The sequence below is a fragment of the Streptomyces sp. NPDC020489 genome (assembly GCF_044386545.1).
Taxonomy (GTDB): Bacteria; Actinomycetota; Actinomycetes; order Streptomycetales; family Streptomycetaceae; genus Streptomyces.
In genome coordinates this window covers 218,912-334,254 of record NZ_JBIRUZ010000003.1, presented here as the reverse complement: position 1 = coordinate 334,254, position 115,343 = coordinate 218,912, and the positions used below count along the sequence as shown (strand labels likewise).

At 72.3% G+C, this 115,343-nt stretch carries 93 protein-coding genes and 1 pseudogene (2 of these 94 running past the window's edge); 51 read left to right on the top strand and 43 right to left on the bottom strand.

What is annotated here, in order from left to right; translation table 11 throughout:
- Both ACH41F_RS08560 and ACH41F_RS08555 read right to left on the bottom strand, forming a co-directional pair.
- On the bottom strand, positions 1-512 hold the 5' portion of the coding sequence (locus tag ACH41F_RS08560) for a ScbR family autoregulator-binding transcription factor (RefSeq protein WP_391233880.1). Its footprint begins 136 nt before the window's first position; only the first 512 of its 648 coding nucleotides appear in the window; its start codon is at positions 510-512; the stop codon falls past the left edge of the window.
- 343 nt (positions 513-855) lie between these two features.
- Positions 856-2,661, bottom strand: coding sequence for a S8 family serine peptidase (locus tag ACH41F_RS08555; protein WP_391233879.1), 1,806 nt, complete (start codon positions 2,659-2,661; stop codon positions 856-858).
- Positions 2,662-3,014: 353 nt separating this feature from the next.
- Here ACH41F_RS08555 and ACH41F_RS08550 point away from each other — a divergent pair, with 353 nt between their 5' ends.
- Positions 3,015-3,941, top strand: coding sequence for a lytic polysaccharide monooxygenase (locus ACH41F_RS08550; protein ID WP_398833919.1), 927 nt, complete (start codon positions 3,015-3,017; stop codon positions 3,939-3,941).
- 18 nt (positions 3,942-3,959) lie between these two features.
- On the opposite strand, the gene ACH41F_RS08545 is transcribed toward ACH41F_RS08550, so the two are convergent.
- Positions 3,960-4,613: a Tat pathway signal sequence domain protein gene (locus ACH41F_RS08545; protein WP_391233877.1), complete on the bottom strand. Its 654-nt coding sequence runs from the start codon at positions 4,611-4,613 to the stop codon at positions 3,960-3,962.
- Positions 4,614-5,248: 635 nt separating this feature from the next.
- On the opposite strand from ACH41F_RS08545, the gene ACH41F_RS08540 reads away from it, so the two are divergent.
- The 7 genes from ACH41F_RS08540 to ACH41F_RS08510 all read left to right on the top strand — a co-directional run bounded on the left by ACH41F_RS08540 (position 5,249) and on the right by ACH41F_RS08510 (position 11,974).
- Positions 5,249-5,920: a DUF6230 family protein gene (locus ACH41F_RS08540; protein ID WP_391233876.1), complete on the top strand. Its 672-nt coding sequence runs from the start codon at positions 5,249-5,251 to the stop codon at positions 5,918-5,920.
- Positions 5,920-6,375, top strand: a complete 456-nt coding sequence (locus ACH41F_RS08535; RefSeq protein WP_391233875.1) for a DUF6114 domain-containing protein — start codon at positions 5,920-5,922, stop codon at positions 6,373-6,375. Before ACH41F_RS08540 ends, ACH41F_RS08535 begins: the two co-directional genes overlap by 1 nt.
- Positions 6,376-6,895: 520 nt before the next feature.
- Positions 6,896-7,906, top strand: coding sequence for a substrate-binding domain-containing protein (locus ACH41F_RS08530; RefSeq protein ID WP_398833916.1), 1,011 nt, complete (start codon positions 6,896-6,898; stop codon positions 7,904-7,906).
- A gap of 67 nt (positions 7,907-7,973) precedes the next feature.
- Complete coding sequence (locus ACH41F_RS08525; RefSeq protein ID WP_391233873.1) at positions 7,974-10,526, top strand: nitrate- and nitrite sensing domain-containing protein; 2,553 nt, start codon at positions 7,974-7,976, stop codon at positions 10,524-10,526.
- Positions 10,527-10,622: 96 nt separating this feature from the next.
- Complete coding sequence (locus ACH41F_RS08520) at positions 10,623-11,054, top strand: roadblock/LC7 domain-containing protein (RefSeq protein WP_391233872.1); 432 nt, start codon at positions 10,623-10,625, stop codon at positions 11,052-11,054.
- 1 nt (position 11,055) lies between these two features.
- Complete coding sequence (locus ACH41F_RS08515; RefSeq protein ID WP_391233871.1) at positions 11,056-11,412, top strand: DUF742 domain-containing protein; 357 nt, start codon at positions 11,056-11,058, stop codon at positions 11,410-11,412.
- Positions 11,399-11,974, top strand: coding sequence for an ATP/GTP-binding protein (locus tag ACH41F_RS08510; RefSeq protein WP_391233870.1), 576 nt, complete (start codon positions 11,399-11,401; stop codon positions 11,972-11,974). The genes ACH41F_RS08515 and ACH41F_RS08510 overlap by 14 nt, the downstream gene beginning before the upstream one ends.
- Before the next feature lie 103 nt (positions 11,975-12,077).
- Here ACH41F_RS08510 and ACH41F_RS08505 read toward each other — a convergent pair whose 3' ends face one another.
- On the bottom strand, positions 12,078-13,037 hold the full coding sequence (locus ACH41F_RS08505) for a glycine betaine ABC transporter substrate-binding protein (protein WP_391233869.1): 960 nt from the start codon (positions 13,035-13,037) through the stop codon (positions 12,078-12,080).
- Positions 13,038-13,421: 384 nt separating this feature from the next.
- Between ACH41F_RS08505 and ACH41F_RS08500 the strand changes: the two genes are divergently transcribed.
- From ACH41F_RS08500 to ACH41F_RS08485, 4 genes are read left to right on the top strand one after another with little or no spacing between them, the layout of a single operon-like run.
- A complete protein-coding gene (locus ACH41F_RS08500; protein ID WP_391233868.1) occupies positions 13,422-15,893 on the top strand; it encodes an ATP-binding protein in 2,472 nt (823 codons plus the stop codon).
- Positions 15,890-16,363, top strand: coding sequence for a roadblock/LC7 domain-containing protein (locus ACH41F_RS08495; protein ID WP_046263351.1), 474 nt, complete (start codon positions 15,890-15,892; stop codon positions 16,361-16,363). Before ACH41F_RS08500 ends, ACH41F_RS08495 begins: the two co-directional genes overlap by 4 nt.
- Before the next feature lie 22 nt (positions 16,364-16,385).
- Positions 16,386-16,802 (top strand): DUF742 domain-containing protein, encoded by a 417-nt coding sequence (locus tag ACH41F_RS08490; RefSeq protein WP_391233867.1) that lies wholly within the window; start codon positions 16,386-16,388, stop codon positions 16,800-16,802.
- Positions 16,789-17,394, top strand: a complete 606-nt coding sequence (locus ACH41F_RS08485; RefSeq protein WP_391233866.1) for an ATP/GTP-binding protein — start codon at positions 16,789-16,791, stop codon at positions 17,392-17,394. Before ACH41F_RS08490 ends, ACH41F_RS08485 begins: the two co-directional genes overlap by 14 nt.
- Here ACH41F_RS08485 and ACH41F_RS08480 read toward each other — a convergent pair.
- The 3 genes from ACH41F_RS08480 to ACH41F_RS08470 are packed head-to-tail and all read right to left on the bottom strand — an operon-like array spanning position 17,391 to position 19,950.
- Positions 17,391-18,056: an ABC transporter permease subunit gene (locus tag ACH41F_RS08480; RefSeq protein WP_391233865.1), complete on the bottom strand. Its 666-nt coding sequence runs from the start codon at positions 18,054-18,056 to the stop codon at positions 17,391-17,393. The genes ACH41F_RS08485 and ACH41F_RS08480 overlap by 4 nt on opposite strands.
- Positions 18,053-18,799, bottom strand: a complete 747-nt coding sequence (locus ACH41F_RS08475) for an ABC transporter permease subunit (RefSeq protein WP_391233864.1) — start codon at positions 18,797-18,799, stop codon at positions 18,053-18,055. The genes ACH41F_RS08480 and ACH41F_RS08475 overlap by 4 nt, the downstream gene beginning before the upstream one ends.
- On the bottom strand, positions 18,796-19,950 hold the full coding sequence (locus ACH41F_RS08470; protein WP_391233863.1) for an ATP-binding cassette domain-containing protein: 1,155 nt from the start codon (positions 19,948-19,950) through the stop codon (positions 18,796-18,798). The genes ACH41F_RS08475 and ACH41F_RS08470 overlap by 4 nt, the downstream gene beginning before the upstream one ends.
- Before the next feature lie 455 nt (positions 19,951-20,405).
- Here ACH41F_RS08470 and ACH41F_RS08465 point away from each other — a divergent pair, with 455 nt between their 5' ends.
- The 11 genes from ACH41F_RS08465 to fxsT (ACH41F_RS08415) all read left to right on the top strand — a co-directional run bounded on the left by ACH41F_RS08465 (position 20,406) and on the right by fxsT (ACH41F_RS08415) (position 35,543).
- The gene (locus ACH41F_RS08465) at positions 20,406-21,488 is read left to right on the top strand and encodes a hypothetical protein (RefSeq protein ID WP_398833910.1); all 1,083 of its coding nucleotides are present in this window, start codon (positions 20,406-20,408) and stop codon (positions 21,486-21,488) included.
- A 15-nt stretch (positions 21,489-21,503) separates the two neighbouring features.
- The gene (locus tag ACH41F_RS08460; RefSeq protein WP_391233861.1) at positions 21,504-21,701 is read left to right on the top strand and encodes a YxD-tail cyclophane-containing RiPP peptide; all 198 of its coding nucleotides are present in this window, start codon (positions 21,504-21,506) and stop codon (positions 21,699-21,701) included.
- Positions 21,702-21,736: 35 nt separating this feature from the next.
- Positions 21,737-22,993: an FxsB family cyclophane-forming radical SAM/SPASM peptide maturase gene (locus tag ACH41F_RS08455; RefSeq protein ID WP_391233860.1), complete on the top strand. Its 1,257-nt coding sequence runs from the start codon at positions 21,737-21,739 to the stop codon at positions 22,991-22,993.
- An 89-nt stretch (positions 22,994-23,082) separates the two neighbouring features.
- Positions 23,083-26,070 carry an FxSxx-COOH system tetratricopeptide repeat protein gene (fxsT, locus tag ACH41F_RS08450; RefSeq protein ID WP_391233859.1) on the top strand — a complete coding sequence of 996 codons (2,988 nt, stop codon included), beginning with the start codon at positions 23,083-23,085 and terminating at the stop codon, positions 26,068-26,070.
- 178 nt (positions 26,071-26,248) lie between these two features.
- A complete protein-coding gene (locus ACH41F_RS08445; protein WP_391234005.1) occupies positions 26,249-26,419 on the top strand; it encodes a YxD-tail cyclophane-containing RiPP peptide in 171 nt (56 codons plus the stop codon).
- Complete coding sequence (locus ACH41F_RS08440; protein ID WP_391233858.1) at positions 26,416-27,600, top strand: FxsB family cyclophane-forming radical SAM/SPASM peptide maturase; 1,185 nt, start codon at positions 26,416-26,418, stop codon at positions 27,598-27,600. Before ACH41F_RS08445 ends, ACH41F_RS08440 begins: the two co-directional genes overlap by 4 nt.
- A gap of 100 nt (positions 27,601-27,700) precedes the next feature.
- A complete protein-coding gene (locus tag ACH41F_RS08435; RefSeq protein WP_391233857.1) occupies positions 27,701-28,066 on the top strand; it encodes a CU044_2847 family protein in 366 nt (121 codons plus the stop codon).
- The gene (locus tag ACH41F_RS08430; protein ID WP_391233856.1) at positions 28,063-29,004 is read left to right on the top strand and encodes an AAA family ATPase; all 942 of its coding nucleotides are present in this window, start codon (positions 28,063-28,065) and stop codon (positions 29,002-29,004) included. Before ACH41F_RS08435 ends, ACH41F_RS08430 begins: the two co-directional genes overlap by 4 nt.
- On the top strand, positions 29,001-30,917 hold the full coding sequence (locus tag ACH41F_RS08425) for a magnesium chelatase (protein ID WP_391233855.1): 1,917 nt from the start codon (positions 29,001-29,003) through the stop codon (positions 30,915-30,917). Before ACH41F_RS08430 ends, ACH41F_RS08425 begins: the two co-directional genes overlap by 4 nt.
- Positions 30,907-32,208, top strand: a complete 1,302-nt coding sequence (locus ACH41F_RS08420) for a CHAT domain-containing protein (protein ID WP_391233854.1) — start codon at positions 30,907-30,909, stop codon at positions 32,206-32,208. Before ACH41F_RS08425 ends, ACH41F_RS08420 begins: the two co-directional genes overlap by 11 nt.
- A complete protein-coding gene (gene fxsT, locus ACH41F_RS08415) occupies positions 32,205-35,543 on the top strand; it encodes an FxSxx-COOH system tetratricopeptide repeat protein (protein ID WP_391233853.1) in 3,339 nt (1,112 codons plus the stop codon). Before ACH41F_RS08420 ends, fxsT (ACH41F_RS08415) begins: the two co-directional genes overlap by 4 nt.
- A gap of 42 nt (positions 35,544-35,585) precedes the next feature.
- Here fxsT (ACH41F_RS08415) and ACH41F_RS08410 read toward each other — a convergent pair whose 3' ends face one another.
- Genes ACH41F_RS08410 through ACH41F_RS08400 form a run of 3 tightly spaced genes read right to left on the bottom strand, consistent with a single transcriptional unit; the run spans position 35,586 to position 38,387 of the window.
- Positions 35,586-36,326 carry an FAD:protein FMN transferase gene (locus ACH41F_RS08410; RefSeq protein WP_391233852.1) on the bottom strand — a complete coding sequence of 247 codons (741 nt, stop codon included), beginning with the start codon at positions 36,324-36,326 and terminating at the stop codon, positions 35,586-35,588.
- A gap of 2 nt (positions 36,327-36,328) precedes the next feature.
- On the bottom strand, positions 36,329-37,036 hold the full coding sequence (locus ACH41F_RS08405; RefSeq protein ID WP_391233851.1) for an FMN-binding protein: 708 nt from the start codon (positions 37,034-37,036) through the stop codon (positions 36,329-36,331).
- A gap of 10 nt (positions 37,037-37,046) precedes the next feature.
- Entirely contained in the window at positions 37,047-38,387 is a 1,341-nt protein-coding gene (locus ACH41F_RS08400) for a ferric reductase-like transmembrane domain-containing protein (protein WP_398833904.1), read from the bottom strand.
- Positions 38,388-38,479: 92 nt separating this feature from the next.
- Here ACH41F_RS08400 and ACH41F_RS08395 point away from each other — a divergent pair, with 92 nt between their 5' ends.
- From ACH41F_RS08395 to ACH41F_RS08380, 4 genes and pseudogenes are all read left to right on the top strand, one after another.
- A complete protein-coding gene (locus tag ACH41F_RS08395; RefSeq protein ID WP_391233849.1) occupies positions 38,480-39,238 on the top strand; it encodes a response regulator in 759 nt (252 codons plus the stop codon).
- Positions 39,235-40,674, top strand: a complete 1,440-nt coding sequence (locus ACH41F_RS08390; RefSeq protein ID WP_391233848.1) for an ATP-binding protein — start codon at positions 39,235-39,237, stop codon at positions 40,672-40,674. Before ACH41F_RS08395 ends, ACH41F_RS08390 begins: the two co-directional genes overlap by 4 nt.
- Positions 40,675-40,832: 158 nt before the next feature.
- Positions 40,833-41,291 (top strand): annotated as a pseudogene (locus ACH41F_RS08385) (hypothetical protein); the annotation flags it as partial.
- 486 nt (positions 41,292-41,777) lie between these two features.
- Positions 41,778-43,574, top strand: a complete 1,797-nt coding sequence (locus ACH41F_RS08380) for a SpoIIE family protein phosphatase (RefSeq protein WP_398834281.1) — start codon at positions 41,778-41,780, stop codon at positions 43,572-43,574.
- Positions 43,575-43,689: 115 nt separating this feature from the next.
- Here ACH41F_RS08380 and ACH41F_RS08375 read toward each other — a convergent pair whose 3' ends face one another.
- From ACH41F_RS08375 to ACH41F_RS08335, 9 genes are all read right to left on the bottom strand, one after another.
- A complete protein-coding gene (locus ACH41F_RS08375; RefSeq protein ID WP_391233847.1) occupies positions 43,690-44,760 on the bottom strand; it encodes a substrate-binding domain-containing protein in 1,071 nt (356 codons plus the stop codon).
- 529 nt (positions 44,761-45,289) lie between these two features.
- On the bottom strand, positions 45,290-47,605 hold the full coding sequence (locus ACH41F_RS08370) for a beta-galactosidase (RefSeq protein WP_391233846.1): 2,316 nt from the start codon (positions 47,603-47,605) through the stop codon (positions 45,290-45,292).
- A complete protein-coding gene (locus tag ACH41F_RS08365; RefSeq protein WP_398833901.1) occupies positions 47,605-49,368 on the bottom strand; it encodes a beta-galactosidase family protein in 1,764 nt (587 codons plus the stop codon). The genes ACH41F_RS08370 and ACH41F_RS08365 overlap by 1 nt, the downstream gene beginning before the upstream one ends.
- Positions 49,369-49,449: 81 nt before the next feature.
- Complete coding sequence (locus tag ACH41F_RS08360; RefSeq protein WP_398834279.1) at positions 49,450-50,538, bottom strand: MFS transporter; 1,089 nt, start codon at positions 50,536-50,538, stop codon at positions 49,450-49,452.
- 516 nt (positions 50,539-51,054) lie between these two features.
- Entirely contained in the window at positions 51,055-52,299 is a 1,245-nt protein-coding gene (locus ACH41F_RS08355; RefSeq protein ID WP_391233844.1) for an MFS transporter, read from the bottom strand.
- Positions 52,300-52,536: 237 nt separating this feature from the next.
- On the bottom strand, positions 52,537-52,944 hold the full coding sequence (gene msrB / locus ACH41F_RS08350; RefSeq protein WP_391233843.1) for a peptide-methionine (R)-S-oxide reductase MsrB: 408 nt from the start codon (positions 52,942-52,944) through the stop codon (positions 52,537-52,539).
- Between the two features lie 24 nt (positions 52,945-52,968).
- Entirely contained in the window at positions 52,969-54,357 is a 1,389-nt protein-coding gene (gene murC, locus ACH41F_RS08345; RefSeq protein ID WP_398833898.1) for a UDP-N-acetylmuramate--L-alanine ligase, read from the bottom strand.
- A 119-nt stretch (positions 54,358-54,476) separates the two neighbouring features.
- Positions 54,477-54,950 carry an indole-3-glycerol phosphate synthase gene (locus ACH41F_RS08340; RefSeq protein ID WP_391233841.1) on the bottom strand — a complete coding sequence of 158 codons (474 nt, stop codon included), beginning with the start codon at positions 54,948-54,950 and terminating at the stop codon, positions 54,477-54,479.
- Between the two features lie 131 nt (positions 54,951-55,081).
- Complete coding sequence (locus tag ACH41F_RS08335; protein WP_398834277.1) at positions 55,082-55,840, bottom strand: pyrimidine reductase family protein; 759 nt, start codon at positions 55,838-55,840, stop codon at positions 55,082-55,084.
- Positions 55,841-56,153: 313 nt separating this feature from the next.
- Between ACH41F_RS08335 and zapE the strand changes: the two genes are divergently transcribed.
- The 7 genes from zapE (at position 56,154) to ACH41F_RS08300 (ending at position 63,913) form a co-directional block, all read left to right on the top strand.
- On the top strand, positions 56,154-57,263 hold the full coding sequence (gene zapE, locus ACH41F_RS08330) for a cell division protein ZapE (RefSeq protein ID WP_391233840.1): 1,110 nt from the start codon (positions 56,154-56,156) through the stop codon (positions 57,261-57,263).
- Positions 57,264-57,723: 460 nt separating this feature from the next.
- The gene (locus tag ACH41F_RS08325; protein WP_391233839.1) at positions 57,724-58,302 is read left to right on the top strand and encodes a carbonic anhydrase; all 579 of its coding nucleotides are present in this window, start codon (positions 57,724-57,726) and stop codon (positions 58,300-58,302) included.
- 5 nt (positions 58,303-58,307) lie between these two features.
- On the top strand, positions 58,308-59,765 hold the full coding sequence (locus tag ACH41F_RS08320; protein WP_398834275.1) for a SulP family inorganic anion transporter: 1,458 nt from the start codon (positions 58,308-58,310) through the stop codon (positions 59,763-59,765).
- A gap of 741 nt (positions 59,766-60,506) precedes the next feature.
- A complete protein-coding gene (locus ACH41F_RS08315) occupies positions 60,507-61,874 on the top strand; it encodes an alkaline phosphatase PhoX (RefSeq protein WP_391233838.1) in 1,368 nt (455 codons plus the stop codon).
- 78 nt (positions 61,875-61,952) lie between these two features.
- Positions 61,953-62,810 carry a PPK2 family polyphosphate kinase gene (locus tag ACH41F_RS08310; protein WP_398833895.1) on the top strand — a complete coding sequence of 286 codons (858 nt, stop codon included), beginning with the start codon at positions 61,953-61,955 and terminating at the stop codon, positions 62,808-62,810.
- A 59-nt stretch (positions 62,811-62,869) separates the two neighbouring features.
- Positions 62,870-63,715, top strand: coding sequence for a polysaccharide deacetylase family protein (locus ACH41F_RS08305; protein ID WP_391233836.1), 846 nt, complete (start codon positions 62,870-62,872; stop codon positions 63,713-63,715).
- An 18-nt stretch (positions 63,716-63,733) separates the two neighbouring features.
- Positions 63,734-63,913, top strand: coding sequence for a hypothetical protein (locus ACH41F_RS08300; protein WP_391233835.1), 180 nt, complete (start codon positions 63,734-63,736; stop codon positions 63,911-63,913).
- On the opposite strand, the gene ACH41F_RS08295 is transcribed toward ACH41F_RS08300, so the two are convergent.
- Both ACH41F_RS08295 and ACH41F_RS08290 read right to left on the bottom strand, forming a co-directional pair.
- A complete protein-coding gene (locus ACH41F_RS08295) occupies positions 63,905-64,576 on the bottom strand; it encodes an ABC transporter (protein ID WP_398833893.1) in 672 nt (223 codons plus the stop codon). The genes ACH41F_RS08300 and ACH41F_RS08295 overlap by 9 nt on opposite strands.
- The gene (locus ACH41F_RS08290; RefSeq protein ID WP_391234000.1) at positions 64,573-65,433 is read right to left on the bottom strand and encodes an ATP-binding cassette domain-containing protein; all 861 of its coding nucleotides are present in this window, start codon (positions 65,431-65,433) and stop codon (positions 64,573-64,575) included. The genes ACH41F_RS08295 and ACH41F_RS08290 overlap by 4 nt, the downstream gene beginning before the upstream one ends.
- Positions 65,434-65,523: 90 nt before the next feature.
- Here ACH41F_RS08290 and ACH41F_RS08285 point away from each other — a divergent pair, with 90 nt between their 5' ends.
- The 5 genes from ACH41F_RS08285 (at position 65,524) to ACH41F_RS08265 (ending at position 71,507) form a co-directional block, all read left to right on the top strand.
- Positions 65,524-66,219, top strand: coding sequence for a peptidyl-tRNA hydrolase (locus tag ACH41F_RS08285; RefSeq protein ID WP_391233833.1), 696 nt, complete (start codon positions 65,524-65,526; stop codon positions 66,217-66,219).
- A gap of 244 nt (positions 66,220-66,463) precedes the next feature.
- Positions 66,464-67,864, top strand: coding sequence for a DUF692 domain-containing protein (locus ACH41F_RS08280; RefSeq protein WP_398833891.1), 1,401 nt, complete (start codon positions 66,464-66,466; stop codon positions 67,862-67,864).
- Between the two features lie 310 nt (positions 67,865-68,174).
- The gene (locus ACH41F_RS08275) at positions 68,175-68,942 is read left to right on the top strand and encodes a DUF4142 domain-containing protein (protein WP_391233831.1); all 768 of its coding nucleotides are present in this window, start codon (positions 68,175-68,177) and stop codon (positions 68,940-68,942) included.
- An 85-nt stretch (positions 68,943-69,027) separates the two neighbouring features.
- Positions 69,028-69,819, top strand: coding sequence for a TIGR04222 domain-containing membrane protein (locus ACH41F_RS08270; RefSeq protein ID WP_391233830.1), 792 nt, complete (start codon positions 69,028-69,030; stop codon positions 69,817-69,819).
- A 98-nt stretch (positions 69,820-69,917) separates the two neighbouring features.
- The gene (locus ACH41F_RS08265; protein WP_391233829.1) at positions 69,918-71,507 is read left to right on the top strand and encodes an alpha/beta fold hydrolase; all 1,590 of its coding nucleotides are present in this window, start codon (positions 69,918-69,920) and stop codon (positions 71,505-71,507) included.
- 60 nt (positions 71,508-71,567) lie between these two features.
- Here ACH41F_RS08265 and hemQ read toward each other — a convergent pair whose 3' ends face one another.
- Entirely contained in the window at positions 71,568-72,299 is a 732-nt protein-coding gene (gene hemQ, locus ACH41F_RS08260) for a hydrogen peroxide-dependent heme synthase (RefSeq protein ID WP_391233828.1), read from the bottom strand.
- A gap of 5 nt (positions 72,300-72,304) precedes the next feature.
- Positions 72,305-73,756, bottom strand: coding sequence for a protoporphyrinogen oxidase (hemG, locus tag ACH41F_RS08255; protein ID WP_398833887.1), 1,452 nt, complete (start codon positions 73,754-73,756; stop codon positions 72,305-72,307).
- A gap of 159 nt (positions 73,757-73,915) precedes the next feature.
- Here hemG and ACH41F_RS08250 point away from each other — a divergent pair, with 159 nt between their 5' ends.
- Both ACH41F_RS08250 and ACH41F_RS08245 read left to right on the top strand, forming a co-directional pair.
- Positions 73,916-74,899 (top strand): DUF4349 domain-containing protein, encoded by a 984-nt coding sequence (locus tag ACH41F_RS08250; protein WP_391233826.1) that lies wholly within the window; start codon positions 73,916-73,918, stop codon positions 74,897-74,899.
- Between the two features lie 27 nt (positions 74,900-74,926).
- The gene (locus tag ACH41F_RS08245; RefSeq protein ID WP_398833885.1) at positions 74,927-76,312 is read left to right on the top strand and encodes an FAD-dependent oxidoreductase; all 1,386 of its coding nucleotides are present in this window, start codon (positions 74,927-74,929) and stop codon (positions 76,310-76,312) included.
- 58 nt (positions 76,313-76,370) lie between these two features.
- On the opposite strand, the gene ACH41F_RS08240 is transcribed toward ACH41F_RS08245, so the two are convergent.
- Entirely contained in the window at positions 76,371-76,691 is a 321-nt protein-coding gene (locus ACH41F_RS08240) for a hypothetical protein (protein WP_391233824.1), read from the bottom strand.
- A gap of 124 nt (positions 76,692-76,815) precedes the next feature.
- Here ACH41F_RS08240 and ACH41F_RS08235 point away from each other — a divergent pair, with 124 nt between their 5' ends.
- The gene (locus ACH41F_RS08235; RefSeq protein ID WP_391233823.1) at positions 76,816-77,640 is read left to right on the top strand and encodes a rhomboid family intramembrane serine protease; all 825 of its coding nucleotides are present in this window, start codon (positions 76,816-76,818) and stop codon (positions 77,638-77,640) included.
- Between the two features lie 24 nt (positions 77,641-77,664).
- On the opposite strand, the gene hemE is transcribed toward ACH41F_RS08235, so the two are convergent.
- Positions 77,665-78,720: a uroporphyrinogen decarboxylase gene (gene hemE, locus ACH41F_RS08230; protein WP_398833883.1), complete on the bottom strand. Its 1,056-nt coding sequence runs from the start codon at positions 78,718-78,720 to the stop codon at positions 77,665-77,667.
- Positions 78,721-78,840: 120 nt separating this feature from the next.
- Between hemE and ACH41F_RS08225 the strand changes: the two genes are divergently transcribed.
- The 3 genes from ACH41F_RS08225 to ACH41F_RS08215 all read left to right on the top strand — a co-directional run bounded on the left by ACH41F_RS08225 (position 78,841) and on the right by ACH41F_RS08215 (position 81,925).
- Positions 78,841-79,512, top strand: coding sequence for a DUF3000 family protein (locus tag ACH41F_RS08225; RefSeq protein ID WP_391233821.1), 672 nt, complete (start codon positions 78,841-78,843; stop codon positions 79,510-79,512).
- Positions 79,513-79,716: 204 nt separating this feature from the next.
- On the top strand, positions 79,717-80,379 hold the full coding sequence (locus ACH41F_RS08220) for a LuxR C-terminal-related transcriptional regulator (protein ID WP_391233820.1): 663 nt from the start codon (positions 79,717-79,719) through the stop codon (positions 80,377-80,379).
- A 217-nt stretch (positions 80,380-80,596) separates the two neighbouring features.
- Positions 80,597-81,925: an HRDC domain-containing protein gene (locus ACH41F_RS08215; RefSeq protein ID WP_391233819.1), complete on the top strand. Its 1,329-nt coding sequence runs from the start codon at positions 80,597-80,599 to the stop codon at positions 81,923-81,925.
- 52 nt (positions 81,926-81,977) lie between these two features.
- On the opposite strand, the gene ACH41F_RS08210 is transcribed toward ACH41F_RS08215, so the two are convergent.
- The 3 genes from ACH41F_RS08210 to ACH41F_RS08200 are packed head-to-tail and all read right to left on the bottom strand — an operon-like array spanning position 81,978 to position 85,059.
- Positions 81,978-82,808 carry an ABC transporter permease subunit gene (locus tag ACH41F_RS08210; RefSeq protein ID WP_391233818.1) on the bottom strand — a complete coding sequence of 277 codons (831 nt, stop codon included), beginning with the start codon at positions 82,806-82,808 and terminating at the stop codon, positions 81,978-81,980.
- Positions 82,805-83,746 (bottom strand): carbohydrate ABC transporter permease, encoded by a 942-nt coding sequence (locus ACH41F_RS08205; protein WP_398833880.1) that lies wholly within the window; start codon positions 83,744-83,746, stop codon positions 82,805-82,807. The genes ACH41F_RS08210 and ACH41F_RS08205 overlap by 4 nt, the downstream gene beginning before the upstream one ends.
- Positions 83,746-85,059 (bottom strand): ABC transporter substrate-binding protein, encoded by a 1,314-nt coding sequence (locus ACH41F_RS08200; RefSeq protein WP_398833878.1) that lies wholly within the window; start codon positions 85,057-85,059, stop codon positions 83,746-83,748. The genes ACH41F_RS08205 and ACH41F_RS08200 overlap by 1 nt, the downstream gene beginning before the upstream one ends.
- Positions 85,060-85,222: 163 nt before the next feature.
- Here ACH41F_RS08200 and ACH41F_RS08195 point away from each other — a divergent pair, with 163 nt between their 5' ends.
- The 4 genes from ACH41F_RS08195 (at position 85,223) to ACH41F_RS08180 (ending at position 92,110) form a co-directional block, all read left to right on the top strand.
- Positions 85,223-87,595, top strand: coding sequence for a glycoside hydrolase family 2 protein (locus ACH41F_RS08195; protein WP_398833876.1), 2,373 nt, complete (start codon positions 85,223-85,225; stop codon positions 87,593-87,595).
- Complete coding sequence (locus ACH41F_RS08190) at positions 87,592-88,629, top strand: substrate-binding domain-containing protein (RefSeq protein ID WP_391233814.1); 1,038 nt, start codon at positions 87,592-87,594, stop codon at positions 88,627-88,629. Before ACH41F_RS08195 ends, ACH41F_RS08190 begins: the two co-directional genes overlap by 4 nt.
- Before the next feature lie 128 nt (positions 88,630-88,757).
- Positions 88,758-89,984, top strand: coding sequence for an acetyl-CoA C-acyltransferase (locus tag ACH41F_RS08185; RefSeq protein WP_391233813.1), 1,227 nt, complete (start codon positions 88,758-88,760; stop codon positions 89,982-89,984).
- Positions 89,981-92,110, top strand: a complete 2,130-nt coding sequence (locus tag ACH41F_RS08180; protein ID WP_391233812.1) for a 3-hydroxyacyl-CoA dehydrogenase NAD-binding domain-containing protein — start codon at positions 89,981-89,983, stop codon at positions 92,108-92,110. The genes ACH41F_RS08185 and ACH41F_RS08180 overlap by 4 nt, the downstream gene beginning before the upstream one ends.
- A 168-nt stretch (positions 92,111-92,278) precedes the next feature.
- Here the strand turns inward: ACH41F_RS08180 and ACH41F_RS08175 are convergent, their stop codons facing one another.
- The gene (locus ACH41F_RS08175) at positions 92,279-93,298 is read right to left on the bottom strand and encodes a hypothetical protein (protein ID WP_398833874.1); all 1,020 of its coding nucleotides are present in this window, start codon (positions 93,296-93,298) and stop codon (positions 92,279-92,281) included.
- Between the two features lie 104 nt (positions 93,299-93,402).
- On the opposite strand from ACH41F_RS08175, the gene ACH41F_RS08170 reads away from it, so the two are divergent.
- Both ACH41F_RS08170 and ACH41F_RS08165 read left to right on the top strand, forming a co-directional pair.
- The gene (locus ACH41F_RS08170; protein WP_398833872.1) at positions 93,403-93,774 is read left to right on the top strand and encodes an NTP pyrophosphohydrolase; all 372 of its coding nucleotides are present in this window, start codon (positions 93,403-93,405) and stop codon (positions 93,772-93,774) included.
- Between the two features lie 254 nt (positions 93,775-94,028).
- Positions 94,029-94,925, top strand: coding sequence for an alpha/beta fold hydrolase (locus ACH41F_RS08165; protein ID WP_398833870.1), 897 nt, complete (start codon positions 94,029-94,031; stop codon positions 94,923-94,925).
- Between the two features lie 12 nt (positions 94,926-94,937).
- Here ACH41F_RS08165 and fxsT (ACH41F_RS08160) read toward each other — a convergent pair whose 3' ends face one another.
- The 14 genes from fxsT (ACH41F_RS08160) to ACH41F_RS08095 form a co-directional block, all read right to left on the bottom strand.
- Complete coding sequence (gene fxsT / locus ACH41F_RS08160) at positions 94,938-98,873, bottom strand: FxSxx-COOH system tetratricopeptide repeat protein (RefSeq protein ID WP_398833869.1); 3,936 nt, start codon at positions 98,871-98,873, stop codon at positions 94,938-94,940.
- Complete coding sequence (gene fsxC / locus ACH41F_RS08155) at positions 98,870-100,129, bottom strand: FxsC protein (protein ID WP_391233807.1); 1,260 nt, start codon at positions 100,127-100,129, stop codon at positions 98,870-98,872. Before fsxC ends, fxsT (ACH41F_RS08160) begins: the two co-directional genes overlap by 4 nt.
- Positions 100,129-100,791, bottom strand: a complete 663-nt coding sequence (locus ACH41F_RS08150) for a TIR-like protein FxsC (protein WP_391233806.1) — start codon at positions 100,789-100,791, stop codon at positions 100,129-100,131. The genes fsxC and ACH41F_RS08150 overlap by 1 nt, the downstream gene beginning before the upstream one ends.
- Positions 100,784-101,605, bottom strand: coding sequence for an aminoglycoside N(3)-acetyltransferase (locus ACH41F_RS08145; protein ID WP_398833866.1), 822 nt, complete (start codon positions 101,603-101,605; stop codon positions 100,784-100,786). The genes ACH41F_RS08150 and ACH41F_RS08145 overlap by 8 nt, the downstream gene beginning before the upstream one ends.
- A gap of 6 nt (positions 101,606-101,611) precedes the next feature.
- Entirely contained in the window at positions 101,612-104,089 is a 2,478-nt protein-coding gene (locus ACH41F_RS08140; protein WP_398833864.1) for an FxsB family cyclophane-forming radical SAM/SPASM peptide maturase, read from the bottom strand.
- 22 nt (positions 104,090-104,111) lie between these two features.
- Complete coding sequence (locus ACH41F_RS08135; RefSeq protein ID WP_391233803.1) at positions 104,112-104,303, bottom strand: hypothetical protein; 192 nt, start codon at positions 104,301-104,303, stop codon at positions 104,112-104,114.
- A gap of 409 nt (positions 104,304-104,712) precedes the next feature.
- Complete coding sequence (locus ACH41F_RS08130) at positions 104,713-106,236, bottom strand: amino acid permease (RefSeq protein WP_398833862.1); 1,524 nt, start codon at positions 106,234-106,236, stop codon at positions 104,713-104,715.
- 180 nt (positions 106,237-106,416) lie between these two features.
- Positions 106,417-108,336 (bottom strand): 1-deoxy-D-xylulose-5-phosphate synthase, encoded by a 1,920-nt coding sequence (dxs, locus tag ACH41F_RS08125; protein ID WP_398833860.1) that lies wholly within the window; start codon positions 108,334-108,336, stop codon positions 106,417-106,419.
- Between the two features lie 183 nt (positions 108,337-108,519).
- Positions 108,520-109,842: a sugar ABC transporter permease gene (locus ACH41F_RS08120; RefSeq protein ID WP_398833858.1), complete on the bottom strand. Its 1,323-nt coding sequence runs from the start codon at positions 109,840-109,842 to the stop codon at positions 108,520-108,522.
- A complete protein-coding gene (locus ACH41F_RS08115; RefSeq protein ID WP_391233799.1) occupies positions 109,839-110,630 on the bottom strand; it encodes an ATP-binding cassette domain-containing protein in 792 nt (263 codons plus the stop codon). The genes ACH41F_RS08120 and ACH41F_RS08115 overlap by 4 nt, the downstream gene beginning before the upstream one ends.
- A gap of 242 nt (positions 110,631-110,872) precedes the next feature.
- Positions 110,873-111,958, bottom strand: a complete 1,086-nt coding sequence (locus ACH41F_RS08110) for a substrate-binding domain-containing protein (protein WP_391233999.1) — start codon at positions 111,956-111,958, stop codon at positions 110,873-110,875.
- A 133-nt stretch (positions 111,959-112,091) separates the two neighbouring features.
- Positions 112,092-113,291 (bottom strand): ROK family protein, encoded by a 1,200-nt coding sequence (locus ACH41F_RS08105; RefSeq protein WP_391233798.1) that lies wholly within the window; start codon positions 113,289-113,291, stop codon positions 112,092-112,094.
- 214 nt (positions 113,292-113,505) lie between these two features.
- Positions 113,506-114,441, bottom strand: coding sequence for an ABC transporter permease subunit (locus tag ACH41F_RS08100; protein WP_391233797.1), 936 nt, complete (start codon positions 114,439-114,441; stop codon positions 113,506-113,508).
- A gap of 20 nt (positions 114,442-114,461) precedes the next feature.
- A protein-coding gene (locus tag ACH41F_RS08095) for a carbohydrate ABC transporter permease (protein ID WP_398833855.1) crosses the window boundary here: on the bottom strand, positions 114,462-115,343 show its 3' portion. 48 nt of this gene lie beyond the right edge of the window; the window shows 882 of its 930 coding nt (coding positions 49-930); its start codon lies off the right edge, out of view — the gene reads right to left on this strand; its stop codon occupies positions 114,462-114,464.

Here is a 115,343-nt window from a genome sequence, read left to right as displayed (position 1 = left end):
AGGGAGTGGCCGACGACCCGGGTGCCGACCAGGGAGCAGACCAGGGAGTGGGCGGCGGCGTCGACATCGATGTCCGGGTGGAGGTCGGACTCGTTGACGGCGTCGCGGAGCCGGTGGGTGGCGATGGCCAGGCATTGCGTGAAGGGGTGCGGCAGTTCGGGCGGCAGGTGGAGGCCGCCGGTGGCGAGGCGGAGGCCGGCGCTCGGCACCGGGCCTTCCAGGGACAGGCGGGCCATGCCGAACGTGCAGCGGATCAGGGCCTCCAGCGCGGTACAGCCGCGGCGGTCCATCTCCTCGGTGAGCCGGCGCATGTTCGCGCACTGGAGCTCCACGATGGCGTGGGCGAGGTCCTGCTTCGCCGCGAAGTGGAAATAGAGTGCGCCCTTGGTCACCTGGGCATGATCGACGATGTCGCTCAGACTCGTCGACTCGTATCCGCGTCGGTCGAACAGTTCGGCGGCGGCGGCGATGATCGCCGCGCGTGTCTGTTCGGCTCGTAACTGCCTGGCCATAGGTGAGTCTCTCCTGGGGGCGAGAGTGCACGACCCGAAAAGAACAGGCCATGCCGTTTGTTTCTTACTCCCCGTACACGATATCTCACCGTCCGGCGGTCAACACGGGCCCCCCGAACTCCGTCCGGTTTCCAGGCCTCCCACTACTTGTAGATCACTTGTGCGCACCCGGCGAACGGCGCGAGGAGAAACCGGGCGGGCGGTCGAAAAAGCGACGGACCGGCCGGTGCCCATCCGCACCGGCCGGTCCGCCTGCTCATCGGACCCGGGGGTCCGCCCGCTCAATGGCCCCGCAGGGCCCGAGGGTTGAGGAGACCCAGGGGTCTCCGTGGTCGCGGCAGTCTCAGAACGTCAGCTTCCAGCTGTTGAGCGTGCCCGTGTCCTGCGCGGCCGTGTCCTGCACCCGCAGCTTCCAGGTGCCGTTGGCGGTCTCGCTGGAGGCGTTCACGGTGTAGGTGGTGGTGACGTTGTCCGCGGAGTCCGAGGAGCTCGCGGACTTCAGCGTGTACACCGTGCCGTCCGGGGCGACGAGGCTGATCACCAGGTCACCGCGGTAGGTGTGGGTGATGTCCACCGCGACCTGGAGGGCGGAGGGGGCGTTGCCGCTGCGGCCGGTGACCGCGATGGAGGACTCGATCGCCGAGCCGTTGTCCGGGACGGCCACGGCGGTGGTGTTGGCGAACGTCGCCCCCGTGCTCGTGCCGCCGCCGCTCACGGCCGCGACCGTCTTCGCGGCGTCCGCGAGACCGGCGCCGCAGCCGCCCGAGCAGGCACCCGGCAGGGCACGGGCGTTGGCCTTGATGGCGGACTCGATCTGGGCCGGGGTCAGCGAGGGGTTGGCCGACTTCAGCAGCGCGGCGAGGCCCGCGATGTGCGGGGTGGCCATGCTGGTGCCCTGGTAGGAGGCGTAGTTCTCGCTGGAGGGCGTCTTGGTGCCGGAGTTCAGCGTGGACAGGATGCCGTTGGCGGTGCCGGTGCTGGTCTGGCCGCCGGGGGCGGAGATGTCCACCAGGGAGCCGTAGTTGGAGTAGGACGCCTTGGCGCCGGTACGGCTGGTCGCGGCGACCGATATGACGTTGTTGCAGTTGCCCGGCGAGTGGCCCGACACGTTCTCGTTGTCGTTGCCCGCGGCGACGGCGACGACGGTGCCGCGGTTCACGGCGGCGTTGATGGCGTTCTGGGTCGCGGCGGTGCAGGCCCCGTCGCCGCCCAGGCTCATGTTGATGACCTTGGCGACGTTGGTGTTGGCGGGCACGCCCGAGACGGTGCCGCCGGACGCCCAGGTGATGGCGTCGATGATGTCGGAGTCGTAGCCGCCGCACTTGCCGAGCACCCGCAGCGGGGAGATCTTGGCGCCGTACGCGATGCCCGCGATGCCCTTGCCGTTGTTGGTGGCCGCGGCGATGGTGCCGGCCACGTGGGTGCCGTGCCAGGAGGAGGTGGACGCCGGGATGCCCGAGCCGCACTCGTTCGCGTTGTACCAGTCCCCCGGGTCGGCCGGGTTGCTGTCACGGCCGTCGCCGTCCACCGAGACCGCGGTGTCGGCGATGAAGTCGTAGCCGCCGACGATGTTCGCCGCGAGGTCGGAGTGGGCGACATAGCCGGTGTCGATGACGGCGACCGTGACGCCGGAACCGGTGGTGGTGTTCCAGGCACCCGGCACGTTCATGCCGGCCGTGGACTCGAACAGGTCCCACTGCTTGGCGTACTCGGTGTCGTTCGGGTCGGCCTGCGGCGTGTTCAGACGGTCCGGTACGACGAAGGCGACCTGCGGGTCCGCCTTGTACTCGGCGACGACCTCGGCGACGTCCGCGCGGGTCGCGTCGGCACCGAGGTCGACCAGGGCGGCACCAGTGCCGAGGCGGCGCTGGAAGTCGACGTCCTCGCCGGCCCCCTTGCCCTTGGCGACGGCGTCGGCCTCGGCGGCCTTGTTCGACGTGGCCTCGGTGGCACCGGACTTGTAGCCGACGATCAGCCGCTCGGCGGCGACGCCGGGGGCGGCCTCGGTCTGCGCGGTGGGCACGGCGGCTGCCTTCGGGGCGGCGGCCTCCTCGGCCGCGGCCACCGTGGCGGTGGCCGCCGTGAACAGCGCGGCGGAGACCGCGGCGACGGAGATCATCTTCCGGCGCAGGGAGGGGGAGGTACGCAAGGGCTTGCCTTTCGTGGCCGGCCGTCTCCGGGCAGGGCGGAGCGGCGGTCTGGTCGCTTCGTCACTGAAGCGGCGGGGGGTGGGTCGAAAAGCGGCGCGGGGGCCGGCCAAGCGCTCAGCCGACCGTCGAAGGGGTTACCTGTGGGTCGGCTGAGGTCGAACGATAGGCAAAGGGAAGGTCATGTGAATACAGGGGAAACCCTCGATCCGGCGTGAAACCCACCCTCGGCAGCGCGGAGTTGGGGAGAAAAGAGCCTCTTTCGGCCATCCTGTCCCGCACTGAACGCGCCGGGCCCGATGTCCGTACTGCACGGAAGCAAACCGTTCCCGCGCCGGTCGAGGAGACGTCCCGGATGCCCCGGATGACCGCACACCGCACCGCCCTGGCGGCCCTCGCCGCCGTCTCGCTGCCGCTCACCGTCTGGACGGCGGGCCCGGCGCAGGCGCACGGCGCGCCGACGGACCCCGTCAGCCGGGTCCACGCCTGCTCCCCGGACGGCGGCGCCCGGGCGGGCACGGCGGCCTGCCGGGCGGCGATCGCCGCGAACGGGACGTCCTTCGCGGCCTGGGACAACCTGCGGATCGCGAACGTCGACGGGCGCGACCGGCAGACCGTCCCCGACGGCGAGCTGTGCAGCGGCGGCCTGCCGGCCTACAGGGGCGTCGACCTCGCCCGCACCGACTGGCCGTCGACCCGGCTGACGCCGGGCGCGACGATGACGATGACGTACGCCTCGACGATTCCGCACACCGGCACGTTCAAACTCTTCCTGACCAGGCCCGGCTACGACCCGGCGAAGCCGCTCACCTGGTCCGACCTGCCCTCGCGGCCGTTCGCCGAGATCAAGGACCCGGCTCTGACGGGCGGCGCGTACCGGCTGCGGGCGAAGCTGCCGTCCGACCGGAGCGGACGGCATGTGCTGTACACGATCTGGCAGAACAGCAGCACGCCGGACACCTACTACTCGTGTTCCGACGTGGTGTTCCCGCAGGCCGCGAAGGAGCGAGTGACGCCGACAGCGACGCCGACGCCGGCGCCGTCCGGAACCGCGAAGGCGAAGGCGCCGGTGAGCGTTTCGCCGAGCCCCGGGCCACGGACCGCGGCGCCTTCCACCGCCGCACCGTCCACGGCGTCGGCGGCGGCCCCGGACTCCACTCCCGTGGCGTCCACGCCCACCGCCGGCTCGGGGCCCTCGGCCCCGATCGTGGCGGGCGGCGCCGCCGCGGTGCTGGTGCTCACCGGAGGCGCCGCCCTGGCGCTGCGTCTACGTCGACGCTGAACGCCGGTCGTCCGACGGTCAGTTGACGAAGACCGCCGCACCGTCGGAGGTGTTCACCGGGGCGTACTTCGCCGTCCAGAAGCCGCTGCTCGGGCAGAGCGACGAACCGGAGCTCTTGGTGAACTGCTGCTTGCTGAACTGGATGCTGTTGTCGGTGTTGGAGGCCGCGCCGGTGAGGCTGCCGTTCGTCGCCTGGTACACGCAGGTGACGCTGCCCAGGAGGGTCCTGAGCACGACGGTGGTCTGGATGGCCCCGGCGCTGCCCGGGGCCACGGTGACGGTGCCGTCGGAGGTCACGGTGGTGGTGTAGGCCAGGTTGTTGACCGTCACGCTGGTGACGCCGAGCACGCCCACGTTGTTCGAGGTGCAGTTGCTGAAGGTGTGCCCGGTGAGCGACTCCGAGGCCGTGCCGGGAGCGGCCGGGTTGCTGTCGATCGTCGCGGTGAACTGCGAGGCGGTGCAGGTGATGCCCGTGGTGCCGGTCGCGCTGGAGTAGAGCGTCGCCGTGGTGCCGCTCGCCAGGGCGGCGGTGACGGTGGTGCCCTCGGCGACGGCGTCACCGCCCAGGGAGCCGGTGGTGAGGACGTTGTCGGCGGCCGACGCCGGGGAGATCGCGGGGAGGGTGAAGGCGGCGAGGGCTGCGGTGAGGGTGAGCAGGGTGCGTGTACGCATGCGGGGGTGCCTCTTTTCCGAGGTGGGGGGTGAGCAGGGGGTGGGGGGACGCGGCGCGGCGTCCGCCGTCGCCGGCCCGTCACGCCTTCTCCGTACGTGACGGACCGGGAACGGCAGCCGGCCGGTGACCGGCCGGAGAACCGTGGGGTGGCCTCCGGCCGGGCCGGGCGGGACGGGCACGTGGCACGGACCGAGGGGGGAACGGCCGTGTGGGGTGCCTGGGAGAACGGCGGGCACGAACAGGTGCCCGGTGCGGACAGGACGTCCGGGAGACGCGGACGGTGCCGCGTGACGGATCCGGCGCCACGGATCCGGGGTGAACCAGGGAGAGTTGTAGACCTGAGTGAGCGTCAACGTCAATACAGAGAACAGCAGTTGACGAAGAGTCAATTACTCTGCCGGGCCGCCCGGAATCAGCCGCGGCACAGGTGGGGCGCAACCGACACCCTTTTTCCACAACTCCCTTGACCCTTCAATGTAACCCCGGGTAACTTCCGAAGCGGCTACTGCGGAGTAGCGGAAAGCCCTTGCGTCCGCCGGGAGTTGCTGGGGCCGCACACCGTAGGCGCTGTCCGCGCCAGGACAACGTGCCAGTGAGATGCCAAAACGCACTTTCTATGCACCTGGGAGCAGACATGGCCTCGTCCCCGGACGTCTCTTCGTCCGCCGGCAACATCCCCGAGAAGCCGGCAAGCGGTTCCTCGCCCGACCCCGTCAGACGAGGACGGGTCCGGGCTCGCCGGGCCGCCGTGATGGCCGTACCCGCCACGCTGGTCGCCGCGACGCTCGCGGTCCTCACCGCGGAGGGCGCGCTGGGCGTGCAGTTCGCGATCTCCGGGATGCCGTTCACGGTCACCGCCAAGGAGTTGAACGGCACCGGGTTCGAGCAGTTCGGCGGACTCGACAACATGGCGCCGGGCAGCCCCAACGAGGGTGACACCGGGGGGCAGGTGCTGGTCGTGACCTCCGCGATCAAGAGCGCGACCCTCGACAGCCTGTGCCAGAGCGTCGACCTCGGCGGCACCAACCTGCTCATCAAGGCGGGCAGCGGATCACAGAAGGTGACGGCGACCGACCTGACCACCGACTCGACGGAGCTGTCGGGCGACGCGTCCTTCACCAACATCGAGATCGGCAACGACGCCAGCACGCTCACCAAGGCCGGCGTCAAGGGTCCGATCGGCGTCTTCAGCCAGCAGGCCGACACCGTGCGCATCGCCAACCTGCGGCAGACCAACTACGCGACGACGGCGGCGGTGTTCAAGCTCCCCGGTCTCAAGCTCAGCTTCAGCGGCTCGGGTTGCTGATGTCGGACACTCCACTCCCTGAACGTCAAGGAGTGCGGTCGGCCTTCCGCGCCTGGCGGGCCGACCGTCCGTTCCTGGGCGGGCTGCTGCTCGCCCTGGGCGGGGCCGAGATCCTGGTCACCATGAAGGCGTCGCTGAAGGTCGTCCTGCACATCGGCATGCAGGGCCTGGCCGGCTATCTGCTGCCGGCCCTGATGGTGGTGCTGGGGCTGCTGATCCTGTTCAACCCCGCCCAGCGCCTCTTCTACTCGATCACCGGGGTACTCGTCACCCTGGGCACCTGGCTCACGTCCAACCTCGGAGGCTTCTTCATCGGCCTGCTGCTGGGAGTCGTCGGCAGCTGCATGACCTTCGGCTGGCTGCCCGACCAGGAACCGCGCGTGAGCCGGCGCAAGCGGCGCAAGGCCGCGCGGGTCGCGCCGGCACCGGGAGCCGCCGGGGAACAGCCGGCGTGAGCCCGACCGCCGACTCCCGCTGAAATCCCGGCTGTCCGCCCCACCACGCCTTGCGCGCGGGGCGAGCAGCCGGGTTTTTCAGTGCGCGGCCGACGGTTGTGCGGTGACCGGCCGACGGTTGCCCGGCGGCCGACAGCTGCTGCGGTGTCCGGCGGCTGTGCGATGACCGGCGGACGCATGCCGGGCGACCGGCGGCTGTGCGATGACCGGGCGACGCCCACCCGGCGGCCGGCAGCCGTGCGGTCGCCGAACCTCGGACCGTCCCGGTTGGGAACGTGGCGAGGGCGCCAGGGCGGAAGGGTGGAAGGTGTGAAGCCTTACCACTGGTCCGCACCTGAACATCACGAAGCGGCAGCGACAACTCACCGAAAGTCGCTGCTCACTTGACTACCGATGGCCCCACACGATTGGCTCCGGCCAGTGAGAGTCACCCGGACGGTGTACGACGCGCCGAACCTCCTCCGGGTGCCCCCTCTCGCCGTTCCTCCAGCTCGGCCGCACAGCGAGGTGCCGCACCATCATGATCACTCCTCCCCCACCTCCCGCTCCCCACAGACGTGTTGCCGTCCTGGCCGTCGCCGCCGCCGTCTGTCTGCTCGCGGCCGGCTGCTCCGCCTCCGGTGGCACCTCCGACTCCAACACCGGCTCCGTGGGCGCGGCGGGCGAGGCCGGGCTGAGGGTGGCTCTGATCACCCACGCCCCCGAGGGCGACACCTTCTGGGACCTGGTGCGCAGGGGCGCCGAGGCGGCGGCGGCCAAGGACGGCATCGAGTTGACGTACACCGGTGATCCTGACGCGGCCGGGCAGGCCGAGCTGGTGCGGGACGCGGTCCGTGAGAAGGTCGACGGCATCGCGGTCACCCTCGCCAGACCGCACGCCATGCGCGGTCCGGTCGCCGCGGCCAAGGCGGCCGGCATCCCCGTGGTCGGCCTGAACTCCGGTATCGACTCCTGGCGGTCCGGCGGCCTGCTGGAGTTCTTCGGCCAGGACGAGAGCCTCGCCGGCCGGGCCGTCGGGGACAAGCTGGACGACCTCGGGGCCCGGCACGCGCTCTGTGTGATCCACGAACGCGGCAACGTCGCCCTGGAGGCCCGCTGCGCCGGGGTGAAGAAGACCTTCCGCGGCGAGACCGAGAACCTCTACGTGGACGGCACCGAGACCAAGGCCGTCTCCGCCGTGCTCACGGCCCGGCTGCGGCAGGACGCGACCATCGACGAAGTCGTCACCAACGGGGCGCAGTTCGCGCTCACCGCGGTCGCGTCCGTGAAGGAGGCGGGCAGCGGGGCACGGGTCGCGACGTTCGACCTCAACAAGGACCTGGTGAAGGCGGTCAGGAGCGGCGCCGTGCAGTTCGCGGTGGACCAGCAGCCCTACCTCCAGGGGTATCTCGCCGTCGACTCGCTGTGGCTGTACCGGACCAACGGCAACGTCAGCGGCGGCGGGGTGGCACCCGTCCTCACCGGACCGGCGTTCGTGACCAAGGCGAACGTGGAGACGGTGGCGAAGTTCGCGGCGGGCGGCACGCGCTGACCGAACGGTTCACCTCCGCCCCCGTTCCCCACCCACCCCCCTCCCTGCTCATCGCCTAGGACGACGAATGTCTCCACGGACCGGTGCACGGCGCCGTCTCGGCTCCATACGGCTCTCCCTGATCCTGCTGGCCCTGGTGCCCGGCCTCACGCTCACCGCCCTGTGGGGCATGACGACGACGCAGATGTTCGCCGAGGGTCTGCGCCTGCGCGGACAGACCGAGTTGAGCCGGTCCACCGGCGCCATGGGCACCGACGCCACGCTCGCCCTCCAGCGGGAGCGCAGCCTCTCCGCGGCCCTGCTCGCCTCGCCGCGCGGCTCCCGGGCGGCGCTGGACGCGCAGCGCGAGGAGACGGACAAGGCGGTCGCCAAGCTGGTCGGGCAGTCCGACGCGATCGCGAAGGCACCCTCGCGCATCTCGGACCGGCTGTACTCGGTGCTCGGCTCGGTCACCAGCCTGGAGTACTACCGGGACCAGGTGGACGACCCCACCGACATCACCCCCGGCCAGGTGCTGGACCACTACAGCGCGGTCATCGACGACCAGGTCCACGCCTTCCAGGAGCTCTCCCAGGTCGACGACGGCGACCTCACCTCGCAGGCCGGGCCGCTGGTCGCGCTGGAGCACGCCGCGGAACTGGTCTCGCAGGAGGACGCCCGGCTCACCCTCGCCTGGCCGACCGGACACCTGAGCGAGAAGGAGTGGATCGCGTTCGCGCAGCTCGTCGACGCCCAGCGGTGGCTCGTCGAGGACCAGATCGTCCCGCAGTTGACCGGCGACGCGAAGGTCCAGACCGAGCGGATCCTGCAGAGCGCCGAGTGGCGCACCCTGAAGGGCATCGAGGACCAGGTGCTCGCCGCCCGGGCGGCGGCCCCCGGCGGCGAGGTGGCGCTGCCCGACGCGCAGAAGCAGTGGACGGCCGCGCTGGACAAGGTGGCCGCGGCCTACACCCGGCTGATCCAGGAGCAGACGTCCGGGCTGCTCGACCGCAGCGCCGACAAGGCGGACAGCCTGCTGGTCACCGCCGCCTCGCTGAGCGCCGGCGGGCTCCTCGGCCTGCTGGTGTGCGTGGGCGTGTCCTGGCGGATCACCCGGTCCCTGTCCCGGCGGCTGAACGGACTGCGGGAGGCCACCCTCAGCCTCGCCGAGGAGCGGCTGCCCGACGTGGTGTCCCGGCTGGAGCGGGGCGAGACGGTCGACGCGGACCTCGCGGCCCCGCCGCTGGACTACGGCGGCGACGAACTCGGCACGGTGGCACGGGCGTTCAACAAGGCGCAGCGTACGGCGGTGCACACCGCGATCGAACTCGCCGACACCCGGCGCGGCTTCCAGAAGGTGATCCTCGGGATCGCCCGGCAGAGCCAGAACCTGGTCAACCTCCAGCTCACCAAGCTCGACGCGCTGGAACGCCGGTACACCGACCCCGAGGTCCTCAAGGGCCTGTACGAACTGGACTCCACGGCCAGCCAGTTGCGCCGGTACGAGGAGAACCTGGTCGTCATCAGCGGCGAGCGGCCGGGCCGCAGCTGGCAGGATCCGGTCGCGCTGATCGACATCCTGCGCAGCGCGGTGGGCGAGGTCGCCGAGTACCAGCGGGTGGAGGTGCACACCGAGGAGGAGGTGTGTCTCGCGCCGCCCGCGGTGGCCGATGTGATCCATCTGCTGGCCGAGCTCATCGACAACGCGACCGTGTACTCGCCCGCTCCGGCGCCGGTCACGGTGCAGGCCGCGTCGGTGGCCAAGGGCCTGGCCGTCGAGGTCGAGGACCGTGGTCTCGGGATGTCGGAGGAGGAGTACGCCTCCCTCAACGCCCAGTTGGCGGTGCCCCCGAAGTTCGACGTGGTCGCGCTCGCCGACGATCTGCGTCTCGGCATGTTCGTGATCGGCCGCCTGGCGACCCGCCACGGCATCACGGTCACGCTGCGTCCGTCGCCGTACGGCGGCACCACGGCGATCGTGCTGCTCCCCCACGAGATCGTCGTACGCGACCCCGCGGGCACCCCGGACGAGACTCCCGGCTCCCCCGCACCCACCGGTTCCGGAGTCCCGGCCCGCCTTGAAGACAGGGACGCGGACACGCCCTCACCGGCCGGGTCCGGCGCCCGCACCGCCGACCTGCCGAGCGGCACGGTGGCCGCCGCGGACGCCGAAGTGCCGCCGGACGCCGGGCTCGTGGGCCGGGTCCGGGCCCTCGCTGCCGCGGGTCGCGCCGAGGGCGACGGACAGGCGCGGGAAGCGGGACACCCGGGGCGGGAGGCCGGACAGTCCAGGAGCGAGGCCGGACACCCCGGGCGGCTGCCCGGGCTCGCCCCGCTGCCCCGCCGCGTCCCCCAGACCAGCCTCGCCGTCGAACTGCGCGAGGACGCCGCGCCCGCCGAGCAGGACGGCCACGACGACGACTTCACCGCGGAACGCGCCGCCTCCTCCCTCGCCGGCTTCCAGCGCGGCACCTCCCGCGCACGGGACGAGGAGGCGGGAGCGTCCCCCGCCGCGGCGGAGCCGGAGAACCCCGGCACCAACCCGTCCGCCCCCGCCGAAGCGCCGTACGGTCGAAGGGACGCGCCCGGCCCCGGACGACCGGGCGCCCCTCTCCCCCCGCCGCCGCCCGGCGACCGCTGACCACCACGTCACCGCCCCTCCGCCTCACCCACCACCCACCACCCGCCGCCCGTCACTTCACCGCCTCACCGCCTCACCGCCGACGAAGGACACCTCATGACGCGCCCCACCCCCGCCACCCACACCCAGCTCGACCAGCTGCTGACCGGACTCGTGGAGCGGGTCGCCGATGTGAACCACGCCGTCGTGCTGTCCGAGGACGGGCTGGTGGTCAGCAAGTCGACCGGGTTCCTGCGGGACGACGCCGAGCGGCTGGCGGCCACCGCGTCCGGGCTGATGAGCCTGAGCAAGGGCGTCAGCATGGACTTCCGCGGCGGCCCGGTGCGCCAGGCGCTGATCGAGATGGCGCACAGCTATCTCATCCTGACCTCGGCCGGGCCGGGCGCCCACCTCGTCGTGCTCACCAACCACGGCGCGGACGTCGGCGTGGTGGCGTACCAGATGAACATGCTGGTGAAGAAGATCGGCGAGCACCTCAGCGCGGCCCCGCGGGCGGGCGTCGGCCCCACCGCCGACTCCGGCAAGTGAGGTGAACGCAGGCGACACGGCGGGCCGTCTGGTCCGGCCGTTCGCCCTGACCGGTGGCCGCACCCGACCGAGCCGCTCCGACTTCACCCTCATCTCGACGGTGACCGCGGTGGACCCGCCACCGGCCCGGGCCCCCCGTCCGCAGCCGGAGCATCAGCGCATCCTGCGCCGCTGCGCCGAGCCGATCGCCGTCGCGGAGCTCGCCGCTCTGCTGGACCTTCCGATGAGCGTGATCGTGATCATGCTCTGCGACCTGCTGGAGGCGGGCCGGATCACGGTGCGGCCGCCGCACCCGGTCACCGCCACCGTCGACCTGGACCTGCTCCAGAAAGTGAGGGACGGCCTTGGCCGACTCTGACACCATCGCCCGATCGGCCCCCGACACGGTCAAGATCCTGATCGCCGGGGGTTTCGGCGTGGGCAAGACCACCATGGTCGGCTCGGTGAGCGAGATCGCCCCGCTGCGCACCGAGGAGTCGTTGACGGCCGTGGGGCTGGGTGTCGACGACCTCGACGGCATCGAGGAGAAGAAGTCCACCACCGTGGCCCTGGACTTCGGCCGCATCACCATCAGCCAGGACCTGGTCCTCTATCTGTTCGGTACGCCCGGCCAGCAGCGGTTCTGGTTCATGTGGAACGACCTCGCCCTCGGTGCGCTGGGCGCGGTGGTCCTCGTCGACGTGCGCCGCCCGGAGTCCAGCTTCGCCGCGATCGACTTCTTCGAGCGCCGCCGTATCCCCTTCGTCGTCGCCGTCAACGGCTTCCACGGCGAACACCCCTACCCGCCCGAGGAGATCCGCGAGTCCCTCGCCCTCCCGGACCACGTCCAGATCCTGCTGTGCGACGCCCGCGAGCGGGACTCGGCCCGGGACGTGCTGATCGCGCTCCTCGACCAGTTGATCGCCGCCGCGGAGGAGTAGGACCGCCAGGCGGCGGGCCGCACACGCCCATGAAAAGGCGCGGGTGCCCTCCGTGTCGGAGGGCACCCGCGCCCGGTCGTGCCTGGGGTACCGAGTGGTGCCGTCAGATCAGTCCGGCCGACTGGAGCCAGGCCTTGGCGACGTCCAGCGGGTCCTTGTTGTCGAGCTGCACCTGGGAGTCCAGGTCGAGGAGCGTGGCCGTGTCCAGCTTGGCGGAGACCGCGTTGAGCGCGGCGACGCCCTCCTGGGAGAGGCCCGACTTGTACGCGAGCGGCGTCACGTTGGCGAAGCCGAAGAGGTTCTCCGGGTCCTTCAGGACGACGAACTTCTCCTTGGTGATGGTCGGGTCCGTGGTGAAGATGTCCGCCGCCTGCACGGTGTTCCTCGTGAGCGCCGCCTGGGTCAGCGGGCCGCCCGCGTCGAGCGCCTTGAAGGACTTGAACTCCACGCCGTACACGGACTTCAGGCCCTTCAGGCCCTGCTGCCGGGTCTGGAACTCGGGCGAGCCGCCGATGACCAGCTCGGGCGCGGCGTCCTTGAGGTCGGCGAGCGTGGACTCGGCGGTGAGACCGTACTTCTTCGCGGTCGCCGCGTTGACGCTGACCGAGTCCTTGTTCTCGGCCGGCGAGGACTCCAGCAGTGTCAGCGACTTGTCGAGCTTCGCCTTCACCTCGGCGTTCACCGCGTCCGCCGACTTCTGCACGGCCTTGGGGTCGAGGTACGACAGCAGGGAGCCGTTGTACTCCGGCAGGACGGTGATGGAGCCGTTCTTCAGCAGGCCGTAAGTGGTCTCGCGGCTGCCGATGTTGGGCTTGTAGCTGACCTTGATGCCCTTGGCCCTGAGGGCCTCGCCGTAGATGTCGGCGAGGAGGATGCTCTCGGCGAAGTTGTTGGAGCCGACGACGACGGCGTCGCCGCTGCCGCCCTTGTCCTCCTTGAGCGGGTCGGAGGCGTCGTCGGAGGATCCGCATCCCGCCAGCAGGGCCGCGGTGGCGGCGAGCGCTACCGCGGCTGCGCCGGGATGCTTCCGGATGGACCTGCTGCGTGGGGTTTTGGAAGTCACGATTCCCGTTCCGGGCTGGGTGGACTGATGGGGAGCGAGCTCAGCGAGCGCACAAGCTCTGAGATGTGAACAAGCTCTGAGACTGATCCAATCCAGCCAGTTCTCGCATCGTCAAGTGCACCCTGGTCACCAATTGGCGTCAATGCGCGACCGGTTGTGAAAGTCCGGCAAAGCCCGTCATCCGGAGGCCTTCCGCTTGTAACGGATTCTTGACTCAGGGTGGCATGATCGATCTCCCGAGAAGACGGTAGTCTCCGGGTCGTTGGCGTTCGGACACACTGGCGTGCGGGTGCCCCACGGGTGCCGTTCCGCACCATCCCGAGTCGATCAGAATCGGTCACGTGAAGTCCTCGCGCGCGCCGACATCCCCCTGAAGGAGGCCTGGTGTCCACGAGCGAGACGGCGCCGCCGTCGGCCCCGGGGGGCATACGGGGCCTCGCCGACCGCCGGCCGTTCCGGCACAAGCTCAACGTGCTGGTCGGCGTCCCGCTGACCGTGGTCGCGCTCCTGCTCGCCTACCTCATCACCGACCAGGTCGGACGCTCCCGGGAAGCCGCCGACGCGGCACGCCTGGTGCGCACCAGCACCGAGGTCGCCACCCTGGTGGACCGGCTGGAGGCCGAGCACCAGCAGGCCGTCCTGCTCTCGGTGCGGCACGAGGCGACCAACGACGGCGGCACCCCCTCCCAGGCCCCCTACCGCAAGGCCCAGCTCGCGGTGGACACCCAGGTCGAGAAGGTGCGCGCCTCGTTCGGCGACCGCATCCCCGAGGACGAGGCCCGCGCGCTCAGGGACATCGAGGGCCTGGAGAGCCTGCGCGACACCATCGAGCGGGCGTATCTGCCCGCCGACAACATCGACCCGGCCTACACCAGTGCCGCCAAGGGCCTGATCGACGGTCTCGGACTCGACCGCAACGCGGCGCTCGCGGCCACCTTCACCGGCAGCCTGCTCGACTCGCTGCTGCGCGCCGACGCCGCCCACAGCTCCTTCGAGACCGGGGTGTTCTCCGCGACGACCGGTGACTCCAACGCGCTGATCGAGTTCATCGGCGCGATCGGCTCCTACGACGAGTACACCCACCAGGCCGACCGGTTCGCGCGGTTCGCCACCGAGGAGCAGGCCGAACAGCTCGCCGGGATCGAGCACAGCACCCCGCAGGGCGTCATCAACCGGCAGTACGCCGAGCTCCAGATCGACCCCAGCGCCCTGCAGGCCGACTCCCCCGCCGAGATCCGCCGCAGGTTCGAGGCGGCGCTCGACTCCTACCCCGCCTACCGCAAGCAGGCCGCGATCCGGCTGGGCATCACCACCTCGCTGATCGACCAGATCGCCGACCGCGCCGACCGCGCCTCCGCCGAGGCGCTGCGCAACGCCGTGCTGCTGCTGAGTCTCGCCGTGCTCGGCTTCGTCCTGTGGCTCGCGTTCTCGGTGGTGGTACGCCGTTCGGTGGTCCGCCCGGTGCAGGCGCTGACCCGCGCCGCGCAGCAGGTCGCCGAGGTCGCCGAGCGCGAACTGGCCCGGGTCGCGGCCGACGACGCCGAGGACGAGGGCCCGGCGCGGCTGCGGGAGATGCCGGTCACCGCCCGCGACGAGATCGGCGACCTCGCCGAGGCCTTCAACCACGTGCAGACCACCGCGGCCGCCCTGCTGGAGCGTCAGGTGCTCAGCCGCCGCAACGTCGCCGAGATGTTCGGCAACGTGGGCCGCCGGGTCAGCAACCTCACCACCCGGCAGCTGGCCCTGATCGATGCGGTGGAGCGCGGCGAGACCGACCCCGAGCTGCTGGAACGCCTCTACAGCATCGACCACATCGCGGTCCGGCTGCGCCGCAACGCCGACAGTCTGATGCTGCTCGCCGGTATCCGCGAGACCGTCCTGGACTCCGGGCCGATCGCCCTGACCAACGTCGTACGGGCCGCGCTCGGCCAGATCGAGGGCTTCCAGCGGGTCCAGCTGCTCGCCCGTACCGAGGTCATGGTGGCGCCCGACATCATCGGCGACCTGACCCTGATGGTGGCCGAACTCGTGGAGAACGCGGTGTCGTTCTCGCCCGCGGACAGCCCCGTCGAGGTGTTCGTGCAGAACACCGCCGAGGGCGCCGCGATCGTGATCTCCGACCACGGTCTCGGCATGGACCCCGAGCGGCTCGACGAGGAGAACGCCCGCATCGTGCGCCGCGAGCGCCTGGACCTGGTGCCCTCGAAGGTGCTCGGACTGTTCGTGGTCGGCGCGCTGGCCCGCCGCTGGGACATCGACGTCGCCCTGTCCCGCACCCCCGGCGGCGGTGTCACGGCCGAGGTGACGCTGCCGCAGTCGCTGTTGCGGACCGCGCCCGCGGTGGAGCGGGCGGCACCCGTCACCCCGGCGGCCGGCACCGACGACTCCGGCCCCCGCCCGGCGCGCACGGACGCCCTCCCCGGCGCCGAGGACCCCCTGGGCCCGCTCCCGCGCCGGGTGCGCCGCACGGAGGAGGAGACCCCGGCGGTCGCGGACGACGTGCCGTACATCCCCAGGGCCCGCGCCGAGGCACCGGCACCCGCCGACGGCACCCCGAAGAGCCCGGCTACCCCCGAGACTCCCGCGGCCTCCGAGACCGCCGAAGCGCCCGGCACCGCCCGCCCTCTGCGCCGCCGTGTGCGCGGAGCCACGCTCCGTACCACGGCCGACGCCGGCCGTCCGAGCGCCCGCCAGGCGCCCCGGCCCGCCGACGCGGAAGCCGTCCGCGCCGCCCTCGAGGAGTTCGAGGACGCGGTGGCACGCGCCCACCGCGACAGCGGCACGGACCCAGACCTGCACCCCACCACCCCCCGCAAGCAGGACCAGAACCACCTCCCGGAAGGAGCGGATCAGTGAGTACGTCGACAGGTGACACTCCGACGGGGAACACACCGGCCGAACTGAAGGCCGCGGCGGCCGACTTCACCTGGCTGTTGAATCGTTTCGCCACCGAGACCGCGGGTGTCGTGGACGCCATCGCCGTCTCCTCGGACGGGCTGCTGATCGCGGTCTCCGAACTGCGTGAGCACGCCGACTCCGAGCGCCTGGCCGCGATCGTCTCCGGCATCACCAGCCTCGCCGCCGGCGCGTCCGGCAACTACGGTCTCGGCGGCCTCAACAAGGTCATCATCGACCTGGAGGGCGGCCATGTCCTGGTCTCCGCGATCGGCAGCGGCGCCGTCCTCGGCGTGGTCACCGACAAGGAGGCCAAGCTGGGCAACATCGCCTACGAGATGACGCTGTTCGCCAACCGGGCCGGCAGCGCCCTCAGTCCCCAGCTGGTGCTGGCGCTGAAGAACAGCGTCGGCTCCCCGTCGGCGCTCTGACCGGGACCGGGACGCGCACGCCATGGCGGACGGCTCCTCGGTCCCGGGTCCGGACCCGGTCGGGCCCGCCTCCGCCGTGCGGCCGTTCCTGGTCACGGCCGGCCGGGTGGCGCCCAGCGCGGCCGGCCGGCCGATGCCCGTCGAGACCCAGGTGGTGACCACCGCCGAGGGTCTCGCCGCGCTCGACGGGCTCACCTTCGAGCAGCACGACATCGTCGCCGCCTGCCGCCGGCCGCAGTCCATCGCGGAAGTCGCGGCCCGGCTGCGGCTGCACCTCAACGTGGTCCGGGTCCTCGCCGAGGACCTGCGCGCGGAGGGGCTGCTGACGGTGCATGTGCCGGACTCCGACGACACGCATGACGCTTCCGTCCTGCGCCGAGTGATAGATGGCCTGCGCGCCATCCCCGACTCCCGGGGGGTACTCCGTGACTCCGACTGAACCGGCCACCCTGGACGGGTCCGCGCCGGCGGCCGCCGTGCGGCCACCCCTGCCGGTCAAGATGGTGATCGCGGGCGGCTTCGGCGTGGGCAAGACCACCGCCGTGAGCGCCATCTCCGAGATCGAGCCGCTGACCACCGAGGCGGCCATCACCGAGGTCGCGGCGGGCGTCGACGACCTCACGCACACCCCGCGCAAGACCACGACCACGGTCGCGATGGACTTCGGCTGCATCACCATCGACCCGACCCTGAAGCTGTACCTGTTCGGTACGCCCGGACAGGAGCGGTTCGGTTTCATGTGGGACGACATCGTCGAGGGCGCGATCGGCGGGCTGGTCATCGTCGACACCCGCCGCCTCGACGACTGCTACGCCGCCGTCGACTACTTCGAGCACCGCAGGATCCCGTTCGCGGTGGCCGTGAACGCGTTCGACGGCAAGGTCGAGCACACCCTGGACGAGGTCCGCTGGGCGCTGGACGTCGCGGACCACGTCCCGGTCCTCGTGTTCGACGCCCGGGAGCGGGGCTCCGTGCGGGACGCGCTGCTCGTCGTACTCGAACTGGCGCTGGCCCGCACGCAGCCGCACTAGGGCCTGCGCACCCCCTTGGACACCGCGAACCGTCCCGCAGCCCAGAACACGGCCAGGGTCAGCAGCGCCATCCCCGCGACGAGGGTGGCGCCGCCGACGACCTTCTGGTAGTCGCGCTGGTACAGGCCGTCCACGATGTAGCGGCCGAGCCCGCCGAGGCTGACGTACGCCGCGATGGTCGCCGTCGAGACGATCTGGATGGCGCCCGAGCGCAGTCCGCTGAGGATCAGCGGGAGCGCGGCGGGGAGTTCGACGTGGAGGAGGACCCCGGCCTCGCTCATGCCCATGCCCCGCGCGGCGTCCACCGAGGAGGGGTCGACGGTGCGCATCGCCTCGTAGGTGGTGACCAGGATCGGCGGTACGGCGAGGACGACCAGCGGGGTCATCACGTTCACCAGGCCGAAGCCCAGCAGCAGGGTCAGCAGGACCAGCAGACCGAAGGTGGGCAGGGCCCGACCGGCGGTGGCGATGAGGGACAGGGCCGTTCCGCCGCGCCCGTAGTGGCCCGTGACCAGGCCGACCGGCAGTGCGATCGCGGCGGCGATGAGAAGCGCCTCCAGGGTGTACTTCAGGTGTTCCGCCAGGCGCGTGGGGATCCCGTCGTAGCCGTGCCAATGGGCGCTGTCGCCGAAGAAGTTGCCGATGTGGGTGAGCAGGTTCACCGTGCTGCCCCTTCCAGGACGGGGGCGGGGCCCTCCCCAGGGGCTTCGCCGGGAGCTTGCCCGGGGGTCTTCCCGGTGGCCTTCCGCCGCTTGCGCCGCGGTCGGGGCATCCACGGCGTCAGCAGCCGGCGCAGCAGCACCAGCAGGACGTCGGCGAGGATCGCGAGGAGCGCCATGGACAACACGGCGTTCACGGCGAGTTCGGGCCGGTTGTAGATCGTGGCGTCGTTGAGCAGGTTGCCGAGGGCGCCCTGGTTGCCGATGAGGGTGCCGACGCTGACGAGGCTGACGCTGGAGACGGTGGCCACCCGCAGTCCGGCGATGATCGCGGGCACGGCGATGGGCAACTGGACCTGGGCGTACCGGCGTAGGGGTCCCAGGCCCATGGCCTTGGCGGCGGCGAGGGTCTCCGGCGGGACCGAGCGGACGGCGTCGACGACGGCCGGGACCAGCACGACGAGGCTGTAGACGGTGAGCGGGATCATCACGGTCAGCTCGGTCATGCCGGTGTAGTCGATGAGCAGCACGAAGAAGGCCAGCGAGGGGATGGCGTAGAGCACGGTCGTCACCCACAGCACCGGCGGGTACAGCCAGCGGAACCGCACGCACAGCTGGGCCAGTGGCAGGGAGATCAGCAGCCCGGCGAGCACCGGCAGCAGGGCCTCGCGCAGATGCAGCCCGACCAGGCCCAGCCAGCTGTGCTGGAGGTCGCTGGGGATGTCGAACATCCGGTCCCAGTTCATCCGGCGACCTTCTCGTCCGTACGGCCTTCGGTACGGCCGTCCGTCCGCCCCTGCGCGTGGGCGCCGCGGATGGCCTCGGCGATGGTCTGCTGGGAGACGACCCCGGCGACCCGCCCGTCGGCGTCCACGGCGACCGCCCAGCCGGTCGGCGAGAGGACCGCGCAGTCCAGCGCGGCCCGCAGCGAGTCGGTGCCCGCGACGAACGGGCGCCCGTGGGAGACCAGGTGGTCGACCGCGATGGAGCCGGCCGTCAGCGCGTCCGGCTCGCCCCAGCCGAGCGGCCTGCCGTCCGTGTCGGTCACGAGGAGGTACGGGGCGTCGGCGGTGTCGTGCTCGGCGATCCGTTCGGCCGTGGCGTCGATCGGGACGACCGGCGCCGTCGACAGCGGCAGCCCCGCGGAGGGGAAGAAGGACAGCCGGCGGATGCCGCGGTCGGCGCCGAGGAAGTCCTCGACGAACGCGTCGGCCGGGTGGGTCAGCAGTTCGGCGGGCGGCGCGTACTGCGCGAGCCGGCCGCCGGTGCGCATCACGGCGACCATGGTGCCGATCTTGACGGCCTCGTCGATGTCATGGGTGACGAAGACGATGGTCTTGCCCAACTCCGCCTGGATGCGCAGGAGTTCGTCCTGGAGTCCCTTGCGGACCACAGGGTCGACGGCGGAGAACGGCTCGTCCATGAGCAGGACCGGCGGGTCGGCGGCGAGCGCCCGGGCCACGCCGACGCGCTGCTGCTGGCCGCCGGAGAGCTGATAGGGGTACCGCTTGGCGAGCGAGGCGTCGAGGCCGACGCGTTCCATCAGGTCGCGGGCGCGGTCGCGGGCCTTGTCCTTGCTCCAGCCGAGCAGCCGGGGCACCGTGGCGATGTTGTCCACGATGGTGCGGTGCTGGAAGAGGCCCGCGTTCTGGATGACGTAACCCATGGACCGGCGCAGGGTGTTGACCGGTTGCCGCTGGATGTCCTCGCCGTCGAGGAGGATGGTGCCCTCGGTGGGCTCGACCATCCGGTTGATCATGCGCAGGGTGGTCGTCTTGCCGCAGCCGGAGGGGCCGACGAGGACCGTGATCGAGCGGTCGGGTATCTCCAACGAGAGCCGGTCGACCGCCACCGTGCCGTCCGGGTATCGCTTGGTGACTGAATCTATCCGTATCAAAACGCCGAATACCCTTCGGGTCTGGCCGAGGTTGACCGCTTTCGGCCGGTGGGCGGGCCGTTCCGTGCGAGTCTAGACCGCCCGTGTTGCCGCACGTCGGCGGGCGTGTTGCGGCCCGGCGGCCGGAAAGCACTGTTGACCGGGCAGAGTGCGCGTACTGTCATGGAGTTCGCACGCATCCGACCGTCCCAGACGAGGAGCGCGACGTGAGTGAGTGGCACGGCCGCCCGGTGCGGTGCCCCGTCGCGCGTGGACCTGGGGCCCTTCCCGCCGGAGCGTGGCCGAGAACGGCGCGGAGCGACGACGACACGAGCGGGGACGCGCCCGGCGAAGACCGGTGCGCCGGGCCGCGCCGCACCCCGACCGGCCACCCGGGGGGACCGGGACGGCCGGGCACCGGTGTCCACCACGGTACGGCTCGCCTGTCCACCCTGCGCCGGGCCCGGTGACCGGCCGTGGTCTCCGGCGGATCGGCCGCGGGCGGCGGTCCCCGAACCCCTTCCTCGCTCCCCGCTCGCCCCGGCTTCGACCCGGCGGTGCTGGCCCGGGGGCGGCAGCTGCTGGCGCTCGCCGACGACGCCCGGGGCCGTGACGCGGCCGACGAGGCACGGACCCTGGCCCTGCGCGCGGCGGCGGACTTCGAGAGCGGCGTACGGCTCTCCGGCCGGCACGGCGTCCCGTCCGCGGTGCGCTGCCGGGCCCTGCTGGACCTGGCGGAGGCGCGGGCCGTCGCCGCCGGCGACACCGGTCACCCCGGGGTCCTGGAGGCACTGGAGCGGGCGGTGGAGGCGGTCCGCGACCAGGGCACGGAGCTGCTGGTACCGGCCCTGCGCCGGCTGGCCGAGGCGCACACCGCCCGCTACCGGCACACCGCCGAGCCGGCCGAACTCCTCGCCGCCGACCGCCTCTTCACCGAGGCCGAGCAGTTGCTGGACCGGGACGACCCGGAGCGGGCGGAGCTGCTGGCGGGCCGCGGCGAGGTGCTGGTGGCCCGCGCCGAGCACGGCGACGGGCTCGGCGTGGCCACCGACGCCGTACGGGTGCTGCGCGCGGCGCTGGCGCTGACGGCCGACAGCGACCCTCATCTGGCCGACCGGCGGCTTCTGTTCGGCCGGGCGCTGCGTCATCATCACGGCGCGGGCGGAACGCCGACCGATCTGCACGAGGCCGAGTGGGTGCTGGCGCGTGCGGCCCGGGGCGCGCGCGACGACCGTACGGCGGCCCTGGCCTGGCTGGAGCGCGGCGATGTGCTGCTGGCCCTGGCGGGCGGCTCCGGGGCGCCGGAGTGGCTGGACCTGGCGGCCGAGTCGTACCACCACGGCGTCCGCAGCGCCGACCGGGCCGGTGAACCGCTGCTGGCCGCCCGGGCGCACCACCAGCGCGGGGTGGTGCTGGAGCGGACGGCGGGACCCGGGCACGCGCTGGAGTCCTACCGGGCGGCCTGGACGCTGTGGCAGCGCGCGGGCGCGGCCCGGGGACCGCAGGCGCAGTCGACGTTCGAGCGCATGACCGCGCTCGCCGGAGCAGGGGGACGGTGAAGGGGTGTGGGCAGGGTGACGGAACCGACCGGGCCGGGCGGACACGTGGGGGCCCCGCTGCCCGACTACACGGGCGTCGATCTGGCCGCGCTGCGCGCCCGGGTCGACCACCCCGTGCTGGGCGCCGTCCTGGCCACGCTGCTGGCCCGTTCCTGCGACGCCGACGGCGGTCTCGTGGCGTATCACGAGGACTCCCCGGGGGTAGAACGGTAGCGGCGGCACGGGGCCGCCCACGGGGAGGCGATGCTGTGCAGACCGCTTCGGACGACAGCTTACGGATCGCCCGGGACCGCCGGTCGGCGCCGTGGCCGCACGCCGAACTGGACGTGGCGGCCCTGCGGCGCGCGGGCCACCGTCCCGTCCCCTTCCGGCAGTTCGTCCTCAAGGTGCACAGCCGCTGCAATCTGGATTGCAGCTACTGCGTCATCTACCAGGGCGAGGACGCCAGTTGGCGGGGCCGGCCGGCGCGGGTGGCGCCGGGGGTGATGCGGCAGACGGCGCTGCGGATCGCCGAACACGCGGGCACCCACGGGCTGTCCGAGGTCCGGATCGACCTGCACGGCGGTGAGCCGCTGCTCTCGGGCGCCGACACGGCCCTCGCGTACGCGGCCGCGGTGCGCAGGGCCCTGCCCGCCGGGGTCGCGCTGCGGGCCACCGTGCAGAGCAACGGCACCCTCATCACCGACCGCACCCTGGACCGGCTCGCCGACGCGGGCATCCGGGTCGGGCTGAGCCTGGACGGCGGCACCGCGCACCTGAACCGGCGCCGGGTGGACCACGCGGGGCGCCCGTCCTGGCCGGCGGCCCGGCGCGCGGCGCGGCTGCTGTCGGACCGCCCCGAGCTGTACGCGGGCATCCTGTGCGCCATCGACGTCACCAGTGACCCCGCGCAGGTGTACTCCTCGCTGGCCGAGCTGCGCCCGCCCCGCCTGGACCTGCTGCTGCCGCACGCCAACTGGTCGAGCCCGCCGCCGGGCCTGCCCGCCCGCGCCCCGGGGGCGTGGTCCGCGGTGCCCACCCCCTACGGCGACTGGCTGGCCGCCGCCTTCGACCTGTGGTGGGACGGCGCGCCCGACGGCTCGCAGCCGCGGGTGCGGCTGTTCACGGAGGTCGTGGCCCTGCTGCTCGGGGTGCCCAGCACCACCGAGTCGATCGGGCTGTCGCCGACCTGCGCGGTGGTGGTGCACACCGACGGCTCGGTGGAACAGATCGACTCCCTCAACCTCGCCTACGACCACGCGACCGCCACCGGCCTGGACGTCTTCGGGCATGCCTTCGACGAGGCGCTCGACCATCCGGGGATCGTGGCCCGCCAGCTCGGCGAGGCGGGTCTCGCGGACGAGTGCCGGGCCTGTCCGGTGGGCCGGGTGTGCGGGGGCGGCAACTACGGTCACCGCTTCTCGCGCGGTACGGGCTTTCGGCACCCGTCGGTGTTCTGCGCCGACCTGGAGCGGCTGGTCCGGCACGCGTCCGCGCGACTGAGCGCGGTGATGCCCTCGGATTGAACGACGTATCGCTTAAAGTGCACGCGAACGTACCCACAAAACCGTCAAAAAACGTCATTCCATTGATTTCGGTGTAGGGAGACGGTCGGATGACCGACAGGTCCAAGGGCGCCGAGTCCCACGAGCACTTCACCATCAGCTACGCGGGATTCAACCGGCCGTGGGCGACATGGATCGCGCATCAGCTGGAGCAGCTCGGCCACGAGACGACGCTGCTGCGCTGGGACCCTCCGCTGCGGATGCCGCTCACCGACGCGCTGCGCAGCCTGCTCAAGGCGCCCGGCCGGGTGCTGCTGGTCCTGGACGACTGGTACTTCTCGCTCGGCCCGCGCTCGGACGCCGAGTGGACCGAGGCGCTGCACGAGGTGGTGCCGGCCCATGTGGACCGGTTCTCCGCGGTCAGCGTGGCGACGAGGGCACTGCCCGCCACGGCCGCTCCGCTGCGCCCGGTCGACCTGCGCGACCTGGACTCGCGCGAGGCGCGCCGCCGTATCCTGCGCCGCCTGGACCTCGACCGGTCCGCCGAGCCCCTCGCCCCCGCTGGCGCCGCCGCGCCCCGCTTCCCCAACGACCCGCCGTCGGTGTGGAACGTGCCGCGCCGCAACGTCCGCTTCACCGGCCGGGACGCGATCCTGGAGGAGCTGCACGCGCGCTTCGAGCGCGGTGGGCGCGGCGGCGCGCGGGTGGCGCTGCGGGGCATCTCCGGTGTCGGCAAGAGCCAGATCGCCAACGAGTACTCGCACCGCTTCGGCAACGACTACGACATCGTGTGGTGGGTCGGGGCCCGCTTCCGCGCCCCCGCGCGCGAGCAGTTCGCGCAGCTCGCCCCGCGCCTTGAGCTGCCCGTCGGCCAGGAGCTGGGCGAGCGGATCCGGGCGGTCCACGAGGCGCTCAGGACCGGGACGCCGTACCGGAGGTGGCTGCTGATCCTGGACTCCGCGGACGACATGGAGCAGATCGAGGACCTGCTGCCGGAGGGCAACGGCCACGTCCTGATCACCACCCTCACCCAGGACTGGGCGGCCTCCGGGAACGTCACCGAGATCGAGGTGCTGCCCTTCCGGCGGACCGAGTCCGTCGCCTACGTCCGCAGGCGGGCCCAGCGGCTGACCGACGCGGAGGCCGACCAGCTCGCCGACGCCGTGCAGGACCTGCCGCTGCTGCTCGCGCAGACCGCGGCCTGGCTGGACGCCAACGCGATGCCCGCCAAGGACTACATCTCGATGATCCGGCGCGGCGAGGCCAGCCAGATCGGCATCCGGATCTCCTCGGACTACCCGATGGGCTTCCAGACCAGTTGGTCGATAACCCTCAACACGCTCCAGGAGAACAACCCCGAGGCCGTCGAACTGCTGCATCTGTTCGCCCTGTTCTCCCCGGACGCCATCCCGGTGCGGCTGATGCAGGCCGCGCACCCGTCCGACCTGCCGGACCATCTGGCGGCCCTCGCGGGCGACCCGATCCGCTGGCACACCGCGCTGCGCCGCCTGTCGGAGTCCACCGCGGTCCGCCTGGACTACGTGGAGTCCTCGGAGGCCGAACCGGCCGTGGACCGCGTCTCCATGCACCGCCTCTACCACAGCTTCCTGGTCAGCACCCTGACCGAGGACCGTCGCGAGGCGCTGTCCACGATCGCGTGCACCCTGCTGGCGGGCGCCGACCCGCGGCGGCCGACCGACACCCGCGAGTGGGCGCGGTACGCCGAGCTCATCCCGCACCTGGAGACGGCCGGGACGCTGGACAGTGCGGACCCGGTGGTGCGCGGGCTCGTGCTGAACTGCATCGAGTACATGCGGGTGCGCGGCGAGAACCGGGCCGCCCTCCGACTGTGCGAGCAGGCCGTCACCCGCTGGCGCACCCGGCTGGGTCCGGAGGACCGGGACATGCTGATCCTGATCCACGACCACGCCAACATGCTGCGCCGCAGCGGCCGTTACCTGGAGGCGGAAGCCGTCGGGCGGGCCGTGTTGGACCAGCTCGCGGAGACCCGCGCCGAGGACGACCCCGACCTGCTGCGCGCCAAGAACGGACTCGGCGGCACCCTGGTGTCCCTGGGGCGCTACGACGAGGCGCACGGCATGTTCGAGGAGTGCGTGCGGGCGTACACCGGGACCCTGGGCGCGGACGCCCCGCGCGCCCTTCAGGACCGCGGCAACCTCGCCGTGGTCACCAGTCTGCTGGGCCGCTACGAGGAGTCGCTGCGGCTGCACCGCGACATCCTGCTGATCCGCGAGCGGATCCTGAGCCCACGGCACCATCTCACCCTGCGCTCCGGGATGTTCTACGCCTGGATGCTGCGGCTGCTGGGCCGCTACACCGAGGCGACGAGCCGGCAGGAGCTCAACGTCCGGGCTCACCGCAACACGATGGACCGCTACACCCCCCAGACCCTGTTCGCCGAGCACAACCTGGCGCTGTGCATGAGACGCAACGGGGACCTCCTGGGCGCGGAGTCGCTGATGCGCAGCGTGGTGGAGCGGTTCGTGCAGCGGCAGGGGCCGAACCACCCCGACTCGCTGCTGGTGCAGGCCGACTTCGCCACCTTCAACCGCGAGCACGGCAACCTGGAACAGGCACGGGAGTCGGCGGCGGTCGTCGCCGAGCAGTACGCCCGGCTCGTCGGCCCGCAGCACCCTTACGCGGTGGGCACGGCGGGCAACGTGGCGCTCGCCCTGTGGGAGTACGGGGAGCGCGACGAGGCGCTGCGGATCGCGGAACGGGCGCTCGTCGACATGCGCGCTGCCGTCGGGCCCTCCCACCCCTGGGCGCTGGGCGCCGGACTCAACGCGGGCGGCGCCCGCAGTCTCGCCGGGGACGAGGAGGGGGCGGCCGAACTCACCCGCGCCGTCCTGGAGTCGGCGCGCACGGCGATGGGCGAGACCCATCCGCTGACCCTGTCGTGCAAGGCGGCACTCGCCTCCGACCTGCGGATACTGCGACGCGGCCAGGAGGCGGCCAAGCTGGAGCACGAGGCGCTCCAGCAGCTGTCCGACACGCTCGGCGCCCAGCATCCGCACACCCAGTCGATCCGCCGCCGCGAGCGGCCCTACTGGGACTTCGAGCCGCTCCCGACCTGACGCATAGGCAGACCCCAGCCGTCGCTGCCAACTTGATACCTGGCAAGGGCCCGGCGCGGGCATGTCCGCGCCGTCACGCCAGTAGGCTGGGCCGGGCCGTGTGTCAAGAGGCTGGTTCAGCCGTCCTGGAGAGGTGAACGTGCGGGGTACAGAAGGGGACAGGTCGCCCTTGCGTGGCGTGCGGGAGCCGGGCGGCACGCTGCCCGACCTCACCGATCTCGACCTGGCGGCACTGTCCCGCGAGGCATCGCATCCGGTGCTCGCGGCGGTCGCCACGGGCCTGCTGCCCCGCAAGCTGCGCGGTGGTCCCGCGGTGGCCTACTACGAGGACGGCCCGTATCAACTGTGACCGCCCGATGGCCTCTTGAGACCCTGGACGTCGCCGGCTTACGGCGGTCCGGCGTCCAGGCCGTGCCCTTCCGGCAGTTCGTGCTGAAGGTGCACGGCCGCTGCAATCTGGCCTGTACCTACTGCTACGTCTACGAGGGCGCCGACGACAGCTGGCGGGACCGTCCACGACGGGTGCCACCCCGCGTGGTGCGGCGCACCGCTGAGCGCGTCGCCGAGCACGCGGCGGCGCACGGACTGTCCTCCTTACAGGTCAATCTGCACGGCGGCGAACCCCTGTTGGCCGGCGTGGACACGCTCGTCGGGTACGTCAGCGCCGTGCGGGACGCCGTCGGCCCGGGGTGCAGGGTGGACGCCAGCGTGCAGACCAACGGCACCCTGCTCACCGAGGACCGGGTGGGGCGGCTGGCCGACGCGGGGATCGCGATCGGGGTGAGCCTGGACGGCGGCAGCCCCTGGCTGAACCGGCGCCGCGTCGACCACGCCGGGCGCTCCTCCTGGGCCGCGACGGCCGCCGGGATCGAGGCGCTGCGCCGCCGTCCGGAGGCGTACGCCGGGATCCTGACCGTGATCGACCCGGACTCCGACCCGGCCGAGGTGTACGCCTCGCTCACCGCGCTGGAACCGCCGTCCATGGACCTGCTGCTGCCGCACGCCAACTGGGCGCACCCACCGGCCGCCAGGGGCCCTCACCCTTACGCCGACTGGCTGATCGAGGTGTTCGATCTCTGGTTCGAGTCCGGCGAACAGGCGGTCCCCGTCCGGCTGTTCAGCGAGATCATCGGGCTGCTGCTCGGACTGGACGGCCAGGCCGAGGCGGTCGGGAACTCTCCGGTGGTGGCGGTGGTCGTCGACACCGACGGCGCCATCGAGCAGGTGGACTCGCTGAAGACGGCCTACCCGGGAGCCCCGGCCACGGGCTGTGACGTCTTCCACCACTCCTTCGACGACGTCCTGGACCATCCCGGCGTCGTCGCCCGGCAGTTGGGCCGCCAGGCGCTGGCCCCCGAGTGCCTGGCGTGCCCGCTGGCGGACGTGTGCGGCGGGGGCAACTACGCCCACCGCTACCGCGCCGACGAGGGCTTTCTCAACCCCTCGGTGTACTGCGCCGACCTGGACCGGCTGATCCTGCACATCGCCGACCGGGTGCGCCGCGCCGCCGACCTCGACGCGCCGGCCTGACTCGATCAACACGCTTGGGTCACGGGGCTGTTGACGTCGGCCCGGATTGGGGAAGGTAGGGGCACAGGGGATCCGGTTCGCTGGACGGGGGACGTGCTGCATGGCGATCGTGACAGGGGTGGCGTCGGACGGCCTGGACGGGCCGGTCTACGTCGAGGTGGACGGCGTACCAGCCACCGGCGGCATCAACGACGTGTACCGGGGCATCGACACCCGGGGCAATCCGGCCGAGCGGGTGATGACCGCGGCCCGCGAGGTGTACACCGACGGTCTCGACCTGGCCCGGCGGTGCGCGCGGCAGGCGGCGGACCGGCTCGGTGACCTCGGGGACGGACTCGTCCCCGACGAGGTGGAGCTCCAGCTGTCGATCAAGCTGGACGCCGAACTGGGCGCGATCCTGGTGAAGTCGACGGCGGAGGCCCAGCTCGTGGTCACCTTCCGCTGGAAGCCGGGCGGCACGTCGTGACCGGTGCGGCCGGTGACTCGCGGATCCACATCCTGCCGTACAGCTATGTGGTGGGGCAGACCGAGCTGAAGCTCGCGCTGGAACTGAACTACATCGCGCCGCGGATCGGGGGCGTCCTCGTCAGCGGGCAGCGCGGGACCGCCAAGTCCACCGTGGTCCGGGCGTTCTCGCTGCTGACCCGCGGGGAGCTGCCGGTGACCCTGCCGATCAACGCCACCGACGACCGGGTGCTGGGCGGCTGGGAACTCGACGCGCTGATGCAGGGCGTCGCCCAGACCCAGCCGGGCCTGCTGGAGGAGGCCGGCGAGAAGGGGCTGCTGTACATCGACGAGGTCAACCTGCTCGACGACCACATCGTCAACATCATCCTCGACGTCGTCTCCACCGGGGTGCTGTCGGTGCAGCGGGAGGCCATCGACGCCGTGCGCAGTGTCAGCTTCGGGCTGGTCGGCACGATGAACCCCGAGGAGGGCGGTCTGCGGCCGCAGTTGCTCGACCGCTTCGGGCTGATGGTCGCCGTCTCCGAGCTCGACCAGGAGGCCCGGCGGGCGATGGTGCTGGCGGTGCTGCGCTTCGACGACGAGGCCGGCACCGAGTCCTCCTGGCTGGCCGACGGACTCGCCGCGGACGAGGCGCTGCGCGAGCGGCTGGACGCGGCGCGGGCCGCGGTGCAGGACGTGACGCTGAGCGAGGACGTCGCCAAGCTCTGCGCCGACGTGGCCACCCAGCTGCGGGCCGTGGGTCATCGCGGCGAGGTCGTCACCGCCTGGGCCGCCCGCGCCCTGGCGGCCTTCGAGGGCGCCGCGGAGGTCGCGCCCCGGCATGTGCGCAAGGTGGTCCCGCTCTCGCTGCGCCACCGGCGCCCCGAAGCGGCCCACGGCGGACCCGTCGAATGGACCCCGGAGGAGTCCGCCCTGCTCGACGGGCTGCTGGGATGACCGCGGCCCTGGACGGGCGGGCCGGGGCCGCGCGGCAGCGCCTGTCGCAGGTGCTGGCGTGTTCCGCGCTGGGACCCGGACTCGACGGGGTGCTGCTGTTCGACCTGGAGCCGGAGATGGTGGCGCCGGTGATGGACGCCTTCGCGGGCCTGCTCGCGGTGGGCGGCGCGCGCCCGGTGCGGCGGGCGATGCTCGGCTCGGTCACCGGGGACGACGAGCTGTGGTTGCGGCCCACGCTGCGGCACGAGGGCGCCGGGATGAACTTCTCGCTCGCCCCGGGGCCGCTGGTCGACACCGACCCGGACGCCTCGACCCTGGTCGTCGTGCCCGACCTGGTCCGGCTGAGCCTGCCCGGGATGCGGGCGGCGGTCCAACTGCTGGGCGCCGACGTCGCCGCGGTGGAGCGCTCCGGCTTCCGCGCCCGCTGGCGCCCCCGGGCCCGCTGGCTGGCCGCGTGCCGCGAGTCGGAGGTGGGCCGCCTCTCCCCCCATCTGCTGGACCGCTTCCCGATCCGTTTCAACGCGGCGGGCCTGGAACCGGACCGCCTCCTGGACGCGCTGGACCGGCCTCGCGGGGACGTCCCGGACACGCCCCTGTCCGGGCCGTTCCTCGCCGAGCTTCCCGAGGGCTGGGAAGACGTTCTCGGCTCACCTCGGCGGGCGCGGTGCGCGCTGTCCGAGGAGGGCGCGGCCCGGGCCGTGGCCCTGTTCGACGCGGACCGGGGAAGCCGGCGGGCGCTCGGACTCGCGCGGCTGGCCCGGGCGTTGGCCGTGTTCGCGGGGGACGCCGACTGCGGGCCCGAGCGGGTTGACGAGGCCGCGCGGCTCATCGGGGTGGCCGCCCGGCCCCCCGTACCGCCCGGTTCCGGGCTGCCCGCCGACCGGAGTCCCGTCACCCACGAGGGCGACGGCGAGCGGCGGCCCGTACCGGAACCCGCGAAGCCCGACCCGGTGCCGGACGACGCCCTCGCGGCGCAGCCGTCGGGCGCCGCCGTCGCCGTACCCGCCGGGCCGGCCGAGGCCCTGGACACCTTCGCCGCCGACACGGGGGACGGGGTCGGCTCGCCCTTCCCGGAGGACGACGCGCGGCTGCTGAGGGAGTTCGCCCCGCTGCGGATCCCGTGGCAGCGGCGCCCGGAGCCCAGTTCGGCGCGGGGTCCGGTGATCGGCGTGCGCTCCGCGACGGCGCTGCGCGACCTCGCCTTCGTCGCCACCGCCATCGAGGCCGCCAAGCACCAGAACCTGCCTGGCCGTCGCGCCCTGCGCGGGGACGGGGAGGGCCGTCTGGTGGTGCTGCCGGGCGACTTCCGCAGTTACGCCCGGCTGCCGGTCGCGGAGCGCATGCTGGTGCTGCTGCTCGACCACACCTGCCGGCGCGGCTGGGACTGGCAGCCCGCCCTCGCCCCCTATCTCCAGTGGGCCTATACCGGCCGCGCCTCGATCTGCGTGGTCGAGGTCGGCAGCCGGGACGCGGCGCACGAGTTCAGGGCCGACCACTTCGTCGCCCGCAGCGTCCTCGACCCCCGGGTCGGCCGCGCCCTGCACCGCCCCGCCGGGCGCAGCAGCCCTCTCGCCCACGGCCTGGCGATGACCGACCAACTGCTGCGCCGGGCCTTCCAGCAGCGCTCCAACCTGGTGGAGGCCTGGCTGGTGGTGGTCTCCGACGGCCGCGGCAACGTTCCGCTGGACACCGGCACGGGCGACCGGCTGCCCGGTCCGGTGCGCCGTACCGGCATCGAGGACGCGCTGTCGGCGGCGGGCCGGATCGGCGCGATGGGGCGGATGCGGCTGCACTCCGTCGTCGTGGACGCCGCCCGCCAGCCGTACCCGGACCTGACGTTCCAGCTCGCCGACGCGCTCGGCGGGGTGACCGTGGCCGGACGCACCGCGCGGGGGGTGGCCGGTGTCCGTTGAACCGTCCGGCCCCCGCGGTCTCGGCGGGGCGATCCCCCTGGGCCCCGGCATGCCCGCCCGGCCGCCGGCGCCCGAGCCGCTGGCCGTGCCGCGCCCGGCGGCCGTCCCCGAGCACGTGGCCGAACCCCAGGAGGCCGTCCGGCTGCCCGCGGCGCCCGTCGACCCGGACGCCCGGCTGCCCGCCGGGTTCGCGAAGCTGTCGGTGCAGCGGGCGTACGGCGAGCCGGGGCAGGACGCGTTCTGGCTGACCGGGCACAGCGGTGAGCTGGAGACGCGGCTGGACTCCGAGTACACCCGGCTGCGCCCGGACGACCTGGCGCTGCACAATCTGCGGCCCGACAGCTCCATGCCGCCGAGCGAGATCCTGCTGGGGCTCGCCGAGTGGTCCGAGGGCCAGGCTCCCCTGGTCCGCTGGATCGACGGGCTGCGGGCCCGGCACGGCCCGGAGCTCCAGCTGGTGGTCTGGGACGACACCGACTACGACATCCCCTGGGAGCTGCTGCATCTGCCGGGCCGCCCGGAGCACGGCCTGGTCGCCGGGATCCTGGGCGCCCTGGTGACGGTGGTGCGCTGGACGACCGTCCGCGAGGCCGGGACCACCCCGTTCGGCACCCCGGCGTCCTGCTCGGGGCATGTCGTGGGCTACTACGCCGAGCAGATGAGCCGGGACGTCGAGGTGTTCGAGGGCTATGTGCACCGCGCGCACATCGGCACCCCCCGGACCTTCCTCACCGAACTCGCCCGCCCCGACCTCGGCGCCGGGCTGGTCTACATGGGGTGCCACGCCGAGTACGGCACCCGCGCCCACGAGGTCAAGATCGCCTCGGTCAGCTGGAGCGACCTCAACCGGCAGACCATGCCCGCGCTGCGCGGCGGCTCCACCCTGGTCTGCCTCAACGCCTGTGAGTCCGGGCGCCTGTTCGACAACCGGGGGCGGGGCGAGAGCGCGCTGCGCGGGTTCGCCGAGCTGTTCCTGCGCAAGGGCGCCGGCGGCTGCATCGCCACGTCCGGGAAGGTCGGCGACGACGTCGCCCACGAGCTGATCAGGGAGCTGGTGGGCCGGGTGTGCGCCGATCCGGAGCTGCCCGTGGCCCGCGCTTTGCGGGAGTTCCGGGCCAGTGCCGTGGCCCGATTACCCGACCCGCTGTCCTGGCTGGACGCCGACGGCAGCGAAGGCACCGAGCGGCAGCGGGAGATCCTGCTGGTGCTCCACAGCTTCATGTTCCTCTACTTCGGACACCCGCGGACCACGCTCCGGCTCAGGGTGCGCACCCAGGAGGTGAGGACATGACCGGCGACGCCTCCTCCCTGCTGGTGGAACCCCTGGTCGGCTGGCCCCGCACGGCGCAGGCCGGGCAGAGCTATCTCGTCACCGTCGACCTCAACGGGCCGACGGGCGACGAGCACTGGCCCTACGAGGAGGAGGAGTTCGACTTCGGCGTCGCGCTGGACGGCGCCCCGCACTTCGTGTGCGAGGCGCTGAGCGAACCCAGCGTCGTCCTGCACCGCTTCGGCGGCACCTACGGCCCGGCGCGTTTCGTGGTCACCGCCGACGGCACCCCCGGCCTCGGCACGCTCTGGCTGACCATCACCAACCGCTGGGGCGTGCCCGTGCGCACAGTCGAGCTGCCCAGCGAGATCGTCGCGGAGACGGTGCCCGCCGGCCCGGGGCACATCGTGGTGCCCTCCGCGAACGGCCGCCCCGCCCCCCTCCCCGGCGGCCCCCTCCCCGGCGGCCCCCGCCCCGGCCCGCTGCCCGCCCCCCGCTCCTCCGACCCCTGGTCCCCCGACCACGTGACGATCAGCTACGCCGGCAGCCACCGCGCCTGGGCCACCTGGGCCGCGCACCAGCTGCAACGGCACGGCTGCCGCACCGACCTGCTGCGCTGGGACCCACCGCCGGGCGTGCCGCTGACCCGCCTGCTGACCGATCTGCTCGGCGCGCCCGGCCGCATCCTGTTGCTCCTGGACGAGGGGTATCTGCGGCTCGGCCACCGCACGGAGGCCGAGTGGGCCGGGGCGTTGGCCGACGTGGTGCAGCCGCGCCGCGACCGGTTCGCCGCGGTCGACCTGTCCACCCTCGCGCTGCCCGCCGCGGCCGCCGTCCTCGGCCCGCCCGCGCTGCGGGACCTGGAACCGGCCGAGGCGCTGCGCCGCATGCTGGCCGCGCTCGGCCTGGAGCACACCGAGCCGGACCCCGAGGAGGACGCGCCCCTCGCGCCGCGCTTCCCGGACGCGCCGCCCGCCGTGTGGAACGTGCCGCGCCGCAACCTGCGCTTCACGGGCCGCGACCCGGTCCTCGAGGAGCTGCACGCCCTGTTCGAGAGCGGCGGTCCGGCCGGGGCGCGGGTGGCGCTGCGGGGGATCTCGGGGGTGGGCAAGAGCCAGATCGTCATCGAGTACGCGCACCGCTTCGCCAACGAGTACGACGTGGTCTGGTGGATCAGCGCCGGCTTCCGGGCCACCGCACGCCAGCAGTTCGCCGACCTCGCCGACCGGCTCCAGCTGACCGACGCGCGGGCGCTGGGCGAGCGGGTGCGCGCGGTGCGGGAGGCGCTGCGCACCGGACGGCGGCGCTGGCTGCTCATCGTGGACAGCGCCGACGACATGGAACAGGTCGACGACCTGCTGCCGGAGAGCGGCGGCCATGTCGCCATCACCACCCTCACCCGCGGCTGGGCGGCCTCCGGCGGGGTCGCGGAGATCCAGGTGGAGCGGTTCACCCGGGCGGAGAGCGTCAGTTACGCCTGCCGTCACGTGGAGCGGCTCACCGAGGACGAGGCCGACCAACTCGCGGACGCGGTGGAGGACTTCCCGCTGCTGCTCGCGCAGACCACGGCCTGGCTGGACGCCAACCGGATGCCGGCCGCCGACTACATCGCCCGGCTGCGCCGCGCCGACGCCGACGACATCGGCATCCAGACCCTGCCCGACTACCCGATCGGCTTCCAGGCCAGCTGGGCGATCACCCTCAGCTCCCTGGAGCAGGACAACCCCAAGACGACCGAACTGCTGCGCCTGTTCGCCATGTTCTCCCCCGGCTCGATCCCGGTGCGCCAGCTCCAGCAGGCCCGCGGTGACCTGCCGCCGCATCTGAACGAGCTGGCGGCCGACCCGGTGCGCTGGCAGAACGCGCTGGCCCGCCTCTCGGAGTCGACGGCCGTCCGCATGGACTACGTGCAGGGCTCCGACAGCGACCCGTACGTCGACAGCGTGGAGATGCACCGCCTCTACCACCGCTTCCTGCGCCGCACCCTCTCCCCCGCCGACCGCGACGAACTGTCCGCGGTCGCCTGCCGGGTCCTGGTCTCCGCCGACCCGCAACGCCCCTCCGACGTGCGCGCCTGGCCGACGTACGCCGGACTGCTGCCCCATCTGTATCCGTCCGGCGCGCTGGAGAGCGCCGAGGACTCGGTGCGCGAACTCGTGCTGAACTGCATCGAGTACCTGCGGCTGCGGGACGAGGAGAGCACCGGGCTCACCCTGTGCGAGCAGGTGCTGGCGCGCTGGCGGGTGCGGCTGCCGCCGACCCATCCCTCGATGCTGGTGCTGGTCCACCAGCACGCCAACATGCTGCGCCGCTGCGGCCGTTACCGGGAGGCGGAGGCCGTCGGGCGGGCCGTCGTCGAGCAGTTGGAGTACGAGCGGGAGGCCGACGACTCCGATCTGCTGCGGGCGCAGGTCGGGCTCGGCGGAACCCTGATGGCGCTCGGCCTGTTCGAGGAGGCGCACCAGCTGTGCGACCGGGTGTGGCGGGCCTACGACGCCCTGGAGGGGCCTCAGGCGCCGCACACCCAGGGTTCGCTGCACAACCTCGGCGTGGCCCTCGGACTGCTCGGCCGCTACCTGGAGGCGGCCGCCGTGCACCGTGAACTGCTGGCCCTGCGCGAGCGGTTGCTGCCCCGGCACCACCGTCTGACCCTGCTGACCGGGCTCACCTATGCCCGTTCGCTGCGGCTGCTCGGACGCCACCGGGAGGCCGCCGAGCTCCAGGACACCAACACCCGGCTGCACCGCGAGACCATCGGCGAGTACCACAGCCAGACCCTGCTGGCCCTGCACAACCAGGCGCTGTGCCTGCGCCGTTCGGGGCGCTACGAGGCCGCCGGGGAGCTGTTGCGGGGCCTGGTGGAGCGGTGCGGTCAGCTTCAGGGCGCACGGCATCCGATGACGCTGATGATCCAGGCCGACCACGCGTCCTTCCTGCGCACCCACGGCAACCCCCACGCCTGCGCCGACCTGATGCTCCAGGTCGCCGAGGACTATCGGCACCTGCTGGGCGAGGACCATCCGAACACCGTGGGCGTGCAGGGCAACCTGGGGCTGGCGCACTGGCGGCTCGGGGACCACGTGGCGGCGCGGCGGCTGGTCGAGCAGGCGCTGCGCGGGATGACGTCCGCACTGGGCGCCGACCATCCCTGGACCCTGGGCTGCGCCCTCAACGCGGCGGCCGTGCGCCACCTCTCGGGGCGCCGGGAGGAGGCCGCCGCCGTCCGCGAGGACACCCTGCGGCGGGCGCGGGCGGCCGTCGACGAGGGGCATCCGCTGCTGCTGGCCTGCGTGGCGGCGCTGTCGACGGCGGCCGACGATCCGCCGTACTGGGACTTCGAGCCGCAGCCCATCTGAACCGCCCGCACCGGGGCGGCCCCTGGCGTCCGGCGGGGCTTCTCACCCGACCGCCGCCCGCTCCCCCGAGACGGGGAACCCGGGTGTCCTCAGCACCCGGCGTTCCCCGTCCACGGCGAAGACCTCGCAGCCGGGGAGGGCGGCCGCCCAGTCCACGCCCTCGGTGCCCATCGCGAACGCCGCGGTGGCGACCGCGTCGGCCTCGGTGAGGGAGTCGGCGACCACGGTGAGGCTGAGCAGTCCGGTGGCGGGGCGGCCGGTGCGGCCGTCGATGATGTGGTCGCCGCGTTCGTAGCGCGCGGAGGTCGCGACGGCGCCGTCCGTCAGGTCCAGCACGGCGCACAGCTGGTCGGCGTGGTCGGGGTGCCGTACGCCCACCCGCCAGGGGCCGCCGGCGGCGATCACGTCACCACCGGCGTTCAGCACGAACCGGGTGGCGCCGGCCGCTGTCAGCAGCTCGGCGGCGCGCTGCACGGACCAGCCCTTGACGACCGCGCAGGGGTCGAGGCCCCGCCCCGGCAGCCGTACGTCGAAGGCGCCGCCGGTGGCGGCCCGGTAGTGCTCGCACAGGTCGAGCACGATCCGCAGGTCAGCGCTCACCTCGCCCTCGGTGATCTCGCCCCGGCCCAGCCGCGACACCTCGCTGTCGGGCTTGAAGGGGCTGAAGCGGGCGTCGACCTCGCGCAGCCAGGCGAAGACGGCGTCCGCCTCGCGCTCGCCGATGTGCTCGTCGTCGACCCGCAGCGAGACCGGGAACCCCATGACGTGTTCGACCCTGTGCACGGTCAGCCCTTCGCGTCGATCGCGGCCTGGAGGGACTCGCGGTAGGCGTCGCTGGTGATCGTCGCGCCGGACACCGTGTCGACGTCCGCGCTCTGCGCCTGAAGCGTCTCGGCGATCAGCTTCGGCACCGCCGCCGTGGTCTGGGGGTGGTTCGGCTGCTGGAGCATCCTCACCGCGGAGATCTTGTCACCGCCGAAGGTCACCTGGACCTGCACGGTGCCCTTCTCGGTGTTCACCGCGGGGCCGTCGACCGTGCGTGCCGCCGAAGCGGTGGACGCGGACGGGGAGGGCGAGGCGGCGGCCGCCTCGGCGTGGGCGTCGATCGCGGCCTGGAGGGACTCGCGGTAGGCGTCGCTGGTGATCGTCGCGCCGGACACCGTGTCGACGTCCGCGCTCTGCGCCTGAAGCGTCTCGGCGATCAGCTTCGGCACCGCCGCCGCCGTCTGGGGGTGGTTCGGCTGCTGGAGCATCCTCACCGCGGAGATCTTGTCGCCGTCGAAGGTCACCTCGACCTGGACGGGGCCCTTCTCCGTGTTCAGGGTCGAGCCCTTGACGACGGTGCCCGACGACGAGGATCCGGTGGAGGAGGAGGCCGACGGGGTGGAGGCCGCTTCCGGGGTCGTTGTGCTGCCGCCCAAGGAGGGCTCGTAGCGCCAGACGGGGACCAGGCCCGCGATGCTGAGGACGACTACAGGTATGGCTCGTTTCACGATCTCTTCCTCATCCCGCCAGGCTGAAGCGCTCGAAGTGGGTCTGCGCCTTGGGCACGCCCAGCTCCCGCAGGGTGGCGAGCACGGCGTTCATCATCGGGGGCGGCCCGCACAGGAAGACGTCCCGGTCGGCGATGTCGGGGACCAGGCGCCGCAGCTCGGCCGGGGCCAGCTTGTCGGGGACCGGCGGGCCGGTGACCAGGTGCAGCTCGGCGCCCTTGGCGAGAGCGAGCTCGTGCAGCTCCTCGTGGAGGACGGCGTCCCGGTCGGTGGCGACGCGGTAGATGACGACCGCGTGGCCGTGCAGCTCCTCCAGGAGGGCGCGGATCGGGGTGACGCCGACACCGCCGGCGATGAGGACGGACTCGGGGCGGGTGCGGTGCAGCGCGGTGAAGGCGCCGTAGGGGCCCTCGGCGAAGACGCGGGTGCCGATCTCGAGGTGGCGCAGCGCGGCGGTGCCGTCACCGGCGACCTTCGCGGTCAGGCGCAGGGTGCGGCCGTCGGGGGCCGCCGACAGGGAGAAGGGGTTGGCCTGCCACCAGCGGTCCTTGGTGAGGAAGCGCCACAGGAAGAACTGGCCGGCCCGGGCGGGCAGCTTGTCGAGGTCGCGGCCGGTGACGTAGATCGAGACGACGTTGTCGGACTCGGGGACGACCGCCTCGACCCGGAACTGGTGGCGGAGGTTGCGCCACAGCGGCAGCACCATCCGGCCCAGGACGACCGAGCCGAGGGCGACGGTCCACAGGCCGTACCAGTACGCGGTCGCGGCGGTCGAGGAGGTGAACGTCGTACCGACGGCGACCTGGTGGGTGAAGGCCAGCAGCACCGCGACGTAGGTGTAGAGGTGGATGAAGTGCCAGGTCTCGTAGGCCAGCCGGCGCCGCGCGTAGCGGGCCGAGACGCAGCCGATGACGAGGATGATCGCGAAGGCGGTGAGCGCGCGGAGCACGCCCTCGGTGGTCTCGGCGAGGTCGACGACCGTGCCGATCGGTCCGACCTCGGTGCCCGCGGCGTAGCCGAAGGCGATGAGGACGAGGTGGGCGAGGAGCGTCCACAGGATGCCGAACCCGGTCCAGCGGTGCCAGGACGTCAGCCGGTCCATGCCGATCCGGCGGTCCAGCCAAGGCAGCCTGGCCACCAGCAGGAGCTGGAAGGCCATGAACAGGGCGCCGTAGAGACCGGCGAGCCGGCCCAGCACGATCAGCGCGTTGGAGGCGAACCCGGCCTGGGCGAAGAAGAAGGCGACCACGGCCACGTTCACGGCGATCACGGCGTACAGGCCCGCGCGGGCCACCACTTTGGGCCGTATCGCCGTGGAGGGCGCGGTGGGCGGTTTGACGGTCGTCGTCACGGAAGGGAGCTCCTTGATCGGGGCCGGTGTACCCCGAGCTTGGCTCGGGCGACCTGTCGATTACCTGTCGTGCAACTTTCAAGTGGTTATCGATGTGGCCGCGAGCCACCACCGGCCCCGGAGACGGTGCCCGCGTGACGCACTATGAACGGGTGGAAAAAGTACGCCTCCTCGTCGTGGACGACGACCCGCCCATCGCCGACCTCGTCGCGACCGTCGCCCGGTACGAGGGCTGGGACGCGGTGACGGCGAACTCCGGGGAGGAGGCGCTGAGCCGTGCCGCGGAGTTCCGGCCGGACATCGTGGTGCTCGACCTGATGCTGCCGGACATCGACGGCTTCGGCGTCCTGGAGCGGCTGCGCAGCTCGGGCACGATGGTGCCGGTGGTCTTCCTCACCGCCCGGGACGCGGTGGCCGACCGGGTGGCGGGGCTGACCCGGGGCGGCGACGACTACCTGGTCAAGCCGTTCGCCGTGGAGGAGCTGATGGCGCGGCTGCGGACCGTGCTCCGGCGCTCCGCGGGGCCCGGCTTCCAGCGGTCCGTGCTGCGGGTGGGCGACCTGTCGATGGACGAGGACACCCGCGAGGTGCGCCGCGCCGACAAGCAGCTCACCCTCACCCCCACCGAGTACGAGGTGCTGCGCTACCTCATGCGCAAGTCACCGACCGTGCTCACCAAGGCGCAGATCCTCGACCACGTGTGGGAGTACGGCTTCGGCGGCCGCTCCAACGTCGTCGAGCTGGTCGTCAGCCGGCTGCGCCGCAAGCTGGACGAACCCGACGACGGCAGGGCACCGCTCATCCACACCGTCCGCGGCTTCGGCTACGTGATCCGGCAGGCGCCCGAGTGATCGGGCGGCTGCGCCGGACCTACCGCAGGCTCCGCCTCGGCACCCGGCTGGCCCTGGGCCTCGGCGCGCTGGCCCTGGTGGTGTTCGGCGTCGTGGGCACCGCCCTGACGACGTACATGCGCGACTATCTGTCGGCCCAGCTCAACGAGCAGCTCCAGCTCGCCCAGGTCGCCCAGTCCAAGAGCATCGCCGACCACGGCTCGCTCGCGGGGAAGAAGTACTACCGCTGGTACTACGCGGTCTACGACGTGAAGGACGGCACCGCCCGGCTGCGCACCCCCGAAGACGCCTCCGACCTGCCCGAGGACGTCGACGACCTCACGTCCCTGGCGCAGGCCCAGACCGCGGGCGGCACCGAGGTGCTGCGCACCGAGCACCTCGAAGGCGCCGGCGACTACCGGCTGCGGGCCTGCGAGGTCGAACCCGGCGTGGTCCTGGTCAGCGCGGCGCCGATGGACGAGATCGACGAGACCGTGGGGCAGCTGATCACGATCCAGGTCGTCACCTTCGGGCTCGCGCTGCTCGCGCTGGTCCTGTTCGGCCGGAAAGTGCTGCGCAACGGCCTGAAGCCGCTCAGCGACATGGCCCACACCGCGCACGGCATCTCCTCGCACAACCTCACCGACCCGGAGGCCCGGCTGCCGCTGCGCGCGGACCGCGAGGGCGGCGGCCCCGAGGTCGAGGAGCTGCGCACCGCGTTCAACACCATGCTGGAGCACATCGACGACTCGCTCGCGGTGCGCGCGGAGGCGGAACAGCGGCTGCGCCGGTTCGTCGCGGACGCCTCCCACGAACTGCGTACACCGCTGATGTCGGTACGCGGCTACGCGGACCTCTTCCAGTACGCCGCCGCCAACGCGCCCGGGGAACGGGAACGGCATCTGGCGCGGCTGCGCGCGGAGGCGGCCCGGATGGGCGTCCTGCTGGACGACCTGCTGCTGCTCGCCCGGCTGGACGCGGCCGAGGTGGACACCCCGCTGCGGCCCACGGACACCGACCTGGTCGCACTGGTCCACGAGGCGGCCGACGCCTTCCGCGCCGCCCACCCCGACCACCCCCTTTCGGTCCCGGACGCCGTGGACCCGCTCGTCCTGCGCCTCGACCCGCACCGCGTCCGCCAGGTCCTCGACAACCTCCTCACCAACGCGGCCGTCCACACCCCCGCCGGCACCCCGGTGTCGGTGACCGTCTCCGCCGAATCCGGCCGGGCGGTCGTCCGGGTCGTCGACGCCGGACCCGGTATCCCGCCCGCCGACCGCGAGAAAGTCTTCGACCGCTTCTACCGGGTCGACAAGGCCCGCAGCCGCGACCGCGGCGGCAGCGGCCTGGGCCTGGCCGTCGCCAGCTCCCTGGTCCGGGCCCACGCAGGGACGGTCGAGGTGAGCAGCGAGCCGGGCAGAACGGTGTTCACGGTGTCGCTGCCGCTCGGACGGTGACCGGACGGGCACGGTCCGTACCGCCAAGTGACCTTTGCGGACGCCAAGTTGGCAGGAGCCGCTGTTCTTGAACGGCTGGACAGATCTTCCGGGCTCCCCGAGGATGGCAGACGCCGGGCTGTGGAGTCCGTGCCCGTGGTCACCTGCACGGAGAGGCAATGCGGTCGGATCCCCAACGTTTGCTCGCCCTGGCGGTTCGCCGCATCGCCCGCGCCGAGGACCGTGCGGCGGTCGTCCGGGAGCTGTGCGCGGTGAGCGCGGAGCACGTGGCGGACGCGGTCCTCGTCTATCTCGACGCCGCCCCCGGCGGTGCGGGCGGGCCGGGGACGGTGCCCCGCACCCTCCGGCTGGCGGCCGGCGACGTCCGCGACGCCCATGTCCCCGCGCCACGCGGCCCCTCGCTCACCGGAGGCGCCCTGCTGAGGCGGCTTCCCGCCGGCGCACCCCCTCGGGTGCGGCAGGTCGTCGAGATCCTCGCCGCCGACCCGGCTCGCGGGGCGTCCCTCACCAAGGCCGCCATCGCCCGGCTCGCGGGCACCAGCGAGGCCACCGTCACCCGGGCCGTCCGTGTCCTGGGCCACCGCGCCTTCCATGAACTGCGCCTGGAACTGGCTCGGATGACCGCGAAGGAGCTGGAGTCCGACCCCGGGACCGGGAAGGACCCGGGCGGCGTCGTGGGCGGATCCGTACCGGCCCTCGCCTCGGTGAGCCCGTCCGGCGTCCTGGCCGAAGTCCTGCGCGCGGGTGCGACCTTGGGCCGCCCCTCCCCCGAACTCGACGGCGCGCTGCGTGAACTGCTGGGCGCGGCGCACCCCGCCCCCGACGGCAACCGTGTCCTGCTCGCCCCCCTGACCGGCACCCGGGGCGTGGTGGGCGTGGCCGTCTTCCTGCGCCGCCCCGACCGCGAGGCCTTCGAGGCCGCCGACGTCACGGCGGTCGGCGAACTCTCGACACACGTCGCCCTGGGGGTGAGCGACGCTCCGGCAGACGGGTCCCGCACGCGGGCTCTCATCGACGGGTCCGGCACGACGGCCCTCACCGACGGGTCCGGGTGGCGCGGCCGGACCGAGGGAGCGCTTCCATCGCCCGTCGCCGCGGACACCGTGCCCCCACTCCCCTCACGCACCGCCGCCGACGCCCTTCCCCCGCTCCCCTCACGCGTCGCCCCCGACGCCCCGCCCTCCACGTCCGCCGCTGTTCCCATGCCGATGCGTCAGGACGGGGACCGGTTGCGGTTCGCGGGGGCCGCCACCCGGCGGATCGCCCGGGGCATCGACCTGGACGAGATCGTGATGGGGCTGTGCCGGGCGACCGTACCGACGTTCTCGGACGCGATCCTGGTCTATCTGCGCGACCCGCTGCCGGTCGGTGACGAACGCCCCACCGGACCGCTGGTGCTGCGACTGCACCGCACGGACCGGATTCCGGAGGAGCCGGACGACGGGGCCCCGCGACCGGGCCCGCGCGCTCTGGACGAACTCGTCGCCGAGCGCTGCGCGGTGCCGGCGGGCGGCGCGCTCGCGGAGGTGCTGCGCGGCGTACGCCCCGTCTTCACGGACGCCCCGGCGGCCGACCTCGCCCTGCCCGAACTCCTCGGCAAGGAGGGCGAGTCGCTCGTCCCCGCCGACCGGCACGCCATCCTCGCCCCCCTGCGCGGCCGCCGCCGCGTCATCGGCGCCGCGCTGTTCCTGCGCACCCCGGACCGCCCCGCCTTCGAGCAGAACGACCTCCTGATCGCCGCCCTACTCGCCACCCACAGCGCGCTCGGCATCGACAAGGCGGCCCTGTACGGCCGGGAGGCGTACATCGCCGACGAACTCCAGCGCGCCATGCTCCCCGAGACCCTGCCCCGCCCCACCGGGGTCCGGCTGGCGTCCCGTTACCTCCCGGCCGCCGAGACCGCGCGGGTCGGCGGCGACTGGTACGACGCGATCCCCCTGCCCGGCAGCCGGGTCGCGCTGGTCGTCGGTGACGTCATGGGCCACTCCATGACCTCGGCCGCGATCATGGGCCAGCTGCGGACCACCGCCCAGACCCTCGCCGGGCTCGACATGCCGCCGCAGGAGGTGCTGCACCACCTGGACGAGCAGGCCCAGCGCCTCGGCACCGACCGCATGGCGACCTGTGTGTACGTGGTCTACGACCCGGTGGCGCACCGGATGACCATCGCCAACGCCGGTCACCCGCCACCCCTGTTGCTGCACCCGGGCGGCCGGGCCGAGGTGCTGCGGGTGCCTCCGGGCGCGCCGATCGGGGTCGGGGGCGTGCCCTTCGAGGCGATCGAGCTGGACGCCCCGGCCGGCGCCACTCTGCTGCTCTACACCGACGGCCTGGTGGAGTCCCGTATCCGGGACGTGTGGAGCGGCATGGAGCAGCTGAGGGAGAGGCTCTCCGCGACGGCGAAGCTGACCGGCCCCGACCGTCCGCCGCCGCTGGAGGCGCTCTGCGACGACGTGCTCGACATGCTCGGACCCGGCGACCGGGACGACGACATCGCGCTGCTCGCCGCCCGCTTCGAGGGCATCGCGCCGAGCGACGTGGCGTACTGGTTCCTGGAGCCCTCGGACGCCACCCCGAGCCGGGCCCGGCGCCTGGTCCGGCGCACCCTGACCCGCTGGGGCCTCGACGAACTGAGCGACACCACCGAGCTGTTGGTCAGCGAGATCGTCACCAACGCCGTCCGCTTCGCCTCCCGGCCGCTGACCCTGCGGCTGCTGCGCACGGACGTCCTGCGCTGCGAGGTCACCGACGACGAGCCCCGGCTGCCGGTGCTGGGGCAGGCACGCGCCACGGACGAGGGCGGACGGGGCCTGCACCTGGTGAACCGGGTGGCACGGCGGTGGGGGGCCACCCGGCTGAGCGGCGGCAAGGTGGTGTGGTTCGAACTCGACCGCCCCTGACCGGCCGCGCCCCGCGTCAGGGCAACGGCGACTCCGTCCAGATGATCTTTCCTTCCGGGGTGTACCGCGTCCCCCACCGCTCGGTCGGTACGGAAGGGACGTGGCGCGGTCGGCGCTACCGGCCCCGCGGAGGGCGTCCGCAGCTGCGGCGGACGATGAGTTCGACGGGGATCACCGGTTCCGGGTGCTCCTCGGCGCGCCCGTCCATACGGTCCAGCAGCAGCCGGAGCGCACGGGTGCCGATCTCGGCGAAGTCGGTGCGCACGGTGGTCAGCGGCGGCAGCAGATGAGCCGCCTCGGGGATGTCGTCGTAGCCGACGACACTCACGTCGTCGGGGACCCGGCGGCCCGCCTCGTGGAGGGCGTGCAGCAGGCCCAGGGCCGTCTGGTCGTTGGAGGCGAAGACCGCGGTGACCTCGGGGCGCCGGGCCAGCACACGCCCCGCCTCGTAGCCGGAGTCCGCGCTCCAGTCACCGACGAGGAGTTCGGGGATCTCGGCGCCGGCCGCCTTCAGGGTCCCCCGCCAGCTCTCGATGCGCTGGTCGGCGGAGGTCCAGCCGGCGGGTCCGGCGATGTGCCACACCGTCGCGTGCCCCAGCCGCAGCAGGTGCTCGACGGCCTTGCGGGCGCCGGCGCGGGAGTCGGCGGTGGCCAGCGGGGTGGAGCCCCTGACCTCGTTCTCCAGGACCACCAGGGGCGTGTCGAGCCGGGTGTCCGCCAGCGCCTGCCCCACCCGGTGCTGCGGCGCGATGGCGATGACGCCGTCCGCCCCCTCGGCCGACAGCCGCTCCACCGCCTCGGCGACCGTGTCGTGGTCGGCGGTGTCGTCGAGGGCGATGGAGCTGAGCAGATACCCCGCCTCCTGGGCGGCGGTGTTGATGGCCGTCAGGATGCTGGCGGGCCCGTACCGTGCGGCGTCGAAGGAAATGACACCGAGCATCCGGGTCCGCCCACTGGCCAGCGAACGCGCGCTGCGACTGGGCCGGTACCCCAGACTCCGCATCGCCGCCCGCACGGCCTCCCGGGTCTCGGGCCGGACGGCCGGGTGATCGTTGAGCACCCGGGACACCGTCTGCTTGGACACCCCCGCCAGCCGCGCCACGTCGTCCATGACCGGCCGCGCCCCCGCGAAGTTGCGCCGACTGCGCCCCTTGGGAGCGGGAGCGTCGGCAGCGCGAGGGGTCATCGGGCGCACTTTCTCACGAGGACGAGGGGCGGGCCTCAGCATAGGTCGCAAGCGCCGAGACGACGCCCTCAGATCCACGCCACCGACGCCGCGGACCATATCGCTGGCCCGCCCCATCGCGGCCAGGGGCGCCAGGGCCGCGGGGGCCTCCAGGACCGCGGGGGTCGCGGGGGTCGCGGGGGTCGCGGGGGTCGCGGACCATAACGCCGGCCCACCCGAACGCCGCCAGGGGCGCCAGGACCGCGGGGGCCGCGGGAGCTGCGGGGGCCGTCAGGACCGCGGGAGCCGCGGGAGCCGGCAGGGCTGGCAGGGGCCGCAGACCATGGCGCCGGCCCACCCCAACGCCGCCAGGGGCGCGGGGAACTGGCGCCCAGCCCCCACCCACCCGCAGCCGAACACTCCACAGCACCGCACTGCGAGAACCCCGGATCACCCCAACACCCTCAGGGGCGCGGGGAACTGCGCGCCCAGCCCCCACCCACCCGCAGCCGACGACCCACCCCCCACAAACCCACCCGCAGCCGACAACTCACCGCACAGTCCACCGACGGGACGTCACCAGCTCCACCCGCTCGACGCCCACCCTCCTCCACCCCTCCCCCGCCTGCGGCGGCACGTACACGCCGGCCGCGCCAGGCGCGGGCGACACCCGCAACCGCAACACCCCCTCCGGCAGCCGGTCCAGCCCGATGTCCCACACCCGCCCTGAGAAGAACTGGTCGGCGACAAGAACGTCCCCCACATACGCCCGCCCCACGTCCCCACTCCAGTGCACGCGCAACAGCGTCCCCGGCGGCACCTCGCGCGGCAGGTCCACCCGGTACTCCGCGGCGACGGCGTCGAAGTGTTTGTCGTCCGGCGCGCTCGCCCGCCCCTGGACCCCGGTGACCGGCTCGGGCGCGGCCCCGGCGGGCCGTACGAGCGCCACCGACGCCTCACCGGCACAGGTGCCGTCCGCGTCCAGGGTGTACCGCGCGAACCCCGGTTCCCCGTCCGGTGCGGGGAACACGGCGAACGACGGCCGCTCGGTGACCGCGTGCAGCCGCATCTCACCGCGGTCGAACACCACCCCGCCCTCGGCCAGCACGAGCCGCTCGGCGCCCCACACCACCCCCCGGTACGCGGTACGCGCGGTCGCCGCGTCCAGGACGAGCAGCCCGACCCGGCCACCCTCCACCGTCTCCACCTCGACCAACGCCTCGGTCCCGGGACGCAGCCCGGTGACGAGCACCCGGCCGTCGGCGTACCCGACGTCACCGGAGGGCGTGGACACCGAGCCCACCGCCTGCTCGGCGAGGGCGAGTTCGGGGGCGACCCCCTCAACGGCCGCCAGCACCAGCACCGTTCGACCGTCGTCGGCCACCGTGCACACCGGCTGGGCCGTCGCCCACTCCAACCGCACACCGGCCACGTCGAGCCGCAACGGCCAGCAGAGGACGGCACCGGACGGGACGGTCACGGGAGCGCTCGGAAGGCTCAACGGGCCGCCCCGCGCGAACTCCACGGTGAACGACGTCCCCGGGTGGTCCGGCAACGGCTCGTGCGGCTGGTGGTTGTTGACGAAGAGGAACCCGCACTCACCGTCGGTGCGCACGGCCCAGCGCAGGGTCTCCCGGTCGTCCTGTCCGCGCGGCCGCTCCTCGGGCAGCACGGACTCCATGGGCGCGATCAGATGCCCGAAGTCGGCCAACAGCAGGTGCTGAAGCCGCAGTTCGTCGTACGTGTCCCGGTACTGCCCGTACTCCCCCAGCGGCGCCTGGAAGTCGTACGTCAGGACGGGCAGGTCGTTGGGGTAGCCGGTGGCGTGGGACTCCTGGAGGGAGGTCAGTTCGCCCTTCGGGTTGGTGCCGCCGTGGAACATGTAGTAGCCCTGCCACACCGAGCCGCACCCGATCTTGGTGAGGCCGAGGGCGGCGATGTCGGCGGCGTCGACCCGCGGGCGCCGGTGGTAGGAGGCCGCCATGCCGCCGCCCAACTCGCAGGTGGCCCAGGGGAATCGGTCGGCGGAGGCATCGGGGGCGCTGCCGCGTACGCTGCCGAGCGGGCGCAGGTCGGAGCCGATGCCCTCGTCGTCGCGCTGATGGGTGAAGAAGAAGTGCTTGCGGCAGGTGTCGGGCCAGCCTCCGTCGGCGTCCGTCCAGAAGGCGTCGGTGTATCCGCCGTACAGCGGAAGCAGTTCGTCGGGTGGCAGTCGGACCCCGCCCCAGGCGGTCGACGTCCACAGCGGGGCGCTCAGTCCGGCCTCCTGCGCCATCCGCTTGAGGGTGAGCAGGTGGCCGGGCTGGTCGTAGAGCTCGTTCTCGATCTGGACGGCGACGATCGGGCCGCCGTGGGCGCGGTCGAGGCCGCGCAGCTGCCCGGCGATCGCTGCGAACCAGGGCCGTACGGCGGCCAGATAGACCGGGTCGTCGGTGCGGGGCGTGCCGTCGCGGGCCAGGACCCAGTCGGGCAGACCGCCGTTGCGCACCTCGGCGTGCACCCAGGGGCCGATGCGGGGGATGAAGTCCAGGCCGTGGCGGGCGCAGAGTTCGGCGAAGCGGCGCAGGTCGAGGTCGCCGTCGAAGCGGACGCGGCCCTCGATCTCCTCGTGGTGGATCCAGATGACGTAGGCGGATATGACGTTCACCCCGCCCGCCTTCATCTTCAGCAGCTCCTCCTCCCACTCCCCGGCCGGGAAGCGGGAGTAGTGGAACTCGCCGGAGACGGGGAACCAGGGTCGGCCGCCGCGGGTGAGGTAGCGGCTGGTGACCTCGATCGGGTCGGGCACGCCCGGGGCGTCGGTGAAGGGGAGGTGGCCGGTGAGCGGGGGCCCGCTGGGTGCGGGCACTCGCAGGTGGTGCGGCATCAGAACGTCTCCGGTCCGAGGTCGGGGGCGTCCGTGAGCTGGGCTTGGGTGCTGGTGGTGCCGTGCAGTTCGAGCAGGACGAGCTCGTTGGCCCCCGGGCGCAGGACCGGGGCGGGCACGTACAGGGTGTGCTGGGGGCCGCGGTTCCAGTATCGGCCGAGGTGGAAGCCGTTGACCCAGGCCTGGCCCTTGGTCCAGTCGGGCAGGGCGAGGAAGGCGTCGGCCGGTTCCGCCACCTCGAAGGTGCCCCGGTGGAAGGCGGGTACGGAGGCCGTGGCTGCCTGCGACGGGGTGAACGGCAGGGCGGTCAGGTCGGTGAGGGCCAGCGGGTGGTTGTCCCAGCCGCGCAGGACGGTGCCGTCGAAGGAGACCGCGCCGAGCAGACCCTTGGGGGCGCCGATGCGGGGGCCGTAGTTGACGCCGCCCATGTTCTCCACGAGCACCTCCAGCGTCGCGCCGGGGCGGGGCACGTGGACCGGCAGGGTCTCGTCGTGGTGGCGGCGTTCCAGGACGCCGACGGGGGCGCCGTCCAGGAAGACCTGGGCACGGTCGCCGACGCCGCCCGCGAAGTGCAGCAGCCCCTGACCGGCGGTCGGGACGGTGGTCCGGTAGAGCGCGTAGCCGGAGCTGAGGCCCAACTGGTCCATGGTCGCCGGGTCTTCGGTGTGCAGCGGCTCGGCGAGGGTGTCCGCGTGCGTCAGCAGCGGGGCGCGATGGGTCAACTGCACCGCGGTGGCGGGGAGTTTGGGTGCGGGGGCCGGGGCGGGCTCGTCGGGGACGGGCGCGTGGCGGGCGATGACCTCGCGGAAGGCGTGGTACTTGGGGCCGGGGTCGCCGGACTCGGTGAGCGGGGCGTCGTAGTCGTAGGAGGTGACGGTGGGTTCGTAGGCGTGCTTGTGGTTGGCGCCGTTGCTGAAGCCGAAGTTGGTGCCGCCGTGGAACATGTAGATGTTGACGGAGGCGCCCGCCGACAGCAGCCGGTCCAGGTCGGCGGCGGCGTCGGCCGCGTCCCGCGTGTGGTGCGGGCCGCCCCAGTGGTCGAACCAGCCGATCCAGAACTCCGCGCACATCAGCGGGTCTTCGGGTCGGTGCGCGCGGTACTGCTCCAGCGCGGCGTCGATCCGTCCGCCGAAGGTGCCGGCGGCCAGGACACCGGGGAGGCTGCCGGCGGCCAGGTGCTCGGGGATGGCCTGGTCGCAGGTGAACAGGAGTTCCTCCACGCCCCGGTCGCGGAAGGCCTGTGCGAGGTGCTTGAGGTAGGCGGTGTCGTCGCCGTAGGCGCCGTACTCGTTCTCCACCTGGACGGCGATCACGGGTCCGCCGGCCGCGGCCATGTGCGGCAGCAGCGGGGGCAGCAGGCGATCGAGGTAGCGGTCGATCGCGCCGGTGAAGCGCGGGTCGGAGCTGCGCAGCCGGATGTCGGGGTCGGCGGTGAGCCAGCCGGGCAGTCCGCCGCCGTCCCACTCGGCGCAGATGAACGGGCCCGGCCGCAGCAGCACGCGCAGGCCCTCGTCCTGGGCGAGACCGAGGTAGCGGGGCAGGCCGAGGAGGCCGTCGAAGACCAACTCGCCGTCCGGGTCGGGTTGGTGGGCGTTCCAGGGGACGTAGGTCTCGACGGTGTTGAGGCCCATCAGCCGGGCCTTGCGCAGCCGGTCCGCCCACTGGTCGGGGTGGACGCGGAAGTAGTGGATGGCGCCGGAGAGAATGCGGAACGGCTCGCCGTGCAGCAGGAAACCGTCGGGCGACGTCGTCAGTGCGGGCATGCGGAGCTTCCCTTCGCCAAGGCTTCGATGAGACTTCGGACTTCGATGGACTTCGACAAGAGCGGTTCGTGCGGGTGGGGTTCAGCGGGAACGGGTGCTGCGGATCAGCCAGAGCGTCGCCGCCAGGCACAGGGCCGAGACGGCGCCGAGGATGAGGGGGACGGCCTCGACTCCGGACCATTCGATGGCCTTGCCGAGCGCCGGTCCGGCCACCACGCCACCTCCCATCGAGGCGGCGATGACCAGGGCTCCGGCGCGGCGGGCACGCGGGGCGGCCCGGTGCAGCCAGGGCAGTCCGGTGGGGAAGATCGGGGCGATGAAGAGGCCGACACCGGCGTAGGCGTAGGGCGCCAACTCGGCTACCTGCGCAAGGAGCAGACAGACCGTCATGCCGGTGCAGGAGACGGTGATGATGGCCTGAGGCGAGTACCGCAGGGCGATCGGGACGACCAAGAAGCGACCGACGGTCATCATCAGCCAGTACACGGAGGTGGCGGTCGCGGCGACCCCGGCGCCGTAGCCGACCGTCTCCAGATGGGTGGGCTCCCAGCCGCCGACCCCGGCCTCGATGCCGACGTGCAGGACGTACAGCGCGACGAACACGGCGAGCACCGAGGCGAGGCTGCTGGCGACCACCGGTCCACCGGAGTCCGGGGACACCTCGGAGGGCTGCGGCGCCGTGTTCCGCACCCCCTTCAGGCACAGCAGCAAGGGCAGGTTGACCAGCGCGAAGACGAGGAAGACCGCCGGGTAGTGCTCGGCACCGACCGCGCCGATCACGGCCGGGCCCAGGATCGCCCCGATGCCGAAGTGGGCGTTGAGGATGTTCAGCATGGCCGTCGAGCGGTGCCCGAAGCCCACGGCGAACAGCTGGTTGAGGCCGTAGTCGAGACCGCCGAAGCCGAGTCCGGCCAGCAGTGCGGCGGCGAGGGCGAGCGGCCAGTTCGGGGCGAGCGCGAAGCCCGCCGCCCCCACGGCCATGAGCAGGTACGAGGCCCCGAGGATCCGCCGGTTGCCGATCACCCCGTAGCACCGGTCGAACAGCAGCACCCCGGCGACCCCGCCGACGAAGTGCGCGCTCAGCCCCAGTCCCGCGGTCGACGGGGACAGCCCGAACTCCTCGCGAAAGGCGGGGATCGCCGGGCCGTACAGGGCCTGGAGCGCACCCATGAGAACAAAGCCGACGCACGAGGCGACGGCGGCGGCCGGGCTGAACACCGGGGCTTGGACGACACGGGTCTCTCGCAGCACGACAGAAGATGTTACCGGTAACATGCGGGCCGTCAAGATTGCGGACGGCATGCGATCGGGCCCGTCCGCGGGCGGCGTCGACGACCGACGCGTGTCCGCCGGCCTCGGCCCCCGCCCCGCTATCGGCGGAGGCCCCCCTCCCCGCTCCGGCGGGGTCCCGCGCGGCCCGCGCCTACGAGGAGCCTGTAACGCCATGGGTCAGTGCCGAAGGCCGCGCCCTCGCCGGACCGGAAGTAGCCTGCGCCGGACGCCACGCCCACACCGGACCGGGAAGCGACCGACGCCGAAGACCACGCCCACACCGGACCGGAAGTAGCCCGTGCCGGACGCCACGCCCTCACCGGACCGGGAAGCGGCCGATACCGAAGGCCACACCCACACCGGACCGGAAGTAGCCTGCGGCGGACACCGCGCCCCTCACCGGGACCGGATCCGTCAGCCCAGGACCCGCTCCTCCTGCGCGGCCCGCGCCGCCGGTGCCTTGTCGCGGCCCGCGTCGCGCATCCGGCCGTAGGCGTAGACGCAGCCGGCCAGGGCGAGGTCGGACAGGAGCATGAAGCCGATGGAGTACGAGTCCTTGGCGCTGTAGACGGCGCCCATGACCAGCGGCGGGACGAAGCCGCCGAGGCCGCCCACCGCGCCGACGATGCCGGTCACGCTGCCGACCTGCGGTTGCGGGGTGACCCGGGCGACCAGCGCGAAGACCGCCCCGCTGGTCGCGCCGAGGGCGGCCGCCATCACCAGGAGGCAGACCGTGGCGCCCGGCACGAGGGCCGGGTCGAAGGCCTGCAAGGTCGCGAGGATCGCCACCGCGCCCAGCGCCCAGGCGGTGACCACGGCCGGGTGGACACGGTCCGACAGCCAGCCGCCGATCGGCCGGAACACCACGGCGACCAGGGCGAACCCCGCGGCCCTGGTGCCCGCGTCGGTGGGGTCGAGCTCGTACCAGGTCTTCAGGTACGTGGGCAGGTACACCCCGAACGCCACGATGCCGCCGAACCCGACCGCGTACAGCGCGGACAGCTCCCAGGTCACCCGCAGCCGCCCGGCCTGGCCGAGCCGCGTGGCGAGCGGGGTGGAGGGGATGGGGCGGTCCGGTCGGTCGTTGATGAGGAAGTACGCGAGCACCGCGTACAGGGCGAGGGCGATCGCCAGGACGAGGAAGGGGAGGTTCTCGCCGTGCCGGTACATCCGGGGGGTGAAGTAGCCGGACAGGGCGACGCCGCCCATGCCCATCCCGAAGACGCCGAGCGCGCCGCCCCGCCGCTTGGGCGGGAACCAGGAGTTGACGAGCGGGACACCGATGGCGAACGTCGTACCGCCGAGGCCGAGCACGAAACCCACGGCGATGAGCGCGCCGTAGGAGTCGTGGGCGGGGATGAGCAGCAGCACCGGCACGATCGTCAGGGCGCTGGTCAGCGGGAACATGATCCGGGCGCCGTAGCGGTCGGTGAGGGCGCCGACGGGCACCCGTCCGAGGGAACCGACCAGGACGGGCACGGCGACCAGCACCGACTGGGCGAACGACGTCATGTGCAGCGTGTCGTCGAGGTCCCCGGCCAGGGGGGCGATCAGGTTCCACGCCCAGAAGGTGAGCGTGAAACCGATGGTGGCCACCGCGAGGTTGCGCCAGGCGGCGGCGGTAGGACGGTCGTCGCCGGACATCGCCACGTCGGTCATGCGCGCTCCCAGACTCCGTGATCCCCCCGTCCATGACGGCACGGCCGCGGGCAGCGGGCAACTCGAAGGGGGCGGGTGGGGCGGCGGACGGCCTGGGCAGCCACGGCGGCCTCTTACCGGGGCTGGGCCTCTTCAGGGCGGGGGCAGGCGCACCCGTCGTACGCCCGACGACGTACGGAGGCGATCCGGCCCGAGGCCGGGCGGCCCCCGCCCTCGGCCCCCGGCCGGCCGGTCACCTCAGCCCTCGACCGGCGTCAGCCGCAGCGAGATGCTGTTGATGCAGTAGCGCTGGTCCGTCGGGGTGGGATACCCCTCCCCCTCGAACACGTGCCCGAGATGCGACCCGCACCGCGCGCACCGCACCTCGGTCCGCACCATCCCGTGGGAGCGGTCCGCGACCAGCTCCACGGCGTCGGTGTCCTTCGGGTCGTAGAAGCTCGGCCAGCCGCAGTGGGACTCGAACTTCGTGGTGGAGGTGAAGAGTTCGGCGCCGCAGGCGCGACAGGAGTAGACGCCCTCGGTCTTGGTGTCGGTGTACTCACCGGTGAAGGCGGGCTCGGTGGCGGCCTGCCGCAGCACGGCGTACTCGGCCGGGTCCAGCTCCGCACGCCACTGCTCGTCCGGCTTCTCGACGTCGTACGCCATGATGCTCAGCCCCTATCCACTGCTCTACTGCGCGAGACGGTCCAGGATGCGCGGTCCGAGGTCCGTGACATCGCCCGCGCCCATGGTGAGAACCAGTTCGCCCGCCCTCGCCATTCCCGCGACCAGCGCCGGCACGTCCGCCTTGTCGTGCACCGGCGTCACGTCCGCGCCCGCCGCGCGCGCGGCCTCGATGATCAGCTCGCTCGTCACGCCCGGGATCGGGTCCTCGCGGGCCGGGTAGATCTCCAGGACCAGCGAGGCGTCCGCCAGGGCGAGCGACTGGCCCATCTCCTTGCCCAGCTCCTGGGTACGGGAGAACAGGTGGGGCTGGAAGACCACCAGGATGCGCGCGTCGCCGGCGGCCGCGCGCATGGCCTCCAGGTCGGCCGTCATCTCGGTCGGGTGGTGGGCGTAGGAGTCGATGACCTGGACCCCGGCCACCTCGCCCTTGAGCTGAAGGCGCCGCTTCACGCCCGTGTACGCCGCGAGGGCGGTGGCCAGTTCCTCGGCCGGGACGCCCAGCGCGACGCCCGCGGCGAGGGCGGCGACCGCGTTGTGGGCGTAGTGGCGGCCGGGGACGGAGACGGTGAAGGTCAGCTCCCGTCCTTCGAGGAGAACGGTGACCTCGCTCTTCAGCCCCTGGGGCGCCACCGAGAGCACCCGGACGTCGGCGTCCGCGGCCTCCCCGTACGTCACCGTCCGCACCGAACCGGCCACCCGGCGGGTCAGCTCCCGCGCGCCCTCGTGGTCGGAGGAGATCACCAGCGTGCCGCCGGGGACGATCTTCGCGGCGAAGGTCTCGAAGGACTCGTAGATCTCGTCCATGGACGCGTAGTTCGCGTGGTGGTCGAGCTCGACGTTGAGGACGATCGCGACCTCGGGGGCGTACTTGTGGAAGCTGCGGTCCGATTCGTCGGCCTCGGCGACGAAGATCTCGCCGTCGCCGTGCAGCGCGTTGGAGCCTGGGGCGTCCAGGTCGCCGCCGATCGCGTAGGACGGCTTCAGGCCCAGCTCGGACAGGGAGACCGCCAGCATCGAGGTGGTGGTCGTCTTGCCGTGGGTGCCCGCGACCGCGATCGGGCGCAGGCCCTGCATCAGGGCGGCCAGCGCGGCGGAGCGGTGCACCACCGGGATGCCCAGCTCGGCCGCGCGGGCCAGCTCCGGGTTGTCCTGGCGGATCGCGGACGACACGACCACACAGCTCGCGTCGTCGGCGAGGTGCTCCCGCGCGTGCCCGATGTGCACGGTGGCACCCAGGGCGCGCAGCGCCTCGGCGGTCGCCGACTCCTTGGCGTCGCTGCCCGCCACCTTCGCCCCGCGCTGCGCGAGGATCTTCGCGATGCCCGACATCCCGGCGCCGCCGATGCCGATGAAGTGCGGTCGGTCCATGGCGGTGGGAAGGCCGGGTGCCATGCGTGTCTCCCTGTGCGTGAAAGGTGGGGCTGACGTTCAGCGGCCAAGCCTATGCCGAGCCACCGACAGGCACGGGCAGGCGGCCGTGCCCGCACCCTCCGCCGCCCCGGCCGCCGCCGCTACGCCTTGCTGTGCGAGAACAGCTTCAGCACCGGCACCCCCACCTTGTGGCGGGCCCGCGAGGCCCAGTCCCGGTGGAAGAACTCCTCGACGTAGTGCGGGTCGGTCAGCACGATCACCTCGTCCGCCCCGACCTCCTCCACCAGCGCCTTGAGGGAGTCCAGCGGGTGGTCCTCGATCAGCCGCCCCTCGGCCGCGCTGCCGGAGGCGCGCAGCGCCTGAAGGGACACGGCCAGGGCCCGCTCGCCGAAGGATCTGGCGGCGTCGCCCTCGGGCACCTCGTGCTCCTTGGCCGCCTCGTCCAGTTCGCCCAGCGCCACGTCGTCGATGGCCCGCAGCAGGCGGTCCGCCTGGTCGCCGCGCGGCTGGAGCAGTACGTGGAAGGAGACCTGCTCGTCCCCGTGCAAGGTGGTGACGAACTCCACGTCGGCGGACGTCAGGGCCTTCTCGATCATCAATACGCTTGTGAACACCGCGCGCCCCTTCTGCAAAAACCATCCTGCCCCGTGATCTCACGGGGCCCGAGAGCAAGTGTGCCCGTCGGAAGCTAAACGGAACGGTAGATTCCGCCGTTTTCGAGACCGGCGGTATCACTGAACGAGTCTCAAGTGCGCTGGTAGCGGCCGAAGAGAAACCCCTCCTCCTCCAACAGGGACACCAGTGCGAACCGTTGCGGAACCGCGACGGCCGGGCCCCCCGCGATGCGCTGCGCGTCCCCGACGGTGAGCATCGGGGAGAGCGTCAGACAGAGCTCGTCCAGCACCCCGGCGGCCACGAACTGCCCCAGCAGCCGCGGGCCGCCCTCGGTCAGCAGCCGGGTGAACCCGAGCTCCACGAGCGCCTGTACGGCGCGGGCGGGCTCGACGCCCATGCCGTCGCCCGCGATCACCACCCGGGCGCCCGCCTTCTCCGCCGCGGCGACCCGGTCGGGGGCGGCCGCGGCGCCGGTCAGGATCAGGGTGGGCACGAGCGGGGACGTGAACAGCGGCAGCGCGAAGTCCAGTTCCAGACCGGCGCTGACCACCGCGATCGCCGCCGCGGGCCCCTGTCCGGCCGCCGCCCTGCGCTCCGCGAACTCCGCACGCGCGCGTGCGGGCCGGTACCCCTCCTGCCGTACCGTTTCCGCACCGACGACGATCACGTCCGCCAGCGCCCTGAGCGTGCCGAAGATCCGCATGTCGGTCGCGTTCGAGATGGGCTGCGACTTCCCGTCGTGCTGAGCGGCGCCGTCGAGCGTGGACACCATGTTGGCCCGCAACCAGGGCACCGGCGCCCCTCCTTCGGCGGGCTCGGGATAGGCGTAGGCCTCGGCCAGCTCGTCGAGACTCCACTCCCGCCCGACCGCACCGGCCCCGTGGAGCAGCCCCGCGCCGAGCCCGGAGAGCGACGGCCCGCCGGTCGCGGCGCCGCCCCCGCCTTCGGCACCGGCCCCGCCCGTCACGGCGCCACCGGAATCAGCGCCCGCGATCCCGGGCCCACCGTCGAGTCCACCTGAAACACCTGAAGCATCACCCCCGTATGCCCCGCCGGAGCCGTCTGTCACTCCGGCACCGGCATCCCCGGCCCTCCCGGGCCCCTCAGCTCCCCCGGCGGAGACCCTCGTCGCTGTCTGGTCGGTCACAGGGAACAGGCGTCGCATGTCGTGCAGTGTGGCACGGCGCTTAGCATGGGGAACCGTGTCGTCCTCCTCCACCGCCTCCGGGACCAGCCCGATAGCAGACGCGGCCCCCCTGTCCCTGTGCGCCCGCGAGCCGCACGTCCCCGCGGACCGGCTGGTCGCCGAGATGGTGCCGCCGCCGCGGTTCGACTCGGTCCGCTTCAGCACGTACCTCCCGGACCCGGGCCAACCCAGCCAGACCGAGGCCGTCCAGGTCCTCGAGGCCTTCGCGGGCGGTCTCGGCGGGGCGCACGCCGTCGGCGGGAAGGAAAAGCGCGGCTTCCTCGGGTTCGGCAGGGGCAAGGCGCCCAGGACCCCGGCCGGCCCCCGGGGCGTGTACCTCGACGGCGGTTACGGCGTCGGCAAGACCCACCTGCTCGCCTCCCTGTGGCACGCCACCCCGGCGGAGCCCGCACTCAAGGGTTTCGGGACCTTCGTCGAGCTGACCAACCTCGTGGGCGCCCTGGGTTTCCAGAAGACGGTCCAGACGCTCTCCGGCCACCGCCTGCTGTGCATCGACGAGTTCGAGCTCGACGACCCCGGTGACACGGTCCTGGTCTCCACCCTGCTCGGCAAGCTCGTGGACGCCGGTGTCGCCCTCGCCGCCACCTCCAACACCCTGCCGGGCAAGCTCGGCGAGGGCCGCTTCGCGGCGGCCGACTTCCTGCGCGAGATCCAGGGCCTGTCCGCCCACTTCCGCCCGCTGCGCATCGACGGCGAGGACTACCGCCACCGCGGCCTGCCCGAGGCCCCGGCGCCCTTCTCGGAGGAGCAGGTCACCAAGGCGGCGTACGCCACCGAGGGTGCCTCGCTCGACGACTTCTCCCAGCTGCTCGGCCACCTCGCGCGCGTGCACCCGAGCCGGTACGGCGCGCTGACGGATGGCCTGAAGGCGGTGTGCCTCACTGACGTGAAGCCGATCCCGGACCAGTCCACGGCGCTGCGGCTCGTGGTGCTCGCGGACCGGCTGTACGACCGTGAAGTTCCGGTTCTGGCATCCGGACAGCCGTTCGACCAGCTGTTCAGCGAGGAGATGCTCCAGGGCGGGTACCGCAAGAAGTACTTCCGGGCCATCTCGCGGCTCACCGCGCTGGCCCGTGACGGTAAAGCACTCGTCAAGCCTGCCTAATTGACGAACTCCCCCAGGTCAAGAGCCGGTTCGCGCCAGCAGACGTACTTTTTCAGGCTCTCTTCAGCCGGAAACGTTAAGTTAACCCTGCAAAGAACTTTGCAGGGTTAACGTGTTTCTTGACCAGGCATTGACCAAGCCTTGGTGTGCTCGTGAGTCATGGATTACCGGGAGGAGGGGGACGCATGTCGCGAGACGTGACGACACCGACCGTGCTCCCATCCCTCGTCGACCCCCTGTCGACCCTCTCCTTCTTCGCAGTGACGGCAACGTTCGCAAGCGCGCACACGGTCAGTGATGCTTCGACCAAAGCTCCGCGGCATCACAGATCCAGAACGACGACAGCCGACTCTCCGGCCGCACTTCACGCCTTCCGCGGCTGAAGAGGACCGCTGTTCCCCCCCACCTGTCGTGCAAGCCCGACGCGCCGCTGCAGGCGCGCCAGGAGGAGTCACCACTGATGCAGCCCCTCATCGACAACGCCCGCCTGTTCGGACAGCGCCCTGAGGAGTTCGCCCAGCTCGCAGAAGGCCAGTCCCCACAAGTCCTCTTCATCACCTGCTCGGACTCCCGGGTCGTCCCGGCCCTGATCACGGGCGCCGGCCCCGGCGAGCTCTTCGAACTCCGCACCGCCGGCAACATCGTCCCGCCGTACACCCTGGAACGCCCCACCAGCGAGGCGGCCACCATCGAGTACGCCGTCGAGGTGCTCGGCGTCAGCGACATCGTGGTCTGCGGACACTCGCACTGCGGAGCCGTCGGCGCCCTGGTGCGCGGCGACGACCTGACCGCCGTACCGGCCGTGCGTGACTGGCTCACGCAGGCCGCGCCGCGCCCCGCGGGGGCGGTCGAGGACCCGACGGTCGCCGAGGGAGTGCAGAGCCATGTGCTGACGCAGCTGCTGCGGCTGCGCTCGTACCCGTTCATCGACAAGAAGGTGAAGGACCGTCAACTGACCCTGCGCGCCTGGTACTACGAGGTGCACACCGGGGCCGTGCGGGAACACCGCTCCGCCACCGACGCCTTCGAGGCCCTGTGATGACCATGCTGACCAAATACCCCCATTTGCGGCAGGACTTCGCCGCCTCCCTGGTCGTCTTTCTGGTCGCGCTCCCGCTCTGTGTGGGCGTGGCCGTCGCCTCCGGTGTCCCGGCGGAACTCGGACTCGTCACCGGCATCGTCGGCGGCATCGTCACCGGCATGATGCGCGGCAGCAGCCTCCAGGTCTCCGGACCGGCCGCCGGCATGACCGTGCTGGTCTTCGAGGCGGTGCGGGAGTACGGGCTGCCCGTGCTCGGGGTCATCGTGCTGGTCACCGGGGCGCTCCAGATCCTCATGGGCACCCTGCGACTGGGCCGCTGGTTCCGGGCCATCTCGGTCTCCGTGGTCGAGGGCATGCTCGCCGGCATCGGCCTGGTGCTGATCGCCGGTCAGCTGTACGCGATGACCGCCACGGAGGCCCCCGCCTCGGGCCTGGGCAAGATAGCCGGGCTGCCCGGGGCGCTCGTGGACGCCGTCACGGACACCCGAGCGCTGGCCTCGCTGGGGCTCGGGGTCGGCACCATCGCCGTCCTGGTGCTGTGGAAGCGCATGCCGGCCTCGGTCCGTACCGTGCCCGGTCCGCTCGCCGCGGTGGGTCTGGCCACGCTGGCCGCCCTGGCGTTCTCGATGCCGGTGGCGACCGTCGAGGTGCAGGGGCTGCTGGGCTCCGTCCAGCCGCCGTCCGCGAGTGCCTTCGGTGAGCTGGCGAGCATCGGCGTGCTCGCCACGATCGTCGCGTTCACCCTGATCGCGTCCGCCGAGTCACTGTTCAGCGCGGCGGCCGTGGACCGGCTGCACGACGGACCGCGCACCGAGTACGACAAGGAGCTGGTCGCGCAGGGCGCGGGCAACGCGCTCTGCGGTGTGCTCGGCGCGCTGCCGATGACCGCGGTGATCGTGCGCAGCGCGGCCAATGTGCAGGCAGGCGCCAGGACCAAGGCGTCCCGGGTCATGCACGGCGTCTGGTTGCTGCTGTTCGCGGCGCTGCTGCCGGGCGTCCTCGCCTACATCCCGATCCCGGCGCTGGCGGGCATCCTGGTCTACTCCGGCGCCAAGCTGATCCCCGTCGCCTCGCTCGTGACGCTGTGGCGCGAGCACCGCGGCGAGGCGCTGATCCTCATCGTCACGGCCGTGTCGATCGTCTCGGTCAGCATGTTCGAGGGCGTTCTGATCGGACTGGCGCTGGCCGTGGTGAAGACCGCCTGGGAGGCCTCGCATCTGAAGCTGGAGATCGTCGACAAGGGCGCCGGGCCCATCCAGGCGCATCTGTCGGGCAACGCGACCTTCCTGAGGCTGCCCAAGATCCTCGACAGCCTGGAGTCGCTGCCGCAGGACCGCCCGGTGGAGCTGGACCTGTCCGGCCTGCACCACCTGGACCACGCCTGCCGTCTGGCGCTGGAGAACTGGGCGGAGCGGCACAGCGCGGTCGGTACGGAACCGGTGCGGGTCACCACCCCGTAGCCGCGGGCCCGGTGCCTGGCCTCGCGCCAGGCGCCGGGCCCATCGGTGCGGCAGCGGAAGGACCCCCTCCCTGGGAGGGGGCGGGCCCGGCGAGGTCCGAACAGCCGGCCGCGCTCCGGGCTCCGGGCTCCGGGCTCCGGCTGCAACTCCGCGCTCAGGGCTCCGGGCTGCGGCTGCGGCTGCGGGCTCCGCGCTCCGGTTCCGGGCTCCCCGCTCCGGCTCCGGCTCCGACTCCGGGCTCCGGGCTCCGGGCTCCGGCTGCGGCTGCGGGCTCCGTGCTGCGGCTGCGGGCTCCGTGCTGCGGCTGCGGGCTCCGTGCTGCGACTCCATGCTGCGGCTGCGGCTGCGGGCTCCGTGCTGCGACTCCGGGCTCCGGCTGCGGCTGCGGGCTCCGTGCTGCGACTCCATGCTCCGGCTGCGGCTGCGGGCTCCGTGCTGCGACTCCGGGCTCCGGCTGCGGCTCCTGCTCCGGGCCGCGGCTGCCGCTGCCGCTCCGCCTCCGGCTACCGCTGCGGCTCCGGCTCCTCCAGACGGCGGTGGCGGTCGCCGCCACGACGAACCCCCCTCGTGCCGCCGTTCCCGGAGCGGCCCTCGGAGCATCCGGTCCAAGCGCACGCGCACCCGGCCGACGGACGGCCCTCCGAGCGGTGACACCTCTACGCGCGTGGTTCCCGCAGCCCGCGCCAGGTGATAGACACAGCGGCGTCACATCCTGTCCGCCAGCAGGAAGGTTGCTGCTCCATGTCCGCAACACGACGTCAGGTCCTCGCCCGCTCCGGCGCGCTGGGGGCGGGGATCGCCTTCAGCGGCGCCCTCTCCGAACTCTTCACGGGCACGGCCGCCGCCCAGAACCTCGGCCACACCGGCTACGGCCCGCTCGTTCCCGACCCGAACGGCCTGCTCGATCTGCCGGAAGGTTTCCGCTACCGGGTGCTGTCCCGTGAGGGCGACCAGCTCCGCTCCGGCGAGGGCCCGGTCCCCTCCAACCACGACGGCATGTCGGCCTTCGCCGGCAGACACGGCCGGGTCCACCTCGTGCGCAACCACGAGAACCGCTACAACGGCCGCATCGGCGTCCCGACCGTCGACGGCCTCACCTACGACCCGGGCGCCAAGGGCGGCTGTACCGCGCTGACGCTCGACGGCCGCAACAAGGTCCTGTCCGAGCGGGTCGCCATCGCGGGTACGGCCGTCAACTGCGCGGGCGGGCCCACCCCTTGGGGCACCTGGCTGACCTGCGAGGAGACCGAGGACAGGGCCGGCACCAACGGCTACACCAAGGACCACGGCTTCATCTTCGAGGTCGACGGCGCCGACCCGCGCCGCTCGGGCGCGGTCCCGCTGACCGCGATGGGCCGTTTCCAGCACGAGGCGATCGCCGTCGACCCCAGGCGCGGCGTGGTCTACGAGACCGAGGACGCGTTCCTGAAGCCCTTCGGCCTCTTCTACCGGTTCCTGCCCGAGAAGCCGTTGGGCGGCCTGGGTTCCCTGCGCGCCGGGGGCAGGCTCCAGGCGATGCGGGTGCCCGGCGTCCCGGACCTGTCCTCCATCCAGGAGACCGGCGCCTGCTTCGAGGGCGTGGAGTGGGTGGACGTACCGGATCCGCTCGCCGCCAAGACGCCCATCCGGCTCCAGGACTTCGGGCCCAAGGGCGTCACGCACGCGCAGAAGCTGGAGGGCTGCTACTGGGGCGGCCGCTGCGTGTACTTCGTGTCCTCCTTCGCCCGCAGCACGGACGGCTCGGCCGCGGACCACTACGGCCAGATCTGGCGCTACGACCCGTCGTCGCGCCGTCTGACGCTGGTGATCGTCTTCGGCCCGGACACCGACGTCCAGCTGCCCGGCGAGTCCCCCGACAACATCTGCCTCGCCCCCAGCGGCGGCCTGATGGTCTGCGAGGACGGCAACGGCGCCCAGCACGTCTACGGCGTCACGCGCCGCGGCGAGGTCTACGCGATGGCCCGCAACGCCCAGAACATCGGCACCGACGAGGAGCCGGAGTGGGGCGAGTTCGCGGGGGTCACGTTCTCGCCGGACGGCGAGACGATGTACGTCAACTGCTACACGCCGGGGACGACGTTCGCGGTGACCGGGCCCTGGCGCAGGTAGGTCCGGGCCGAGCATCCGCCGGGAGGCGCACCCCCGTCTCCCGGCGCATGATCGAGAGATGACCGAAAGGGGCGCACCATGGCCAGGAAGCAGCGGCGCGGTCTGAGCGAACTGCTCCGCGTCCCCGGCGGCGAGCGCGTCGACCTAGGCGGCTACGACGCCAGGGCGACGACCGGTGGCCCGAAGGACAAGAAGGCGGCTCTCGCGGTCACCGCCGCGATGGGCGAGCACCTCGCCCAACTCCAGGAACGGCTCTGGGCGGCGAGCACGGCCGGGGACCGCCGCCGGGTGCTGCTGGTGCTCCAGGGCATGGACACCAGCGGCAAGGGCGGCACGGTCAAGCACGTCATCGGCCACTTCAACCCCTCGGGCTGCCGCATCAAGGCGTTCAAGGCCCCGACGCCCGAGGAGCGCCGGCACGACTTCCTGTGCCGCGTTCGCCGGGAGCTCCCGCACGCGGGCGAGATGGGCATCTTCGACCGCTCCCACTACGAGGACGTCCTGATCGCCCGTGTCCGCGAACTGGCCCCGCCCGCCGAACTCGACCGCCGCTACGAGGAGATCAACCACTTCGAGGAGTCCCTCGCCGCCGACGGCGTCACGCTGATCAAGTGCTTCCTGCACATCTCCTACGACGAACAGCGCCGCCGCCTCCTCGAACGCCTCGACCGCCCGGACAAGCACTGGAAGTTCAACCCCGGCGACATCGACGAACGCGAGCTGTGGCCCGCCTACCAAGAGGCGTACGAGGTCGCCCTGCACCGCTGCGCCACCGAGCGGGCCCCGTGGTACGTGGTCCCGGCCGACCGCAAGTGGTACCGCAACTGGGCCGTCAGCCGCCTGCTGCTGGAGCATCTCCGGGCGCTGGACCCGCGGTACCCGAAGGCGGACTTCGACGTGGCGCAGTGCCGGGAGCGGCTGCTGAAGGGGGCATGACCGGCGCGTGAGCGTCGGCAATCCGGGGCGCGCCCGATTCGCCCCGTTATGTTCATAAGGTGATCATTCGAGTACGCCACGTGGCGGCCGCCTGCCTCCTCGGCGCCGCCCTCAGCGCCTGCGCAACCACCGCCACCGCCCCCGAGGCGCCCCGAACCGCCCGCCCGGCCCCCTCCGCCACCCCCTCCCGGCCACCGACCCTCGCCCCCGGCCCCGCCGGTCTCACGCCCGTCTTCCGGCACGGCTCCCGCACGCACGGCAGGACCGTCGCCCTCACCTTCGACGCCGACATGACCGCGGACCAGGGGGCGCGGGCGGCGGGCGGCGAGCACTTCGACCATCCGCGGCTCATCGCCACGCTGCGCTCGCTGAAGGTGCCGGCCACGGTGTTCATGACGGGACGGTGGGCCGAGGAGTACCCGGCGCAGGCCCGCTCGATCGGGCGGGACCCGCTCTTCGAGGTCGCGAACCACTCGTACAGCCACCACGCCTTCACCGGCGACTGCTACGGACTGCCCAGGGTCCCTCGGGGCGACATGCGCACCGATGTCGAGCGCGCGTACACCGCGTTCCGCACCGCGGGCGTGCCGGACGCGCGGCCCTACTTCCGCTTCCCCGGGGGCTGCTACGACCGTGCGGCGCTCAGGGCGCTCACCCCGGCCGGGGTCACCGCCGTGCAGTGGGACGTGGTCAGCGGGGACGCCTTCGCGACGGACGCGGACGCGGTGGCCCGGCAGGTCCTCGACGGGGTGCGCCCCGGGTCCGTGGTCGTCATGCACTGCACCCGCAGCGCCGCCCCGACCACCGAGCGGGCCGTGCGGACGATCGTGCCGGAGCTGCGCGCCCGGGGCTACCGGTTGGTGAAGGTGTCCGAGCTGATCGGGGCCGCCGCCGGCCGGCGATGAGCGTCCTACGCTGGAGTCATGAGCGAGGACTACTGCACGATCCGAGAGGTGCCCAGGCCGCCGGTCGCCGAGGGTCCGCCGTACGCGGAGTGTGTGCTGTGCCGGGAGCCGACGGAGTACCCGGAGTCGTACAAGGGCATCACCCTGTGCCCCCGCTGCGAGTGGCGGGAGGCGGAGCGGACCGCCTGCTCAGGGTGACCGGCGGGAGGTCAGCACGCAGGCCACGGCCATCGCGCCGGCCGTGAGCAGCGCTGCCGCCGCCAGGGGCAGAAGCGGCAGCGGGACCGTGCCGTCCCGGGAGCCGGTGACCAGGCCGCTGACCGCCGCCTGGGCCGGGGAGCCGGTCGTCACCACCGCCAGCAGCGCCGCGAGCAGCATCGCGGGCACCGCCCGGCCCGGTGAGCGCAGCAGCGGCCACGCGGTGAGGGCGCCGACGGCCGTGCCCAGCAGGGCACAGGCGAGCGTCGCGAGCAGTCCCGCCGTACCGGCCGAGAGCCGCGGCACCCGCGTCTGGTGGTCGGCGCCCACCGGGTCGCTGATCAGCGCCACGAGGACGGTCGTGACGGTGCCGAGCACCGCCGTGGCGCCCAGGGCCACCAGCAGCGCGGCCAGGTGCGCGCGGGCCGGGCCGACCGCGGCGGCCACACAGGCGCGGGCCGCGGGCGGCTCGTTGGACACGCAGATCCGCACCAGCCAGGCGCCGACGGGCAGCAGCGCGGCAGCGGCGTAGCCGAGCGAGTCGAGGACGGGCTGCCCGCTCTGCACCCCGACGCCGAGGAACGCGGCATACAGGATGACCGGCGGCAGCCAGCGCTGCGAGCGGGCGAGGAGGGCGGCCTGGTAGCGGAGCAGCGCGGTCATCGGCCGCCCTCCGCAGGCGCCTGCCGCACGCTCACCACGTGCCACGGCGGTCGGGCCGTCAGCAGGGCGCGCAGCAGCACGTCCGAGTGGGACGCGGGGACGGTGAGCCGGTAACCGCCGGGCGCGTTCTCGTCGGCGGCGGTGACGGCGCGGCGCGCCTCCGCGGGCAGCCGCGCGCCGGCCGGCCCCTGGACCACGACGGTCACCTGCGGCCCGGCGGGCGTGACGGCGTCGGCCGTACGACGGTGGAGGCCGCCCTCGCGCACGGTGCAGGTCGCGTCGGTCACCCCCGCCAGGCGGCCGGGGTCGTGGTCGACGAACACCACCGCCCCGCCCGCGACGGTCCGTTCGACGACCGCCCGCTCCAGCTCCGCCCGGGCGTCCGCGTCGAGGCCGGTCCACGCCTCGTCCAGGACGAGCAGCTCCGGCTCGGCGAGCAGGGCCTGGGCGACCGCGACCTTCTGGCTGCTGCCCTTGGAAAGCCGGGCCATGGGGGTGTCGGCGTAGGCGTCGGCACCGAACCGTTCCAGGACCTCGCCTGCGGCGCGCCGGGCCGAGGTGCGCGACAGGCCGTGGACGGTGCCGAGGTGGGTGAGGTAGCCGAGGGCGGTGAAGGGGAGGGCGGAGGGGAAGCGCTCGGGGACGTAGGCGGTGCGGGGGCGGCCTCTCACCCGGCCCTCGGAGGGGGCGTCCAGACGGGCGAGCACGCGCAGGAGCGTGGATTTGCCGGTGCCGTTGGCGCCTTCCACGCGGGTGAGGCTGCCGGGGGTGAGGGTGAGGTCGACGCCTCGCAGGACCCAGGGGCCGCGCAGGCCGTAGCGGCGGCCCACGTCGTCCAGGTGCAGATCGCGTTCCATGGTGGTCATGACGGCGCGTGGCCGGGGCCGGTTGCCTCGGGCCCCTTGGTGCCGGTCACCCGGCTCGTCGGGCCCTTTAGGGTGGGCGGCGTGAGCGACAGCCCTTTCCAGCACGAAGTCATCGCCCGGGATCACGCGCCGCAGTTCGTCCTGCCCTTGGTCGTACGGCTCGAACGCGCCGCTCCCCCCGCCCGCACCGACGCCCTCGAGACCGCCGCCCGTGCCGTCCTCGTGATGCTCGGCGACGAACGCTCCCTCGGTGAGGGCGAGTGGGCGCAGGCGATGCGGGACTGGCAGGACGCGCGGATCCGCAAGGTCGTGCGGCGGGCGCGCGGTGCCGAGTGGCGCAAGGCCGAGGCGCTGCCGGGGATCACGGTCACCGGGAAGTCGGCGGAGGTGCGGGTGTTCCCGCCCGTTCCGCTGGACGGCTGGCCGAAGGAGCTGGCCAAGCTCCAGGTGTCGGGGACCGAGCTGGACGACCCGGAGCCGCCGCCGGCCGCCGACCCGGGCGTGCCCGTGCTGTGGATGAGCCCGCGGGTGGAGATGTCGGCGGGCAAGGCGATGGCCCAGGCGGGGCACGGTGCCCAACTCGCCTGGTGGGAGCTGTCGGACGAGGAGCGGGCCGCCTGGCGGGACGCCGGGTTCCCGCTCGCCGTACGCACTCCCCACCCGGATCGGTGGCGTGCGCTCGTGGACAGCGGACTGCCGTTGGTGCGGGACGCCGGGTTCACCGAGATCGCCCCGGGCTCCTGCACGGTCGTCGCCGACCATCCCGCGCTGCGCTGACACGGCGGCCACCGGTTGAACGCCGGGGCGGGCGCTCCCGTTGAACGCCCGGCCCGGCGCTCCCGTACCTCCGGTCACTGGTGCCCGGAACCTCAAATGTTCCTCTGAAGGACCGGTCGGAGGGATTCGAGTCCGGGCACCGGGGCCATACCCCCGTCACCGCCGGGAACCGCGAGCCGTCGAAGGGGACGACGCGGCGGATCCAGGTGGCGGGGAGAGTCGGCCGGAGGAGGGGACGGGGACGATGGAGCGACTGGGCACGGGAATCGGATGGCGGCCGGAGATCGCGGACGCCGTGGAGCGCATGCCGGGCATCGACTGGGTCGAGGCCGTGGCCGAGAACGTCTGCCCCGGCCATCTGCCCGAGTCGCTGCGGCGGCTGCGCGAGCGCGGGGTGACCGTCGTCCCGCACGGCGTCTCCCTCGGCCTCGGCGGCGCCGACCGGCCCGACGAGGGGCGTCTGACCGCGCTCGCCGAGCGGGCCGAGGCGCTGGGCTCGCCCCTGGTCACCGAGCACATCGCGTTCGTCCGGGCGGGCGGGCCCCTGACGGCCTCCCCGCGCCTGGAGGCGGGCCACCTGCTGCCGGTGCCGCGCACCCGGGACGCCCTGGACGTGCTGTGCGAGAACATTCGCGTCGCCCAGGCCGCGCTGCCGGTGCCGCTCGCCGTCGAGAACATCGCCGCGCTGATCTCCTGGCCGGGCGAGGAGATGACGGAGGGGCAGTTCCTCTACGAACTGGCCGACCGTACGGGGGTCAGGCTGCTGATCGACGTCGCCAACCTCCACACCAACCACGTCAACCGTGGCGAGGACCCGGCCGAGGCGCTGGCCGACCTGCCCCTGGAGGCCATCGCCTACGTCCATGTGGCCGGTGGCTTCGAGCGCGACGGCGTCTGGCACGACAGCCACGCCCACCCCGTCCCCCGCCCGGTCCTGGACATCCTGACCGACCTCGCCTCCCGCGTCTCGCCGCCGGGGGTGCTCCTGGAGCGCGACGAGAACTTCCCCGCGCCGCACGAGCTGGAGGGCGAACTGACGGCGATCCGGGACGCGCTGGACAAGGGCCGCGAGCAGGCCGCGGGCGGCCCGGCACACGGCATCCGGAAGCAGAGGACCACGCGCGACGACACCGCACCCACCGGCGCCGGCACGACCGGCACGACCGCCTCCGGCACCACTGCCCCCAGCACCACCGCCCCCACCGGCACCGGCACGACCGGCACCACCGCCCCCGCCCGGCAGCGCCTCGCGCTCGCCCAGACCGCCCTGCTCTCCGCGCTGGTCGCGGGGACGCCGGTGCCCGAGGGGTTCGACCGGGTGCGGCTCGGGGTGCAGGCGCGGGCGCTTGCCGGGAAGCGGGCGGACGTCGTCGCCAAGGTCGCGCCCGAGCTGCCGGACATCCTCGGCGCGCGGTACCGGGCGGCCTTCCTCGGGTACGCCCACGGGCACCCCATGACCGACGGCTACCGGCGCGACGCGCTGGACTTCGCCCGGTATCTGCTGGGCGACGGCCGGCTCCCGGACGAGCGGGGCCGGGCCGCGTTGCGGGAGTGGTGGCTGGAGCGGTCGGGAGCACGGCCGCGCTCGCACCGTCCGGGGGTACGGCTGGCCCGGGCGACCCGGCGGGTGCTGCTGCGCCGGTGACCGCGCGTCGGTCCGCGCCGACCGCGGCGGCCCGACCCGGCCTACGCCGACGCGGACCACCGGAAGCCCCCGCGGCACCACGTGCCCGCCCGAGTGTGCCCGGGTTAACACCACCGCCACGAGGACCGCCACGCACATCCGCTTCGGCGCCTTTTGCCACCATATGCCACCAACTCGCCCTCCACGATTCGCCCTTGGTGTCCCGGATGCAACCATTCGTTCCTGTACGGCAGTTGGTGTGGACCGCGCAGTAACATGCCAGTCCCGCACTCGAAGCCCACTAGCGTGCGGTGCCGTGACAGGAGGCACCATGCGACCGCGACCGCCCATCGACGGCCGAGGCATCGTCAGCGGCACGGGGATCATCATCACCGGCCTGACCGCGACCCTGCTGGCCCTGGTCTTCCCGATCTGGTCGTACGCCGACCGCTCCGGGACCGGGGTCGACGTGCTCAACGCCACGACCGTGTCCACGAGTTACGGGCCGCTGTCCGCCCTGGACCGGGAGTTCGTCACCAAGGTCCGGCTGGCCGGACTGTGGGAACTGCCCGCCGGCCGGCAGGCCCAGTACAAGGGCACGACAGCCGCGGTGCGGACGGCGGGGCAACACCTCATCGAGGGGCACACCTTCCTGGACGAGCGGGTCCGCGACGTCGCCTCGCACCTCGGACTGGCACTCCCCGACGAGCCGAACGACCAGCAGAAGCAGTGGCTGGCGACCCTGGACGCGTCCCAGGGCGTCGAGTACGACCGCCAGTTCGCCAACCTCCTGCGCCTCGCCCACGGCAAGGTCTTCTCGGTCGTCGCCCAGGTCCGCGCCGGCACCCGCAACTCCCTGGTCCGCGCCCTCGCCGACGACGCCAACACCACGGTCCTGGACCACATCAAGGTCCTGGAGGCCACCGGATACGTCGACTTCGACGCCCTGGCCCAGGACATGGCCGCCGGCAGCACACCCCCGATCACGGCCTCCCCCGCCCCACCGCCCCTCACCGCCACCCCACCCCCGGCCGTCCCGGCGACCCCGAGCTACCCGCTGCCCCCACCGGCCAGCAGCCCGCCCCCCGGCCGGAACTAAGGGGAACGTCACATACCGGCAACGCATCGTCCGGATCGTGAACGAGGCATGGCGCCGGCCGGACCCTTTCGCATAGAACAGCGTCATGTTCTGGGTCCTTCTCCTGCTGCTGGCCTGGGCCGCCGCCGGAACCGCGTGTACGCGCCTGTGCCTGGCCGCCGTACGCGCCGCAGCCGACGACGTGGACGCGGGCCACGGACACGACCTCACGCTGTACGAGGCGGCGTTCCTGTCCGGCGGACCACGCCGGGTCGCCGACCTCACCCTGGTCTCCATGGCCCGGCAGCGCAGGCTGCTGCTCGCGCACACCGGCTGGGCGACCGTCGTCGACCCCCGGGGCCGGGACGAGATCGAGCGCTCGGTCATCGGGGCGATCGGACCGGAGGGACAGTCCCGGATCGCCCCGGTGCGGGACGCCGCGGCCACCGCCGCCCCGGTGCGCGGCCTCGCCGACCGGCTGGTCCGCGACGGCCTCGCGGTGCCCGACGGCGCCCGGACCTCGGTCGCGGCGGCCGTCCGTCAGGTGCGGCTGGCCGCGCTCGCCGTCGTGGCGCTGGGCGCGCTCGCGCTGCTGACGCCGGCCCCCTCGGAGATGCCGCGCCATCTGGTCGCCCTCTGGTTCGCGCTCCCCCTCGCCCTCACCCTCAGTTGCCTGGCCATCGCCCGCGTCGAGGTCCACCCGTACTCCCGCTGGGCCTCCCCGGCCGGTCAGCGGCTGCTCGGCGCACTGGCCCGGCGCACCGGCGGCGCCGACGACCGTACGTATCTGACGACCGTGGCGGTCCGGGGCGTGGCGGCCGTCGGTGAGCCGGATCTGCGCGCGGCCTTCGCCGACCGCGAGCAGCACTGGCGCGCCGGGCACGCCGGGGGCGCATAGGGGGCATTGGCGCCGACACCGGCCGGGTGGTGCTTGCCTTGGCCGACCGCCGAACGAACCATCCCTTCTGTTGCTGCCGTGCACTGAAGGGATACGCGATGAGAGCCCCCGCCCCCGCGCTCTACTCGGCCGCCGGGTCCTTGCTCCTGACAGCCCTCGCCGCCGCTCCCGCGGGCGGCGCCACCAGCGTTCCCGGCGCGGCCGAGCTGCGGGGCACCGCGACGGCCGCCGCGCGCGCCGAGGCCCGGGGCATCGCCTTCGGCAGGTGCGCCGCGGTGGAGGACCTGCCGGCCGACGTCCAGTGCGGCACGGTCTCCGTCCCGCTCGACTACGCGCACCCCGACGGCAAGCAGATCAAGCTCACCGTCAGCCGGGTCCGGGCCACCCACAAGGACCCGCACAACAGCAAGCGCAGGGTGCCCCGGCAGGGCTCCCTGGTCTACAACCCGGGCGGCCCCGGCGGCTCCGGGATGTACTTCCCGCTGATCGGCGTGGTCCCGGAGTGGAAGCGGCTGGCGGCGGCGTACGACCTCGTCGGCTACGCCCCGCGCGGTGTCGGCCGCTCCGCTCCGCTGTCCTGCCAGGACCCGAGGCGCTTCTACAAAGCGCCCTCGCAGGCCCCGACGCACCCCTCGGAGTCGTACAAGCGCGAGCGCGTCGCCGAGGCGAAGGCCTACGTGCACGGCTGCGTCAAGCGGGCGGGCAGCGCGCTGCGGCACTACACCTCGCTCAACAACGCCCGTGACCTCGACGTCCTGCGCGCCGCGCTGGGCGAGGAGAGGCTGACGTTCATGGGGGCCTCGTACGGCACCTACTTCGGGGCGCTGTACGCGGCGCTGTTCCCCTCGCACGTGCGGCGGATGGTCTTCGACGCGGCGGTGAACCCGGACCCGGCGCAGGTCTGGTACCGCAACAACCTCGACCAGTCGGCCGCGTTCGAGGGCCGCTGGGCGGACTTCCGGGAGTGGGTCGCCAAGCACCACAAGGTGTACGGGCTCGGCGACACCGCGGAGCGGGTGCAGCGCAGCTACGACCGGGCGGCGGCCCGGCTGGCGGCGGAGCCCGCGGGCGGGAAGGTCGGGCCCGGGCAGTTGCAGGGGGCGTTCCTGACGGCCGGGTACTACGACGACTACTGGCCGCACCGCGCCGAGGCGCTCTCGAAGTATCTGAAGGGCCACCCGAAGCAGCTGATCGAGCAGGCGGGGCCGCATCCGGAGGCGGCGAAGGAGGCGGAGAACTCCACCGCGGTCTACACGGCCGTCGAGTGCAACGACGCCCCCTGGCCGACGGACTTCAGGGTGTGGGACCGCGACAACACGCGGCTCGCACGGGTGGCGCCGTTCGAGACCTGGGACAACGTGTGGACGAACCTGCCCTGCGCGTACTGGCCCGCGCCGCGTCAGCAGGTCCTCGATGTGCGGACGGGGCCCGGGGAGTTGCCGCCCACGCTGATCCTGGCCGCCGAGCGGGATGCCGCCGCGCCGTACCAGGGGGCGCTGGAGATGCACCGCCGGCTGTCGGGCTCGGTGCTGGTGACGGAGCGGGACGCCGGAACCCATGGGATCGCCGGCGGGCCCAATCGGTGCGTCAACGGGTATGTCGACGCGTATCTCCTGGAAGGCCGGCTGCCGGCGCGGCGGGCGGGGTGCGCGCCGCATCCGGAGCCGAAGCCGAGAACCGCGCGATGATGCCGTCCACGGGTGCGTGGCGGCCGGTCGCGCGGTTCCCCGCGCCCCTCAGGGGGCGCTTCAGGCCAGCCCGGCCACCAGGTCCGCCACCGACTTGCGGCGGCCGGTGAAGAACGGGACCTCCTCGCGGACGTGCATGCGGGCCTCGGAGGCCCGCAGGTGGCGCATGAGGTCGACGATGCGGTAGAGCTCGTCGGCCTCGAAGGCCAGCAGCCACTCGTAGTCGCCGAGGGAGAAGGAGGCGACCGTGTTGGCGCGGACGTCGGGGTAGCCGCGGGCCATCTTGCCGTGGTCCGCGAGCATGCGGCGGCGGTCCTCGTCGGGCAGCAGGTACCAGTCGTAGCTGCGCACGAAGGGGTAGACGGAGACGTAGTTGCGCGGCGTCTCGTCGGCGAGGAACGCCGGGATGTGCGAGCGGTTGAACTCGGCGGGGCGGTGCAGCGCCATGTTCGACCAGACGGGCTCCAGGGCGCGGCCCAGCCTGGTGCGGCGGAAGAGGTTGTACGCCTCCTGGAGCTGGTCGGCGGTCTCCGCGTGCCACCAGATCATGAGGTCGGCGTCGGCGCGCAGCCCGGACACGTCGTAGGTGCCGCGGACGGTGACGTCCTTGGCGGCGAGCTGGTCGAACAGCTCCTGGACCTCGTCGGCGTACCCCGCGCGGTCCTCGGGGAGGACGTCCTTCAGCTTGAAGACGGACCAGAGCGTGTAGCGGATGACCTCGTTGAGGTCCTTGGCCAGCTTGCCCTTGTTCGGGATCCGGCCGGCCTCGGGGGTGGGGGCGTCGTTGCTCATGGTCCTCATTCTCCCGCTCCTCCGTGCAGACTCTGCACCGGGTCGGCGGTGAGCTCCCGCATACCGCGGTCGTCCCCGTGGATCTGGTCGACCGCCGCGTACGCGCTCGCGATGCAGGCGGGGATGCCGACGCCGTCGTACTGAGCGCCGCACACCGCGAGTCCCGGCAGCTTGGCCACGTGCTCGCGGACGCGGGCCACGCGCGCGTGGTGGCCGACGGGGTACTGGGGCAGGCCGTCGGTCCAGCGGGTGACGCGGCTGTCGAGGGGGCGGGCGTCGAGGCCGGTGGCCTCGCGCAGGTCGTGGCGCGAGACGTCGACGAGTTCGGCGTCCTCGCGCTCCAGGACGGCCGTCTCCCCGTGCCGGCCGACGGAGGTGCGCAGGACGACCACGTCCGGGTTGTCGTCGGCGATCCAGCCCCACTTCTGCGAGGCGAAGGTGGACGCCTTGATGGTGCGGCCGTCGACCGGCGGGACGAGGAAGCCGCTGCCCGCCGGGAGGGCGGCGGTGTCGGCGCGGCGGTAGGCGAGGGTGATCAACGCCATGGAGGCGTACTCCACGGCGGCGAGTTCGGCGGCGGCCTCGGGCGCCTCGGCGCGCAGGAGGTGCGCGGCGGCGGGCGCGGGGACGGCGACGACGACGGAGTCGGCGTGCAGCACACGGTCCCCGGCGACCACGCGCCAGCCGTCGGTGGCGCGGCGCAGCTCCGTCACGGGCGCGTCGGTGACGATGTCGCCGCCGCGCGCGCGGACGGAGTCGGCGACGGCGAGGGGCAGGCGTCCGACGCCGCCCGCGATGCCCATGAAGACCGGCCCGGTCTGCTGCTGAGCGGCGGCCTTGGCCTGGATCTCGCGGACCGCCTCGGTCAGCGAGGCGTGGGTCCTGGCGGCCTGGTAGAGCTGCGGGACGGCCGAACGCATCGAGATGCGGTAGGCGTCGCCCGCGTACACCCCGCCGAGCAGGGGCTCGACGAGGCGGTCGACGACCTCGCGGCCGAGTCGCTCGGCCACGTACGCGCCGACCGCCACGTCGTCGCCGACCTCGGTGCGCGGCAGCTCGGCGTCGCGCTCGATGCGGGCGAGTCCCTCGTCGGACAGGACGCCGGCGAGGGCGGCGGCGGTGCCGGGGACGCCCATGACGTGTCCCTTGGGCATGGGGCGCAGGGCGCCGCGGGTCCAGATCGAGGCGGTCGCGGTGGCCGGGGGTCGGAGGTTCTCGTCGAGGCCCACCTCGCGTGCGAGGGCGACCGCTTCCGGTCGGCGCGCCAGCATCGACTCGGCCCCGAGGTCCACGCGCGTGCCGGCGATCTCGCCGGGCAGCAGCTTGCCGCCGACGCGGCCGGAGGCCTCCAGGACGGTCACCCGCGCCCCGCGCCGCAGCAGCCGGTGCGCGGCGGCGAGCCCCGCGATCCCGGCCCCGATGACGACGGCGTGCTCCGTCGTACCTGATCCGCTCATGGCTCCACCTTCTCAGACGCCACCGACAGTCCGGCCGGGGCCTCATGGTCCGTCCGAGTCCTGACCGTGACCGCATCGGGACCGTTCGGCCCCAACGTTCCGGGCGGCGCCGGCGTCCAAGGAGCGTCAGTTCGTCACGACTCCCGGGGGGTACGCCAGATGCGCGCACCACGTTCCGTACGACCTGCCCAGGCTCTGGCCGGGCTGCTGCTGGCCGCCGCGCTGGCGCTGTCCGGGTGCAGCGGCTCGGGCGACGACTCCGGCGGCTCCGCCGCCGACGCCGACGCGGCGCAGTCCCAGGCCAAGGAGGCCGCCCCGGGCGCCGCCGGGGACGACGCGAACGGCGCCGGCAGGCAGGCCGGCACCGCGCCCAAGCTGCCGACCAGCCACATCATCCGCACCGCCGAACTGACCGTGCAGGTCAAGAACGTGCCGAAGGCGCTGGAAGCGGCCCGCACGGCCGCCGTGGACGCGGGCGGTTACGTCGGCAAGGAGTCCACCTTCCGCGACGAGGAGGGCGCCGAGGAGACGCAGGTGACGCTGCGGGTTCCCGCCGACCGGTACGAGGCGGTCCTGGCCGGGCTGGAGGGCTCGGGCAAGCTGCTGGAGCGCACGGCGAAGGCGCAGGACGTCACCGACCAGGTCGTGGACGTGGAGAGCCGCATCACGTCGCAGAAGGCGAGCGTGGCCCGGATCCGGGAGCTGATGGACCAGGCCACCAGGCTGAGCGACGTGGTGACCCTGGAGGGCGAACTGAGCACCCGTCAGGCCGACCTGGAGGCGCTGCTCGCCCGGCAGGCGTCCCTGAAGGACCGCACGAGCCTGGCCACCATCACCCTGTCGCTGACGGAGCGACCGGTCGAGAAGGCCGCCGAGGACGACGACCCGGGGGTCCTCGACGCGCTCGCGGGCGGCTGGGACGCGTTCGTGGCGATGCTGCGCTGGATCGTGGTCGTCCTGGCCGCGGTGCTGCCCTTCGCCGCGGTCCTCGCGCTGCTCCTGCTGGTCTGGCTGCGCTGGATCCGCCCGCGGCTGTCCCGCCGCCCGGCCCCGGCGGGCGCGTCGGCCACGCTCGGCCCCCTGCCGACGGCCCGCCCCGCCCCGCGCCCCGGACGCACCGAGCAGGAGGGCGAGCAGGACTGAAATGCCCCACGCCCGTAGCGTGTTCGCATGAACATGAGTGCTGCGAGGGAACGGCTGGTCGTGATCGGCGGCGACGCCGCGGGAATGTCCGCGGCGTCGCAGGCGCGTCGGCTGAAGGGACCCGGCGAGCTGGAGATCGTGGCGTTCGAACGGGGCCGCTTCACCTCGTACTCGGCGTGCGGGATCCCGTACTGGGTGGGCGGGGACGTCGAGGAGCGGGACGAGCTGATCGCCCGTACGCCCGAGGAGCACCGGGCCCGTGACATCGATCTGCGGATGCGCACCGAGGTCACGGAGATCGACGTGGCGGGGCGCCGGGTACGCGCGCGTGACCTGGAGTCCGGGGCCGAGTCGTGGACGTCGTACGACAAACTCGTGATCGCGACCGGGGCCCGGCCGATCCGGCCGGAGATGCCGGGGGCGGACGCCCCGGGGGTGCACGGGGTGCAGAGCCTCGACGACGGGCAGGCCCTGCTCGACACGCTGGCACGCACGCGTGGCCGCAGGGCGGTGGTGGTCGGCGCCGGTTACATCGGCGTCGAGATGGCCGAGGCGCTCATCAAGCGCGGCTACGAGGTGACCGTCGTCAACCGCGGCAGCGAGCCGATGTCCACCCTCGACCCGGACATGGGCCGGCTGGTGCACGAGGCGCTGGAGGGCCTGGGCATCACCCTGGTCAACGACGCCGACGTGACCAAGGTCCTGACCGGGGCGGACGGCCGGGTGCGCGCGGTGGCCACGGAGGACGCCGAGTACCCGGCGGACGTGGTGGTGCTGGGCATCGGGGTGCGCCCCGAGACGGCCCTCGCGAAGGCTGCGGGGCTGCCCGTCGGCGACCACGACGGGCTGCTGACCGACCTCGGCATGCGGGTGCGCGGCCACGAGGACATCTGGGCGGGCGGCGACTGCGTGGAGGTCCGCGACCTGGTCTCCGGCCAGGACCGCCACATCGCGCTCGGCACGCACGCCAACAAGCACGGCCAGGTCATCGGCGCCAACGTGGGCGGCGGTTACGCGACCTTCCCGGGTGTGGTCGGCACCGCGGTCAGCAAGGTCTGCGACCTGGAGATCGCCCGCACGGGTCTGCGCGAGAAGGACGCGCACCGCGCGGGGTTGCGGTTCGAGGCGGTCACCGTCGAGTCCACGTCCCGCGCGGGCTACTACCCCGGCGCCTCCCCCATGACGGTGAAGATGCTCGCCGAGCGCCGTACGGGGCGGCTGCTGGGCGTGCAGATCGTCGGGAGGGAGGGCGCCGGCAAGCGGGTCGACATCGCGGCGGTGGCGCTCACGGCCGGGATGACGGTGGAACAGATGACGGCCCTGGACCTGGGCTACGCCCCGCCGTTCAGCCCCGTCTGGGACCCCGTCCTGGTGGCGGCGCGCAAGGCCGCGGCGAAGGTGCGGGCCTCCTGACGGCGAGGGCCTCTGACGACAAAGGCTCCTGACGACGGGGGCGTCCTCGCGCCGGAGCCTAGGCGGATCCGTTGATCCGTTCGATGGCCTGGCGGGCCTGGTCGACGGGCGGGCGCGGCGGCAGGGAGGAGACGGAGGCGCTCGAGGCCACCGCGGGCGGCTGCTCCCCCGCCGGTTTCGCGTGGGCCGCGGGCCGGGTCGAGCGCAGCCGGTGGCTCACCGCCTCGTCGAGGGTCACCGGACGCTGCAACTGCGCGGCGAGCCGCCCCGCGTCCTGGCCCAGCCGGGCCACGTCCTCCCAGGGCAGCCGCAGTGTCAGCGCGATCTCGGCCTCGCCGTCGGGAGTCGCGTGCATCGCGGGAGTAACTCGGTCGTTCATCGCCTGTTCCTCACGTTGACCCGCGACCCACCTTCCCCGTGCCGCGGACGGTTGAGGAGTCATACGCACGCGCGCGTGGCGGCGTTCACCGATTCACGCACCGCATCGCGGGCACTACTTCCTTGTGGTCATCCCCGTCCATGACGTGAACCCGGTGCGCCGCACCCCTGTGGTGACGTACGCGCTCATCGCCGCGAACGTGCTGGTCTTCCTGTACACGCCCGGCCTGGCCGGCTCCGTGGCGGGCGACAGCAGCCTGTCCCAGCTCTGCCATCTCCAGGCGTTCCTGGACCACTACGCGGCGGTGCCGCAGGAGCTGATCCACCACGAGCTGCCCCGGATGGTCCCCACCGGCGAGGTGGCCATGGGGCAGCACGGCCCCGGCTGCGCGGTCGGTCCCCCGGGCTACGACAAGTCGCCCGTGCAGTCCGTCTTCACCGCGATGTTCCTGCACGGCGGCTGGCTGCACCTGCTGGGCAACATGCTCTTCCTGCTGATCTTCGGCAACAACGTCGAGGACCGCATGGGCCATGTGCGCTTCGCGCTGTTCTACCTCGTCTGCGGCTATGCGGCGTCGTACGGCTTCGCGCTCCTCAACGACGACTCGGGCGACCCTCTGATCGGCGCCTCGGGAGCCATCGCCGGGGTGCTCGGCGCCTATCTGGTGCTCTATCCGAAGGCCAGGGTGTGGGTGCTCGTGCCGTTCCTGGTCTTCCTGCCGCTGCGGCTGCCGGCCTGGCTGGTGCTGGGCTTCTGGTTCGTGCTCCAGGCGGTGTACTCCTCCGGCGAGGGCGTCTCGGACGCCGGGACGGTGGCGTACGCGGCCCATGTCGTGGGCTTCCTCGCGGGCATGCTGCTCGCCTGGCCGCTCAAGCCGGGGACACCGCCGCCGCCGGAACCGCGCGGCCTGCTCTTCGGCAGGAAGGCACGGCCCCGGCACACGTGGTGAACCGGGAGCCCCGCAGGAGAAGCTTTAACGGGCCGTCTGCGTGTGGACGTACTCCACGAGCCGGGTCAGCGCGTCCGGGTCGGTGGTCGGCATGACGCCGTGGCCGAGGTTGAAGACATGGCCCTCGAGGTCCTTCGCCGAGTCCAGCACCTCGCGGGCCTTGGCCTCGACGGCCTGGGTGCCGGCGAACAGGACGGTCGGGTCGAGGTTGCCCTGGAGCGCCTTGCCGGGGCCGACCCGGCGCACGGCCTCGTCGAGCGGGACGCGCCAGTCGACGCCGACGACGTCCGCGCCGGCCTCGCCCATCAGACCGAGCAGCTCGCCGGTGCCGACACCGAAGTGGATGCGCGGGACACCGTAGGACTCCACCGCGCGGAACACCTTCGCCGAGGCGGGGAGCACCGAGCCGCGGTAGTCCGCCGGGGCGAGGGCGCCGGCCCAGGAGTCGAACAGCTGGACCGCGGACGCACCGGCCTCGATCTGCACCTTCAGGAACGCGGCCGTGATGTCCGCGAGCCGGTCGAGCAGGTCGGCCCAGAGCTCGGGGTCGCCGTACATCATCGCCTTGGCGTTCTCGTACGTCCGCGACGGGCCGCCCTCGACAAGGTAGCTCGCGAGGGTGAAAGGCGCGCCCGCGAAACCGATGAGCGGGGTCGGGCCGAGCTCACGGGTGAGCAGGCCGACGGCCTCGGTGACGTAGGAGACGTCCTCGGGGGTGAGGTCGCGCAGCTGGGCCAGGTCGGCGCGGGTGCGGATCGGGCGCTCGACGACCGGGCCGACGCCGGGCTTGATGTCGAGGTCGATGCCGATGGCCTTGAGCGGGACGACGATGTCGCTGAAGTAGATCGCCGCGTCCACGTGGTGCCGGCGCACCGGCTGGAGGGTGATCTCGGTGACCAGCTCGGGCCGCATGCAGGACTCGAGCATCCCGACGCCCTCGCGGACCTTGCGGTACTCCGGCAGTGAGCGCCCGGCCTGCCGCATGAACCACACCGGGGTGTGGGGCACGGGCTCACGGCGGCAGGCCCTGAGGAACGCGGAGTCGTACGGGGCGGACGGCGGCGTCTGGTTTGCACTCACGGGGGAAAGTCTCGCACGGCGCCGGGGCCGCTTTTCCCTGCCGGTGGGGCAATCCGGGCAACGGTCCGGGCACGGGGTGTCAGGCCCCCACCATGGCCCCGTTCCCCTTAACCTTCCGCCATGGCTGCGGCTCAGGGACGACTGTCGGACGGCACGGGCGGGATGGACGACGAGAGGGAGGGGGACGGGCATGGAAGCGGTACGGCGGCTCCGCCGGCTTTCCAGGCCGCGGTCCAGGCCCTGCGCGCCGGCCGGCTGCGACCGCAGATCGAGATCGAGCCGACCAGGGCCCCGCAGCGACTGGCCCCGTTCGCCCACGCGCTGGAGGCGGCGGTCGTCGACGGGGACCAGGACCTGGCCGACGGCCGGCTGGTGCTGCTGCACGACCCGGACGGGCACGACGCCTGGCGGGGTACGTTCCGGCTGGTGACGCTGGTGCGCGCGGAGCTGGAGCCGGAGATGGCGGCGGACCCGCTGCTGCCCGACGTGTGCTGGTCGTGGCTTACGGGTGCGCTCCAGGCGCGCGGGCTGTCGTGCGGCGAGCCGAGCGGCACGGTCACCCGGGCGAGCTCCCACTACTTCGGCGGTCTCTCCGAGCGCCCCGCCGCCTCGCAGATCGAGATCCGGGCGTCCTGGACGCCGCGCGAGGGCTTGAACGGGGTGCCGGACACGGCGGGGCATCTGGCGGCCTGGTGCGATCTGCTGGCCCAGGTCGCGGGGCTGCCGCCGGCGGGTCCGGGGGACGCCTCGGTGGTGACGCTGCCGCAGCGACGCGGGCCCCAGTCGCGCTGACCGTTGACCATCTCTTTGTCGACACGGCCACTTTCAGTCATGAGTGACCACTCGAACGAACCGATTCGTTCACCGAACGATCGACCACACGTCCGAATTGCACTAATTGTTACTCACTAGATCGTGATCATTCTCTAAAGGCCCACGGGTTTGGTGCCGAAGACGACTGTGACCTCACAGCCGTCCCCCACCCCAGGAGGCCTGGTGTCCGTTCTCCTCGAGCAGCCCGCAAGCCTGGTCGCCTACCGTCCGAACAAGCCGACCGCGATGGTGGTCGTGGCCGACCCCCGGGTCCGCTCCACCGTCACCCGCCACCTGTGGGCGCTCGGCGTCCGCGACGTCATCGAGGCCTCGTCCGTCGCCGAGGCCCGTCCCCGAATCGGCAGCCCCCGCGACATCTGCGTCGCCGACGTCCACCTTCCCGACGGCTCCGGCCTGACCCTGCTCTCCGAGACCCGCGCGGCGGGCTGGCCCAACGGCCTCGCCCTCTCCGCGGCCGACGACATCGGCGCCGTCCGCAACGCCCTCGCGGGCGGTGTGAAGGGCTACGTCGTCACCGGCACCCGCACCAACGTCGGGCTCCCCACCCGACCGGGCGCCGCCCCCATCGGCTCCCGCGCCGCCGCGATGCACCGCCGCCCCCCGGGTGCCCCGAGCCACCCGGGCGGCTACCGCGAGCTGTCCGGCCGCGAGGTCGAGGTGCTCCGCCTGGTCGCGGAGGGCCAGTCCAACAAGGCCATCGGCGTCTCGATGGGCCTGTCCGCGCTGACCGTCAAGAGCCACCTCGCCCGCATCGCCCGCAAGCTGGGCACCGGCGACCGCGCCGGCATGGTCGCGGTGGCCCTTCGGACCGGCATCATCCACTGACCGCTCCCCGACCGACCACCGCACCACGATCCGGCCGTTCGCTCCTTCGCCTCGACCCTTCACGGACGTGAACCGGATCAGCCCCCGATCCGACCGCACGCCCCCGATCGGTCGTGAACCCGCGGATTCACCGACCTGACTGGTTTACGACCCTCAAGCGCCCGTCGACGGAACGTTCCGTCGGCGGGCGCTGTCCATCCACGGATACCCTTGACAGGTGACCGACGCCCAAGACACCGCAGCAGACAGCTCACTGCGAACCACCGGAGGCGCCCCTCCGGACGACGGCGGATCTTCTGTTGCGGGGGCGCCTGATCTCGAGCCCGCTCTCGAGCCCGGCTCCGAGCCGGTTCCCGAGCCGACTCCTTTGCTCGAACCGCGCGAGGGCGTCCCGCCCGTGATCACCGACGAGGACACGCTCGCCCGGGTGATCGCCGCCTTCGCGGCCGGCTCCGGCCCCGTGGCCGTCGACGCCGAGCGCGCGTCCGGCTACCGCTACGGACAACGCGCCTACCTCGTCCAGCTGCGCCGCGAGGGCGCCGGGACCGCGCTGATCGACCCCGTGGCCTGCCCCGACCTCTCCGGCCTCGGCGAGGCGCTGTCCGGCGTCGAGTGGGTGCTGCACGCCGCCACCCAGGACCTGCCGTGCCTGCGCGAGATAGGCATGATCCCCACCTCCCTGTTCGACACCGAGCTCGCCGGACGGCTCGCCGGGTTCCCCCGGGTCGGGCTCGGCGCCATGGTCGAGGGCGTCCTCGGCTTCGTGCTGGAGAAGGGGCACTCCGCGGTCGACTGGTCGACCCGGCCGCTGCCCGACCCGTGGCTGCGTTACGCCGCGCTCGACGTGGAGCTCCTCGTCGACCTCCGGGACGCGCTGGAGAAGGAACTGGACCGGCAGGGGAAGCTGGAGTGGGCGCGGCAGGAGTTCGACGCCATCGCCTCGGCCCCGCCGCCCGAGCCGCGCAAGGACCCCTGGCGCCGGACCTCCGGCATGCACAAGGTGCGGCGGCGCCGGCAGCTGGCCGTGGTGCGGGAGCTGTGGCAGACCCGGGACCGGATCGCCCAGCGGCGGGACGTGTCGCCGGGCAAGGTGCTCTCCGACGCGGCGATCGTGGAGGCCGCGCTGTCCCTCCCGGCGAACACGCACGCGCTGGCCGCGCTGACCGGCTTCGGGCAGCGGATGGGCCGGCGTCAGCTGGAGCAGTGGCAGGCGGCCGTGGACCGGGCCAGGGAGCTGCCCGAGGCGCAGTTGCCCGCGCCCGGACAGCAGCTCACCGGGCCGCCCCCGCCCCGCGCCTGGGCCGACAAGGACCCCGCCGCCGCGGCCCGGCTGTCGGCGGCGCGCGCCGGTGTCTCCGCGCTGGCCGAGCGGCTCAACATGCCGCAGGAGAACCTCATCACGCCGGACACCGTGCGACGGGTCTGCTGGGAGCCGCCGCAGTCGGTGGACGCCGAGTCGGTGGGCGCCGCGCTCGCGGGGTACGGGGCCCGGCCCTGGCAGGTGGAGCTGGTCACTCCGGTGCTGGTGAGCGCGTTGTCCGCGTGAGGGCTCTCGTCGCGTCGCCGTGGGGGCCCTCATCGCGTGGCCGTGAGGGCTCTCATCGCGTGGCTCCTCGTGTGAAGCCGTTGTAGATGAAGCGCTGGAGGCCGAGGAAGACGATCAGCGTCGGGAGGATCACCAGGACCGCGCCCGCCGAGATCACCTCCCAGTGGGCCGCGTAGGGGCCCCGGAAGCGGAACAGCGACGTCGAGATCACGCCAAGATCTTCGGACGGCATGTAGAGGAAGGGGATGTAGAAGTCGTTGTAGACGGTGATCCCCTTCACGATCACCACGGTCGCGATCGCCGGCTTCAGCAGTGGAAAGATGATCTTCCAGTAGATCGTGAACGTGTTGGCCCCGTCGAGACGGGCCGACTCGTCCAGGGAGATCGGGATGGACCGCACGAACTGCAGGAAGATGTAGATCGAGACGATGTCCGTGCCCATGTAGAGCGCGATCGGCGCCCACAGGGTGTCGAACATCCCGAAGCTGTTGACGATCTGGAAGGTCGCCACCTGGGTCGTCACACCGGGGACCAGGGCCGCGATCAGGAAGAGCGCGACCACCAGCCGGCGGAAGCGGAAGGTGAAGCGGTCGATGGCGTACGCCGTCATCGAGCCGATGAGGACCGTGCCGCCGATCGACACCACCAGGATGACCGCCGTGTTGGCGAAGGCCTGGAGCATCTCGCCGTCCCGGAACGCCGTGGCGTAGTTGCCGAGGTTCAGCGGGTTGTCGGGCAGGCTCAGCGCACCGCTCGCGTTCGCCATCTCCTGCTCCGACTTCAGGGAGGTCAGCAGGACGACGACCAGCGGGAGCAGGACCACCACGGTGGCGGCGACCAGGGACAGGTGGACGAGGGCGCGGGAGACCGCGTGGCGGGTCATACGAGGTCCACCTTGTCGTCGGGGACCAGGCGCCGCTGGATCCAGGTCACCAGCAGGATGATCAGCAGCAGCACCACCGCGGCCGCCGAGGCCAGGCCCGTCTTGTTGAAGCGGAAGGCGAGGTTGACCGTCTGGATCACGAAGGTCTCGGTGCCGGTCGCGCCGCCGGTCATGATGTACGGGATCTCGAAGGCCGACAGCGAGCCGGAGATCGACAGGATCACGATCAGGGTCAGCACCGGTTTGATGCCCGGCGCGATGATGTGGCGGAACTGGTGCCAGCGGTTCGCGCCGTCCAGCTCGGCCGCCTCGTACAGCTCCCCCGGGATCGACTGGATCGCGCCCAGGAACAGCACGAAGTTCAGGCCGAGATAGCGCCACATCGAGACGCCGGCCAGCGAGGTGTTCGCGGAGACCGGGGTGCCGAGCCAGGCGTGGTCGGAGTGGACGCCGAAGAGGCTCAGGACCGAGTCGAGGGTGCCGCCGTCCTGGAAGAAGTAGAGGAAGACGAAGCCGATCGCCACCCCGTTGATCAGGTACGGGAAGAAGAGCACGCCCTTGAAGAAGTTCCGGAAGCGGACGTTGAAGCTCAGGACCGTCGCGAAGTAGAGCGCGGCGACGATCTGGAGGGCGGAGGCGGCCAGGTAGTAGCCGCTGACCCAGAACACCTCGAAGAGTTCGGGACGGGTGAAGATCTCCTCGTAGTTCCCGGCGCCCGTGTAGTGCAGTTCGGGGCTCACGCCGTCCCAGTCGGTGAGGCTGTACGCCAGCATGTTGGCGATCGGCGCGTAGGTGAAGGTGATCAGCAGGGTGAGCGGGGCGAGGAGGAAGAGCCAGGGGGCCGCGCCGCGCCCCGCGCGGGTCCGGCGTGGCGCGGGGGCCGGGACGGGGGCGGCCGCGGTCACCTCCACGGCCGCCTTCCGGGTCGTCTGTGTCATCAGGACCCCTGGTTCTTCCGGGCGTCGGCCCAGCGCTCGCTGAGGTCGGCGAAGAAGTCGTCGAGGCTGCCCTTGCGCGCGCCCCGGGCGAGGTCGACGAGGTTCTGGCGGTACTCGGGGGCGTAGATGCCGACCTCCGAGTCGCTGTCGAGCTGCTTGACCTCGGCGCCCTTGGTGTCGTCCAGTTCGATGAACTTCACGCCCTGCTCCTCGTACGGTTTCATCACGTCGGGCAGCGGGGCGGCCTTGAGCGGGGAGATCGCCAGGTTGTCCTGTCCGTAGGTGGACTTGTCGGTGAACCAGTCGACCCAGGCGCGGGCCGCCTCCTTGTGCGGGGAGTGGACGTTGATGCCCTGGTTGTAGTCAGGGCCGATCACCGCGCAGAACTTCCCGTCGACCTGGGCGGGGAAGGGCATGAAGCCGATGTCGTCGGGGTCGGCGCCCGCCTTCTTCGCGGCGTCCCGGAACTGGACGATCGCCCAGGTGCCGAGCCACTGGGTGGCGATCTCGCCCTTGGCGGTGCGGGCCTTGGACTCCTCCCAGTTGCTCGTCGTCGGGTCCTTCTCGACGAGCTTCTGCTTGACCATGTCGTGCAGCAGGGTGTCGCCGACGCGCAGGTCGGCGCCCTTCGCCCAGGGGTCGCCCTCGGCAAGCTTGTCGGTCGCCCGCGGGTCGCAGTGGACCGAGCCGTTGACCGCCGTCCAGGCACTGAGCGTCCAGCCGGCCGAGAAGTTGGTGTAGTACGGGATCGCGTCGGTCCTGGCCTTGATGGCCTTGAGGTCGGTGAGGAACTCGGCCGGGGTGGTGGGCCATCGGGTGATCCCGGCCTCCTTCCAGACCCGCTTGTTGTAGATGAAACCGGGGCTCACGCCGTTCGGGCTCTGGCCGTAGACCTTGCCGTCGACGGTGGTGACGTCGGTGAAGCGGTACTTCTTGGCGCGCTCCGCCGCGGTGCCGAGCGAGGCGAAGAACTTCGGGTAGTCGGCCTTCTTGATGACGGCCGGGATCAGCAGGACGTCGCCGTAGTTCTTGGTGTTCATCCGGATCTTGACCTCGGACTCGTAGTTCGTGAGCCCTTCGAACTCGACCTTGACCTTCGGATAGGTCTTGTTGAACTCGGCGGCGTACCGCTTCAGCGTGCCGTCCTGGATCAGGTCGGTGCGCACGGTGAGGACCTTGATGGTTCCGGTGACCTTCGCCGGGTCGTCGGGCGCCTTGGCGTCCGCGCCCTTGGTGGTGCCTCCCGTGCCGGTGCAGCCGGCGGCCAGCAGGGCGGCGCCCACGGCCAGGACGAGGGTGTGACGACGGTTCATGTGCATCAGCTCCGTTCGGGACGTTCCTGGGACGGACGAGCACGTGCGGGTTGGCTGGTTCGGAACTCTGACAGCGTTGTCTTAACCGGTAAAGTCCGTATCCCGCCAACGATGCCAAAAAGTGTCCACAGCACTGGACTTGATCGGTTTAGGGAGTGCGTACATGCTTCAGGCCACACCGCTCACCGAGGGCTGGACCCTGCTGCACGAGCGAGCCGCGCTCCCGGCCGTGGTGCCGGGCTGTGTCCACACCGATCTGCTGGCGGCCGGGGTGATCCCGGACCCCTTTCTCGGGCGGAACGAGACCGAGGTGGCGTGGGTGGGGCGGCGGGAGTGGACGTACGAGACGGAGCTGCGCGCGGCGCCGGGTGCCGCGGGCCACGAGCAGACGGACCTGGTCTTCGAGGGGCTCGACACGGCCGCCGAAGTCCGCCTCGACGGGCGGTTGTTGGGGAGCACCCGGAACATGCACCGCTCCTACCGCTTCGACGTGACCGGTCTGGAGGGGCGGCTCTCGGTGCGGTTCGCCTCCGCCTACGCCGAGGCCGAGGCGGTGCGCGGGAGGCTCGGGCAGCGGCCTGCCGCGTACGACGAGCCCTTCCAGTACATCCGCAAGATGGCCTGTTCGTTCGGCTGGGACTGGGGGCCGACGCTGGTGACGGCCGGGATCTGGCGGCCGGCCCGTCTGGAGCACTGGTCGACGGCCCGGATCGCCCGGGTGCGGCCGCTGGTCACCGTGGATGCCGAACGCAGCGTGGGTGTCGTGGAGTTGGCGGTCGACGTCGAGCGGACCCGGGTCGAGGCACCGCTCGACGTGGTGGCCACCGTGGGTGGGGTGCGGGTGGGCGCCGCGCTCGACGGGGCGAGCGGGGTCGTACGGCTCGACGTGCCGGACGTGGCCCTGTGGTGGCCGCGCGGGTACGGGGACCAGCCGCTGTACGACGTGGAGGTGACGCTGCTGCACGGGGACGCGGTGCTCGACGTGTGGCGGCGGCGGATCGGCTTCCGCACGGTCGAGCTGGACCGGTCGGTGGACGAGCACGGCACCGGGTTCACCTTCGTCGTCAACGGCACGCGGCTGTTCGCCCGGGGGGTCAACTGGATCCCGGACGACGTCTTCCCGTCCCGCGTCACCCGCGAGCGGTACCGGGAGCGGCTCGCGCAGGCCGCCGGGGCGGGGGTGGACCTCGTGCGGGTCTGGGGCGGCGGGATCTACGAGAGCGCCGACTTCTACGACGCCTGCGACGAGTTGGGCCTGCTGGTGTGGCAGGACTTCCCGTTCGCGTGCGCCGCCTATCCGGAGGAGCAGCCGCTGCGGGGCGAGGTGGAGGCGGAGGCCCGGGAGAACGTCGTACGGCTGATGCCGCATCCCTCGCTGGTGCTGTGGAACGGCAACAACGAGAACCTGTGGGGTTTCCGGGACTGGGGCTGGGAGGAGCGCCTCGCCGGGGACTCCTGGGGGGAGGGCTACTACCTGGGCGTACTGCCGCGGGTGGTGGCCGAGTTGGACCCCACCCGGCCGTACGCGGCGGGCTCGCCCTGGTCCGGGTCCTGGGAGCGGCATCCGAACGATCCGGCGCACGGGACGCACCACTCGTGGGAGGTGTGGAACCGGGAGGACTACGCGCGCTACCGGGCGGACGTGCCGCGGTTCATGGCCGAGTTCGGCTGGCAGGCGCCGCCCGCGTACGCCACCTTGCGGCGGGCCCTGCCGGGCGAGGAGCTCGCGGCGGACTCCCCCGGGATGCTGCACCACCAGAAGGCCGACGACGGCAACGGCAAGCTGCGGCGCGGACTGGAACGCCATTTCGCCTTCCCCGAGGGCGACTTCGACCGCTGGCACTACCTCACCCAGGTCAACCAGGCGCGGGCGGTGGCCACCGGGGTCGAGCACTGGCGCGCGCACTGGCCGGTGTGCGCGGGGACGGTGCTCTGGCAGCTCAACGACTGCTGGCCGGTGACGAGTTGGGCGGCGATCGACGGGGACGGACGGGAGAAGCCGCTCTACCACGAGCTGCGGCGGCTGTACGCGGACCGGTTGTTGACGGTCCAGGAGGGTCAGGTGGCCGTCGTCAACCAGGCCCCGGAGGTGTGGACGGGGGTGCTGTGGCTGCGGCGGATGTCGGTCGAGGGGGTGCTGATCGGCGAGGAGAGGGTGGAGTTCGGGGCCGGAGGGCGGGCGGTGGCGCGGGTCGAGGTGCCGAAGGGGCTGGTGCCGGCCGGGGCGAAGGAGTTCCTCGTCGTGGACGCGGACGGGCTGCGGGCCCTGCACTTTCCCGAGGCGGACCGTGACATCCCCTACCCGCGACCGGAGTTCGACGTCGCGCTCGTGCCGGGCGGCGTCCGGGTGACGGCCCGGACCCTCGTACGGGATCTGCTGCTTCAGGCCGACCGGCTGGATCCGGACGCGGCCGCCGACCGGGGGCTGGTCACGCTGCTGCCGGGCGAGGAGGTGACCATCGGGGTGCGTGGCTGGAAGACTCCTGATCCGGTCGCCGCCCGATCCGCCCTGTACTGCCTGGAGCCCAGCCGATGACAGCCCAGCCGGCCTCTCGCGTCACCATCAAGGACGTCGCCGCGCGTGCCGGTGTGTCCAAGGGGGCTGTGTCGCTCGCGTTCAACCACAAGCCGGGGCTGTCGGAGGCGACGCGGGACCGGATCTTCGAGGCCGCGCGGGAGCTGGGCTGGGCGCCGAACCTCACCGCGCGGACGCTGGCGGGGTCGCGGGTGGACGTGGTGGGCCTCGCGATCTGCCGGCCGGCGCGGCTGCTGGGGCTGGAGCCCTTCTACATGGAGTTCATCTCAGGGGTGGAGAGCGTGCTGACCGAGCGGTCCTGCTCGCTGCTGCTGCGGCTGGTGCGGAACGTGGAGGAGGAGGCCGGGCTGCTGGAGGGCTGGTGGCGGGGGCGGCAGATCGGCGGGGCGATCCTCGTCGACTTCCGGCCGGACGATCCCCGCGTGGGGGTGGCGGAGCGGCTGGGGCTGCCCGTGGTCGCCGTAGGACATCCGTCGCTGACCGGGGGCCTGACGTCCGTGTGGACGGACGACGCGACCGCCGTGACCGAGGCGGTGCGGTATCTGGCGGCGCTCGGGCACCGGCGGATCGCCCGGGTCGGGGGCGCGGCGGCGCTCGGGCACACCGCGGCCCGTACGGCCGCCTTCGACGAGGCGGCGCGGACGCTGGAGCTGGCCGGGGCGTGGCAGGTGACCACCGACTACTCGGGGGAGGCGGGGGCGCGGGCGACGCGGTCGATGCTGGCGGCGGACGCGGCGGACCGGCCGACCGCGATCGTGTACGACAACGACATCATGGCGGTGGCGGGGCTGTCGGTGGCCGCGGAGATGGGGTTGCGGGTGCCCGACGACGTGTCGCTGCTGGCGTGGGACGACTCGCAGCTGTGCCGGCTCACGCATCCGACGCTGTCCGCCATGAGCCATGACGTGCACGGATTCGGCGCGGACGCGGCCCGTACCCTGTTCGGAGCAATCATGGGAGACGGTCCGGGATCGCACCCGGTGCCCACTCCGGTGCTCACCCCGCGCGGTTCGACCGCTCCCCCGCGGGTGTGACCTTCGCCGCTCCCCCCTCCAGGACTGTGCAGCTACGTTACCCACAAGTAGCATGGGCCTGAGCGCGCGCTCAGCGCTTGCGCTTGCGCCGTGCAGCAGTGCCATCCCGCATCTGGAGGAGAGCCATCGTGCCTCGTACCGTCAGGGACGTCGTCTTCGTCGACGGCGTCCGCACCCCGTTCGGCAAGGCGGGCCCGAAGGGCATCTACCACGAGACCCGCGCCGACGACCTCGTCGTGAAGGCGATCCGGGAGCTGCTGCGCCGCAACCCGGGTCTGGACCCGAAGAAGATCGACGAGGTCGCCATCGCCGCGACCACCCAGATCGGTGACCAGGGTCTGACCATCGGCCGCACCGCCGGCATCCTCGCCGGTCTGCCGCAGTCGGTGCCCGGCTACTCGATCGACCGCATGTGCGCCGGCGCCCTGACCGCCGTCACCTCGGTCGCCGGTTCGGTCGCCTTCGGCGCGTACGACATCGCCATCGCCGGCGGTGTCGAGCACATGGGCCGCCACCCCATGGGTGAGGGCGTCGACCCCAACCCGCGCTTCGTCTCCGAGAAGCTGGTCGACGAGTCCGCCCTGTTCATGGGCATGACCGCCGAGAACCTGCACGACCGCTACCCGACGATCACCAAGCAGCGCGCCGACGAGTACGCCGTGCGCTCGCAGGAGAAGGCCGCCAAGGCGTACGCCAACGGCAAGATCCAGGCCGACCTGGTGCCGATCTCGGTGCGCCGCACGAACCCGGAGGCCGGTGAGACCGGCTGGGGCCTGGTCACCGCCGACGAGCCGATGCGCCCGGGCACGACCCTGGAGAACCTCACCGGCCTGAAGACGCCGTTCCGCGTCCACGGCCGCGTGACCGCGGGCAACGCCGCCGGTCTCAACGACGGTGCCACCGCCTCGCTCATCGCCTCCGAGGACTTCGCCCGCGAGAACGACCTCCCGGTGAAGATGCGCCTGGTCTCCTACTCCTTCGCGGGTGTGGAGCCGGAGGTCATGGGCTACGGCCCGATCCCGGCCACCGAGAAGGCGCTCGCCCAGGCGGGCCTGTCGATCTCCGACATCGGTCTGTTCGAGATCAACGAGGCCTTCGCCGTCCAGGTGCTGGCCTTCCTGGAGCACTACGGCATCGCCGACGACGACGCGCGCGTCAACCAGTACGGCGGCGCCATCGCCTTCGGTCACCCGCTGGCCTCGTCGGGCGTGCGTCTGATGACGCAGCTCGCCCGCCAGTTCGAGGAGCAGCCGGAGGTCCGCTACGGCCTCACCACCATGTGCGTCGGCTTCGGCATGGGCGCCACGGTGATCTGGGAGAACCCGAACCACAAGGACGCCGGAGGCGACAAGTGAGCACCACCGCTGAGCTTCTGAAGGGCGCGGCCGAGCTGTTCCCCGACGAGGTCGTGACGTCCGCGCACGTACGCCACCTCGACCTGCCGTTCGGCGCCGGGCGCTTCGCGCTCATCACGCTGGACAACGGCTTCGACCACACCAAGCCGACCACCTTCGGGCCGCAGTCGCTGGCGAACCTCAACACCGCCATCGACCAGGTCGAGAAGGAGGCCGCGGCCGGCGAGATCGTCGGTGTCGGCATCACCGGCAAGCCGTTCATCTTCGCGGTCGGCGCCGACCTCAAGGGCGTCGAGCTGCTGAAGAGGCACGAGGACGCGCTCGCCATCGGCAAGGGCGGCCACGAGGTCTTCAAGCGCCTCGCCGGCATCGCGGTCCCGACCTTCGCGTACTACAACGGCGCCGCCATGGGCGGTGGGGTCGAGGTCGGCCTGCACTGCACCTACCGCACGGTGTCCGCGGCCCTGCCCGCCTTCTCGCTCCCCGAGGTCTTCCTCGGTCTGGTCCCCGGCTGGGGCGGCTGCACCCTGCTGCCGAACCTGATCGGCGCCGAGAAGGCCGTCTCCGTCATCATCGAGAACTCGCTCAACCAGAACAAGCAGCTCAAGGGCGCCCAGGTCTACGAACTGGGCATCGCCGACGCGCTGTTCGAGGGCGCGGACTTCCTGGAGCAGTCCCTGCTGTGGACGGCGTCCGTCCTCAAGGGCGAGATCGTCATCGAGCGCCCGGCGATCGACCGCGGCGAGGCCTGGGACCAGGCCGTCGCCAAGGGCCGCTTCATCGCGGACTCCAAGGTGCACGGGGCCGCCCCGGCCGCCTACCGCGCCCTGGACATCATCGCCGCCGCCAAGAACGGCGACCTCCAGCAGGGCTACGACGCCGAGGACCTCGCCCTCGCCGACCTGATCATGGGCGGTGAACTGCGCGCCGGCATCTACGCCTTCAACCTGGTGCAGAAGCGCGGCAAGCGTCCCGCGGGCGCCCCGGACAAGAACCTGGCCCGCCCGGTCACCAAGGTCGGTGTCGTCGGCGCCGGTCTGATGGCCTCCCAGCTCGCGCTGCTCTTCCTGCGCCGCCTGGAGGTGCCGGTCGTGCTGACCGACATCGACCAGGAGCGCGTCGACAAGGGTGTGGGCTACGTCCACGCCGAGATCGACAAGCTGCTCGGCAAGGGCCGTATCAACCAGGACAAGGCCAACCGCCTCAAGGCCCTGGTCACCGGTGTGCTGGACAAGGCGGAGGGCTTCTCCGACGCGGACTTCGTCATCGAGGCCGTGTTCGAGGAGATCGGCGTCAAGCAGCAGGTGTTCGCGGAGGTCGAGGCGGTCGCCCCGGCGCACGCGATCCTCGCCACCAACACCTCCTCGCTGTCGGTGTCGGAGATGGCGTCGAAGCTCAAGCACCCCGAGCGGGTCGTGGGCTTCCACTTCTTCAACCCGGTCGCGATCCTCCCGCTCCTTGAGATCGTGCGCGGCGAGCAGACCGACGACGCGTCCCTGGCCACGGCCTTCGCCGTCGCCAAGAAGCTGAAGAAGACCGCGGTGCTGACGAAGGACGCCCCGGCGTTCGTCGTGAACCGCATCCTCACCCGCTTCATGGGCGAGATCCAGAACGTCATCGACGAGGGCACGCCCGTCGAGGTCGCGGAGAAGGCGGTCGAGCCCCTGGGCCTGCCGATGTCCCCGCTGGTCCTCCTGGAGCTGGTCGGCCCCGCGATCGGTCTGCACGTCTCGGAGACCCTCAACCGGGCCTTCCCGGACCGCTTCACGGTCTCCCCGAACCTCGCCGCCGTCGTCAAGGCCGGCAAGCGCGGCTTCTACGTCTACGACTCCGGCAAGCCGGAGCTGGACCCCGAGGTCGCCGCGCTCCTCCAGCAGGGCGATGTCGTCCTGTCCGAGGAGCAGGTGCGGGACCGGGTCCTGGACGCCGTCGCCCAGGAGATCGGGCTCATGCTCGACGAGGGTGTCGTCGCCGAGGCCCAGGACATCGACCTGTGCCTGATCACGGGCGCCGGCTGGCCCTTCCACCTGGGCGGCATCACGCCGTACCTGGACCGCGAGGGTGTCTCCGAGCGCGTCAACGGCAAGCGGTTCCTGGAGCCGGGCGTGGCCAGCGTCCCCGCGTAGCGCTCCGCTGGTGAACGCCGGTGCCCCGCATGCCGTTTCGGTGTGCGGGGCATCGGCGTTTCGGGTGAGGCAGAGGCACTTTTTCGCCCCCGCCGCCCCTGCCCTTCCCGTCCCTGGGGGCTGCGCCCCCAGACCCCCCTTGAAAGATTGCGCAGTTCCCCGCGCCCCTTAGAGGCCTCGCCACGCCTCCAGGGCCAGGCCCGGCTCGTTCTTCCGTCGGGTCAGCAGGAGTTGGCCGGACGACGGGGACAGGGTCGCCGCGACCACCCTGCCGTTCTCGTCCGTCGTCAGTGACACCCCCGCGTCCGCCGGGAGCGTCGGGCCCGACTCCGCCCACCACGCACCCGCCGACTCCTGCTCGGTCGGGTACGCGGCGAAGGCCACGCGGCCGCTGGAGGAGCGCTGGGCGAGCAACGTGCAGTCGTGGCCGTCGAGTTCGCAGCGGACGGCGCAGACCGGACCGGGGCCCGCCGAGGGCAGCAGGGCGAGGGGCTTGCCGCCCGGACGCCAGGCGCACAGGTCTCCGGAGTCGTCGGTGTAGAAGAGCGTGGTGTGTTCGGCGGAGGTGGCGAGCGCGCGCAGGGTGCCCGGGCGGACCGGGCTCTCCAGCGCCTCCGCGAGGACCGGTTGCGCGCCCGGCTTCTCCTGACGCCAGTGGAGGATGCCGCCGGGGACGGCCGCGTACACCTCCACGCGCCCCGACTCCCCCGTCACCGCCGCCAGGTCCTCCTGGACCTCGCTGCCCTTGAGGTCGCGCCAGGGGTCCCAGCCGCCCTTTTCCTTCTGCGCGACCATGCTCACCCCGCCGCCCCTGTTGCGGACGAAGACATGGGCGCGGCCCTGGGCGTCGACCGCGACGGCGGGGGTGCCGGTGCGGTCGCCGGTCCTGTTGGGGTGGCCGATCGGGGTCCAGTCGAGGGCGGCGAGGCGTGGCCGGAAGTGCGTGGAGTGCACGAGCCCCGCCTCACCGGGTTTGGTGGGACGCCAGGAGACCAGATGGGCGTACCCGTCCGCGCCCTGGCCGATCGCGGGCCCGGGGCGCAGTGTCTGGTCGCCGCCCACCGTGCGCGCCGTCGCTTCCCAGGGGCCGCCGGGAGCGAGTTCGGCCCGGCACAGTACGGCCTCACCGGACGACAGATAGACGCTGAGCCGGCCGTCTCGGCCGCGGAGGAGCCAGTCGCCGTTCACCGGTTCACTCTATGCGGGGGTCCTTGAGCCCTGCCGGGTCGGCCCCCCGGTCACCTTCCACGGCCGGCGTCGACGCCCGCTCCCCGGGCTGACACCCTGGACGCATGAGTTCCGAAGCGCCCCTTCTCGTGATCGTCGATGCCGCGAACGTCGTCGGGTCGGTGCCCGACGGCTGGTGGCGGGACCGGCGCGGGGCCGCGGAGCGGTTGCGGGACCGGCTGGCGGCGGACGGGGTGCCGGGGCGGGACGGGCCCGTGGAGATCGTGCTCGTGGTCGAGGGGGCGGCGCGCGGGGTGGAGTCCGTGCCGGGGGTCCGGGTGGAGGCGGCGCCGGGCAGCGGGGACGACAGAATGGTCGAACTGGTGGCCGAAGCGAATGGCCGCCGGATTCTCGTCGTCACGGCGGACCGGGAACTGCGCGAAAGGGTGACGGATCTCGGGGCGGAGGTCACCGGGCCTCGGGCGGTGCGCGGTTAGTGCGCGGTGCGCGGTCATCACGTCCGTGCAGATCACCGTGTGTGACGCGCTGCCTCGCTTGTCCCGTGACGCGTGTATTCCCGACCCGGCCGAATCGCCGAAATGGGCATAAGCTGGCCGCGTTCGGTCATGATTTCGACATTCTAGTCACTTTCCAGTGACGGAATAGCGGCGACGCGAGAAGCTTGCTGAATGGTGCCCGTCACTCTGAGAAGATTCCGGCACCCTTGGCGGCCGGTGGACGGGAGGCAGGAGTGGCGCGTGCCGCTCGCAGTGGGGACGGGCGCGAGCTCGTTTTCGATTCATGGGGTGATCCTCAGGGGCACCCCGTCTTTCTGCTGCACGGTACTCCCGGCAGCCACCAGGGGCCACGCCCGCGGTCGATGGTGCTCTATCAGCTCGGCATCCATCTGATCGCCTACGACCGTCCCGGCTACGGCGGTTCCACCCGCCGGCGCGGGCGCCGCGTGGTCGACGCCGTCGAGGACGTCCGTGCCATCGCCGACCACCTGGGGCTCCCCCGGTTCTCCGTCGTCGGCCGGTCCGGGGGCGGCCCGCACGCCCTCGCCTGCGCCGCGCGGCTGCCGGAGCGCGTGCAGAGCGCGGCCGTCCTGGTGAGTCTCGCCCCGTGGGACGCGGAAGGGCTGGACTGGTTCGAGGGGATGACCGAGTCCAACGTCCGCGAGTACCGCAACGCCCGCCACAACCAGCAGGTGTTGCAGAGCACCCTCGTGCAGAACGCGGACGCCATGCGGGCCAACCCGATGGCGGTGCTGAACGACCTGGACGACGAGATGCCCGCCGGCGACCGGAAGATCGTGGCGGACGCCGGCATCCGGCGGATGCTGCACAAGAACTTCGAGGCCGCGATCGAGAAGACCGCCGACGGCTGGATCGACGACGCCGTCGCCTTCAGCCAGGACTGGGGCTTCGACCCCGGCGAGATCACCGTGCCCACCCTGTTGTGGCACGGCGAGGACGACGTGTTCTCCCCCGTGGAGCACTTCAAGTGGCTCGCTCGCAGGATCGAGCACGCCACCGTCGTGCTCCAGCCGTCCGCCGCGCACTTCGCTGCCGTCCCGGTGCTGCCGGAGGTACTCGGCTGGCTCAGGGACCAGGCTCAGGCCGACGCCGCCGCCACGACGGCGTGAGGCCCGCCGCGGTCAGATCGGGTGCGGGTCGAGCTCCAGGCCCACCCGCTGGCCGCCACGCAGCCGGACCACCTTGGAGTGCTGGGGACCGAGCTTCGCGGCGAGCGTGTCGAGCGTCTCGCGGGCCAGCTGGTCCGCCTCGGCGGCCCGGCCGACCTCCCGCAGCAGGACCGCCAGATTGCCCCGGCAGGTGAGCGCGGTGGGGTGGTCCGCGCCGAGCCGGTCGCACAACTGCCGGTACGCCTGAAGGTAGTTGTGCTCGGCCTTCGCCGCCTCGCCGAGGGCCGCCTCGGTGTTCGCCAGGTTCATCTGGCAGTTCATGCTGAAGGGGTGTTCCGGACCGAGCGTGGTGCGCAGCGCGGCACGGGCCTGCTCGCACACCTCGCGGGCCTCCGTGGGCCGGCCGGTCGACAGCAGGTTGATGCCGTGGTTGACCGCGCACGCCAGCGTGTTGGGATGGCCCTCGCCGAGCGCGCCACGGAACCGGTCGAGCAGGTCGGCGGTCTCCCGGCAAGCCTCCTCGTGGCGCTCCGCCGCCGAGAGATGGCCGGCGTGACCGAGCCGCACCACCAGCGTCTCGGGCGAGGCCTCGCCCAGGCGCCGGCGGCAGATGTCCAGCACCTGACGGCTGATCTCCATCGCCTCGTTCAGCCGGTCGAGGCGGCGCAGGGTGATCGCGAGCGCCTTGGCGGCCTCCAGGGCGGGCGGGGACTCCCGGCCGAGCTCCACGGCCGTCTCGTAGACGCGGTGCAGGGTCTCCGAGGAGGCCTCGTACTCACCGCACGAGCGCTGGTCCCGGCCGAGGTTGATCTGGGAGAACAGCGTGTAGGGATGCTTGGCGCCCAGGGTCAGCGCGCGCAGCTCGCAGTTGTCCTTGTCCACGTCGTGGGCCTCGTAGCAGTCCCCGGCCATGCGCATCGACACGGCCAGGTTGTTCGCCGCGAACAGGGTCCGGGGGTGGTCCTCGCCCAGCAGGTCCACGGACCGCTCGTAGGTCTCCCGGTCGATCTCCAGCGCCCTGCGGACCCGTCCGACGGCCCGCAGGTCCGCGGTGAGGCCGCCCGCCGTCATCAGGGTGTGGTCGTCGTCGTCACCGAGGACCTCGCGCTGCTGCTCGTAGACGTCCTGGTCGATCTCCAGCGCCCTGCTGTACCACCCCTGGAAACGCAGCACGTTGGCGATCTCGAAGCGCAGGTGCAGGGTCCAGCGGTCGTTGGGGCCCGCCTCCTTCTGCCAGATGACCAGCAGCTCCTCGGCGAGGGACATGGCCTCCGCGTACTCTCCGCGGGCCCGCAGGTAGCGCAGCCACTCCGTCAGCAGCTTGCGGATCCGGTCGTCCAGCGAGTACCTGGTCCACGGGGTCTTCAGGTGCGGCCAGATGGTGTTGTAGCGCTCCCAGTTCGCCGGGCGTTCCACGTCCCCCTCGGACGGGCGCGCGCCGGAGAGCACGTTGCGCACGGCCCGCAGCGCCGACTCCTGCTCGTCGGCGGACATCGAGGAGCGCACCGCGGCCTGGACGAGCCGGTGCACCTGAATGCTCTTGCTCTTGCGGTCGACCTTGGCCAGGGCATAGCGGTGCAGTTGCTGGATGGCGCGGGACACCAGCGCGGTGCCGCCGCTGTCCGGCTGCACCTCGCGCAGGACCTCGGCCATCTCCTTGCCGTGCACCAGGTCGAAGGAGATGGGGTCCGCGCCGAAGTGGGCGCACAGCTCCAACAACCGCCGCGCCACGGGCGAGTTGAGCCGCTCGATGGAGATGTTCCAGGTCGCCCCCACCTGGAGCGGGTAGCCCGGGGCGTCGACGTCCGCCTCCAGCCGGGCCAGCTGCAACTCCAGCAGTTCCAGGTACTCGTCGGCGTCCTGGCCGGTCTCGTTCAGCCAGGCGGCGGCCTGGTCGACGGCGAGCGGGAGGTCGCCGAGGGCGTTGGCGACCCGGTCGGCGTCCTCGGTGCTGATCGCGGAGACCCGGCGCAGCAGGTGGTCGACGCTCTCGGCGCGGGAGAACACGTCGACCTCGACGCGCTCGCCGACCTGCGCCCAGCCCTCGTTGCGGGTGGTGATCAGCACGTGCCCGGTGGGGCTGTTGACCAGTAGTCGCTCGATGGACTCGGGGGTGGTCGCGTTGTCGAAGACCAGCAGCCACCGGTCGTACTGGGCGCCGCGGCGCAGCGCGTCCCGGACCGCGTCGGCCGTGGCGCTGATGCTGTCCCGCTCCTCCACGCCGAGGTGGGGCGCGAGTTCGGAGAACTGCCGCAGCGCGAGGTCGCCGAACTCCGCCTCGATCCACCAGACGACGTCGTAGTTGCCCCGGTACCGGTGGGCGTACTCGGTCGCCAGCTGGGTCTTCCCGACGCCGCCCATGCCGTGCAGCAGGGTGGCGGTGCCGGTGTCGGTGAGCCGCTGCCTGAGGTGCTCCAGCAGTTCGGCGCGACCGGTGAAGGCCGCGTTGCGCACGGGGACGGACCACACCGGGGGTTCCGCGCCGGGGAAGCGGGGGCCGCTGACGGAGGCGTCGGCGGGGTGCTCGCCCTGGACCACCTGGGCGTCGAGGGCCCGCAGCAGGGCGTTCCTGGCCTGGGCCTCGTTCAGGTTGCTCAGATGGATCGGCATCCGGTCCGAGAACGGGTGCTCCAGCCGGGCGTCGCTGACCCGGACCGGCACCAGGGTGCGCCGCGAGCCCATCGGGTCCGCGGCGGCCACGGCCTCCCACACCGCCCTGGCCTGCGCGGACCTCTGGTAGTCGGCGGACAGCACGGCGACGGTGCGGGAGGCGCCGCGCACCTTGCTCTCGGTGTCGTCGCGCAGCGGGACACCGGCCGCGGAGCCGTCCTCGGAGCGGGCGTCGCTGACGGTGAAGCCCGCGTCGCCGAGGACCCGGCCGATCCACTCGGCCCACATGCGGTCCTCGGAGACATAGCTGAGGAAGACATGGGTGGGGTCCGGGGGCCGGCGGCGCACGACGGCCTTGAGGTAGTTCTGCCGCTCCTCCTCCGTCATCGGGACCAGCGAGGTCACCTCGCCCTCGGTGATGACCGACGTCAGCCGTTCACAGGCGGCGAGCAGGGACGCGGGGGTCTCCGGCTCGTCCCGGAAGGTCGCCAGCATCTCCTCGTAGGCGTACGGGGACTTGAACGGCAGCTCGACGTTGCCCCAGTAGCGCCGGGGGTCGATGCCCGGGGTGCGGACCAGTAACTGGTCGAAGGTGAGCCGGACCTTGGCGCGCGCGGCCTCCAGCCGGTCCGCCTCGGAGTCCACGACCCGCATGGGCACCGGCAGGATCCGGATGCGCCGGTCACGCCGGGTGTCCGCCACCCGGCGGGCGACGGCCGCCGCCCCCTCGATGCTCTGGTCGTTGTGGGTGAAGCAGTTCACGAGCACGTCGGGGAAGTGCTGGGTGCAGATGTCGGAGATGTCGCTGAGGCCGGTGCGGCTGTCGATGAGGACGTAGTCGTAGCCGCGCCGGAACTGGGCGCACAGGGCGTCCAGGAACTGACCGCCGTGCTGCTTCTCGTAGAAGAGGTTCCAGTTGAACTGGGAGAAGATCGAGGAGTAGTTGCGGTCCTGGCGGCCCGCCGCGATGTAGTCCAGTCGGCCGCCGGCCGGGAAGCTCCACAGCAGCGGGTACACGGTCCTGCCGATGTCGGCCTGTTCGGCGATCCACTCGGGCTTGAGGGTGACGTCGTGCAGGTGGTCGACCTTGAAGGCGTAGTCGTTGATCAGCTCCAGCACCCCGGGGCGGTCGCGCAGGGTGTCCGGCTCCAGGAACGGACGCAGGAAGCGGTCCAGGCCGGGCGCCTCCAGGTCCCAGTCGACCACGAGGACCCGGCGGCCCTGGGAGGCCATGATCCAGGCGGTGTTGGCGAGCGCCATGGTCCGGCCGCTGCCGCCCTTGTAGCTGTAGAACGTGACGATCTTGCCGCCCTCGGGGCGGGGGTGCACGCCGGTCACGGTTGGGCCTCCTGCTCACCCTGGGAATCGGCCGACGCCGAGGGGCTGGTCGAGGATGTTAGCTGAACTCGGTTGAGGTACTGCTGGGCCGCGCTGTCGGCGAGCTCCAGGAAACGGGAGTTGAACGCCTCGGAGTTGTCGATGCCCGCGACCGCGCCGCGCTGGATGGCCCGGCCGCTGCTCAGGCGCCGGGGCAGCACGGACCGCAGCAGGGCGTCGAGCTCCTCGCGCGCCTGCCGGGTCTGCGGGTCGTCGGCCAGCGGGGTCAGCACGGTCACCCAGGGCAGGTCCTGTGCGTCGAAGGCCCGCAGCCGGTCCGCGGCCGTGCGGTCGTGCAGGATCCAGGGGTCGATGATGAGGACCCAGGGGCTGGTGGTCTCGCGCCGGCCGAGGAAGACGGACTCGGCCTCGTCGTAGGTGCAGATCTCGGGGGCGAAGCCCAGGTTGCGGGCCAGTTCGGCGGTGCGCTCGGCCAGCGGGATGCTCAGGCCGTCGCTGAAGGGCTGCCAGTCCCGGGGCTCGGCACCGTACTTGGTGTCGCTGCGGTCGGGTGGCAGGTGGTGGATGTCCGGGGCCAGCACGGCGATGCCGAGCGGATGCCAGGGCGCGGTGGCGAACGCGTCGGGCACGTCGAGGTCGGCGAACTCGGCCTCACCCGGGAGGGGTTCGGGTGCCCGGCGGGCCGCCTGGACCACGCACTGGGCGATCCGGCGGACGCACTGGTCGTAGTACTCCGGGTGTTCGGGGTACTGGCGCAGCCCGTACAGTCCGCCCTTCGCGTAGCGGTCCAGCGCGTCGTCGTCGACGAACAGCGGCGCCACCGGACCCTGGGGCACCGGCAGGTCCAGGTCGACCGGGAGCGGGCGCGCGGTGGTGGGGACGGGGGTCCACAGGGCGGGGACGAGGGTGCCGCGCCGGTCGCGGTGGGTGAAGGCGTACCACTGGCGGCCGCAGTAGACGTCGCTGAAGTAGCGGCGGGTGACGAGCGGGACGAAGGTGTGGCAGCCCTGGAGGGCGCGGGCCATGGCGGGGCCGCCGCGGTCGGCGGCGTCCAGGTAGCCGAGGCAGGGGTGTGCGGGTGCGCCGCTCTGTGCCGCGACCGCCCGGGCCAGGTCGGTGTAGAACTCCTTGACGTTCTTGTCGGCCGCGGGACGCCCCGCGTCCGAGTCGCCGCCGGGCGAGGGCACCGGGGCGTAGCTCAGGAAGAAGTACGGCGCCCTGTCGCGGACGCGTAGGGGGGGAAGGCCGTCACGCATCACTTTTCCTCCTCCGCGGAGCCGTGCACGGAGTCGAAGAGGTCGTCGAAGGTGCCCGGGTCGCACGGTTCCAGGCGGGCGCTGAGAGCCACCTCGACGATCTTCTCGGCCAGTTGGTAGGCGACCTCGTTGAAGACCTTGTGGCGGCCGCGGTTGTGCAGACCGAGCAGCCCCAGGTCGAAGTAGTCGGGGTTGAGGTCCTCGTGCGTGTACTGCACGTCGCAGTAGGGCGGAGGGATCTGGTCCCGGCGGAGCGGGGTCCACAGCACCGGCACGATCGCGTTGCGGGTGAACGTCCCCCGCTCGCGCTGGAGTTGCTGCCTGCGCTCGAAGCACTCCCATTCCACGGCGCACCACTTGCTGGTGAACAGGCGCGGGGACAGCACCGGTACGAGGACCTGGCAGCGCGCGAGCTGTCTCTTCAGGTCGCCCTCCCACCCCTCGCCGAGCGGGATGCGCTGGTCGAAGTAGACCGCCTCGACGCCGCCGTCCAGGTCGGTGAGCTCCCCCAGGTGCTCGCTCAGCAGGTCGCGGAAGCGCGACAGCTTCTCGTTCGGGGGCCGCTTCCTTCCCGGCACGCCGGGATTGCGGCCGTAGCTCAGGAATCCGTAGGGCTCCTGGACGCTGGCGCGGGCCTGGTAGCGGTGGAGGGTCTCAGGCACGGTCGGCCTCCACGGGAAGGTCCCGGCTGCGGCACGCGGCCATCCAGTGTCCGGCGGCGTCCACCGCCCAGCGCAGCGGGAACAGCCGGCTGTCGGCGGCGCCGACCCGGCCGCGGGCGATCGGGCCGCCGGTGCCCGCGGCGGCCTCGAGGCAGCGCCCCAGGGTTCCGAAGTCGCTGTCGTCCAGGTCGACGTCGACGAAGGCGGTCCAGCGCGGTCCCGTCTCGGTGAGCACCCGGCAGTCGTAGCGGCGGCGGGGCGGGCGGGGCCGGCGGTACTCGGCGAGGTGGAAGGCCGAGCAGGTCTCCCAGCCGACGCCCAGCAGCAGGACGTGCGCCTGCCGCTCGTAGAGCCTGCCGAGCGGGGACCGTTCGCCGAGCAGGCAGTCCAGGGCGTGGCCGGACGTGACGCGGGCGGCCTCCGGCCCGAGCGCGGCGAAGGACGCCTGCGGGTGAGTGCTGCGCGTGGCTCCCGGAGTGACCCGCACCTCCTCCGCCAGCCGCCCCATGCCCTGCGAGGGTGTGGAAGCCGCGCTGAAGGGCTCCATGTGCTCACGGTATGACAGAAGTTGATGCGGTGTCAGGCCTTGCGTCATGCGGAGATACGTCCGTGATGTCAGCGAATTCCCCTCGGTGAACGTGGGCACCACGAGCGTGCCCTCGGGGCCGAGCGCGTCCCGGAGCGCGCGCAGCACCGTGGCGCCGCCGCCACGCACCGGGCCCACGGCCCGGAGGGAGGAGTGCAGCAGCAGGGTCATGCCCTTCTCGACGCCGAGCGCCCGCAGTCGGGCGGTGAGACAGGCCGCTGTTCTCATCCGCCGTCAGCCGCGCAGCCGGGCGGCCATCCTGCGACCGGCCGGGGTGAGGCCGTCGGAGGGGACGGCCCCGGCGGGCAGGCGGTCAAGGTACGCGGCCCGCAGCCGCTGCCCGGCCTCGGCGCTGCCGGCGAGGTCGAAGAGGTCCGACAGGGCGTTGAACTTCATCTGCTGCACTCCCTCCACGACGAGGCCGGCCAGCGCCACGGCGGTGTCCGGCAGCGCGAGTCCGAGGGCCCCGAAGGCGTACGGATCCGCGGCCACCCGGCCCGGCGCGCCGGCGTCGTGCAGCGGGGTGCACGCGGTGAACAGCAGGCGCACCCCTGGGCCGCGGCCGGCGTGGCGGGCCCGCAGATGCACGGCCGCCTCGCTGAACAGGCGCAGCCAGCGCGCGTACTCACCCTCGTCCAGTGCGGGGGTGGGGCGAAGGCCACCGGACGGGCCGCGACCGGGAAGGCCGGCGCGCCGCGGGGCGGCGGCGGAGCCGCCAGGGCGCGAGCCCTGCGGGCGGGGGTGCGCGGCCGGACCGGCGGCGCCGGGCTCGGCGGTGAAGCCGTCGCGGTACGGGTCCGCGGTGAAGCCGTCGCGGTACGGGTCCGCGGTGAAGCCGTCGCGGTACGGGTCCGCGGTGAAGCCGTCGCGGTACGGGTCCGCCGTGATGCCGTCGCGGTACGGCTCCGCGAGCCGAGGGGCGGCGGCGGAGGAGCCGTCGGGGCCGGAGCCTCCCGGGCCGGGGTGCGCGGCCGGACCCCCGGCCCCCGGCTCCCCGGTGAAGCCGTCGCGGTACGGGTCGGTGTCCTCCAGGAGGACGGTGAACTCGCCGGCGGCCAGGCGGCGTACGGGGTGCCAGGTGAAGCCGGAGTCGGTCGCCTCGGTGAGCGGGCGGAGTGGGTCGCCGGGCCGGGCGGCGACCAGCAGGGCGCCGGCGCGTGCGAGCAGGGTGACCGGTCCGGCTCCGGGCGGCAGGGCGAGGTGGCCGAATCCGGGCAGATGCGCCCCCGTGGCCTCCTCCGGCAGGTCGGCGCGCAGTTCGGTGCCCGCCCGCAACGCCGCCGCCACGGCGACCTCGCCGAGCCGCTGCCGTACCGCCGCCACGGGCAGCCGTCCCTCGACGGCGCGCACCGCCCAGCTGCCGAGGTAGGGGTGGCGGACGGTCCGCGCCGTGTGCCGGGGCCACTGCCGGTCGAGCCCGGCCAGGGCGCTCGCCTCGGGCCCCGGATGCCGGGCGCACACGGCGGCGAGGAGCATCCGGCGGACGCTGGCCTCGGCGTCGACGAGGGCGTGCAGCGCGGCGGGGTCGCCGTCGCCCGCGGCGAGGGAGTCGAAGGCGTGCGCGGTCAGGGTGTGGGTCCGGCGCGCCGGACGCGGGCGGGGGGCGTTCAGCACGTGTCCGATCAGCCGGAAGAGGTCCTCGCAGTAGACGGAGGGGTTGTCGAAGGCGTTGTCCGCGCGGTGGCGGTGCCCGTACAGGCCGCCGCCGCAGATGCGCACCACCGAGCAGTCCCGGCACTGCCGACTCAGGGCCTCCACTCCCCCGGCCTGGGCGAGGAAGCCGGGGTGGGCGGCCGCCTCGTCGAAGGAGTGCCGCAGGACGTGGAATCCGGTGCTGGGCGCCTCGGGTCCGGCCGTCTTGAGCCAGTCGGCCTGTTCGATCTCCCCGTCGGTCTCGATGACGACCAGGTCCGGGCTGCCGAGCCCGAGCGCCTCGGTGAAGGACTCCTGTCCGTCCCGGCCGGCCTCGATCGAGTCGAAGAGGCGGACCGGGAAGGGCCTGCCGTCGGCGGCCCAGCGGTCGTGGACGGCGATCAGCCAGCGGGCGTGCGCGGCCGGGTGGGCGGGGTCGGACGGTGGCGGCCGGTCCCAGGTGGCGTGCGGGAGCAGGAAGTCCACCCGCGGCGGGTCCAGGGCGGCGAGGGCCTCGTACACGGCGACCGGGTCGTTGTCGACGTCGACGGTGCACAGCAGGCCCGCGAAGGCGTCGCGGTACTCGGGGGAGCCGATGAGGCGCACGGCCCTGACGACGGCGTCGTAGGAACCGGTTCCGTCCGGACGCTTGCGGTGGCGGTCGTTGGCGGCGCGGTCGCCGTCGAGGGAGATGCCGGTGCGGATCCGCTCGCGGACCAGCATGCGGCACAGGGACTCGTCCAGGCGCAGGCCGTTGGTCTGCATGCGCAAGTCCAGGTCGCACACGCCGTCCAGGGCGGAGCGCAGGTCCCGGGCCGTGCGGGCCAGCCGTCCGGCTCCGGCCAGCAGGGGCTCGCCGCCGTGCAGGACGACGTGCACGCGCGGGAGTTCGGGGTGGGCGCGGGCGTGCTCGGCGATCCGTGCCACGGCCGCGGCCGCCACCTCGTCCGGGATGACCCGCGGCCGGCGCCGCCAGCTCTGGTCGGCGTGTTGGTAGACGTAGCAGTGATCGCAGGCCAGGTCGCACCTGCTGTGCATCTTGAGGACGAACTGGCGGAATGCTCTTGTCCCCGCGGTCATCGGCCCTTGGCGCCCGGGACGGTCAGATGCTGGAGTTGAAGCCGCAGTCAGGCTGCCGGCCGGACGGCAGCAGTCTGCTGAGGGCTCGTCGGTCGAGAAGGTCGGGGCCGTCCAGCGGGACGCCCTCCCAGTCGGGCACTTCCGTGGCGAGCGGCGGGTGCGCCGCTCCTAACTCGTCCAGAACTGCACCGGACGCCTCTCCGCCGTTCGTCATTGCGGTCTCCTTCGCCGGTCCGTGGAATCGTGCCGGTCGGATCTCCACCGAGTGGAATCGCACTGAGCAGTCGAGAGATGGCTCCTCGTCACCCCTGACTCCATCATCCTGGCCGCTTCCGGTCGGGCACAAGGGCGGCAAAGGTACCTTACGAGCCAGCTTCCGTACGGCAAGCGCCAGTTCCGGTCAGGACGGGACGGGCTGCGTACGGGTCCGGCCTCGGGGGGGGGGGGGGGGGGGGCCCCCCCGGGGCCCCCCCCCGGGGGGGGGGGGGGGGGGGGGGGGTGGGCCCCCCCGCGGGGGGCCCCCCGGGGGGGGGGGGGGGCCCCCCCCCCCCCCGCCCCCCCGGGGGGGGGGGCGGCCCGCCCCCCCCCCCCCCCCCCGCCCCCCCGGGGGGGGGGGGGGGGGGCTACTTCGTGCCTCCGCCGGAGGGCGGCACGGCAGGGTCGGCCGGTGCCCCCTCCCCGCGCCCGAGGCGGCTGTGGGAGCGGCCGTAGAGGAAGTACACGACGAAGCCGAGGACCATCCAGACCGCGAACCGCAGCCAGGTCTCGGCCGGCAGGTTGATCATCAGCCAGAGCGAGGCGAGGACCGACAGGATCGGCAGGACCGGCACCCACGGGGTGCGGAAGGACCGGTTCAGGTCGGGCCGGGTCCGCCGCAGGATGATCACGCCGATCGCTACGACCACGAACGCGAACAGCGTGCCGATGTTGACCAGTTCGGCGAGCTCGCTGAGCGGGGTGAAGCCGGCGACGATCGCGATGATCACACCGAGCAGGATGGTCGGCCGGTGCGGGGTCCGGAACCTCGGGTGGACGTGGGAGAAGAACGTGGGCAGCAGTCCGTCACGGCTCATCGCGAAGAACACCCGGGTCTGGCCCAGCAGCAGGATCATGCAGACCGTCGTCAGGCCGACTGCGGCGCCGAAGCTGATGAAGCCCGCGAACCAGGGGTGCCCGGTGGCCTTGAAGGCGTCGGCGAGCGGCGCGGTGATCGACAGGTCGGTGTACTTCTGCATGCCGGTGACCACGATCGACACGGCGACGTAGAGGACCGTGCAGATGACGAGCGAGCCCAGGATGCCGCGCGGCATGTCCCGCTGCGGGTTCCTGGTCTCCTCGGCGGCCGTGGCCACCACGTCGAAGCCGATGAAGGCGAAGAAGACGACGGACGCGGCGGTGAAGATGCCCATCACGCCGAAGTTGGAGGGCGCCCAGCCGAACATCAGCTGGATCAGCGGTGACTGGAGACTGTCACCGGCCGGCACGTCCTGCGCCTTCGGGATGAACGGGTCGTAGTTGTCGCCCTTGATGAAGAAGGCGCCCGCGATGATCACGGTCAGCACGACGGTCACCTTGATGGCGACGACGAGCGAGGTCACCCGCGCGGAGAGCTTCGTGCCGAGGACGAGGACGGCGGTGAGCACCAGGACCAGCGCGGCGGCGAGGATGTCGAAGCCGAAGCCGTCGGCGCCGTCCCGGCCGCTGAGCGCCTCGGGCAGATGCCAGCCCGCGTTGTCCAGCAGCGAGGCGATGTACCCGGACCAGCCGACGGCCACCACCGCCGTGCCGAGCGCGAACTCCAGGACCAGGTCCCAGCCGATGATCCAGGCGGGCAGTTCACCGAGGGAGGCGTAACTGAAGGTGTACGCCGATCCCGCCACCGGAACGGTGGAGGCGAACTCGGCGTAGCAGAGCGCGGCGAGCGCGCAGACGACGCCGGCCACGACGAAGGCCAGGGCGACGGCCGGGCCGGCGTTGTTCTTGGCGACCGTGCCGGTGAGGACGAAGATGCCGGTGCCGATGATGACACCGACGCCGAAGACCGTCAGATCGAGCGCGGACAGGGATTTCTTCAGCGCGTGCTCGGGTTCCTCGGTATCGAGGATGGACTGCTCGACTCTCTTCGTCCGGAAGAGTGTGCTGCTCACGGGCGTACCTCCCACGCTGTGGCGTCCTCGACATGATCGAGAGGGGGCGATGGGGGTCCCCCCGGGTCGAGCGAAGTCGAGAGTTGGGGGAGCGTATGCCCCGGCACGTGGTGATTCACGCGAATGGGCCGGTTCCACCACCCTTCGCGGTGGTGGAACCGGCCCATCCGGTGGTACGGGTCAGTCGCGCGCGGGCTCCGGCTCGGCGGCGGCGCCGCTGTACCGGCCGTCCAGCTTGGAGACCAGACCGGTGACCTGGCGGGCGATGTCGGGCGCGGTCAGCCCGATCTCCGCCATGACCTCGGCACGCGAGGCGTGGTCGAGGAAGCGCGGCGGGATGCCGAAGTCGCGCAGCGGGACGTCGACGCCGGCGTCCCGCAGGGCCTGCGCGATCGCCGAACCGACGCCGCCGACGCGGGAGTTGTCCTCGACGGTGACGACGACACGGTGGCGCTCGGCGAGCGGGGCCATGGCCTCGTCCACCGGCTTGACCCAGCGCGGGTCGACGACGGTGGTGGAGATGCCCTGCTTGTCGAGGAGCGAGGCGATCTCCAGGCACATGGGGGCCAGCGCGCCGATGGACACGAGCAGCACGTCCGGCGTGTCCGTGCCCGGCTCGCGCAGCACGTCCATGCCGCCGACACGTCCCACGGCGGGAACGGCGGGGCCGACGGCGCCCTTGGAGAAGCGCACCACGGTCGGCGCGTCGTCGACCTTCACGGCCTCGCGCAGCTGGGCGCGCACCTGGTCGGCGTCGCGCGGGGCGGCGAGCCGCAGTCCCGGGACGACCTGGAGGATCGACATGTCCCACATGCCGTTGTGGGAGGCGCCGTCGGTGCCGGTGATGCCGGCCCGGTCCAGGACGAAGGTGACCCCGCACCGGTGCAGGGCGACGTCCATCAGGACCTGGTCGAAGGCGCGGTTGAGGAAGGTGGCGTAGACGGCGAAGACGGGGTGCACTCCCCCGGTCGCCAGGCCGGCCGCGGAGACGGCGCCGTGCTGCTCGGCGATGCCGACGTCGTAGACCCGGTCGGGGAACCTCTTGGCGAACTTGTCCAGGCCGACCGGCTGGAGCATGGCCGCGGTGATGGCGACGATGTCCTCGCGCTCCTCGCCGAGCTTGACCATCTCCTCGCCGAAGACCGAGGTCCAGTCGGCCCCGGCGGTGGCGATCGGCAGGCCCGTGTCGGGGTGGATCTTGCCGACGGCGTGGAAGCGGTCGGCCTCGTCCTGGAGGGCGGGCTGGTAGCCGCGGCCCTTCTCGGTGAGGCAGTGCACGATCACCGGGCCGCCGAAGCGCTTGGCGCGGGCCAGGGCGGACTCCAGCGCCTCGATGTCGTGGCCGTCGATGGGGCCGACGTACTTCAGGCCCAGGTCCTCGAACATGCCCTGCGGGGCGATGAAGTCCTTCAGGCCCTTCTTGGCGCCGTGGAGGGTCTCGTAGAGCGGTCGGCCGACGACCGGGGTGCGCTCCAGGAGGTCCTTGCCGCGGGCCAGGAAGCGCTCGTAGCCGTCGGTGGTGCGCAGGGTCGCCAGGTGGTTGGCGAGGCCGCCGATGGTCGGCGCGTAGGAGCGCTCGTTGTCGTTGACGACGATCACCAGCGGGCGGTCCTTGGCGTCGGCGATGTTGTTCAGCGCCTCCCAGGCCATGCCGCCGGTGAGCGCGCCGTCGCCGATCACGGCGACGACGTGGTCGTCGCGTTTCTGGATCTGGTTGGCCTTGGCGAGGCCGTCGGCCCAGCCCAGGACGGTCGAGGCGTGGCTGTTCTCGATGACGTCGTGCTCGGACTCGGCCTGCGAGGGGTAGCCCGACAGGCCGCCCTTCATCTTCAGCCGGGAGAAGTCCTGGCGGCCGGTGAGCAGTTTGTGGACGTAGGACTGGTGTCCGGTGTCCCAGAGCACCTTGTCCTTCGGCGAGTCGAAGACGCGGTGCAGGGCGATGGTGAGCTCGACCACGCCGAGGTTCGGGCCGAGGTGGCCGCCGGTCTTGGAGACGGCGTCGACGAGGAAGGTCCGGATCTCCCCTGCCAGCTGGTCCAGCTCCTCCAGGCTGAGCCGGTCCAGATCGCGCGGTCCCCTGATGCGGGTCAGCAGCGGCACCCGTGCCTCCTTGCAGTAGAGCTGTTGCCGGGCTTGTCGAGTCTAATGTTCCGCCCGTGCGGGCGATGCTCGGGAGGTGCGTCATACGTCACGCGATCGGCTGTACCCAAGATCACCAGTTCTTACGACATGAAAGAGCCCGGCACCGTGGCGGTGCCGGGCTCCGTCGTGCCCCGAGGGGTGTCAGCCGCGTCCGGCGGCCTTCTGGCTCCGGCGGGAGACCGAGTCGATGACGACCGCGCCGAGCAGGACACCACCGGTGATCATGTACTGGATCGAGGTGTTCATGTTCAGCAGGTCCAGACCGGTCTGGATCGACTGGATGACCAGCATGCCCAGCAGCGCGGACCACACCGAGCCACGACCGCCGAACAGCGACGTACCACCGATGACCGCGGCCGCGATGGCCAGCATCAGGGTGTTGCCGCCACCGGCGTTCAGCGTCGCGGACGCCGTCTGACCGGCGAAGAACATACCGCCGATGGCCGCGAAGCCACCCGCGATGGCGAACACGGAGATCCGGATCGCCGCCACGTTGATACCGGCGCGCCGGGCGGCCTCGATGCCGCCGCCGACCGCGAAGACCTTGCGGCCGAACGTGGTGCGGCGGAGCACGAAGTCCACGATCACCAGCGCGGCGAGGAAGAGCACCAGCGAGTTGGAGACACCCGCGGCGTTGTTCAGCACGGCCGCGGCGGCGAAGGACGCCACGGCGAGCAGGCCGACGCGCAGCAGGATCTCGCTGGTCGGCCGGAACGGCACACCCGCGGCCTTGCGGCGGCGCTGGTCCATCAGGGAGCCCACGAGCATGGACGCCACGCCGAGACCAGCGAGCAGGTAGGCGCCGACGATGGCCTGGTCCATGAAGAACGAGCTCTGGCCCAGCAGCTTGATCGGGCCGCTGTCGGCCGGGATGTTGATCGTGCCGCTGTCACCGAGCAGCCACAGCATCAGACCGTTCCAGCCGAGGAAGCCGGCCAGGGTGACGACGAACGCCGGCACACCGATCTTGGCGAAGAACCAGCCGTGCAGGATGCCGATGCCGATACCGGTCAGGACGGCCAGGACGAGGGCCAGCCACTGGCCCATGCCGTGGTTGACCACGAACACCGCGAAGATCGTGGACGCCAGACCGCTGACCGAGCCGACGGACAGATCGATCTCGCCGAGCAGCAGCACGAACACCAGGCCGATGGCGAGCATGCCGGTGGCCGACAGGAAGTAGCTGATGTTGGACAGGTTGTCCGCGCTCAGGAACAGGTCGTTCTTCAGCTGGAAGATCGTCCAGATGACGATCAGGCCGACGACGACCGGCAGCGAGCCGAGCTCACCGCCCTTGACCTTGCGCTTGAACTCGGTCCAGTAGCCCTTGAGGCCCTCCTCGCGGATGAGCAGACGAGGGTCGACGACGGAGACCGGGGCGGCCGTGGGGTCGTCGGCGGGGGCCACCGTGGTCTGTTCCTCGACCACGCCCTGCGTCTTGTCTACCTTCGACGTGTCGCTCACTTTGCCGCCTCCGTGCTGCGACGCCCCGCACGACGGGTCACGGCGTTGTCCGTGGCGCCCGTGATGGCGGCGATGATCTCTTCGTGGGTGGTGTCCTTCACCGAGAAGGAACCGTTGTTCTTACCCAGGCGCAGCACGGCGACGGTGTCGGCGACTGCCTTCACGTCGGCCATGTTGTGGCTGATGAGGATGACGCCCAGGTTGCGCTCGCGCAGCCGCTCGACCAGGTCGAGGACCTGCGCGGTCTGCTCGACGCCGAGGGCCGCGGTGGGCTCGTCGAGGATGACGACCTTGGGGTCACCGATCAGGGCGCGGGCGATGGCCACGACCTGGCGCTGGCCACCGGAGAGGCTCGCGATCGGGATGCGCACGCTGGGAATGCGGATGGAGAGCGTGGACAGCAGCTCGCGGGCCTTCTGCTCCATCGTGACCTCGTCGATGACGCCGCGGTGCAGCAGCTCGCGTCCGAGGTAGAGGTTGCCGACGACGTCCAGGTTGTCGCACAGGGCGAGGTCCTGGTAGACCGTCGCGACGCCGAGTCCCTGGGCGTCGTGCGGCTTGTTGATGCTGACCGGGGTGCCGTCCCACTCGATGACGCCCTCATCGATGGGGTGGACGCCGGCGATCGTCTTGACCAGCGTCGACTTTCCGGCGCCGTTGTCGCCGACCAGGGCGACCACTTCTCCGGCGTGGACCTCCAGTTCGACATCGGTGAGGGCTTGCACCGCACCGAATCGCTTGGAGACTCCGCGCAACGCCAGCACGGGCGTAGCGGACACGTGAACCATCTCCTTCGCCGCCTGACCGGCGGGGATGCCGCGCTTGGGGTAAGGCGCGGAGGGGCGTGCTCAGAGCACGGATTTACTGGATGAACATGCGCGCGGTCGTGGCGTCCTGGCAACGGCCGCGTGCGACATGCTTCCGTCCGGCGCCCGTCCCACAGCGGGGTTGGAGGGTGGGACGGGCGCCGGACAGGCTTCTGCCTGCCGCGGGGGCGCGCCGTGCGGACGGCACGCCCCGGGGGCGGGGGTTACTTCAGACCGGCCTTCTTGCACGCGGCGGCGTACTCGCCGGCGCAGATCTGGTCCACGGTGTACAGCTTGTCCTTGATCACCGTGTCCTTGATGTTGTCGACGGTGACGGAGACCGGGGTCAGCAGCTGCGAGGGCACCTTGTTCCCCGAGCCGTTGGTCAGGGTCTGGGTGGCGAGGTCGTCGATGCTCTTGCCCTCGACCAGGTTGACCGCGAGCTGGGCGGCGGCGTCCGCCTCCGGCTTGAAGGCCTTGTAGACCGTGCTGGACTGGGTACCGGCGACGATGCGCTGGATACCGGCGAGCTCGGCGTCCTGACCCGTCAGCGGGATCCCGGAGATGCCGGCGCCCTTGAGGGTGTTGGCGATACCACCGGCCATGCCGTCGTTGGCGGCGTAGACACCGGCGATGTTCTTCTTGCCGAGCTGGGTGATGGCCGCGGACATCTTCTGCGCGGCGACCGAGTCCTTCCACAGGCCGGACTGCTCGTAGGCGATCTTGACCTTGCCGTCGAGGACGCTGTGGGCGCCCTTCTTGAACAGCGCGGCGTTCGGGTCGGCGTCGTCACCGTTGATCATGACGACGTTGGACTTCGGGGTCGCCTTGTCGCCGAGGGCGTCGAGCAGGGCCTGGCCCTGGAGCTGGCCGACCTTCTCGTTGTCGAAGGAGACGTACGCGGAGACCGGGCCCTGGGCCAGACGGTCGTACGCGATGACCTTGACGCCCTTCTTGGTCGCGGCGTCGATCGAGGACTTGATGGCCGCCGAGTCCTGGGCGGAGATCACGATGACCTTCACGCCCTTGGTGACCATGGTGCTGACCTGCTGGGCCTGCTTGGCGGCGTCGGCTCCGGCGTTGGCGTAGGAGACCTTGCAGTCGGAGCAGAGCTCCTTGACCTTGTCCTCGAAGAACGGACGGTCGAACTGCTCGTAGCGCGTGGTGACGCTGTCGGGCAGGAGCAGACCGATCGACTTGTTGCCGGAGTCGGAGCTGCCGCTGTCGTTGTCGTCGTCCCCGGCCTTGCCGCAAGCGGCGGCCGTGAGGGCGAGAGCCGAGACCAGAACGGGTACGGCCGCACGACGCATAAGCGTGTTCACTTCAGAAACCTCCCTGACGAGGCCGCGTCGTTGCGGCCGAGGTGGCTGGAAGTCAACTCGGCCACACGTGCGACGTCAAGAAGTAAATACTTAACGGCTTGGCAACGGCGCGTTTCGTTCTCTAAGTGAAGGCAGGCGCCGCACCGTGCAGCGTGCCGTCCAAAAGGGTCGAATCACCCATCTCGCTGAGTGCGAGAGCGAGTGCTCCGAGCACCTCCGCACGACCCCCAAGTGCCCCGGGGAGAACGGACAGTTGACGCGCCGCGCTCGGGATCGCATAGCGGCCGACAGACTCCCTGATGGGCCCGAGCACCAGCTCACCGGCCTCCGCGAGATCACCGCCGAGGACCACCCTGCTCGGGTTCAGGAGATTGCAGAGATTGGCGACTCCACTGCCGATGTGGCGGCCGACGTCGGCGATCACCCGACGACAGCCCGGGTCTCCGTCCCTGGCCAGCCGCACCACACCTTCCATCGTCAGATCGGTGCCGTGACTGGACTGGAGGAGCGGCAGCACATAGCGCGCGGCCGCGAAGGTCTCCAGGCAGCCACGGTTTCCACAGCGGCAGACCGGGCCGGATTCATCAAGAGTAATATGCCCGATTTCTCCCGCTGTGCCACCCGGGCCCCGGTAGATCTTGCCGTTGATGACCAGTCCGGCGCCGACACCGCTGGCGACCTTGATGTACGCCAGGTCCCTGGCCCCCCGCCCTGCGCCCCACACCATCTCGCCGAGGGCGCCCAGGTTGGCGTCGTTGTCGACGTGCACGGGGACGCCCAGACGGCCGCCCAGCTCTTCGGCGGGCTTGGTGCCGATCCAGCCCGGCAGGATCGCGGAGGAGCCCAGCGAGCCGGACTCCAGATCGATCGGGCCGGGGACGCCGAGACCCACCCCGGCGATCTTGGACCGGTCGACGCCGGTGGCCGCGATCAGGCGGTTGACCAGCTCTTCCGCCCGGTCGAACCCCTGGGTCGAGGAGGCGTCCACGTCCAGTGGCTCGGACTCCTCGGCCAGGACCTGATGGGCGAGGTTGCCGACGGCGACCCGCAGGTGCGTATGCCCGAAGTCGACGCCTATGACGATGCCGGCGTCACCGCTCAGCGACACGCTGCGGGCCCGCCTGCCGCCCGCCGACGTGGGCGTGACCTCGACGGTTCCGCCGTCCTTGAGCTCGCGGACGATGTTGGAGACGGTCGCGGCGGACAGCCCCGTGCTCCGGGCGATCTCCGCCTGGGTGAGCGACCCGGCCAGCCGGACGGCCCGGACGACCCGTTCCAGGTTGGCTCGGTGCAGCGACGACTGCGACCCCGGAGTCTCCACGACGACCTCCTGCGCGCGGGACCGCTTCTATGAGGCCCCGTGAATGTCCAACTAGTGAACTCTAAGCTGAGCCGTTCGGGTCGCCTTCCGTCAAGAGGTTGAACAGTATCCGCGGCGCCGGGCACGCGGGCGTACGCCGCTCCCGACGCGGGGAACGGCGTGCGCACGACCGGTTTCGCAGCGCTACGGGCGCTTCACTTCCGCTACGGGCGCCTCACTTCAGGGTCGCCGATGTCAGGCCCGCCTGCACCTGGCGCTGGAAGGACAGGTACACCACCAGCATCGGGATCATGGCGATGGTCACGCCGGCGAACAGCACGGGCAGGTCGGAGGCGTACCCCTGCTGCTGCTGGAGCTGGATGAGCCCCTGGGTGAGGACGTAGCGCTCGGGGTCGTCCCCGCTCTGCGGCTGCATCAGGACCGTCGGCAGGATGAACTGGTTCCACTGGCCGAGGGTGTTGAAGATGCCGACGCTCAGCAGGCCCGCCTTCGCCATCGGCAGCATCACCTGGAAGAACGTCCGGGTGTGCGAGGCCCCGTCCAGGATCGCCGCCTCGAAGACCGCGGTCGGCAGGGTCCGGAAGAAGGAGTGCATGAAGAAGACCGTGAACGGCATCGAGTAGGCGACGTACACCAGGATCAGACCCTGGTAGGTGTTCAGCATGTCCAGCCGTTTGACCATGAAGAAGAGCGGGACCAGGGCCAGGAACACCGGGAACATCGCGCCGGCCACGAAGAAGTAGTACAGCAGCCGGTTGCCCCAGAACTCGTAGCGGGCCAGCACGTACGCCGCCATCGAGCCGAGCAGCATCGTCAGCGGCACCGAGAAGACCAGCACGATGACGGTGTTGACGAAGTAGTCGCCGATGCCCTTGTCCCAGGCGCGGGAGAAGACGTCCAGCGACCAGTTCTGCGGCCAGCCGAAGGCCGAACCGCCGATCTGGGCGTCGGTCCTGAAGGAGCTCAGGACCAGCCACAGCAGGGGCAGCACGATCAGCAGCGCCCACAGGGCGAGGAAGCCGTGCGAGAAGACGTTCAGGACGAGGCCTTCACCACGCTGGTCGTCCGGGCGGGCCGGGACCTTGCCGACCGGGGGCGGGGCCGGGACCGAGCCGCCCGCGGCGGAGGTCTCCTTGAGGGGTGCGCTCATGGGTCGCCTTCTCTCCCCGCTCAGAACTCGACGCGGTCGCGGCGGGTCGCGCGCAGCGTGAACACGGACACGATCAGGGTGAGGACGAGCATGACCACGCCCATGGCGCAGGCGTACCCGCTCTTCCCGTACAGCAGGAAGTTGCGCATCATCACGGTCGCCATGACCTCGCTGTGGTGGTCGGGGCCGCCTCCGTAGTCGCCGGAGGTCATCGTGGAGACGAGGATGAACATGTCCATCGCGGCGATGCCGAGATAGACCCAGGCGGTCTGCACGGACTCCCACAGCAGGGGCAGCGTGATCCGGAAGAAGGACTGCCCGCGGCCGGCGCCGTCGATGAGCGCGGCCTCGTAGATGTCCTTCGGGATGGACTGCATGGCGGCGGAGAACAGCACCAGGTAGAAGCCGACCCCGTGCCAGACGACGACCGCGAGCAGGGCCCAGATCACCATGTTCGGCTCGTTGAGCCACTCCACGGGAGCATCCGCACTGACCAGACCCAGCTTGATGAGGGCGCCGTTGAGCATGCCACCGCCGTCACTGCGGTAGACGGCGCCGAACAGCACCGCCATGATCGCCAGCGACAGCACCTGCGGGAAGAAGTAGACGACTTTGTAGTACTTGGACCCGGCGACACCCGTGACTCCGCCGGCCCGGCTGCGCCCGCCGACGTTCAGCATGAAGGCGAAGAACAGCGCGAGCAGAATGGTGACCACGGGGATGAAGATCAGGAACAGGATGTTGTGCCAGATGGCCCCCATGAAGATGTCGTCCTGGAACAGCGCCTTGTAGTTGTCCAGGCCGACGAAATGGAAGGTCTGCGACTGTCCCTTCCAGTCGGTCAGCGAATAGCCGAACGTCTGGATGTACGGCCAGATCACGAAGATCACATAGAGCGCCAC

What these genes read in the sequence shown, in the direction of transcription:
- ACH41F_RS08550 (WP_398833919.1), top strand. Translation starts at nt 3,015, where the DNA reads ATGCCCCGGATGACCGCACACCGCACCGCCCTGGCGGCCCTCGCCGCC.
- ACH41F_RS08545 (WP_391233877.1), bottom strand. Translation starts at nt 4,613, where the DNA reads ATGCGTACACGCACCCTGCTCACCCTCACCGCAGCCCTCGCCGCCTTC.
- ACH41F_RS08540 (WP_391233876.1), top strand. Translation starts at nt 5,249, where the DNA reads ATGGCCTCGTCCCCGGACGTCTCTTCGTCCGCCGGCAACATCCCCGAG.
- ACH41F_RS08535 (WP_391233875.1), top strand. Translation starts at nt 5,920, where the DNA reads ATGTCGGACACTCCACTCCCTGAACGTCAAGGAGTGCGGTCGGCCTTC.
- ACH41F_RS08530 (WP_398833916.1), top strand. Translation starts at nt 6,896, where the DNA reads ATGATCACTCCTCCCCCACCTCCCGCTCCCCACAGACGTGTTGCCGTC.
- ACH41F_RS08525 (WP_391233873.1), top strand. Translation starts at nt 7,974, where the DNA reads ATGTCTCCACGGACCGGTGCACGGCGCCGTCTCGGCTCCATACGGCTC.
- ACH41F_RS08520 (WP_391233872.1), top strand. Translation starts at nt 10,623, where the DNA reads ATGACGCGCCCCACCCCCGCCACCCACACCCAGCTCGACCAGCTGCTG.
- ACH41F_RS08490 (WP_391233867.1), top strand. Translation starts at nt 16,386, where the DNA reads ATGGCGGACGGCTCCTCGGTCCCGGGTCCGGACCCGGTCGGGCCCGCC.
- ACH41F_RS08475 (WP_391233864.1), bottom strand. Translation starts at nt 18,799, where the DNA reads ATGAACTGGGACCGGATGTTCGACATCCCCAGCGACCTCCAGCACAGC.
- fxsT (WP_391233859.1), top strand. Translation starts at nt 23,083, where the DNA reads ATGACCGACAGGTCCAAGGGCGCCGAGTCCCACGAGCACTTCACCATC.
- ACH41F_RS08435 (WP_391233857.1), top strand. Translation starts at nt 27,701, where the DNA reads ATGGCGATCGTGACAGGGGTGGCGTCGGACGGCCTGGACGGGCCGGTC.
- ACH41F_RS08425 (WP_391233855.1), top strand. Translation starts at nt 29,001, where the DNA reads ATGACCGCGGCCCTGGACGGGCGGGCCGGGGCCGCGCGGCAGCGCCTG.
- fxsT (WP_391233853.1), top strand. Translation starts at nt 32,205, where the DNA reads ATGACCGGCGACGCCTCCTCCCTGCTGGTGGAACCCCTGGTCGGCTGG.
- ACH41F_RS08395 (WP_391233849.1), top strand. Translation starts at nt 38,480, where the DNA reads ATGTGGCCGCGAGCCACCACCGGCCCCGGAGACGGTGCCCGCGTGACG.
- ACH41F_RS08375 (WP_391233847.1), bottom strand. Translation starts at nt 44,760, where the DNA reads ATGACCCCTCGCGCTGCCGACGCTCCCGCTCCCAAGGGGCGCAGTCGG.
- ACH41F_RS08370 (WP_391233846.1), bottom strand. Translation starts at nt 47,605, where the DNA reads ATGCCGCACCACCTGCGAGTGCCCGCACCCAGCGGGCCCCCGCTCACC.
- ACH41F_RS08365 (WP_398833901.1), bottom strand. Translation starts at nt 49,368, where the DNA reads ATGCCCGCACTGACGACGTCGCCCGACGGTTTCCTGCTGCACGGCGAG.
- ACH41F_RS08360 (WP_398834279.1), bottom strand. Translation starts at nt 50,538, where the DNA reads ATGGGTGCGCTCCAGGCCCTGTACGGCCCGGCGATCCCCGCCTTTCGC.
- ACH41F_RS08355 (WP_391233844.1), bottom strand. Translation starts at nt 52,299, where the DNA reads ATGACCGACGTGGCGATGTCCGGCGACGACCGTCCTACCGCCGCCGCC.
- msrB (WP_391233843.1), bottom strand. Translation starts at nt 52,944, where the DNA reads ATGGCGTACGACGTCGAGAAGCCGGACGAGCAGTGGCGTGCGGAGCTG.
- murC (WP_398833898.1), bottom strand. Translation starts at nt 54,357, where the DNA reads ATGGCACCCGGCCTTCCCACCGCCATGGACCGACCGCACTTCATCGGC.
- ACH41F_RS08325 (WP_391233839.1), top strand. Translation starts at nt 57,724, where the DNA reads ATGCAGCCCCTCATCGACAACGCCCGCCTGTTCGGACAGCGCCCTGAG.
- ACH41F_RS08320 (WP_398834275.1), top strand. Translation starts at nt 58,308, where the DNA reads ATGCTGACCAAATACCCCCATTTGCGGCAGGACTTCGCCGCCTCCCTG.
- ACH41F_RS08315 (WP_391233838.1), top strand. Translation starts at nt 60,507, where the DNA reads ATGTCCGCAACACGACGTCAGGTCCTCGCCCGCTCCGGCGCGCTGGGG.
- ACH41F_RS08310 (WP_398833895.1), top strand. Translation starts at nt 61,953, where the DNA reads ATGGCCAGGAAGCAGCGGCGCGGTCTGAGCGAACTGCTCCGCGTCCCC.
- ACH41F_RS08300 (WP_391233835.1), top strand. Translation starts at nt 63,734, where the DNA reads ATGAGCGAGGACTACTGCACGATCCGAGAGGTGCCCAGGCCGCCGGTC.
- ACH41F_RS08295 (WP_398833893.1), bottom strand. Translation starts at nt 64,576, where the DNA reads ATGACCGCGCTGCTCCGCTACCAGGCCGCCCTCCTCGCCCGCTCGCAG.
- ACH41F_RS08290 (WP_391234000.1), bottom strand. Translation starts at nt 65,433, where the DNA reads ATGGAACGCGATCTGCACCTGGACGACGTGGGCCGCCGCTACGGCCTG.
- ACH41F_RS08280 (WP_398833891.1), top strand. Translation starts at nt 66,464, where the DNA reads ATGGAGCGACTGGGCACGGGAATCGGATGGCGGCCGGAGATCGCGGAC.
- ACH41F_RS08275 (WP_391233831.1), top strand. Translation starts at nt 68,175, where the DNA reads ATGCGACCGCGACCGCCCATCGACGGCCGAGGCATCGTCAGCGGCACG.
- ACH41F_RS08270 (WP_391233830.1), top strand. Translation starts at nt 69,028, where the DNA reads ATGTTCTGGGTCCTTCTCCTGCTGCTGGCCTGGGCCGCCGCCGGAACC.
- ACH41F_RS08265 (WP_391233829.1), top strand. Translation starts at nt 69,918, where the DNA reads ATGAGAGCCCCCGCCCCCGCGCTCTACTCGGCCGCCGGGTCCTTGCTC.
- hemQ (WP_391233828.1), bottom strand. Translation starts at nt 72,299, where the DNA reads ATGAGCAACGACGCCCCCACCCCCGAGGCCGGCCGGATCCCGAACAAG.
- hemG (WP_398833887.1), bottom strand. Translation starts at nt 73,756, where the DNA reads ATGAGCGGATCAGGTACGACGGAGCACGCCGTCGTCATCGGGGCCGGG.
- ACH41F_RS08250 (WP_391233826.1), top strand. Translation starts at nt 73,916, where the DNA reads ATGCGCGCACCACGTTCCGTACGACCTGCCCAGGCTCTGGCCGGGCTG.
- ACH41F_RS08245 (WP_398833885.1), top strand. Translation starts at nt 74,927, where the DNA reads ATGAACATGAGTGCTGCGAGGGAACGGCTGGTCGTGATCGGCGGCGAC.
- ACH41F_RS08240 (WP_391233824.1), bottom strand. Translation starts at nt 76,691, where the DNA reads ATGAACGACCGAGTTACTCCCGCGATGCACGCGACTCCCGACGGCGAG.
- ACH41F_RS08225 (WP_391233821.1), top strand. Translation starts at nt 78,841, where the DNA reads ATGGCTGCGGCTCAGGGACGACTGTCGGACGGCACGGGCGGGATGGAC.
- ACH41F_RS08210 (WP_391233818.1), bottom strand. Translation starts at nt 82,808, where the DNA reads ATGACCCGCCACGCGGTCTCCCGCGCCCTCGTCCACCTGTCCCTGGTC.
- ACH41F_RS08205 (WP_398833880.1), bottom strand. Translation starts at nt 83,746, where the DNA reads ATGACACAGACGACCCGGAAGGCGGCCGTGGAGGTGACCGCGGCCGCC.
- ACH41F_RS08200 (WP_398833878.1), bottom strand. Translation starts at nt 85,059, where the DNA reads ATGAACCGTCGTCACACCCTCGTCCTGGCCGTGGGCGCCGCCCTGCTG.
- ACH41F_RS08195 (WP_398833876.1), top strand. Translation starts at nt 85,223, where the DNA reads ATGCTTCAGGCCACACCGCTCACCGAGGGCTGGACCCTGCTGCACGAG.
- ACH41F_RS08190 (WP_391233814.1), top strand. Translation starts at nt 87,592, where the DNA reads ATGACAGCCCAGCCGGCCTCTCGCGTCACCATCAAGGACGTCGCCGCG.
- ACH41F_RS08170 (WP_398833872.1), top strand. Translation starts at nt 93,403, where the DNA reads ATGAGTTCCGAAGCGCCCCTTCTCGTGATCGTCGATGCCGCGAACGTC.
- fsxC (WP_391233807.1), bottom strand. Translation starts at nt 100,129, where the DNA reads ATGCGTGACGGCCTTCCCCCCCTACGCGTCCGCGACAGGGCGCCGTAC.
- ACH41F_RS08145 (WP_398833866.1), bottom strand. Translation starts at nt 101,605, where the DNA reads ATGAGAACAGCGGCCTGTCTCACCGCCCGACTGCGGGCGCTCGGCGTC.
- ACH41F_RS08140 (WP_398833864.1), bottom strand. Translation starts at nt 104,089, where the DNA reads ATGACCGCGGGGACAAGAGCATTCCGCCAGTTCGTCCTCAAGATGCAC.
- ACH41F_RS08135 (WP_391233803.1), bottom strand. Translation starts at nt 104,303, where the DNA reads ATGACGAACGGCGGAGAGGCGTCCGGTGCAGTTCTGGACGAGTTAGGA.
- ACH41F_RS08115 (WP_391233799.1), bottom strand. Translation starts at nt 110,630, where the DNA reads ATGGTTCACGTGTCCGCTACGCCCGTGCTGGCGTTGCGCGGAGTCTCC.
- ACH41F_RS08110 (WP_391233999.1), bottom strand. Translation starts at nt 111,958, where the DNA reads ATGCGTCGTGCGGCCGTACCCGTTCTGGTCTCGGCTCTCGCCCTCACG.
- ACH41F_RS08100 (WP_391233797.1), bottom strand. Translation starts at nt 114,441, where the DNA reads ATGAGCGCACCCCTCAAGGAGACCTCCGCCGCGGGCGGCTCGGTCCCG.